This window comes from Sphingomonas sp. NFR04, assembly GCF_900114095.1.
Classification (GTDB): domain Bacteria; phylum Pseudomonadota; class Alphaproteobacteria; order Sphingomonadales; family Sphingomonadaceae; genus Sphingomonas.
The window spans coordinates 337,523-451,378 of sequence record NZ_FORV01000004.1 but is presented as its reverse complement, the minus strand read 5'-3'; the positions used below and the strand labels follow the sequence as shown (position 1 = coordinate 451,378).

Genomic DNA, 113,856 nt, shown 5'->3' with positions numbered 1-113,856 from the left:
TCAGCCTCTACACCAACAACGGCATCGACGTGCCGACCGAAGCGGCGGGGCAGAATTCGGGCAGCCTGCCCGACTGGAGTTATCGCTTCTCGGCCGGGTACGACGTGGATCGCTGGACCTTCCAGCTGGTCGGCCGCGGGGTTAGCAGCGGCGTGTACGACAACAGCTATGTCGTCTGTTCCACCGACTGCCCGGTCTCGACCGTCGCCAACCGCACGGTGAACACCAACCATATCGCCGGGGCGATCTATTTCGACCTGCAGGCCAATCGCGAGTTCGCGGTCGGGCGGGTGAACTTCCAGGGCTTCCTGTCGATCCGCAACCTGTTCGATGCCGATCCGGTGCTCGTCGGCAACGGCCCCACCGGCAACAACACACCGGCCTATCCGCAGACCAACCGCGCCCTCTACGACGTGCTCGGCCGGGTCTACCGGCTGGGAATGCGCTTCCACTTCTGACCCTGCCGGGCGGCGCCCTCGCGCGCCGCCCCCTTCCCCGTTCCAAGGAGAGACCAGCCATGACCCTGTTGTCCCGCACCCTCGCGACCGCCCTGATCGCGAGCACCACGCTCACCCAGATCGCGGTCGCCGCGCCCCGTCCCGCCGATCCGCCGGCACTCCAGGCAGCCGCCGCCGATCCCAAGCTCGCCCAGATGAAGGCCGATGCCGTCACCAACATCGATGGCCATGCCAAGCTGGTGCAGGAAATGGTGGATTCGGTGTTCAGCTTCGCCGAGCCGGGTTTCCAGGAATATCAGACGATGGAGTATCTGACCGGCATCCTGGCCAAGAACGGCTTCACCATCACCAAGGGCGTGGCGGGGATGCCCACCGCCTGGACCGCGACCTGGGGCAGCGGCGGGCCGCTGATCGCGCTGGGCAGCGACGTCGACTGCCTGCTCGGCCTGTCGCAGGTGCCCGGCTCGCCGACGCTCAAGCCGCTGGTGCCGGGCGCGCCGGGGCATGGCGAGGGGCATAATGCGGGCATGCCGCTGATCATCGCCGCGGCGATCGCCACCAAGGCGGTGATGGAGAAGAACCACATTCCCGGCCGGCTGATGCTGTGGCCCGGCGTTGCCGAGGAACTGCTCGGCGCCAAGGCCTTTTACGTCAAGGCGGGGCTGTTCAAGGATGTCGACGCGACGATCTTCACCCATGTCAGCAGCGATTTCGGCACGACGTACGGCAACCTGGGCAACAACGCGCTGGTCTCGGTGGAATATACCTTCCACGGCAAGACCGCGCACGCCGCCGGCATGCCCTGGGAAGGCCGCAGCGCGCTCGACGGCGTCGAGATCATGGACACGGCGTGGAACTTCCGCCGCGAGCATCTGCCGGTCACCCAGCGCTCGCATTATGTGATCACCAACGGCGGCGGCCAGCCCAACATCGTGCCGGACCTCGCCTCGGTCTGGTATTATTTCCGCGAGCAGAATTTCGACAGCGTCCGCAACCTGTACACGATCGGCACCGAGATTTCCGAGGCCGCGGCCAAGGCGACGGGCACGACGGTGGAGCATCATCTGCTCGGCTATGCCGCGCCCAATTTCGCCAACAAGCCGATGGCGGAGGCGGCCTATGCCAACATCAAGGCGATCGGCATGCCGGCCTGGACCGCGGACGACCAGGCCTTCGCCAAGGCGGTCCAGCAGGCCAATGGCCGCACGGTAAAGCCGCTGCCGACCGAGATCGGCCCGCTCTCGACGCCGGAGACCCGCGAGCGCTCGCTGGGCGGCGGTTCGGACGATATCGGCGACATCATGTGGACGGTGCCGACGATCACCATCCGCTTTCCGTCGAACATTCCCAGCCTGATCGGCCACAACGTCCTGTCCGCGATCGCGATGGCGACGCCGATCGCGCACAAGGGCGCGGTGGCCGGCGCCAAGGCGGTGTCGCTGACGGTACTCGACCTGATGACCGATCCCAAGCTGCTCGCCGATGCCAAGGCCTATTTCCGCGACGTGCAGCTCAAGGACCAGAAATATGATCCGGTGGTCGCGCCCAGCGATCAGCCGGCGATCCACCTCAACCAGGAACTGATGGAGCGCCTGCGGCCGAAGATGAAGCCGTTCTACTATGACCCCAAAAAGTATCCGAGCTACCTCGACCAGCTCGGCGTCAAATATCCTAACCTCAAGACCGAATGAATCTCACCGGGTTCGCGTGCCGCGCTCCGTGCCGGCACGCGCTCGGGCGGAGCGTTCGACGCTGCGCTCAACGCAACGCCGATAACCACGCGGAGGCAGTGCACCGCAGCCTGCTTATCCGCGCAGCGCCTTGCGCACGCTGGGCAAGATGCGGCCGACGATGATATCGACACCGCGGGCATTCGGATGCATCCCATCCGCCTGGAGCAGCGCCCGATTGCCGGCCACGCCGTCGAGGAAGAACGGGTAGCGCGCTACGCCATATTGCTTCGCGAGCGCGGGGTAGATGCCGTCGAAGGCGCGCACATATTCCGGCCCCAGGTTCGGCGCGGCGCGCATGCCGGCAAGCAGCACGGGGATGCGGCGATGGCGCAATTCGGTGAGGATCGCATCGAGATTGGCCCTGGTCTGCGCCACCGGGAGCCCCCGGAGCATGTCGTTCGCCCCGAGTTCGACGATGACCAGATCGGGCGCTGTCCCCAGTCCCCGCAGCCCCCATCGCAGGCGCGCACGGGCCTGTGCGGCCGTGTCCCCGGCGACCCCGCCGTTGCGGACCGTTGCCGCCACGCCTGCACGGCGCAGCGCCGCCTCCAGCCTGGCGGTGAACCCCAGGGCGGGCGGAAGGCCATAGCCGGCGCTGAGGCTGTCCCCGAACGCCCAGATCACCGGCGCGCGCGGCGCGGCATGGGCGCTCGACGCAAATACCAGGACCCACAGCATCGCGAGATGGACAATCCCCCGCAACGCTCCATATCGCTTCAGGCGTGACCATGGCATCATTCCCTTCCGATAGCGCGCTGATCGATGCGCGCAATGTTTCGCTGTCGCTGGGAAGAGCGCCCGCTCGGGTGGATATCCTCCGCGGGATCGACTTGCGCGTCTCCGCAGGCGAAAGCGTCGCGCTGCTTGGCCCCTCGGGATCGGGCAAATCGTCGTTGATGGCGGTACTCGCCGGGCTGGAACGCCCGAGCGGCGGCACCGTCTCGGTCGCCGGGCTGGATTTCACCGCGCTGGACGAGGATGCGCTCGCCGTCGCACGGCGCGGGCGCATCGGCATCGTGCTGCAGGCCTTCCACCTGCTGCCGACTATGACCGCATTGGAGAATGTCGCCGTGCCGCTGGAACTGGCGGGCACGCGCGACGCGTTCGCGCGTGCCGAGGCGGAGCTGGCCGCCGTCGGCCTCGCGCACCGGATCGGCCATTATCCCGCGCAGCTTTCCGGCGGCGAGCAGCAGCGGGTGGCGATCGCCCGGGCGCTGGTCGGGCGCCCTGCCCTGCTCTTCGCCGACGAGCCGACCGGCAATCTCGATACCGCCACCGGCGCCGCGATCATGGACCTGCTGTTCGAGCGCCACGCCGCCAGCGCGACGACGCTGTTCGTCATCACCCACGATCCCGCGCTCGCCGCGCGGTGCGCGCGCGTCGTCACGCTCGCCGACGGACGCATCGCCACCGATCGGCCGCGCGCATGACCATCGCCTGGCGGCTGGCGCTGCGCGACCTGCGCCGCGGTGGCCGCGGGCTGGTGCTGCTGATCGCCTGCCTCTTCCTCGGCACCGCGGCGTTGGCCGGGATTGGCAGCCTCGCCGCCAGCATGATCGCCGCGCTCGACGCGAACGGCCGGCAGATCCTGGGCGGCGATGTCGAATTCACCGTCTCCCAGCGCCGAGCCACGGTGGCGGAGCTTGCCGCCTTCGCAGAAGCGGGCCGCGTGTCCGAAACGGTGTCGATGCGAGCGATGCTGCGCAAGCGCGCCGACACCCCCGCGATGCTCATCGATCTGCGCGGAACGGACGCGGCGTGGCCGCTGGTCGGGCGATTCCGGCTCGCGGCGGGCGCGCTTTCCGACCGCCCGCGGGGTCGGGAGATCGCCATAGCCGCAGCAGCCGCCGATCGGCTGGGGGTGAAGCCCGGCGACAGCGTTCGGCTGGGCTCGGCATGGCTGCGGGTGATCGGGATCATCGCCGACGAACCCGATCGGCTCGGCGCGGGGTTCACGCTCGGGCCGCCGGCGCTGGTCGACCTTGCCGGGCTCGACGCGACCGCGCTCGTGCAACCCGGCAGCCTCTACGAGAGCCATTATCGCATCGCGCTCGCAAGGCCTGCGGACGCAGCCGAGGTGCAGCAGCGCCTACTCGCCCGCCTGTCCGGGGCCGGCTGGACGGCGCGGACCAGCGACCGTGCCGCCGGCGGGCTGCGGCGCGGCATCGACCAATTCGGCCAGTTCCTGATGCTGGTCGGGCTGGCCGCGCTCGCCATTGCCGGTGTCGGCGTGGGGAGCGGCGTCGCCGCCTATCTGGCGGGCAAGACCCGGATCATCGCCACGCTCAAGGTGCTGGGGGCGACCTCGCGGACGATTGCGGCGAGCTTCCTTACGCAACTGGGGGCCGTCTCGGCGCTCGGGATCGGCAGCGGCCTGCTGGTCGGCGCCGCCTTACCGTGGCTGCTGACCAGCCTCGTCGGCGCATCGCTGCCGGTGCCGCCGCGTCTCGCGCTCTATCCGGTGCCGCTGGCCACCGCCGCTTCGCTGGCGATGCTGGTGGCTTTGCTGTTCGCGCTGCCGGCGCTCGCCCGCGCCCGCGACGTGCCGGCCGCAACCTTGCTGCGCGACGCGCTCGGCATGGGTCGTCGGCCGTCGGCGATCGTGCTGGGGCTGATGGCGCTGCTGGTGGCGGCCCTGGTAGCGCTTGCCGTGCTGACCGCGTCGGACCGGCTGCTTGCGCTGGGCTTTGTCGGTGCAGTGGCGGCGCTCATTGGGCTTTTGTGGAGCTTCGGCCTGGCCATCCGCTTCACTGCCTCGAAACTGCCCCGGGCCCGCACGCCGTTGCTGCGGCTTGCGATCGCGAACCTGCATCGACCCGGCGCGCAGACCGATCGTCTGGTGGTCGCCCTGGGCCTCGGCTTCTCGCTGTTCGTCGCGCTGGCGGTGATCGATGCCAGCCTCACTGCCGAGCTGCGCAATGCCGCACCGGCCAAGGCGCCGCGCTTCTTCGCGATCGACCTCCAGCCGGAGGACGCAGCGACCTTCGCCCGTGCCGTCCGGAGCGTCGCCCCTGGCGCTACGATCGAGACGCAGCCGTCGCTGCGCGGATCGGTCGTCGCCCTGCGCGGTCAACGGGTCGCCGATATGAAGACGTTGCCCGAAGGCGCATGGGTGCTGCGCGGTGACCGGACCCTCACCTGGTCGGCCACGCTGCCGCCGCGCAATACGGTCGTCGCGGGACGATGGTGGTCGGCGGACTATCGCGGTCCCCCGCTGGTTTCACTGGAAGACAAGGCAGCCGCCGCGCTGGGCCTCAAGGTCGGCGACAGCATCACCGTCTCCGTGCTCGGCGTCGACGTGCCGGCGCGGATCGCGGCCTTGCGCAAGATCGACTGGGGCGGGCTCGGGCTCAACTTCGCCATCGTCTTCTCGCCCGGCTATATCGAGGAAGCGCCGCACGGGCTGCTCGCCAGCGTCTATGCCGATCCCGGGCGCGACGGCGCCGTCATGCGCAGCGTCGGGACCGCACTCCCCTCGGTCACGCTGATCCGCGTCGGCGACGTCATCGGGCAGCTCGGCGCGGTGCTCGGCCAGATCGCGGTGGCGATCCGCGCGGCGGCGGCGGTGACCGTGACGGCGGGGATCGCGGTGCTGATCGGCGCGGTTTCCGCCTCGGCCCGCGCGCGGCGCTACGATGCGGTGATCCTCAAGCTGCTCGGTGGCAGCCGCCGTCAAGTGCTGGGCGCGCAGGCGCTGGAATATGCCCTGCTCGCCGCCGCCCTGGTGCTGGTGGCGGTCGGTGTGGGCACGGCCGCGGGATGGTATGTCGTGACCCAGGTATTCGCGATTGCCTGGGCTCCGCGCTGGGACATTGTCGCGGCGACGGTGGCGGCGGCCGTGGCGGCGACCCTCGGCATGGGGATCGTCGGCAGCCTCCCTGCCCTTCGCGCCCGGCCCGCCGCGGCGCTTCGCGACCTGTAGCGGCGGGTCGCCGAAGCGGGCAGAAGCGGCGCGGCGGGGAAGCACACTGGGCGTCCGCTTCTGGCGAGACCTGCCGTCGACGCGTCACCTGGCAAGGGCGGGTACGCCCCAGTTTTCACCATCGCCAGCGGGCGAGCTCCGGAACGTGTGCGCCTCTGATGCAGGCACCTCGCCGGGCCCAAGCACGGTCGGGATCATTGAATTCAAGACCGCCCGTATCGAAGAATTCAAACACCCTCCGCTTCTTTCTCGAATTTGCATTTTGGGTGCCGGATGGCAAATTCGCGTGGCGTGTTTAGATTAAACAGAGCTGGAATCGTCAGCTATTTTGGAATCGAGCCCACCCCACATTTGCAAGTGACGGTATATCGCACGGTATCCGGGATTGAGGAGACGCTCGCCGCCTTGCAGCTCGGCTTCCGCACCGTCAGCCGCTAATCGCCTGCGTGCAAAGGTTTTCGCCGTCGCGCGAAGGCCTGCTTTGCCACGCCCAAGCAAAAGCTTATTTTCCTAGCTTGCGGCTGGGAATTACGACCCTCCGCAACACATAAGGAGGATCGGATGGGGCGCTTGCACGGTTGGATGGTCGCGGGGCTGCTGGCGGGGGTGGCGCAGCCGGCGCTCGCCCAGGCACAGGACGCCGAGGCGCCCGCGAAGGATGGCGCTGGCGACATCGTCGTCACCGCGCGCTTCCGCAACGAGAATCTGCAGGATGTGCCCATCGCCGTTTCGGTGGTGAACGGCGACGTTGCCGCCTCGCGCAACCTCAACACGCTGCAGGATCTGTCGACCGTCATCCCCACGGTGGATTTCCGCACCGGCCAGTCGAACAAGGACCGTACCGTGTTCATCCGCGGCGTCGGCACCATTACGACGTCGCCGGGGGTCGAAAGCTCGGTCTCGACGGTGATCGACGGCGTGGTGCTGGTGCGCCCGGGCCAGGCGACGCTCGACCTGCTCGATCTCGACCATCTCGAGGTGCTGCGCGGTCCCCAGGGCACGCTGTTCGGCAAGAATGCCTCGGCCGGCGTGATCAACCTCGTTACCAAGTCCCCGACCAAGACGCAGACGGGCTCGCTCGAAGGCGGCTATTACGAAGGCGGCGAGGGCCGCATCAAGGGCACGGTTTCGGGCCCGATCACCAGCAATATTGGCTATACGCTGAGCGGGCTCTACGCCGCCTATCGCGGCAATGTGTACAATGTCGGCACCCGCGACTGGGTGAACGGCTATGACCGCTGGGGCGTGCGCGGCAAGATCGTCGCCAAGCCCAATGACGACGTCACGATCACCTTTGCCGGCGACTATCTCTACAATCGCGACGATACCCCGCAGGGCGTCTATGTGAGTTCCTCGCGCGTCGCCTATCCGACCGGCGTGGTGACGCCGAACGCAACCCTTGCCGGCCTGCTGACCCAGGAAGGCATCACGCCCTCGGCCAACAACACCCGGGTCAACACCAATTTCGACGCCGAGGTGCGCGACCGCAATTATGGCGGCTCGATCACGCTCGATTGGGGGCTGGGCGGCGGTTACACCCTCACCTCGATCACCGCCTATCGCGAATGGAAGAACCGCCAGACGCCGGATTGGGATGCGCGCGCGGTCCTCGCCACGGGCTTCCCGCAAGGGCGCGACGACGGCAGTGTGGACTTCGACCAGTTCTCGCAGGAGATCCGCCTCGCCTCGCCCCAGGGCGGGCTGGTCGACTATGTCGTCGGCGCCTATCTGCTCTCGGCCGATACCGACGAGCGCTACCAGCGCAGCGTCACCCAGCTGATCGGCGGTGCGCCGGTGACCAACAACGGCGTGGCGAACTACGGCATCCGCGCGCAGAACCACGCGCTGTTCGGCGAGGCGAACCTGCACGCCACCGACAAGCTGACCTTCATCGCGGGCGGGCGGCTGATCCATGATTCACTCAGCTATTTCCACCAGCGCGCATCCGACACCGCGACCGGCGTTCCGGGCATCCGCCCCAGCTTCGCCAGCAATGGCAAGACCGACCGGGTGGATTACAGCGCGCGCGCCGGCGTCCAGTACAAGCTGGCGCCCAACGCCAACACCTATTTCACCTTCTCGCGCGGCTATAAGGGCCCGGCCTACAATGTCTTCTTCAACATGCAGGCGTTCGACACCCAGCCGCTCGCGCCCGAGACCTCGACCAGCTACGAAGTGGGCCTGAAGGGCAGCCTGTTCGGCGGGCGGGTGAGCGGCGGGATCGCGGCGTACGTCACCAACTATGACGGCTTCCAGGCCAATTTCACCGACACCTATCTCGGCGCGATCGTCACCCGCCTGATCAACGCAGGCAAGGTGCAGACCAAGGGCGTCGAGGCGGACCTCAATGCCCGGCCGACCGACCGACTGACGCTCAATTTCGCCGTGGCGCGCACGGACGCGCATATCCAGCACTTCAACTGCCCGGCAGCGACCACCTGCACCTCGATCGACGGCGGCGCCCTGCCCTTCGCCCCCGACTGGAAGCTGAGCGGCGGCGCGGCGTGGAAGCTGCCGATCACCGACGGCCTCGCGGTCGAGCTGCAGACCGACGCGAGCTACAAGAGCAAGACGCAGTACGCGATCACCCAGAACCCGGACACGATCCAGCCCGCCTATGGCATCTGGAACGCCAGCATCGCGCTGATCGGCGGCGAGCGCTGGGAGTTGCGCGCGCTGGTGAAAAACATCCTCGACCAGCACTACTCCAACTACCTCGTCTATGGCACCACCGCGGGCGTGGTCCGTTACGTGCCGCGGGACAATGATCGCTATGTCGGCCTGAATGCGCGCATCCGCTACTGACAGCACCGCCGGGGCGCAGGGTCGCTGGGCGATCCTCGCGCTCGTGTTCGGCGCGGTGATGCTCAACTATGTCGACCGGCAGATCCTCGCGCTGCTCAAGCCGATGCTACAGGGCGAGTTCCACTGGACCGACCGCGACTATGCGCACATGGCCTCGGCGTTCCAGTTCGCGGCGGCGCTGGCCTTTCTCGGCACCGGCTGGTTTCTTGACCGGGTGGGGCTGCAGCGCGGCTTCGCACTGGGCGTGGCGGTGTGGAGCATCGCGGGCATGGCGCATGCCTTCGCCACCACGGTCACCCAGTTCGTCGCGGCGCGTGCGGTGCTGGGCGCGGCGGAGTCGATCGGCACCCCGGCGGCGGTGAAGTCCGCCGCCACCTTCTTCCCCCCAGCCGAGCGCTCCCGCGCGCTCGGCATCGGCAACACTGCGCCCAATTTCGGGGCGATCCTCACCCCCTTGCTGATCCCGGCGCTGGCGCTGTGGGTCGGCTGGAAGGGCAGCTTCCTGATCGCCGGCGGGCTGGGCCTCTTCTGGGTCGCGGTGTGGCTGCGCTATGTCCCCGCTGCCGCCAGCGTGCGCGGACCGCGCTCCGACGTGCCTTGGCTCCACCTGCTGCGCGACCGGCGGACGCTCGCCATCGCCGTCGCAAAGGTTTTGAGCGACCAGGTCTGGTGGTTCCTGTTGTTCTGGACGCCGGACCTGTTCCACCGCCAATTCGGGCTGGAGCAAGGTGCGCTGGGCCTTCCCGTGGCCCTGGCCTACAGCCTCGCAGCGCTGGGCGCGATCAGCGGCGGCTGGGTGCCGGGCTGGCTGCTCGCGCGCGGCTGGGCCCCGGAGCGGGTCAGGCACACCACGCTGCTCGGCTACGCGCTGCTCGTGCTGCCGATCCCGCTGGTGCTGGTGGCGAGCAACCCTTGGCTTGCCGCCCTGCTGCTCGGTCTGGCGCTGTTCGCGCACCAGGGCTTCTCGACCAACGTGTTCGGGCTGGCGACCGACATCATTCCCGCCAGCCGCGTCGGATCGGTGATCGGCATCGGCGCCTTTGCCGGCAACCTCGCCGGCATGGCCATTCTCGAGCTGGCCGGCTGGTCGCTCGACAATGGCCATGGCTATGCGCCGATGTTCTGGATCGCGGCCTTTTCCTATCTCGCCGGCGCGCTGCTGGTGCGCTGGATCCTCCCGCGCACCGCCTATGCGGACGCGGGCTGACCCAGCAGCTCGGCCATGTCGACCACCCGACGCTCGCGAAGGCTGATCTCCGCCGCCATGCCGATGGCGACGGCCTTCAGCCCGTCCTCGGCGGTGACCTCTACCGGCCCCTGCCCCCGCACCGCGCGGGCAAAGGCCTGATGCTGGTAGTAGGTCGAGCCATGGTGCGAGCCCGCCGCCAGCGCCGCAGCATCCACCTCGATGTGGCGCTTCTCGGGCGCCTTGGGGTTGCCGAAGCCGGTGCGGGGCGAACGGGTGAGCACGCTGCCCGGAATGCTCACGTCGAGCCGGGCAATATCACCGGTCGCGACGATCTCCTCCTGCTCCTCGGCCCCGTCCGCGAACATGCACAGGTCGAGCAGCGCGCGGGTGCCGTCGGCGAAATCCACGGTGGTGAAGCTATTGTCGACGATGTCCGGGGTCGCCCCGTCATAGCGCTCGTCCAGATGGTTCACGTCCTGCGCGCCCGAGCAATAGACGCGCACCGGCTCGGAGCGGAGGATGAAGCGCATCAGGTCGAAGAAATGGCAGCATTTCTCCACCATCGTGCCGCCGGTGTTGCGCGCGAAGCGGTTCCAGTCGCCTACCTTCACCAGGAAGGGGAAGCGGTGCTCGCGCATCGCCAGCATGCGCAACCGGCCGATCTCGCCGCCATGCACGCCGGCGATCAGCGCGGCGACCGGCGGCATGTAGCGATATTCCATCGCGGTCCAGAACACGGCGTCATGCCGCGCCGCGCGGTCGGCGATCCAGCGCGCATCCTCGATCGTCGTCGCCAGCGGCTTCTCGCAGAGGATATGCAGCCCGGCATCGAACAGCGGCGCCACCGTCTCCCGATGGATGAAGTTCGGGCTGGCGACGATCACCGCGTCGAGCCCGTCATGCTTGGCCAGCGCCTCGGCATCGCGATAGGCGGTCACGTCCTGCGCCTTGCCGCCCAGCGCCTCGCGCGCCCAGCCCAGCGAGGTCTCGACCGGATCGGCGATCGCCACCAGCTCCGCCCCCGGCGTGATTGCAAGGTTGTGGATATGCTCCACCCCCATCATCCCGCACCCGACCAGACCGTACCGAATTCGCGACGCCATACTCTTCTCCAGAGGCTTTGAACGATGACCACCCATCCCCAGACCGACGCATCCGGCAAGCAAGAACAACTTCCCCCCTGCGAAGTGAGCTGGTTTTCCGCCCTGTGCGACGACGATTACGAGTTCCTCGGCCAGCCCGATCCGCGCCTGCTCTCCAGCTGGGAGCATTGCCGCGACATCGTGCTGGCGGCGGAAAGCGCCGGGTTCGACAACATCCTGCTGCCCTCGGGCTATGCGCTGGGCATCGACACCACCGCCTTCGCCGCCGCGGTCGCGACTTTGGTCCGCCGCATCCGACTGCTGATGGCGGTGCGCGTTGGCGAGAGCTGGCCGCCCCAGCTCGCGCGCCAGATCGCGACGATCGACCGGATCCTCGGCGGCCGGCTGGCGGTCAACATCATCTCCTCGGACCTGCCGGGCGAGACGCTGGCCTCCGCCCCCCGCTATCGCCGCACGATCGAGGCGATGCACATCCTGAAGACGCTGCTGAACGGCCAGCCGCTCGATCACCAGGGCGAGTTCTGGCAGCTCAAGGTAGAGCCGCCGCGGATCACGACCGTCTCGGGCCGCGCGCCCCAGCTCTATTTCGGCGGCCTGTCGGAAGATGCGCGTGAGGCGGCAGCCGAAGGCGCCGACGTCTATCTGATGTGGCCGGACCGGATGGAGGCCGTCGCCGCCACGCTCGAAGACCTGCGCGCCCGCGCCGCCAAGCGCGGCAGGACGCTGCGCTTCGGCTACCGCGTCCATGTCGTGGTGCGCGAGACCGAGGCGGAGGCGCGCACCGCCGCCGACCGGCTGCTGTCGCATCTCGACGCGGCGCAAGGCGAGGCGATCCGCGCCCGTTCGCTCGACGCCCAGTCGGCCGGCGTGCGCCGCCAGGCCGAACTGCGCGAGGCCTCGGCGGGCGACGGCTATGTTGAGGACAATCTCTGGACCGGCATCGGCCGCGCCCGCTCCGGTTGCGGCGCAGCAATAGTCGGCGATCCGGATCAGGTACTGGCCAAGCTCAACGCCTATCGCGCGCTAGGGATCGAGGCGTTCATCCTCTCCGGCTATCCGCATGCCGCCGAAGCCGACCTGTTCGCGAGGCATGTACTGCCGAAGCTGGAACATCAGCGACTTGGATGAACAGACTCAAATCGAACTCGAATCCTGGCCTTGGTCAGCATTGGCAAAGTCCGGAGATGCGCAGCCAGCATCGAGTGGCGAAGGGCGCAGAATGCGCCGTCTGGCTTTTGTTACCTGTCTTTAGCGGCCGGCCCAGCAGACTGGCGACGCCGAAATCACAGGGTGGTCATTCCACAGGGTGCCGATCCGGGTGATGCAGCCACAAGCTTCCTCGGGACGTTGACCGGCGAGGCGGATGGAGAGCGCGATGCGAACGGTCATATTACCCGGCGGCGATCAGGTGCCCGCGTTGGGCCAGGGCACGTGGAGGATGGGCGAGCGACCGGCGCAGCGCGACGACGAGATCCGTGCGCTGCGCGAGGGCGTCGGCCTCGGCATGACGCTGGTCGATACCGCCGAAATGTATGGCGATGGCGCGGCCGAGACGTTGATCGGGGAGGCACTCGGCACGGTGCGCGACCAGCTGTTCCTGGTGAGCAAGGCCTACCCGCAGAATGCCGGACGCGAACGTCTCGCCGTCGCGTGCGAGAACAGCCTCCGGCGGCTCGGCACTGATCGGCTGGACCTGTACCTGTTGCACTGGCGCGGCAGCGTGCCGCTCGGCGAAACCGTCCTGGCGATGGAGGCGCTGCAGGCGGCGGGCAAGATCCGCAACTGGGGCGTCAGCAACCTCGATGTCGACGACATGGAGGAACTGATCGCCGCCGGCGGCAATGGCTGCGCCGCAAACCAGCTGCTGTACAACCTGACGCGTCGCGGTCCCGAGCACAGCCTGCTCCCCTGGCTCGACGGACGCCATATTCCGGTAATGGCCTATAGCCCGATCGAGCAGGGCCGCCTGCTGTCGAACGCCACGCTCCGCCGGGTGGCGGAGACGATCGGCGCGACGCCGGCGCAGGTGGCGCTGGCCTGGGCGATGCACCGCGACGACGTGATCGCCATCCCGAAGGCGGGAACGGTGGCGCATGTCCGCGAGAACCGCGCGGCTGCCGATCTCGTGCTGTCGCAGGACGACCTCGCCGCCCTCGACGCCGCCTTCCCGCGCCCGGGAGCGCGTCGCCCGCTCGAGATGCTCTGAACGCGATGGCGCTGTTCTTCACCGCCGATACGCATTTCGGCGACCACCGGACGATCAACATCCATCGTCGGCCCTTCGCGACGGTCGCGGCGATGGACGAGGCACTGGTGGCCGGGTGGAACGCGGTGGTAGGTCCGGGCGATACGGTGTGGCACCTGGGGGACGTCGCGCGCCGTCCTGCCGATGTGCCCGGGCTGCTTGCCCGCCTGCACGGCGTCAAGCATCTGCTCCGCGGCAACAACGATCCGCCCGCAACGGGCGAAGCCGCGGGATGGTCGAGCGTGGGCGACTATGCCGAGCTGGAGGTGGACGGACGGTCGCTTGTGCTCTGCCATTATCCGTTCCGAAGCTGGAACGGGCAACATCGTCGCGCCATCAACCTGCACGGGCACAGCCATGGCAAGCTCAAGCCGATACTGCGCCAGTTCGACGTCGGCGTGGATGCGCACGGCTTCCGGCCAGTCTCGCTGGCGCAGCTGCTTTCGGACGACTAGCCCGTGCTCAATAGTTGAGGCTCCACCCGATCAGGTGCGCTACCGCCGCGACCCAGAGGATGCCGAGCAGCGCCAGCGCCACCAGCGCAGCACGCACGCGCATGCCCCAGCCAAAGGGTTGGCGGAACATCTCGACGAGGTTCCACACGCCGACGCCGGCAGCGGCGACCGGCACGATCGCGGCGATCTGGAGCAGGCGGATCGGCGTGTCGAGGGTGGCATTATAGGCGTCGACATGCTGGCCGAGGATCGGCGCGAGGATCGCATACCAGCCTGCCAGATAGGCCAGATCGGCGATCGCGCCGACCCGCACCAGCAGGCGTGCCGATGCCGCACGGCCCGTCGCGGCCGGTGGTGCACCGAAGCGCCGGCGGATCCACCATCCGACGGGCCACATCAGCACCGCCAATACCAGCACCAGCAGCGACAGGCCGAGGATCGACTGGAAGACGGTGGAATTGCGGGAGAAGGGCACCGCCTGCAGCACGCCCACCGGGTTCTGACTGTCGACGATCGCGCGGCGCCCGCCGAGTTCGGTCACGCGCAGCAGGCGGTTGCCATCGACCTCGCGCCAAAGGCCCTTCGCGACTTCCCGGAAGCGTTTGCCCTCGATCGACGACACGCCGATCGTGCCGTCCGGGTTGGCGGTCACCTGATCCTGCTGCAGCAGATAGAACAGGCTGATGAACCCCGTCTCGACCCGGCGCGTGCTCTCATAATGCCCGGCCAGCGCCTGCGCATCCTGCGCGGCGCTTGCGATCGCCGGCTGCATCGGCACGGGCGACGCGGGGAAATAGCGGTCCATGAACAGGTCGAACAGCCGTTCGCGCACGCCGTACACGGCGTCGTTCTCGCCGCGACTGCTGAAGCTGACGAAGATGCCGACCTTCTTTTCCGGCAACAGGTTCAGATCGGTGTGAAACACGATCGTGTCGCCGCCATGCCCGATCACCGGCGTGCCGTTGCGCGTCATCCAGAAGAAGCCGTGCGCCATGGTGTCGAACCCCGGCACCGGCGGCGTCGAGGGTTGGTGCAGCAAGGCGGTGGTCGCGGGTTTCAGGATGGTCGCGCCGCCATAGCTGCCGCCACCCAGCTGCATCAGCATGAAGCGCGCCATGTCGTCGGCGGTGGTCGCCACGCTGCCCGCAGGTGCCGTTCCCACCAGCTCATAGGGCTGCGCCGGCCCGTCACTCGTCGCATAGCCCTTGGCGGCCAAGGGCGCGAGCTGCGGCGGCAGCGGCTGCGCGAAGCTCGTGTGCGCCATGCCCAGCGGCCCGGTGATATGACGGGCGACATAGGCCTCGAACGGCTCGCCCGAGACGCGCTGGACGATATAGCCGGCCAGGGCCACGCCATAGTTGGAATAGGCCGGCGCCTCGCCGGGGGCGAACAGGAAGGGGCGCGTATTCTCCTTCAGATAGCGCTCGGTGGTCTTGAGCAGCTTGGGATCGCTCGCGAGCAAGTCCTTCAGCCCCTCTTCGAAGCCGCCGCGATGCTGCATCAGGTCGTTGATCGTCACCGGCCGCCCCGGCGGAGTGATGCGGAAATCGAGATAGCGGTTCACATCGGCGTTGAGGTCGATCCTGCCCGCCTCGACCAGCTGCATCACCGCGGTCCAGGTGAGCAGCTTCGAAGTCGACCCGATGCGCATCAGCGAACGCCGCGGATCCATCGGCGTCTTCGCCGCGACATCCGCATAGCCATAGCCCTTCTCGAACAGCACCGCGCCGTCCTTGACGATCGCGACCTGCGCACCGGCGATCTTTCCGGCCTTGAGCGCCGCGGGCATGTAGCCGTCGAGCCAGGCCCCGACGTCCGCCTCGGTGAGCTGCGGCGTCGGCGCCGGCACCGTCGGTGCGGGTGCCGCATGCGCTGCGGGCGCCGCGGGCGGCGCGACCGGCGGCGGCGTCACCTGCGTGGCTGCGACGAGAAGCGTCGCGAGCAGCGCTATCAGGGGCTTCTTCATCCTCATCCTCTCGGTTCGCCTGGCGCGGGTTGCGGGATCATGTGTTCGGCTGCGCCGCGCCGCAGCAGCGTCGCGACCAGCAAGGGCACGACGTAGACCAGGATCAGCAGCGCCGCGAGCAGGCGGTACCCGCCCGCGATCAGGCCGACGAGACCAACCCGCTCGGCCAGCAACATGCACGGCGCCAGCAACGCCAGCGCCAGCAGCGCCCGCGCCCCGGGCGACAGACCGGCACGGCCGCGTACCCGCGCGATCCGCTCGTTCACCGCATGCACCGCACCGGTCCCGCTTTCGAGCAGCGCGGCGAAGATCATCAGCTGGAAGCCGAGGTGGAAAAGCGGGTGGCCGAGCCGGACGAGCATATGGTCCGACGGGAGCACCGCACCGGCGATCTCCGGCAGGAACGCGGTCATGCAGACGAAGAACAGCAGGGCCGGCAGCATCGCGAGCGGCCCGGCGATCGCGCCCGCGATCACCGCGTCGCGGCCGGAGCGGAAATGCCGCGTGACCGGCAGGACAATCACCGCGCCGACGATGTTGTAGCCCGCATAGGTGACGCCGCCGAGCGCCCAGCCGGCGGCGGGGCCATCCGCCGCCGCGAAGGCCGCCTCGATGCGGTCTCCGATGGTCGTCAGCGCAAGCACCAGGAACAGCGCATAGGTGGCATAGAGCAGTACCGAGACCCAGAGGAACACGCGTTCCACGCTGGCATTGCCCCAGGCAACGCAGGCGACGATTCCGATCAGCAGCGCCAGCGTGCCAACTAGGGGCTGCACGCCGAGGACCGCCGCACCGATCGCCCCCGCCGCCGCCCCGAAGACCGCGAGAACGACGACGATGAACAGCGCATAGGCCGCCTCGAACGCCACCCATCCGCGCCCGAGCAAGGCCTGGAAGAAGGTGCGATAGTCGCGCGCGCCGATCGCATGGGCGAGGCGGAAGGTCGCCGCGGCGACGACGCTCCAGATCAGGGTCGCCAGCAGCATCGCCAGCACCCCGCCCCAGGGTCCGGCGGGCAGGAAGAATTCGGCGAGCTCGCGCCCTGTCGCATAGCCGCCGCCGATCACCACGGCCTTGAACGCCAGTCCCGGCAGCACGAACCGCCGAAGGCGGTCGGCAGCAATGGCGTTCAGGCCGCGCATGCATCGAGCAGGCGCTGGAACGCCGCGCCGCCGCGGATCGGATCGGCGGCGGGGAGCCCCAGCCGCTGGGACGTCCGCGCGATCTCCTCCGCCGCCTCGTCCGCGCCCATCCCCGCCGTGTTGAGGCTGATGCCCGCGCACCGGATCGCCGGATTGGTCAGCTGCCCCAAGGCGATCGTCTGCGCGATCACCGCCTCGATCGGCGGCACGGCATAGCCGGGCGTTCCGAGGATCTGCGAACGCCCCGGCTGATGGCAGACGACGAACAGATCGGGCTGGCTGCCGTGCAGCAACGCCAGCGACACCGCTGCATAGGCGGGATGGAACAGCGAGCCCTGGCCTTCGATCACATCCAGATGCTGCGCGGGCGCATTCGGACTCAACAGCTCCGCCGCGCCGGTGGCGAAATCCGCAACCACTGCGTCAATGGCGATGCCTTCCCCCGCGATCATGATGCCGGTCTGCCCGCTCGCCCGGAAGCGCGCGTCCATGCCCCGTGCCTGCAAGCCGCGCGCGATCGCCAGCGCCGTGTATTTCTTGCCGAGCGCACAATCGGTGCCCACGGTCAGCAGCCGGCGCCCGGTCCGCTTGGCGCCGCTGGCGATCGGCAGGCCCGCCGGCGGCACGCGCACGTCGATCAGCCGAACCCCCGCCCGCGCCGCTGCCTCGCGGAGCGGCGCGATCTCCGCCAGCCGGGTATGGAGCCCCGCGACGATATCCAGGCCCGCCGCCACCGCGTCGAGCAGCGCCGGCAGCCAGGACTCCGGGACGACGCCGCCCTGGTTGGCCACGCCGATCACCAGCGACCGCGCGCCTGCGGCCGCCGCCTGGGCGGGGGACATCCGCGGCAGGCCGGTGCTGACCGTCGCGGCGGGCAAAGCATGTTCCGCCAGGCACTTGTCGCCCGCCCAGTCGCGCAGCCCCAGCGCCGTCTTGGCGAAACCGGGCTCCACGGCATCGCCGAGGAACAGCAGATAAGGCGCTTCCAGCACATGCACTGCGGGCGCGGCCGGCCATATTGCCGCGCTGGTCGCAACCGCCATGTTCAAAAGCCCAGGCCGAGCGTCGCGCCGAAGGTGCGCGGCTGGATCGGGCTGACCTCGATGCCGCCATTGGGCCGCGTCCGATACGTGCCCGCGGCGACCAGGCCGCGCGAATCGCCGAGGTTGCGGGCGTAGATCGAAAGGTCGAAGCGGCCCAGTGCGACGCCCGCGCGCAGGCTGGCAGTGCTGTAGCCGTCGAACGTCAGCCGCCGGCCATAGGCGTCGCGATAGGCCACATCGAAATTGCCGGGCCGGTCGCTGACCATCGAGAGATCCGCGCCGACATAGGGTTTCGCATCGCCCCAGTCCCAGCGATATTCCGCCGAGACATTGGCGTTCCAGCGCGGCGCGAACGGCAGCTGGTCGCCGTCGAGCCCGCCATTGGCGGTATCCCCGCGCAGCCGCGAGTGATTATAGGCGGCCGTCGCGGTCACGGTGAAGCCGCGGATCGGCCGCAGCGTCGCGGTCGCCTCGAAGCCGTGCACCCGTGCACCGCGACCATTGGCGTCGGCGGTGATCGGGCCGGCGTCCGACTGGAAGGTGGCAATGATCAGCGTCTTGTCCCAATCGAGATAATAGGCCGAGAGATCGATGCCGAAGCTGCGGTCCGCTGTCTCCGCGCGGATGCCCGCCTCATAGCTCATCAGCGTGTCGGCATCGGTCTTGGTCGGGTAATCGGCCGGCGCGCCGGGCGGCACGACATTGGGCCCGCCCGGACGATAGCCCTTGGCGACGCGCGCATAGAGTTCGCTGTGCGGCGCGAACTCGAACCGCGGCGCGGCGGACCAGGTGAACACGCCTTCGGAGGAGGTAACGCGGCTCTCCGATCGGCCGCCGAACAGGATGCCGTCGAGCAATTGCGTCGTGCGCTGGTCGTTATGGCTGTAGCGACCACCGAGGGTGAGATCGAACCGGTCGCCGAAATGCACCGTCGCGCTGCCGAACCCGGCATATTCCTTGTAGACCGAATCCAGCTGCGCGAGCGCGAGATCGGAAAAGCCAGGGATTGCCGGTACCGGCGTAACGGCCCTGCCCGTTGCATTGTCGTAGGGGAAATAGCGCTGGTAGAGCTGCCCGGGCTCGCGCGTGAAATAGCCGCCGACGAGCCAATCCACCCGCCCCGTGCCATTGGATGCGAGCCGCACTTCCTGGGTGAATTTCTTCTGCGTCGACTGATTGGGATAATAGATCCCATAGGCATCCGGCGACAGGCCGAACACCCCCGCCGACGCAAGCTGGGCGAGCGTCAGGCCGTCGCCCACGTCGTTGTACGAGACGTCGCTCCGGTCGGTTGCCACCTGGCGGCTGTAGCTCGTCACCGACGTGAGCGTCGCGACGCCGAAGTCGTAGGCGAGCGTGCCGGTGTAGAGGCGATAGCGGACGCGGTTCCGGTCCGGGAACAGCTGGTAGCGCACCTCGCCGCCGCCGGTGGGCGCGCCGGTGAACGGGTCGGCGGTGATGGGCTTGAGCGTCGCCGGGTCCGCGTCGAAGGCGTTGCGCCCCTCGACGTCGATATTCTGCAGCACCGCGGTCAGCCGCAGCGACAGGCGATCCGTCGGCTGGACGAGCAGCGATGCGCGGCCGCCATAGCTGTCGGCCCGGTTGATGTTGTCGTCCCGCAGGCCGATCGCGTCGATATAGCCGCCGGTCCGGCGATAGAAGCCGCTCGCGCGCAACGCGATCTTGTCGCCGAGCGGCACGTTGAGCACGGCGTTGCCCGAATAGCCGATATCGCCGCCCTTCACCGTCTCGACGCCCGCCTGCCCGCGCGCCTGCCATTCGCCCAGCTTCGGCGCGACGGTGACATATTTCACGACACCGCCCAGCGAGTTCGCGCCGTACAGCGTGCCCTGCGGCCCGCGCAGCACCTCCAGCCGCTCGATGTCGAAGGTGTCGAAGTCGCCGGCGAGCGTTGCGCCATTGGTCTGGCTGGTGCTCGAACCGAAGGGCGTGTCGTCCAGATAGACGGCAACCGTCGGGCTGGCGCCGCCTGCGTTGATGCCGCGCAGCACGACGCGGGTCTCTCCGGGATTGCCGGATTCGAACGACAGCCCGGGCACGAGCGCGGCATAATCGGCGATGCTGCGCGCCTGGCGCTGCTCCAGCGCCTCGCCGCCCAGCACCGACATGGATTGCGGCACCTGCGACAGCGTCTGCTCGCGCTTCTGCGCCGTGACGATGATCTCGTCGGCAGCGCCCGCGCCGTCCTGCCGCGCTTCGGGAAGCGACTGCGCTGCAGCCGCGCCGGCCGTGAGAAGCGCCACGACACTGCTGGCCGTTGCGGTCCGACGGATGCTCCTCATGGCAGCTCTCCCTATGTAATTTGCTGATTAGGATGCTAGTGTCCTGATCAGAGAATAGTCAACCTACTTCTGCCAAGTTTTTGTAGCGACAACCTTGTGCGATGCGGGATCGATCATCGCGAGCAGCAGGGCCGCCAACGCGGCGAGGGCTGCCAGCACCACGAAAAACGCACCATGGCCGAGCTGCGTCCACAGCGTCCCTACCAGCCCCGCGGCAAGGCTGCCGCCAAAGGTCGCGAGGTACCAGGCCGCGACGGTGGTCGCGCCCAGTCCTGCCGGTGCCAGGCGGGCGAACAGGCCCAGCCCGGTCGGCAGGATGTGCAGCTCGCCAAAGGTCAGCAGCGCGAAGAAGAGGGCGAGCCATAGCCAATGCGCCCGTCCTCCCGTTGCCGCCAGCGCGGCCAGCATCAGAAAGGCAGCCGCGACCAGCAATGCGCCCACCGCCATCCGCCGCACCGGACGATCGACACCGCCCCGCTCCGCCCGGCGGCGCCAGAGCACCAGCAGAAACGGCGTCATCGCCATCACGAACAGCGGGTTGAGCGACTGGAACCAGGTCATCGGGATCACCGCGCCGCCAGCATGGCGATCGACGCCGGTATCGGCCCAGAGCGCTACCGTGTTGCCCGCCTGTTCATAGGCGGCGCGAAACACCGTTACGCACAGCGCCACCGCGACCAGCAGCAGCACCACGTCACGCGGGAAGCGGCCGCGGGGCTGCGGTGTCTCGGTCCGCAGCTTGGGCACCGGCGTCGGCAGATAGCGCTGGCCCCAAAGATAGATGCCGAGCCCGACCACCATGCCCACGCCCGCCGCGCCGAAGCCGTAATGCCAGCCCAGCCACTCGCCGAGCGTCCCGCAGATCAGGGGCGCGAGGAACCCGCCGATGTTCACGCCGAGATAATAGACGTTATAGGCCCAGCCCACCCGGGGGTCGCCGGGCGCGTAGAGATCGTCGATCTGGCTCGGCAGGCTCGGCAGGAACAGGCCGTTGCCCAGCGCAATGGTGACCAGTGCGGCATAGAAGAGCGGCTCGAACGCCATCATGAAATGGCCGAGCGCCATGATCGACCCGCCTAGCAGGATCGCACGCCGCTTGCCGAGCAGGCGATCCGCGATCACCCCGCCCAGGATCGGCGTGAAATAGGCGCAGGCGGTATAGGCGCCATAGATCAGCGAGGCTTGGCCCTGCGAGAAGAGCAGCTGCTTGGTCATGTAATAAACCAGCAGCGCGCGCATGCCGTAATAGGAGAATTGCTCCCACATGTTGGTCAGGAACAGGACCGTCAGGCCGCGCGGCTGGCCGAACCAGCTGGAGCCGGCGGCGGCGTCCGAGCTCATCCGCCCCAGACCTCGGTGCCGGCGTACAGCATGCCGTCTTCGTAGCGAACGCTCGGGGTACGATCCTCGGCAAGGAAGATCGGGCCATCCAGATCGACCAGATCGGCGATCTGGCCCAGCAGGAACCCCGGTGCGGTGGCGAGGCTGGAGGCGATCATCGTGCCGACCATCACGCCAAGGCCCAGCCGCCGCGCCTCCGCGGCAATCAGCAGCCCCTCGGTAAGGCCGCCGCACTTGTCGAGCTTGATATTGACCACGTCGAACCGGCCCCTGGCCCCGGCAATGTCGGCCAGGGTCAACACGCTCTCGTCGCCGGCGAGCGGGATGGCGGAGCGATAGCCGTCGAGGTCCGCCTCCGCGCCACGCGCGAGCGGCTGTTCGAGCAGCGCGACGCCGTGCGGCACCAGCCCGGCCACCAGCGCATCGAGTGCGTCGCGGGCGAAGCCTTGGTTGCCGTCGACGCCGAGCCAGACGTCGGGCCGCGCCGCCCGGATGGCAGCGACCCGCGCCAGGTCGAGCGGCAGGTCGCCGGTCAGCTTGACCTTGATCGACCGTGCCTGGGCATAGGCACGGGCGGTATCCGCCATGGCGTCGGGGCTATCGGCGCTGACGGTGAAGGTCGTGACGATCGGCCTGGGCGGCGCGTCCAGCCCGGCAAGTCGCCAGATCGGCTGCCCGGTCCGCTGTGCCTCGAGTTCCCACAGCGCCGCGTCCACCGCGTTGCGGGCGCCCCCGGCGGGCATCAGTGCGCGCAGGGCCTGCCGGGTCGGGTCCGCCTCGATCACCGCGCTTGCCGCCTCGATATCGGCCAGCATGCGGGGCACGTCGTCGCCGAGATAATAGGCCCCCGCCCCCTCGCCGCGTCCGCGATGCGTGCCGTCGTCCAATGTGACGACCAGCACCTCGGCCACGTCGAAGACATAGCCGGCAATGCGAAACGGTCTGGCGAGCCGCAGCGAGACCGTCTCGGTGGTGAGTCGGAGCATCAGTAGTGCACCGTGATCGCGAGGAGGTGGAAGGCCAAGGCCATCCACAGCAGCACCAGCGTCGAGAGCAGCACCAGCACCGCCCAGAGCTTGCGTGTCCAGGGTCGCCGGTCGCGGATCGCCAGCCAGGCGTTCCAGCCGCTGATGCCGACGGCGCCGACGAAGACGACGGCACTGGCGACTTCCGCCAGCACCAGCACCGCGTCGCCCGGCGCGACATCGCCGAACAGGACTGAGATCAGCCAGAACCAGCCGCCGAGCATCAGCAGATCGGCCAGCGCCATGATCCGGGTGGCGCGCGCTGCCCGGAGCGACCACCCGCCAAGCATCGACGCAGCCTGATAGCGGCGGCGGATCCACCAGCCGACGGGCCAAACCAGCACCGTCAGCAGCAGGATGGCGATACTGGCATAGATGGCCGGCACCAGCCACGCGGCGGAGCGATAGGCGGGAACCCGGTCCCACACCATGAAGGGCGAGACCAGGTCGAAGCTCCAGCGGACCGGCTTGCCATCGACGAGCTGCGCCGCCAGCCGATCATGCCCCGCGACGTCGCGCCACACATAGGGGGCGATCTCCACCCAGGTGATCGGGACACCGTTCGCGCCCTTCACCGAGGGAATGACCAGCCGGCCTGCGCCGTCGACAGTTACCTCGGCCTGGCCGAACAGGTTGAGGATATCGACGAAGTTGGTGAAGGAGCCGCGGCTGACCTGCCATTGCCCCGCCATCGCGTGCGCATGCTGCGCGGCCGTCGCCGCATCGACCCGGCCGTCGCGCGTCGTGTTGGGGAAATAGCGGTCGGCGAAATCCTGGAACAGCTGCCCGCGGATCACGTGCGCAGCGCCGTCGCGCCCGGCGGAGTTGAACGACACGTACAGCCCCGTCCGCTCCGCCAGGAAAAGGTGCAGCGAGGTGTGCATCTGGTTGGTGTCGCCGAGATGCGCGATGACCTTGCGACCATTGATGTCGGTATCGAAAAAGCCGAGCTCCATCCGGTTGAGCGGCGGGATCAGCGCGCGCGGATCGACCTTGCCTACCGGGCTGGCATGCATCAGCGCGGCGGTCTCCGGCCGCAGGATGCCGCGGCCATTCTCCAGGTGCGCGATCATGAACTTGGCCATGTCCAGCCCCGAGGCGGAAAGCGCGCCCGCCGGGGCAGGCACGACGATCTCGAACGGCTTGGCCGCCGCCGAAGCGAGCGGATAGCCCTCGGACGCCAGCGACCGCAGCGGCGCCGGCAGCGGCTGGCGGAAGCTCGCCGTGCGCATGTCTAGCGGGCGGAAGATGCGCTGCTCGACATAGTCGTCGAAGGCCATGCCGGAGACGCGCTCCACGATGTAGGCGGCAAGGGTCGTCGCCCAGTTCGAATAGGCCGGCGTGGTGCCGGGGGCATAGACCCGGGCCGGCACGTGCCGCTTCAGATAGGCGCCGATCGGCTCCACATCGGCCGGGTCGTAGGTGATCAGCTTCTTGTTCGCTTCCTCGAAGCCGGCGGTGTGCGTCATGATCTGGCGCATGGTGATCGGCTTGCCGCGATAGGCGGGGATGCGGAAATCGAGATAGCGGTTCACGTCCGCGTCGAGGTCGATCCTGCCGGCTTCCACCTGCTGCATCACGGCGGTCCAGGTGATGAGCTTCGAGACCGAGCCGGGGCGGAACAGCGTTCGGGCCGGATCCACCGGGCGGCGCTTTGCAATATCCGCATAGCCATAGCCGCGCGCGGCGATCACCTGCCCGTCCCGCACCACCGTTACCACCGCACCGGCGATGTCGCCGCTGTGCAGGGCATAGGGCATATAGCCGTCGAGCCAGGCGGTGACGTCCTCCCCGCGCAGCGGATGCGCGCCCTCGACGGGAGGTGGTGCGACCTGCCCCGCGGCGCTCGGCACCGTCGGCGGCGCCGCGGGCTTGGGTTGCTGCGCCGCCACCGCCAGGCCGATCGTCGCTGCCGCGAGCGCGCCCAGCAATCTCAAACTGCGAACAACCGTCCCCATTGCCGAGACCCCTCCGGTTCGATACTGTGTTTCAGCATCCTGATCAGGACAGTTTTATCCTGATTAGGACAATCGTCAACGGGCTATGGAGATTGCCGCCTTGCCGACATCAACCGCGACGCTGGGGACGCTTCTGAAGGGGCTTCGCGCGCGCGAGGGCTGGACGCTCAAGGAGATGAGCGCGAGGTCGGGGATTCCCGTCTCGACCTTGTCGAAGATCGAGCATGACCGCCTCACCCTCACCTACGACAAGCTCCAGGCGCTGGCGCAGCGGCTGGGCATGCGGATGACCGACCTGTTCGCCGAGAGCCAGGACGAGACCTCGTCGGTGCAGCCGGTCACGGCACGCCGCAGCCTCGGCGATGTCGCGCATGCCGTGCGCGTCGAGACGCCGAACTATGACTACTACTATCTCTGCACCGAGTTGCGCCGGAAACGGATGATCCCCGTGGTCACCAAGATTCGCGCGCGATCGGCGGAACAGTTCGGCGAGCAGGTCCGCCATTCGGGCGAGGAGTTCCTCTACGTGCTCAGCGGGCGCGTCGAGGTGCAGACGGAATTCTACGATTCGGTGATCCTGGAGCCGGGCCAGGCCATTTATCTCGATTCGAGCATGGGCCATGCGTATCTTGCGGCGAGCGGCTGCGAAGAGGCGGAGGTGCTGGCGGTGATGTCGAGCGCGGAGGAAGAACTGATGGAATCGCTGTTGCACCTCCACCACGAGCAGCGGGAAGGCGGTTCGGAGAAACGGAGCCGGTCTACCGCCCCCGCCAGCGGCAGGGGTGTCGCGCGATGAAGGCGGCACTGCTCCTCGCGCTCGCGCTGACGGCCGCCACGCCGGCCTTCGCACAGAATGAGCCGGCGCGTGTTGCGCGCATCCTCCGCACCACGCCGCTGATCGACGGCCATAATGACTGGGCCGAAGCGCTGCGCGAGCGCCAGGGCGACGCGCGGTGGACCAGCGATCTGCGCGATCTCGCGGGCAGCAAGCCCGCTTATGATACCGACATCGTCCGGCTGCGGCGCGGCATGGTCGGCGGGCAATTCTGGTCGGTCTGGGTATCGCCCGCGCTCCCCGGCAAGGAACAGGTCGAGCAGACGCTCGAGCAGATCGATCTCGTGCGATCGCTGCCCGATCGCTATCCTGACGTCTTCGCACTGGCCCGCACTGCCGCCGACGTGCGCCGCATCCATGCCGCAGGGCGCATCGCCTGCCTGATCGGCGTGGAGGGCGGCGGCCAGATCGACGGCAGCCTGTCCGTGCTGCGCACCTACGCGGCGCTCGGCGCAGGCTATCTGACGCTGACGCACTCGCGGGCGATCGAATGGGCGGACTCCGCGACCGACGACCCCAAGCACAACGGGCTCACCGATTTCGGCCGCAAGGTGGTGCTGGAGCTCAATCGCCTCGGCATGCTCGTCGATCTGTCGCATGTCAGCGAGAAGACCATGCGCGACGCGCTGGCGGTGACGCGGGCGCCGGTGATCTTCTCGCACTCGAGCGCGCGGGCGATCGACGACCATCCGCGCAACGTATCGGACGCGGTGCTGAAGCTGGTCGCGCAAAATGGCGGCGTCGTGATGGTCAACTACGCGCCGGCCTATGTCTCCGAAGCCTATCGCCGGTGGTCGGCCGACGCGCTTGCCGAAAAGGCACGGCTCAACTCCCCGCCTTATGACGGGATCGACATCGGCCAGCCGGACAAGGCCGCGGCGGATTATGCCGCCTGGCTCGCCGGCCATCCCGCACCGACCGTGACGCTGGCGCAGGTGGCGGACCATGTCGAGCACATCGCGAAGGTGGCCGGGGTCGACCATGTCGGCCTGGGCTCCGACTTCGACGGCGTGGGTGAGACTTTGCCGCAGGGGCTCGGCGATGTGTCCACCTATCCAGCGTTGCTCGCCGAACTGATGCGCCGCGGCTGGACCGATGCGGATATCGCCAAACTGGCGGGCGGAAACGTCCTGCGCGTGATGGAGTCCGCGGAACGTGTGAAGGCCCAGATGATGCGCAGCAGTTCTTCTGACTCGGATTCGCGACCCTGATCTGCCCCGACATATCGGCGAAGTAACGCGTCGCCCACGAACAGGGTCGAATTCGGACCCTGCATCGTCAGCGAAGCGGCCGTCATCATCGATGTCATCCGGGCAACACCAATGTGCGCGCCTAGCTGCCCATCGCAAAACCGCCGGGTGTGCCGTTAGACCGCTGGGAAGCAAGCACCGGCGGGATCAGCGTCCCGCCGGTGCGTTGCCTTCCACACCCTCCAAGGTGACCTTTCCATCCGCACCGACCAGGATGGCGGCCTGCCGCACGCCCTTGGCGTCGATCAGCACCACGCCGGAAGTGCCGCCATTGTTGAGGAACAGGTAGGAGGAGGCGCCACCGGCCCGATCGAATTTCACATGCGCGCCCTTGTCGTCGATTTCGATCGCGGCGACGGGCCCGCCCGGGCTCGGGTTGGCGAGCTTCACCGAGGGGCGATCTGCGCTGTCGAGCGCGATCGCTGCGGCAGGTTTCGTGTCCCGGCCGATCAGCACGATCGCGGGCCCGTCTCCTGCCGCCGAGAGCAGGATACGCGGCGTGCCGGCGGCGTCGACCACGCGAATTTCGGAGGTGGTCACGGGCGGCGGGGGGATGTGCTGCATGGGATTCTCCTCAAGATCCGTTGCTCGCGAGCGCTGCCCCGAAGGCAGCGACCGCACCGGAAAAGCGCTCTGCACCCGCATCGAATACCCAGCGCTCAAGCGCAGCGTCGCCGGCGAGGCCTAATGACCGCAGCCGCGCATAGAGCGCTAGTGCCGCGGCAAGACCTGTGACCATCGCCGCGGGCGCGCCGCCAGTCTGGCGGGCGTCCAGACCGCTATCGAGCATGCTCGGCGCGAGCGCACCCGAGCGGACGCGCAGCGCCAGCGCGGTGGACACCGCGCACTGCACCGCCGGTGCGAGCGCCCGCGCCGTCCACCCTGTCGGGGAGCCCTGCCCGAGGATCAGCAGCGCGCGTGCCGCCACCGCAGGCGGGGGTTGGTCGAGCAACAGCGTTGCGCCGGCCTCGGCCGAGAAGAGTCCCGCCGCGCGCAGCTGTACCAGCGCGCCACCCAAGGCCTGGTCGAGATGTGCGAGGCCGCCGACCGGAACGTCTCGGCCCAGTTCTTTCGTGAACATGCAGGCGCAGGACAGGTCGACCTGCGCGGCGCTGCCATCCCAGGCGGCGACCTCGATGGCGACGCCGTGCAGCGTGCCGACGATTTGGCGCTCGGTCACGGGTGGATCATGTCGCGGGCATAATCGAGGCCTATGCCGTATCCTCCGCCATGCTCGACGACGATGCCCCGCGCCGCCTCATAGGTTTCGTGCCGCGTCCAGTCGCGCTGGAGCTCGAGCAGCAGCTGGAGCCACGAGGTCGGCACGGCGCCGGCCTGGACCATGCGCTGGATCGCAGCTGCATGGCTGTCCGGCGTCAGGCCGCCACAGGCATCGGTGACCACGCGCACCGCAAACCCATCGGCAAGTGCGGAGAGCACCGGGAAGCTCACGCACGCCTCGGTCAGCAGGCCGGCCACGATCAGGGTGCGGCGGCCGGTGGCGACCACGGCGGTGCGCGCCGCCTCGTCTTCCCACAGGTTCATGTTCCGCCGTTCGACCGGCACCACGTCCGCCAGCACGGCGCGGAGCGGCGGCATCAGCGGCCCGCTATAGACCTTGGTGGCTGAGGTGCTGACGATTACCGGCACGTCGAACGCCTTCGCCGTCTGCGCCAGTGCGACGAGGTTTCCGCGCACGGTCTGCCGATCGGCGGAGCCGGTGGCGAAGGCGAGGCCCGCCTGCGCGTCGACGATCAACACGGCGCAATCCTGTGGCGTGAGTAGGCTGGTGGCGGTCATCGGCAATCTCCATGGCAAGGCGCATGTTGCTAGCCGGGAACCGTCCGCCCGTTCTTGTCGATTCAGCCGCCTTTTTGGCCGCATGGCGCTCCCTAGCCGATCAGCACCTTGCGCAGCGCCTGGCGAGCGGATCGGGCACGCACGCTTCGCCGATACTTTCGCAACTGTAAGGCGATACCACCTGCTGCCTGATGGAGGACCAGAACCGTCTGCAGCCGTCGGAACACAGGCGTGATGCGCCGTCCCCGGCATAGCTGCGATTGGCCTGTTCGCATTGCCGGGAGCCACGGGACGCTGTCGTACGACCATTGCCAGGCTATCTTTTCCGTTGCCCGTTCCGATATTTACAGCGTCGCGGAAGCTTCAGGATTCGCGCCAGCTTGCCGCGCCCGAAGGCAGATGGGCATGATTTCACGATCGACTACAAAAATCGATTGTTTTAATGTTTTTCGGATACCAATTTATGGATAGCTTAGATCAATTCGCCCCCGTCGGGAGGTGGGCGGGATTGATCGGCTCGCAGCGCCGGGAATTACAGCGGGGATGCACCCGGGTCGGAGGTGTCATGTGGTTGATGCTCGATGATGCTTGATAGCGCGCTTCCCGCCCACCGCCCGCATGACGGGGCAGGGATCAGGGCCGGGACGGGCTGCGGCATATGACCGCTGCCGTCTCGCACGCCCTGCTGACGATCGCGGCCGATTTCGGCGCAGCCAGCGACGTCGATCAACTTTGCGCGCGATTCAGCGCCGCCGTTGCCAGCGTTGGAAACTTCCATTTCGCCTTGGGGCGCTTCGGGCCCAACATGCTACGCGGCGAAGAAGTGATCTTCGTCCACTATCCCGAAGCCTGGCAGCGCCATTATCACGCCAACGACTATATCAAGATCGATCCCACCATCAACGCGATCTCGCATCGCGACATACCCTATAGCTGGGCGGAACTTGGCAGCCTCGACGCCGCCCAGCGCCGATTGCTGGACGAGGCGCGTGCCTTCGGCGTCGTGGCGGGATTCACCGTGCCGATCCACATGACCGACGGGACGACCTTCGTGGCGAGCTTTGGCGCGGACAATGTCGATGCGCTGAACCGTGCCCGTCCCTTCCTGAGCATGATTTCGGCGCAATTCCTCGAACGCTACAAGGCGCTTGCCGCCACGCCCAAATCGCCCATCCGCCTGACCCCGCGCGAACGCGATTGCATGACCTGGACCGCGCGCGGCAAGAGTGCCTGGGAGATCGGCATCCTGCTCGGCATCAGCGAGAATACGGTGAATTTCCACGTCAAGAATGCCTGCGCGAAGCTCGGCAGCAATGGCCGCATGCTGGCCGTGGTCAGCGCCATCATGCTGGGCGTCATTTCCCCCTGACCCGGCCGGCGCTCCTTGCGCGTCCGCGATGGCAGCGATCTGCCTATGCCAGTTGACGGACTCGCCCCGCTTGCGCCGCTGGCAACAAGCCCCAGCGCTCCAGGGCCTGGGTGGCATTTTCCATCCCATGCTCGGCCTGGAGCAGGCCGCCGAACCGCGTGGCCGCGGCGCGAACGCGTTCACGCGACGCGAGGGAAATCGCATCGGCAAGATCCTGCGCCGTCATCGTCCGCCGATCGAGCAGCACCGGGTTCACCCCTGCGCGCTCGAGCCGCCACGCCCAGAAGAACTGATCGGCCAGGAACGGCACGACGACCTGTGGCAGCCCCGCGCGGGTGGCCGCTGCCGTCGTCCCGGCACCGCCGTGATGCACCGCAAGCGCCACCCTGGGGAACAGCCAGTCATGGGGCGCATCCTTGACGAACAGCACGTTGGGCGGCGCCTGCACCGACTCCAGCGCGCCCCAGCCGGTCGCGATGATCGCGCGACGACCGGTCCGCCGCACCGCGTCGAGGATCAACTGGGTGAAGCGTTGCTGGTCGCCGCTGAGCATGCTGCCGAACCCCACATAGAGCGGCGGCGGCCCGGCATCGAGGAAGTCGCGCAGCGCCGGCGGCGGCGTCCAGTCGCGCCCCTGATCGAGCGACCAGAAGCCTACCACCGCGGCCCGCCCGGGCAACCAGTCGGCGGGCTGCGGCTGCAGATGCTTGCTGAACGCGTAGAGTATGGGTTGCGGACGCACCCGCTGCCCGCGTTCGTACCAGGGGCCGAGGAGCGGAAAGGCGCGCAGCCCCAGCGTTTCGCGCAATGCATTGGAGGGCCGCGCCAATAGCCGCCACATCGCGATGCGCAACGCATGCGAGAGGGCGAGATTGGCCGCACCGGGCAGGCGCATGCCGGGCAGCGGCCAGATCGGCGCCATGTGCCGGGACGGGGTCAGCGGCATGAACTGTGCCTGCACGAACGGCACGCCAAGCCTTTCCGCCACCGCCGCGCCGAGGATCGTGCCCGAGCCCGAGCCGAGGACGAGATCGGCACCCCGAGCCGCTTCCATGCCCTGCCGCGCCCATTGCGGCACCCAGGCCATCATCGTCGACGCGATGGAGCCCGCGATCTTCAACTGGTTTCCGCCGTCGATCAAGGCCCGCTCGCGCGCCATCAACGCCGCATAGTCCGATTCGAGCGGCGCAAGCCGGAGGCCCACCTGGTCGGTCAGCGCGCGGTGACGGTCGCTCGTGGCGATCGTCACGTCGTGGCCCTGCGCCTGGAGGTGGCGGCCAAAGGCGGCGAAGGGCCGTACGTCGCCCTGCGTCCCGATGGTGAAGATAGCAATACGCATGTCGTGCCCTCCGTCGCCGTGCCGCCGCCGCCTGCTAGGGCCGTTCGGCCTCGACCAGCGCAGAGTCCCGCGCCAGCGCATCGAGGTGGCGGGTGATGATGCTGCCGATCCGGGCCGCATGGGCCGGCAGCATCATGTCCTGGTGCCGGCAGGCGACCTCGTGGATGGTGAGCGGCCCCGCCAGATGGCTGCGCCACACGGTGGGGCTGTCATGGATCACGGCGCCGGCCCCGTCGCCGCCGCGCAGCGCCGCGCGGAGGAACAGCGCATCGGTATCCGCATGGCCGGGCCGGTATCGCCGCGCCAGGCCGAGATTGTGCAAGGTCACGGCGCGGAGGCGCTCGATGAACGCCGGCACATCGCCGATTTCCTGCCCGAGCGTCGCGGGCAGATCGCCCATGTCGATCGCCGCGGCGATCAGCTCGACCAGCGCGTCCGCCGTCTCGGGCGGTGGCGCGCCCTGATCGGGCTGCAGCTTCAGGAAGTCCATCGCGGCGCGGATAAGCACCGTTTCTTCCATGTCCTCGGGATCTGCCGCGGTGCCGAGGAAGGGATAGGAATCGAGGAGCGCGAGCAGGGCGACGTCTTCGCCCGCACTGCGCAGGCGGGAGGCGATGCCATGCGCGATCAATCCCCCCATCGACCACCCGATCAGATGATAGGGGCCGGCCGGCTGCACCGATCGGATTTCCGCGAGGTAGATCTCCACCAGGGCTTCGATCGAGGTTGGCCGGGCATCGCCCTGGAGCAGCCCGATATCCTGGAGCGCGTAGACCGGGTGGCGCTGCGGCAGATGCGGTGCCAGCGTGGCGAAGCTCCACCCCACGCCCAGCACCGGGTGGAGGCAGAACAACGGCGCGGCATCGCCGCCGCTGCGGAGCGGCAGCACCGTATCGAGGAACCCGGAACGCTGCGCGCTGCCGTCGAACAGCGGCGCCAATCCCGCAATCGTGGGTTCGGTGAACAGATGACCGAGCGAGAGATCGGCACCCAGATCGGCCAGCGCCGTCACCAGATGCACGGCGCTCAGGCTGTCGCCGCCAAGATCGAAGAAACTGTCGTGGATGCCGATCTCTTCGACCCCCAGCACCGAACGCCAGATCTGCGCGAGCATCATTTCCGTGGGCGTGCGGGGTTGCACCGAGGCTGCGTTCTCGGCCACTTCGTGCCGCCCCGGGCGGGGCAGCGCACGGCGATCCAGCTTGCCGTTCGGCGTCCGCGGCAGCGCGTCGAGATAGTGGAAGCGCGACGGGATCATCTGCGGCAGCAGCATCGTCGAAAGCGCGCGGCGCAGCTTCGCGGGGTCGGCGGGCGGCTGCCCCTCGCCGGCAACGACATAGGCGACCAGCATCGCCCCGTCGTCTCCCCGTTCCAGCACGACGGCGGCCTGTTCGATCCCGCTCAGGCGGAGCAGTGCGGATTCGATCTCCGCCGGCTCGGCGCGCACGCCCTTGATCTTCACCTGATCGTCGTTGCGTCCCAGCGTCCGCACCACGCCTTCGGCATCGCGGACCGCGCGATCGCCCGTGCGGTACAGCCTCGCGCCGGGCTTGTCGCCGAAGCGATCGGGCGGGAAGCGCTCGGCGGTCAGCACCGGCTGACCGAGATAGCCGGTCGCGACGCCGTCCCCGCCGATCGCCAGCTCGCCGATCACGCCGTCGGGCAACTGGGTGCCATAGGCGTCGACGATGTGCAGCTGGGTATTGGCGAGCGGACGCCCGATCGCCGGGAGCACCAGGTCCGCCGCGCCGATCTGCTGCGCCGTCGACCAGATCGTCGTCTCGGTCGGACCGTACAGGTTGAACACCGCGCGCCCGAGGCCCAGCAGCCGCTCGGCCAGTTGGCCGGACAGGACTTCGCCGCCGGTCAGCAGCAACAGGCCGCGCAGTGCGTCGCCATGGCCGGCGCCCAGGATCGCCTGCCACATGGTCGGCGTCGCCTGCAGCGCGGTCACGCCGTGGCGCGCGATTGCCGCCGCAAGCCTTTTGGGGTCCCCCGCCTCTTCGCGCGTGGCGACAACGACCGTGCCGCCGGTCACCAGGGGCAGCAGCAGCTCGAGCACCGCGATGTCGAAGGTCACCGTGGTGATCGCCAGCAGGCGCTCGTCGGTCGCGATGGAGAGCGTTTCCTGCATCGACAGCAGCAGGTTGCGGAGGTTGCCGTGCGACACGACCACGCCCTTCGGCCGCCCGGTCGTGCCCGAGGTGTAGGTCACATAGGCGGTGGCTGCCGGAACCCGGGGCGCCGGATCGACAGCGCCGCCATGGAGCACACCCGGCGCGCCGGCGGTGGCCAGCACCAGCCGCGGGACGGCGATCGGCAGGTGCATCTCCGCGTCGCACAGCACCAGCGACGGGCGCGCGTCTTCGAGGATCGCGTGCAGGCGTTCGACCGGGCCGTGACCGTTCAGCGGCAGCCACGCGGCGCCGCTTTCGGCGATGGCGAGCAATGCGGTGACCAGCCGCCGATCGCGCGGCAGCATCACCGCGACCAGGTGGCCCGGTGCCACCCCCGCCGCCGCGAGCTGGCTGCGAAGGGCCTCGACATCGGCGGCGAGCCCGCGATAGCTGAGATCGCCCGTCGCATCGATCACCGCAGGCGCGTCGGGGCAATCCCCAGCCTTGCGGCGCACCAGCGCGTGCACGTCGTCGCCGGGCCAGGCGCGCTCCGCTTCGCGGACCTGCGCTGCCCAGCGCGCGCGTTCGGCGCCTGCGATCAGGTCATGCTCGACCAGCGCCACCTCCGGGTCGGCGAGGACCGCCGACATCAGCCGTTCGACCCGCGCGAGGTGCGCGTCGAGCTCGTCATGCGTGTAGAGGCCCGGATTGGCATCGAAATCCATGCGGATCCCTTCGCCGTCCTGCCGGTCGAACATGAAGACGGTCAGGTCTTCCATCGCCCCGTTGCTCAGATTGTGGTTGCGGGCGGTGGCGCCGCCGAAGCGCAGCGAATAATCGAACGGTTCGATGTTCACGCTGAAGCGCGCGAGATGCTGGTTGATCTCGTTGAACCCCAGCTCGCGGCGCAGATCCTCGTAGCGGAATTGCTGGTGGCGCAACGCGCTTTGCAGCACCCGCCGGGACTGGGTCAGCAGCTCGACGAAGCTGGTCTCGCGCACGGGCCGGAAGCGCAGCGCGACGACGTTCGCGACCAGCCCGGGCACCTGGCGCATAGCGCGGCTGCCGCGGCCGGTCATCGGCATGCCGACGACGAAATCTTCCTTGCCGGTCATGCGGAACAGATAGGCGGCGAGCATGGCGGTGAGGCCCTGCGGCAGCGTGGCGCCGTGGCTGCGCACCAGCGCGCGCAGGCGCTCCACCATCTCGGCCGGGATCGTCCAGGACCGACGGATGAAGCCGCCGTCCGCACCCGAAGCGGCCGTGTTCCGGCGATCGAGCCGCATCGACAGCGTTGGCGCATCGGGCACGTCGCGGAGCTGCTCGACCCAATAGGTGCGATCGGTTTCGCGCCGATCGGAGGCACGATAGCTCTGTTCATGCTCGGCGAGCAGGGTGATCGGCAGATAGCCATGCGGTTCGGGATCCCGCCGCTCCACGAAAGCCGTGTAGACCTCGGCGAGGCGTGCGGCGAGCATACCGCCGGTGAAGCCGTCCAGCGCGATGTGGTGGCAGCATTGCAGCCACATGAACCGCTGTGGGCCGAGCTTCAGCAGTGCGCTGATCCATAGCGCATCCTGCTCCAGATCGAGTTGAGTCAGGATCCGGGCGCGCATCCACGCCTGCGCTGCGGCGTCCGGATCGGGCTCGCCGCTCACATCGACGAAGGGGAATTCGGTACGCACCGACGGCACCACGCGCTGCATCGGGCCTTCGGGGGTCTGGACGATCTGGATGCGCGTGGTTTCCGCTTCTTCGGAAACCCGGGTGATCGCCGCCACGAACAGGTTCGGGTCGATATCCCCCGAAATTTCCACCGCCTCGGCGATGTTGAAGGTGGAACCCGGCGGCGCGATCTGGCTGCCGATCCACAGGCCGCGCTGCGCGGTGGTCAGTGGCAGTAGTTGCTCGGAACCATGTTGCATCCCGTCTCTCCCCCTTCTCATGCCCCAATTCTCTGAAATCGCTTCACGAAGGCCGCTTCGCCCGATCGGAGACCGGTGCCGGCGCCGCGCCCGGATGATCGATGGATGCGCCGGCATCCGGGCGGCACGCGCCGCCGGCGGATCGTTCTGCGTGCGCGAGTGCCGCGGCCACCTCGTCCAGAGCGGCGGCCCTGGCTTCGCGCTGCAGGTATCGCAGCGCCTCGGCCAGACGGCTGGCGATCTTGCGGCGTTGCGGGACGTGCATGGTCAGGCCGCCTGCACGGCGCGATGGCAGGCCGCGCCGTGCGCATCGGCGAGCACGCGGTGGTGCACGCCGACGCGCTGCCGCGCGATCATCAGCATCTGGGGGGAAACGGGCACATAGGCGCTCGCCACCGGCCACCGGCCGAGCGCGTCGGTCTGCTGCAACAGACGGTGCGGCAACCCGGCGGCAGCCAGCCCGCCGCGCAACACCCAGAGCGGCGAAATCAGCAGATAGCGCTCGATCCCGTGCGCGACGCCGAATTCCAGCGACGCCAGGATGAGTTCGCTCGTCACCGTCCTGCGCAGCGGCGCCGGCAGCGCGCGGTCGACCGCGAAGCGGGTATTCTCCCAGACCGTGGCGGCGCGCGGCAGCCCCTCCTCGGGCGCGAGTTCCGGCCACAGCGTCTCGGTCATGTAGGGGCGCGTGGTGGGGAGCAGCCGCACCATCCCGCGCACCCGCGCGGCATGGTCCCGCCACAGCAGATATTTGGCGGCGGGCGTATCGAACTGGTCATATTCCATGCCGTCGAAGTGCGGGACGTTCCACCCGGACCGGACGACGAACTGGTCATGCCGGAAGCGATATTGATCGGCGAGCGCGTCGCCGAACAGATGCGCCGATTGCCACGTTACCAAGTCGATCATGACCGCCCCTCGTCGTGTTCGCTGCGGCGCACAATCGGGGTTACACGGCTCTGCGCCTACTCCCAGATCTGGTAGGTTTGGACGAGAGGCATCTGTTTTCAGGGGTTTATCGCAAGCGACGGCCTCGAAGCTGCGCGCGCGGCGGCGCTTGTGCGGCGGCCCGTTGCAGGTCTGTCGGGTGTCGGTCGCGGGCGTGAAGCCTGCCCGTGGCCACGCGGTTCTTCGACGGCGCCGCGGTGCCGGCGATCACCGCGCCGGTGCGCGCGGTGTTGCCGCCGGTCGTGATCGCAAGGGCCTGTTCGGCCGCCAGAAGCTAGACGAACGCTGGCCGGGCGACGTCGGGCATGTCGTCATAGGCGCGCAGGATGCACTGGCGCGGATCGGCTTCACGCCCAAGCTGATGATGGACGATCTTGCGCCAGGTGGCCGCACGGATATACTGGCCGCTGCCGAGCCACCGCTCCTGGAGATGGGCGCGCAGCATCTTGCGCCCCGCCGCGACCAGCGCGTCTTCGTCGAAGGACTGGATGGCGGTATAGTGCCGGCACAGGGCATAGCCGAAGTCCCGCGGCTTGCGTGTGCCGCCAAGCTTCACCGGCCCGGACTTGCCGGTCCATCGCTCGTACATCTTGATGCCGGCCCTGTAGATGTCGTTCTCGGGCCCGAACTCGACCTTGGCATGCGGTCCCGCTCCGAGCGTGAACGCGAGATCGTCGTCCAGTCCTCCGCGGACGATCTCGTTGGCCGGCCAGGGGCGCTCGGGGAAGCGCCACCGCGCTTCTTCGAAGCAGCGGGCCAGAAGCCATTCGTAGCTGCTGTCGCTCCCGGAAAGCATCCAGCTGCCGATGGCCTTTGCCCAATGCAGCGTCGTGCTATGCGCGTTGTGATCGGGGCCGAAGCGATGAACTTCGCCATTTTCTAGCGCTTTATCGATCCATTCAAGCTGGCGCAGGACAACTAAATTTATCCCAGCATCCCAATTCGTGCATAAGAATAGTTACAACGCGCCAATATCTCCCTGCGTAATCGATATCGCATTTTATTATGAAAATTCTTTTCATAATTACTAATATAATCAAAAATGCGGCTAACACTCGCTTATTCATAAAAGATTTTTTACTCGGCAATCGTCAAATTGTTAATAATCAAATATAAGATACAAATTTAAAAATGACCTATTCAGGTGTTGTTATTTAGAAAAGCATAATTCACGAGGTAAATCAAAACCACCATCTTTATCAACAAAGAACAGGTAGCATAGAGCTCGTGTGAATCGCTCACCATACTCCCCACCTCTTCGGGGGAGTTAGGATTACAATAAAGAAGCTATCATCACCTTTCCACCCGAGACGATCACCTCGCGCAGACCTATCGCGTTCCACGTCGCGGTGTGGCGGTGTGGCCAGATATTTGAGTTTTACAAATTTCATTCGAAACAAGTCTATGACCATCCTGCGTCTGCAACCTCATCTTCGCTTGCAACTCGAATATCAGAAAGCTCATGCACTAACGCGAGCTTATACGATGAAGCTTCATCTGGAGAGTTCCATTGAGAACCACAATCATCGCAAGCGATTACCACCTTTCGCTCGGATGGACTAAATGCGGCGAATAATATTCCTTGCCTGCATACGGCACATTCTCCAAAGTTATCGATTTCGATCATGGTTTATTTTTCCCAAACAAAAACTCGTAATCCTTCGGAAGGGGAGGCGTCGCTCCGGACGGATAGGCCGTAACCACACGAGCGCTGCCAGCTTCCGTAATTAGAGTTACATTATCGTAATTTTGCAGCTGCCCGCCCATACCGCCAGCATATCCGGAATTTGGCCTAGGAACTACATAAACATCTCTGTTGCCGATCGTTACCGGCTTAATACCGGCTTTGACTACAGTGTTCCAAGCGTCGTCTACAGTGGCGACCGGATCTCCGTAAAAAACTCCCTGGTTCGGCTTTGTCAAACTTATGCTGCCATGATTCGACACGATATGGTGAGCAGCATCGCCGCCAGTGCGGCCGCTTATGCGCGACCAATCTAGCTGATTATTACCATTCGAGCTCGTAGTTTGACTGCCTGCAGCAGCATTCGGGTCATGCGCGACGTTTGCCAGCGCGGGGGAGGGATCGACCGGTGTCGTAGACCCAAACCCAGGCAAATAAGACAAGGGGGGCGCAATCGGCGTCACCAGCGGTGGCGTTCGGATGTCGTCCGGGTTTGGTATGGGCGTGCTTAGCTGCAGATCGGGCGGCGGCATCGGCGGCAGGCCCTGCAGCGGGGGCAGCGGCGTAGCTACCGGCAGGGTTTCCGTGTTTGGCTTCGCCGACGGATCGACAGGCGTCATCGTGCTCGGCGAAGACGGGGTGTTGAGCCCGACGTAGAGGTACGCAGCTCCCAAACCGAGCCCTGCCCCTACAATCGCCGCGTTGCCATAGGGGCCCTTCAGCTTGGTCAAGGCATTGATCGCCGCGCCCAATTGCGGCGTATATCGGGCTGCAAACTCAGCTCCGGGCGAAGTAGCAAGAACTTCGACTTTCGCCGGAGTAAACCCAAGGGATGCCAACTTCGCCAGAGCGGCGGCCGCTTCTTCTGCCCTCCGCTTAGCCACAAGATTCTGGTTACCCAATGAATAGGCATCCAGCGCTGCCTGCTGATCGACAGACAGCGTGCACGGTTCCTTGGCATTGGCACAGGCACTGACCTTGTCGAACGCCGACAGCCCGCCCAACTTCTTCACGGCTTCCTGAAACGCTGGATCGTTTTCGTATACATCCGCAACTAGAAGACCATGCTTCCCGTCAGGACTATAGAGCCCTAGCGGAGTCGTCGTGGAATTGTTCTGCGTCTCAAGATGTGCCGACGTCATCGCGCTCTGCGCATCCAAGCCCGCACCGGAGGCGACCGCTGCGACGATCGTCGCCACCAGAGTATCGCGCGCCTGCTGCTCCGCGAGCGTCAGTTGCTTGCCGTCCTTGTCGGTTGCCGTTGTCTTCCCGGTCTTGAGAAGATCGTTCAGCACAACCGCTGCCGCAGCGCCCATCGCCCCGCTGGCGCAGTCGCCCGAGCCCCCGGCGGCGCTGCCGGCACAGCCGACCAGTCCCTGCAGCGCAGCGCGGGCACCTTCGCTATGAAGCTTGTCGGCGATTTCCTTGACCTCGCTCGTCGCAAGGCCCTGCAGCACGTTGACCGCAGCTCCCTGCACGAGGCCGGTGAGCGAGCCGCCGACATCCGATCCGGCCGCACCGTTGATCGCCGTGAGCACGAGCCGCCCGGCGCCACCGGCACCCCAGATCGCATAGGGATTGGACTTGGGATCCCTGTTCGGATGCTCTTCAGCCCATTTCTCGGCTTCGGCTGCCTGATGGCTCAGGAACGCCGTGGTCTCCGCCGCCAGCGTCTGCGCCGCCTGGAAGCCCTGGGCGATTTCCTGGCGCTTGGCCTCGTCGAACTGCTGGACGATCGCGCCGGCATTGGCGCCGCTGGTGTCGCGGCTGATCGTCTGGGCGAGCGCGGCGCTGGCGGCGTCGCCCGAGGTGATCGTGATCGTGCCGTTCGCGATCGCCGAATACGTCGTGCCGGACTGGTCGCCGCTCGCCCCCATCGCCATCGGCGGGGTCGCGGTCACCGTGCCGATACCCTTGATCGGCAGCCCCGACAGCGGCGTGGCGCCCTGCTGCGAGGCTTGCCCGTCCTTGCCGGCCTTGATCCCGCCGATGCCGCCGCCGATCGAGGTCTGGCTGGCGTCCCAGGTCTCCCGGTTCTCGAGGTCGCTGGCGTGGAGCGTGCCGGTGGTCAGGCTGTTCTTCGACGGGTCCGCGGTGCTGGCGATCACCGCGCCGATCAGCGATGTGTCGCCGCCGACATGGATCGTGAAGCCCTGGTCGCCGGCATAGATGCCCGCCTGCTCGACCACGCTGGCGAAGTCGCCATTCTGCTTGCCGTTCGAGAGATTGCCTGAGACCGAGACCTGCCCCGTGCCGAACGCGAAGCTCGCCCCCACTGAAGCACTGTGCGAGCTGGACTGGTAGGTGCTGGTGTCCTGCCGGCTGGCGATCGCCAGGCTGCCGGCATCCACCACAACCTTCCCGCCCGAAACGATCGCCCCGTCCAGCCCCAGCGCACCCGGCGTCACCAGCGTCGCGGTGCCGCCGGCGGTCAGCACGCTCTCGATATTGGTGACCTGGGTGCCGGTGTAGGTGCTGTTCGACGAGGAGAGGCCGACCGAAATCGTCGGGCTCAGCTTGTCGAGGCCGGACACGTTGTCGCCATTCTTGTTGAGCTTGATCTCCGAGGTGACGCCCAGCGTGAAGCCGCTGCTCTTGGCGTTGCCGCTCTGGCGGTCCTCCTCCGTTGCTGCCGCCAGCGTGATCGCGCCGTTCGCCGCAAGAGTGAGGTTGCCCTTGGCGTCGACGGTGGAGCCGCGCACGTCGATCGTGCCGGTAGCACCGGTGCCGTTGGCGACGATCGTCACGTTCTGGCCGTTCACCGCGCTGCCGACCACGGTCTCGTCATGCGTGGTGTTGGTCGAGCTCGACTTGGAGATACCGAAGGTGGCGCCGACCGAGACGCCGAGATCCCCCGTGCCCTTGTTGATCGTGCTCGCGAGGTCCTCGCCCGCCTGATAGGCGTTGACCGCTGCCATGCCGCCGGCGAGCCCCGCGACCGCGGCGACGCGATCGTTGCCGGTGCTGCTCGCGAGCTGCGCCATGTCGGCGAGGTTGCCGACGCTCTGGAGCAACTGGCTCTGCACGCCGATGGTGACGCCGACGCTCGATGTCTTGGTGGTCTGGGTGGTGTCGCGCACGTCGAGCGCATTGGCGATGCTGACCGAGGCGCCCTTGAGCAGCACGTCGCCGCCCGCCGCCACCGTGCTGCCGGTAATCCCCAGCGCCCCGCCCGAGACGATCGCGAGGTCGCCCGCCTGGGTGCCCACCACCGATCCGGCCTGGGTCACGTCGGTCGTGCTGCCGGTGGTGCTGGTCTTGGCGACGCCGACGAACAGCCCGCCGCCGCCCAGCGAGAAGCCGCTCTTCTTCACCGAGGAACTGCTCTGCTCGGTATCGGTGGTGGCGAGCGTGCCGATCGTCACCGGGCCGCCGGCGACAAGCGTCAGCCCGTTCGTTGCGACCAGGTTGGCGCCGGTGATCGTCACCGCGCCGCTCGCCGTCACCGTGCCGGTGTCGCCGGACAAGGTGGAGGCGACCGCGGTCTCGTCGTGCGTCGTCGTGCTGGTGTGCTTGGTCGTGGAGGAGAACAGGCCCGACTTCTTCGAGCTGGTGTCGACGCGGGCGTCGACCGTGTCCACCACGCCGGACAGCGTCAGGCTGCCGACATCGACGCCGAGCGCGCCGCCGGCGGTCACCGTCGCGCCGGCGATGTTCACCGCACCGGGGCTGAGAAGCGTGAGGTCGCCGGCCGCATCGATGGCCGAGAGCTGGTTGGTGGTGCTGGTCGCGCTGGTGGTGGTGTTGCTCTTCTTGCCGGTCTGCGCGCGCGATTCGAGCGTCGCGGTCTCTTCCGCGGAGACGATCGCGACGCCTTGGCCGCCATATAGCGTGATGTCGCCCGTCGCCTTGTCGGTGGTCTTCACGCTGCTGCCGGTGATCGTCAGCGCCGCGCCGGCGGCGAGCGTCACCGGCCCCGCCGCGGTGACGCTGGTGCCGACGAATTCGGTCGAGGTCGTGGTGCTGCTGGCGTTGCTATATTTGCCGGTGCGGTCGGACTGGGTGGTGGTCGTCGTCGCGCCGGTGCCGCCCAGCGACAGGTTGCCGCCGGCGCCGAGTGCGGCGGCGCCCCCGGCGCTCAGCGTCGCGGCGATGAGGGTCATGTCGCCGCCCGCCTGGAGCAGCAGGTTGCCGCCCGCGGCGATCGAGGCGCCGGTGATCTGCTCGGTCGTGGTGGCGCTGTTCGACCAGTGGCGGCTGTCCTGGTAGCTCGAGGTGGCGCTGTGGCTGGTGCTGGAGACGGTGGTGGTGACGAGGTCCCGGCCGGCCTGGAGCGTCACGCCGCCATCGGCGCGGATCGTGCTGCCGCCGGCGAGCAGGATGTCGCGCTCGGCATCGGCGATCACCGAACCGCCGGTGATCGTCGCGCCGCTGGCGTTGACGATGTCGCCGCCCTTGGCAGCGAGAGATACGATGTCTTTGGCCTGCAGCGTGCCGCTGTTGGTGATCCCGCCGCTGGCGGTGATCGACACGTTGTTGCCCGCGATCAGCGCGCCGGCCGATATCGCCTTGGCGTCGTTGGCGGCGAGATAGACGACGGGGACAAGCACGTCCTGCCCCTCGACCTTGCTCTGGACGTACCAGACCATCGGCTCGGTGAGCGCGGCGACCTGCTCGGCCGTCAGCGCGACGCCGAGCTGGAGGCCGAGCCCGGCCTGCGCCTTCTCGGCATTCTTGAGCAGGCCCTGATACTGGTCGAGCGCGGAGCCGAACTGGGAGAGCTGCGCCTGGCCGCTCTGCGCCTGCACCTCGCGCGAGACGAGCAGCGCTTCGAAGAAGCCGTCGCCGAGCCGGGTGTAGGTGGTCGCGCGGTCGGGCGAGACGCGGTCGAAGAACCATTTGGAATCGTAGAGCGCCGCTTCGGACGAGAGCGCCGGGTTGCTGCTGAACAGCGGGCCGGACGCCGGATTGGTGTTGTAGGTGAACAGCGACGGCGCATTGCCGGTGAGGTTGAAGCTGGCGAGGAACCCGCCGAGGAAGCTGCCGAACGCCTGGTTGGCGAGCGTCGGCGCGCCGCTGCCGTTGAGCCCGGCGACCAGGCCGGGGACGATCGCCGAGGCGCCGGGCCGCATCGGGCCTGCGACACCGCCGGCGCCGAGCGCACCACCGCCGATCGTCTGGTTGCCCAGCCCGATCGCCGCCGCGCCGCCCGCGCCGTCGCGCACCTGGCCGACGACCTGTGCGCCCTGGATGTTGCCGGTGCCGAGGCCGGACAGCTCTCCTGCGGCGCCGGCTGAGACGCCCGACAGATCGCGGACAGACAAGCCGTCCTTCGTCCGCCTCGCGGCGTCGACACTGCCGCCGCCAGCTAGCGCGGCCACGGAGACGGCGAGACCGCCCTGTCCCTTCCCGGCAAGCCCGCTCGCGCCGCCGCGGCCCGTCGCGGACACCCCGCCTGCCGATACGACGCCACCCGAGACACCGCCCGCCCCGCTCGCCGAAGCAGACGCGCCATTGCCCGCGCTGCCCGTACCGGGCGCCCCGGCTCCGGGCGCTCCAGGGGCGGCATGCTCGACGAGTTGGGACGCGGTGTAGCTATCGGTGCCGATGAGATTGTTGGCGATGTTCGCGACCTTGCCCGCTTTGATCGTGACCGTGCCGCCCGCCCGAATCACCGTCGGCGCGCCAGGCAATATAGAGTTTTGGGCACTTCCATTTCCGGCGACCTTGATGAGAAGGTCGCTGATGTTGCTTGCGTTGCCAGATGCGGAAATGCTGATATTCCCGCCTGCAAGTATGCTTGAATTTTGGTTGATTACATCTCGACCGCCATTGATGCTGATGTTTGATGCAGCCGATATAGAAGAAGTTCCAGTGAGATAATTGAGAACATTTTCAGATGCTTTGTATTTCTTAACAAACGTATGTCCAGACGCGCCGCCGCCAGCATCGGGGAATGTTGTCGTTATAACGAGTGTATCCCCGCCATCCTGCACTGAACTGACGTCTTCAGCCCCGACCATCTCCCTCCAGGTCGAGCTTCCGTACTTCCTGTACATGGCAGTCCATTCCGCCATGTAGATCCCGTTCTCGTAGAGCTCGACATCTCCACCTGCTCCACCGCCAGTCAGAGAGAGGTTTTTGATTACGTTGCTCAACGAACCGCCAGTCAGCGCGATCTGCACCCCGCCCCCCAGCGACTGAATCGTCGCCGAAAGGTTCGCCACGTCATGCGCGGTAATCGTGATATCGCTCTGCGCGAGAATAAGGCCGTGGCTGCCATTGCCTTGGTTGTCGCCGACATAGTCGTTGGTCAGCGCACCGCCCGCGGTGAGGGTCAGGCGGTTGCCCGCATAGATGGTGCCGACATTGTACAGTTCGCCCGCCGCCTGCAGCGTCAGGTTGCCCGAGGTCGCCAGCAGGCCCGAATTGCGGATATTGGCCGCGCTGATCCAGTAATTGCCCGAGGGCGCGAAGCTGCCGCTGTTGTTGAAGTCGCCGCCGAGGAACAGGCCGGCATTGTCCGCCTTGAACGCGCCCGCGGCATTGGCGAAGGCGCCGGCATCGGTCTGCGTCACGATGGTCGCGGCGGTGATGCCGCCATTGGCCCCGCGCGCGTCGTTGACGATGCTGCCCCCGGCGGACTTGAGGAACACCACCCCGTCGGACCACAGGCTGCCCTGGTTGGTGAAGTTGCCGCCGGTCTGGATATCGAGGTTCGCCGAGCCGCCAATGTCGCGGCCCACGCCCGTGGCATTGCCCGCGCCGCCGTGCACCGTGATCGAGCCGCTGCCCGTCACCATGGCCGTACTCGCCGCGATCGTCACCCGACCGTTGGACGCGGTCGCGCCGGACAGCGTGATGTCACCGCCCGCGCGCAGCGTCACGAGGTTCTGGCCGGAATTGTACCCGGCAAGGTTGAGCGAAGAGCCCGTCAGCGACAGGCTGGCCCCCGCGACAAACTGCGCGGCACCGGTCGACCGGATCTCCCCGCCCGCGCCCACGGTGAGGCTGCGCCCTGCCTGCACCGAACCGTCGAGCATGACTCCGCCGCCATTGGCGGTGAGGTTCAGGTCGCCCCCGGCGATCACCCCCAGCTGCACGGCATTGCCAGCGCCGTCGCGGACGTAGCGCGCGCCGAGCAGGAAGTTGCCGGCGGTCAGCGTCAGATTGTTCGTGGCGACGAGCTGGGCCGAGCCATCGGCAATCACCGCGCCGGACAGCGTCATCCGCAGATCGTTGCCCGCGCTGACCTTGCCCGCAATCCGCGCGGAGATCGGCATGCCGTCCACCGCATAGCCGACGCCGTTGATGCTGGCAGCGCCACTGCCGATGAAGGCGTTGTTGCTGGTGAAGTCGACGTCGTGCCCGGCCTGCACCAGGCCGGCTGCGCCCACCATCAGCGTGCCGTCAACCAGCTTCAGGTTGTTGCTCGCGACGAGCCGCCCCTCGATCGACAGCTCACCGCCGCCGCTGGTGGTGATCGTCACGTCGCGCCCGGCGGCGAGCCGCCCGCCTGCGCCGATGCTCGTCGCACCGGCGTTGAGGGAGACGCCGCCATTGGTCGCGGTCAGCGCCCCCTGCAGGTTCAGCGAGGACAAGCTGCCGAGCATCGCGTCGCCGAGATAGGTCGCAAGCGTCGCCCCGCCGTTCACCGTCAGCGAAGGTGCCCCGCCATGGAAACCCGCCACGCTAAGGTTGCCATTGGCGACATTGGAGCCGCCCACCGTCACGCTGTCCGCGGTCAGGGAGAGCGTGCCGGTCGCGGAAAGCGTGCCGAGGCTCGCCACGGTCACGCCGCGCAGGCTGACATTGCCGCTGGCGATGGCGGGGGTGGACAGCGCCTCGCCCGCCCAGGTCTGCGAGCCGGCGGCCAGGGTGAGGTTCGCGCCGCTGGCGAGATCGATCGCTCCCGATGCCGAGAAGGTGCCGGACGAGGCCAGGTCGCCGCTGGTGCCGATCGTCAGCGCCCCGCCGGTCGCGACGGTGCCGGCGTTGGAGAAGCGCATCCCGGACAGCGTCACATTGCCGACGCTCTTGAGGCTGCCGCCGCTCGCCACGGTCAGCGCCGGAATTGACCAGTTGATTGCAGCGCCGGCCTCGGCGGTGCCGGTAACGGTCACGTTGCTCGCCGTCACGCCCAGCGTGCGATCGGCATGGACTAGGCCGCCGGCGGTCAGCGTCGCAGCGGTCAGCGTCGCGTCGCCGCCGACACCGCCCGCCGAGGCGGTCGCGACGATCGAGCCGGCGTTGGAGATGGTGTCGGCGCTCAGCGTCAGCGAGCCCCCGCCCGCGCTGGCACCCGAGCCGCCGGCAAAGATCCCGCTGCCGGCGAGCGTGTCGATGCCGCCGCCGACCACGCCGAGGGTCAGGTCGCCCAGCGCGACGAGGCTGCCGCCCGAGCGATAGCTGCCGCCGGTCAGCGCGACGCCGAGGTTGCGGTTCGACTGGAGCAGGCTTCCGGCGCCCAGCGTCAGGCTGGTGCCCGTGTAGCGGAAATCGGCATTGCTGATGGCCTGCGCGCCGTCCAGCAGCGTCACCGCGGCCGTGTTCAGCGTCAGCACACCCGCCGCATAGACCCCGCCGCCCTGATCGAGCGCGCCGCCCAGCGCAACGCTCGTGCCCGCCAGCGTCACCGCGCCGTTGTTGGCCACGATCGCGCCGGTGGAGGTGAGCCCAGCCGCGCTCGTCAGCGTGATATTGCCCGCCGGCGCACCGGCTATCGTCGACCCTGCGGTGATCGCGCCGCCGTTGCTGAGCGCGCCGCCCGCCGTCAGGCGAAGATCGCCCAGCGTCTCAAGCCTGGCGCCGCGCAGCAGCGCGACATCGCCGCCCGCGGTCAGCGCGATGTCACGCGCGCTGCTGAGGCCGCCCAGCGTGGCCGAGCCGGCGATATCAGCGACGATCCCCTCACCCGCCGCCAGGTTGGCACTGGTCAGGCGTTGCGCGGTCAGCGACAGGCTGCGCCCCGCCGCGACGCTGCCGTCATTGACCAGCGCGCCACCGGCCTTGAGCGTCACCGCGCCGAGCGTCGACAGCGCCCGCGCCGCATCGCCGCCGGTACGATCGGCGCCGAGATGAAGGTCCCCGGCCGCCGTGACGGACACGTCGTTGTTGGAGGCGAGCACGCCCAGCGCGCGGATCGCGCCAGTGCTCGCCAGCGTCAGCAGGCCCTCGCTGCCGGTGCCATAGGCAGTGACGCGCGACGCGCTGCCGAACGCCAGGTCGCCGCTCGCTGCGATGTCGACATTGCGGCCTTCGACGGTGCCGGCAAGATCCAGCCCGCCCGCCGTCGTCCGCACCGACACGGCGCCGAGGCCGACCAGGCTGCCGCCGATCGAGGCCTCGCCCGCGACCAGCATCAGGTCCGCTCCCGCGGAAAGGCTGCCGCTGCTCGAGAGTTGCTGCGCGGTGAGCGAGAGGCCGCCGGTCGCGCCGATCGCGCCGGCATGGGTAAACGCGCCGCCGGCGGTGAGCGTCATCGCGCCTGTCGCGGTGACCTGCCCGTCCACCGCCGTAGTTCCCGCCTGCAGCACGCCTTGCGCCTGCACCGTGAAAGCGCCGGCGCTGTCGGCGGCGAGCGACTGGGCGGCGGCGAGCATCCCGGCCACCGTGACCGCGCCCGCCGAATGCAGCTCGACCTGCAGCGCCGAGGCCTGGCCGCCCTGGACCAGCGCGACATCGCCTGTCGTGCTGGTCAGCGTCAACCGATCGTTGCCGCGGATCGTGCCGCCCAGCGACAGGCCAGCGCCTTGCAGCGACACCAGGTCCAGCGCGCTGCTGGTGCCGCCGTGGCGGAGCATGCCCGCCGCCGACAGCCGCAGCCCGGCATTCGAGGCGAGCGCCGCATTCTGCACGAGCGCGCCGCCGCTCGAGACGTCGATACCGCCCAGGCCGGTGACCGTGCCACCCAGCGTCACATCGCCGCGCGCGGCCAGCGTCACCGCGCCGTTGGCCTTGGCATCACCGGTGGTCGTCAGCGTGACCGCGTCAACGGTCAGGGTGCGCAGCGCCACCAGCGTGCCGCCCAGCGTCACGTCCTGCCCGGCGAGACCAACGGCGCCCGTGGCGCTGGATGCGGCCGCAAGCTGCAACGCCCCGCCCGCAGTGATCGACAGGTCGCCGACGCTGGTCACCTGCCCTTGCGCGTCGACCGCGCCGACCGCGATCGTACCGGCGACACGCATGTCGCCGGCGCCGGTAAGCGCGAGGTTGCCACCGGCCAGCAGCGTTCCGTTCGCCGCGAGCGACGCCGTGGACAGGGTGAGCGCGCCCGATGCCTGGACCGTCGATTCCGCACCGAGCGTGGTCGCGCCTGCGGTCAGGCTGAGCTTCCCGGCACTGGCCAGGCTTCCGGCAATATCGGCCGAGCCTGCCGACGCGGTGATGTCGCCTAGCGCGGTGGTCGTCCCCGACAGCGTCATCGCCGCGTCGGCGGCGAGGGCGAGGGTGTCGTTGCCCGCGATCGTTCCGGCCAGCGCGAGCGTCGTGCCGCTGAAGCGGAGCGTGCCGCCCCCGGCGATCTTGCTCCCGTCCGCGCCCGTCAACGCGTCGAGCGACCGGAAGCTTGCTGCCCCGCCCGCCTGGACGTCGGCCGCCGCGCCGATCGCGAGCGGACCCGTGGCGTCGACCGACAAGGTGCCGGTGGCGAGCAGCTTGCCGGCAAGCGTGGTCGCGGCGCTGCTGGTCAATGCCAGCGCGCCGCCGCTCTGTGTGTCGCTGCCGCTCGCGAGCGACAGCGTCCGCCCGGTGATCGCCACGCCACTGGTACCGACCGTCGCCCCGGTGAACGTCACGTCGCGCGCGTCGATCGCCAGCGATCCGCCGGACAGGGTGCCCGAGGAAAGCATATCCCCGGCGGCCTGTACGTGCAGACCGGTCTTGGCGGAAAGCGTGCCCGCATTGCTGAGCGCGCCGCCCACGCCCAGCGACATCGCGCCGCCGTTCGAGGCGATCGTGCCCAGATTGGCGACGTCGTTCTGCACCGTGATCGCGACCGGGCCCGCCCCGGCCAGGCTGGCGAGCGAACCGACCTGCAGCGTTTCCGCCTGTGCGGTGAGCGCGCCGTCGCTCCACGCGGTGCCGCGCACGGTCAGCACATGCGCGGCGAGCGCGGTAAGGTCACCCTTGGCGGCAATGGTGCCGGCGATGTCGATCTCGTCCGCTGTCAGCGTGACGGCGCCGCTCGAGGCCAGCGACCCCGCCGCTGCCATCGTGGTACCGAGCGACGGCAGGTCGAGCGCCAGATCCGCCGTCGGCGTGCCGGACGCGGGCGGCGGTGTGGATCCGCTGCCGCTACTGCCATCCGCAGCGCCGCTCCCGGCATCCGAACCACCACTGCCGGGCAGGCTGCTCGGCGGTGTGCCGCCCGAGCCGCCCGAGCCACCACCGGCCGGCGCTTCCGCCCCGATGCGCAGCCGCATTGCCGCGGTGAGCGCAACATCCTTCGCGGCCTGGATCGTGCCGGCCAGGCTGAGATTGTCGGTACCGGCGGTGATCGAAACCGTGTCGTTGGCGAGGATCTGCCCGGGGATGGTGACGGTCGCCGCGGTCAGCGTGAGCGCGCCGCCGCTCGCCAGCGTGCCGCTCAGCACCGCACCGGTCGCCCCGTCGATCGTAGTGGCGCCGCTCGCCGTCGCGCGGCCGCCCAGCGCCAGCGCCTGGCTCGCGCGCACGTCGAGCGTCGCGTCGCTCTGCAGCGCGCCCTGCAGCGAGATACCCCCGCCGGACAGCGCCATGCCGCCCTTGGCATAGGTCGTCGAACCGGTCGCGAGCGCCACATCGCCGGTAGCCGCGACGGCGAGATCGCCCTGCACCGACAGCGCCGCTGCCGATTGCAGCGACGCGGCCGACAGCGTGGCGCGGCCGCCTGCATAGAAAGTGCCGGCAAGACTCGCGGAACCACCGACACGAACGTCGAGCGCGTCGCCGCTCTGCAGAAGCCCCGTGGACACCAGTCCGGCGCCGCTCGACAGGCGCAGCGCCCCACCGGCAGCGATCTGCCCCGGATTGGTCACAGCGCCGCTTGCGACGAGAGTCAGGTCCTTGTCGCTGGCGATCAGCCCGGCATTGTCGAGCCGTCCCAGATCGATCCGCGACTCCGCCCCGCTCTGCAGCACCGCGCCGGCGGCAAGGGTCAGGGTCGTGAGCTTCGCCTCAATGGCTTGGAGGCTGGTCGCCGATCCGGAAAGCGCAAGCTCGGTGCCGATGATCCGCAGCCCCATGCCCGCGGCCGTGGTCCCCGAGAGACGGAGCGAAGGTGCCGTGAGTTGCAGCGCGCCTTGGGCCTGCAGGGTGCCCGTCGCGGTGAGTGCGCTGGCGGCGCTCAGCGTCAGATCGGCGTTGCTGCCGACGCTGCCGCCGATGCGCAGCGTGTCGGCCGCCAAAGCCAACGCGCCGTTCGCGCCGACCTGGCCGCCGATCGAAAGGTCTCCCACCGCGCTCAGCCGCGCCGCGCCGCCCGCAACCAGCGATCCGGCGAGGTCGATGGCGTTGCCCGTCAGCGCGACGTCGCCCGCTGCGCTCACCGTGCCTGCCAGCGCCTGGCTGCCCCGCGTCCCCAGGGTGACGGTCGCCCCGGCGAACCGCCCGCCCGTCGTCTGCCGCACGCTGTCGCCGTCGAGCCGCAGCGCACCACCCGAGGCCAATGTCGCCGTGCCGAGGTCGAGCGTGCCCGCCGCATCGATCCAAAGCGCGCCGGTCCCGCTGATCGCACCGTTGGCGTCGAGCCCCGCATAGACGCCGCTGCCCGGATCGAGGGTGACGTCGCCGCCCGCGCTGAACGTCACCGCGCCGAGCGCACCTGCGAAATCGCCATGCTGGCGGATCGCCTGCCCGCTGACGGACAGCGCGCCGCCTGCATAGGTCTGGCCCGCCAGCGTCACGCTGCCCCCCCGCGCGGCGATCGTCGCGTCGCTCGAGGCGGTCGCCCCGGCGAGGGCGATCGCACCGTCGCTGGTGATGGTCAGCGTGCCGTCGAGCGCCGCGACCGTCCCCTGCAGGTTGATGCCGAGCCCCGCGCCGGTGCCGATCAGCCGGATGCGGTTGGCGTACATGCCGCCGAGCACCGAAGAGTCGATCGCCACCCCGGTCCGCGCCCCCGCCCCTTCGGCATTGGCGCTGCGGCTCGCATAGTCGACCGTGCCGCTGCCGCCGGCGACCAGCAGGTCCTTGGCATAGAGGCTGGCGTTGATGTGCGTCGCCGCGGCGATGATGTCGAAATAGTCGACATTGCCGCCGAGCAGGCCCTTGCCCTCCACGGTCACGTCGCCGCCGTCGGCGATGCGGAAGCCGCTGAACGCGCCGTCCGCGCCGAAACGCAAGGCCGCCGCCGCCAGGCTCACCCGGCTGGTGTTGATGAAGCCGCAACCGTCACAGGTGATGCCGGCCGGGTTGGCGATCACCAGCGCCGCGCGCTGGCCGAAGATCTCCATCGGCCCCGCCAGCGTGGTGCGCACGCCGCCGGTGACTTCGTTGAGGATCAGCGATGCCGACCGGCCGTCCTTGAGGTTCGGGTTGGCGATCAGGAAGCCGCCGATCGCGCTGTTGCCGGTTGTCGGGCTGTTGGCGAAGATCAGGCCTTCCTTGCCGACCGACATCCGCGTGAAGACGTTGTACGAGGTGCCGCTCGCATCCGGCGTGGCGATGTTGACGATCGGCGTGCCGCCCGGCGTCACGTCCAGCCCGGTGCGGCTATCGGCCGGCTGCAGCGGCGGCGTCGCGACGGGCGCGCTAGTCTGCGCGCGCGCCGGCGACAGCGCGGAGGTCGCGAGCGCCGCGAGGATCAGCGTGCGCAGTGCACCGCGGCGTGCACGGGCGGGAGCGGTACGGACGGTGATCGTCTTCACAGCAGGATCCTGATGCTGGAGCTGAACAATGCCGTGGGATGCTGCACCCAGGCGGGCGCGGTGACGGGCACGGCGACGGTGATTTCGGCCTGGACGTGGCGGCTGCGCGCCATCAGCCCCGCGCTCAGCGACTGGAGCAGGCCGCGCTCGAACGGGTCGCCTTCGCTCGGGCGGATGCCGCCCACGTCATAGGCGAAATAGCCCGACAGGCTGGTGGCGAGTTGCGGCTGCGCCTTGAGGACATTGACGATGCCGAAGCCCAGCTGCTCGCGCAGCGAGGCGCCGGTCCGCCCGGAAATGCCGTCGTCGCGGAAGCCGCGCACGGTGGAGCTGCCGCCCAGGCTGAACCGGTTGGCGGGGAACAGGTTGTCGAACCCCCATTGCCCGCGCAGCACGAGGGTGTTGGTCAGCCGCGACGGGCCGATCGCGAACGGCGTCTGCGCCGCCGCGTCCAGCGCGACGCGGTGGTAGCGGCCGGTGGCGCCGCCCGGGCCGGTATCGACGGTGTGCGCATCGAGCAGCCCCAGCCCCTGGTCGTACCCGCCGGACAGGCTGAGCTGGGTCTTCGCAAGCCGGCGCTGCCAGCGAACGCCCAGCGTGCCGGTGACGATGCGGTAGCTGCTGGACTGCAGCGCGATGCCCTGGACGAAGTTGCGCGTGTCGAGCAGCGCCAGCCCGCCGGTGAGCGAGAGCTTGGTCTTGGCGTCGCGGAACACCATGCGCTCGAGCGTCGCCGAGCCGGTATAGGTGCGGCCCCGCGTCGCGAAGCGCAGCCCGTTGCCGGACAGCACCGAGCGATAGCTGGAAAAGCCGCTCGACAGCGACAGCGTCCACCAGCCGCGCGGCAGCGAGACGAAGCCGCCATAAGCGAGGTTGCGCCGCTCGCCATCATCGCTAGCGGCGCCCTGGTGGTAGAGCGACCAGCTGTCGGCGATGCCGAGCAGCGAATCGATGTCGAGGCTCTTGGTCGCCTGCCAGCGTCCGGTGCTCGCTGCGCCTTCGTTGTTGATCGAAACCGAGGGGCGGATCCAGCGTGACAGCGGCTGGCGGGTGACCAGGACGACGCTGGTCCCGGGCGTGTCGCCGGGCGCGATGTCGATCTTGGGATCGCCCTTGGCCATGCGGCCGAGCTGGTCGACACCCTGCTCCAGCGCGCGGAGGTTGAGCCGATCGCCTGCCCCGGCCGGAAAGGCCGCAGCGATCTCGCCGCGGCCATAGCGTTTGCCGCTGCCCGTGCCCTTCAGCCCGCCGAGCCACCCCTGGATGACCGTGATGGTGAGGATGCCCGATTTCAGGTCCTGCGGCCCGACCACCGCGCGGCTCGTCACGAAGCCGTCGTGCACATAGCGATCGGTGATCGCGCGCAGCACGCCATCGATCGCGTTGATCGTTACGCAGTCCCCGCGCAGCGGCGCGAGCACCCCGGCGAAGGTGCCGGCGCGGTAGCGGCTCGCGCCGACGAGGCGCACCTCGCGCACCGCCACGCAGGCGCCGCTGTCCGGCGCGGGCGCGGGCGTCGGCGAGACGGTGTCGCCGGTCGGCGGGCGCGAACGGGATTGCTCGAATTGTTCGGCGCGATCGCGCGCCTGTTGTTGCTGCTGCTCAAGAATACGCTGCGCTTCGCGATCTACCTGACCGGCAGATTGCGCCATCACTGCCTGCGGCAGCAATATTCCCAGCGATGCGACGGCAAGACATGCCGTCGGCCACCGCCCCCTCGGTGCCGAAAACTTCCCCACAACGGGAGATCTATACGAAATTAGTGCCTTATTCTAATAAGTTCATGCTTAACCCACGCGTAACTACATTATCTGATGCGTAGATAAGCGCAACAACTTGGTGGCCGTTGGCCCGTGCCGAAGTCGCGCGGCCAGGCGATACGCAAACGTCGGCGCAGGGGGTGCGAAAACGATTTCATCGGCCTATCGCCCAAGGCCTTTCCTGGACGCGCAGTTCAGCTTTCGAGAATGGACGGAAAAGAGCAAAGGACCGGCATGCGGTGGAGACGACGTAACCTGGCCTCGATGAGCGCCGATGTCGGCGACGGCCTGGCGCCCGCCGTCGAAGCGGTCACGACCCCCGCCAAGCCGGCGCCGGGGAACGGCAGCGGCTATCGCGCGATCGCGCTCGTTGTTGCCGCAGCGTTGTTCATGCAGCAACTCGACGGCACCGTCCTAACCGTCGCGCTGCCGACGATGGCGCGGGACCTCGGCAGCTCCGCGACCAGCCTCAGCCTCGCGCTGACCAGCTACCTGCTGGCGCTCGCGCTGTTCATCCCGGCGAGCGGCACGCTGGCGGACCGGTTCGGCTCGCGCACCATCTTCTGCGCGGCCATCGGCATCTTCCTCGCCGGATCGGTCGCCTGCGCACAGGCGGGTACGCTGCCGATGCTCGTCGCCGCGCGCTTCCTGCAGGGGATCGGCGGTGCGATGATGGTGCCCGTCGGCCGGCTGGTGCTGCTGCGCAGCGTCGCCAAGGAAGACATGGTGCAGGCGCTGTCATGGCTGGTAATGCCCGCGCTGATCGGGCCGATCCTCGGGCCGCCGCTGGGCGGCTTCATCGTCACCTGGCTCGACTGGCGCTGGATCTTCTACCTCAACCTGCCGATCGGCATCGCGGGCATCTTCGGCGCGCTGCTGCTGGTGCCGGAGATTCGCGGCGACGCGCGCCCGCGGTTCGACACCGGCGGCTTCTTCCTCTCCGGCGTGGCGCTCGGCTGCCTGCTCTTCGGCTTCGAGCTGTCGAGCCGCCCCGGCACCGGCCGCGTGGCCGTGGCGCTGCTCGCGATCGGCCTCGTCTTCGGCCTCGGCTATGTGCGGCATGCCCGGCGCGCGATCGACCCGATCCTCGACCCGCGGCTGATGCGGATCGATACCTTCCGGCTATCGGTGATCGCCGGTTCGCTCACGCGTATCACCCAGGGCGCGCAGCCCTTCCTGCTGCCGCTGATGTTCCAGCTGGGCTTCGGCTTTTCCGCGGCGACCACCGGCACGATCACCATGGTCGGCGCGATCGGCGCGCTGGCGATGAAGGCGCTCGCGCCGCGCGTCCTCCGCCGCTGGGGCTTTCGCGACAGCCTGATCGTATCGGGGCTGGTGAGCAGCCGCGGCTATGCCAGCTGCGCACTGTTCCGACCGGACTGGCCGGTCGCCGCGATGGTGGCGGTGCTGGCGCTTTCGGGCTTTTTCACCTCGTTCCAGTTCACCGGCTACAACGCGATCGCCTATGCCGATGTCGAGAAGCAGGAGATGAGTGCCGCCACCAGCCTGTACGCGACCTTCCAGCAGCTGACGCTGTCGCTCGGCATTTGCACCGCCGCGACCGCACTGGAGCTGGGACCGCGACTGGCGCACCGCGAGGCGCTTCACCTGACCGACTTCTCGCTGGCCTTCGTGATCGTGGCGGGGATCTCGGCCTCGGCGCTGTTCTGGAACCGCCGCTTCGCGCCCGATGCCGGGGCAGCGATGAGCGGTCACCGCGGGCGCACGGAGACGAACCCGCGCGCCGCCGGGCGGGGCTGACGACCCCCGCCCCTATGGCGCGACGCCCGCCGCGCGGCTAGGCTCGTGCCAAAATGGGGGATGATGGCGATGCGGTGCGTGCGTTCGGGGATTTCGGGGATCGTGCTGGCCGCATTGCTGGCCGGGTGCGGTGGCGGCAGCGGCAGCGGTAGTGGCGGATCCGGTACCGTCGTCCAGCCCGGTGCCGGCACGTCCAGCCCGACACCCACGGCCAGCGCCTGCACGCTGCGCGCCCGGCAGGACTGGATCCTCGCGACGATGCGCGAATGGTATCTCTTCCCCGAGACGCTGCCGGCGGATCTCAACCCGTCCGGCTACGGCACTGCCGACGGCTATCTGGACGCGCTCACCGCCACGGCGCGCGCGCAGGGGCGCGACCGCTATTTCACCTATCTTACCTCGATCGCCGAGGAGACCGCCTATTACACCAGCGGCTCCAGCGCAGGTTTCGGCTTCCGCCTGACCAGCGACGGCAGCAGCACGCTGACGGTTGCCGAGAGCTTCGAAGGCGGCAACGCGCTGCAGGCCGGCATCGACCGCGGCACCCAGATCCTCGCCATCGGCACCAGCAGCAGCGACCTGCGCGACGTGGCCACGATCTTCAGCACGCAGGGCTCGGCGGGGGTCCAGTCCGCGCTGGGCCCCGACACCAACGGCACCACCCGCGTGCTCCGCGTGCGCGATCCGAGCGGCAATGTCCGCACCGTCACGCTCGCCAAGTCGGACTTCACCCTCAGCCCGGTGTCGAGTCGCTACGGCGCGCAGATCCTCACCGATCCGAACGGCGGCGGGCGCGTCGGCTATGTCAATCTGCGGACCTTCATCGACACCGCCGACCCGGCGCTGCGCAGCGCCTTTGCCAATTTCAAGGCGCAGGGCATCGACAAGGTGATCGTCGACCTGCGCTACAATGGCGGCGGGCTCGTCTCGATCGCGCAATTGTTCGGCGACCTGCTCGGCGGCGGGCGGGCGACGACCGACGTGTTCAGCTACACCAGCTTCCGCCCGGAAAAGTCGGCGAACGACAGCACCCGCTATTTCGGTCCGCAGCCCCAGTCGATCGCCCCCACCCGCATCGCCTTCATCGGCACGCGCAGCACCGCCTCGGCCAGCGAATTGGTGATCAACGGCATGATCCCCTATTTCCACGCCAATCTCGGGCTGATCGGCACCAATACCTATGGCAAGCCGGTGGGCCAGGTCGCGATCGACAAGACCGAGTGCGACGATCGGCTGCGCGTGATCGCCTTCGCCACGCAGAACGCCAATCGCCAGGGCAGCTATTTCAATGGCCTCGCCAGCAATGTCGAGGCGAGCTGTGCCGCCAGCGACGATCTGTCGCAGCCGCTGGGCGACGTGCGCGAGGCTTCGGTGAAGGCTGCGCTCGATTTCGTCGCCGGGCGCAGTTGCAGCGCGATCGGTGGCTTCGCCTTGGCCCGCGTCGCCGCCGCGCCGAACGCGTTGCTGTCGCCCGATCGGCCGAACACGGCGCAGCGCGAAGTGCCGGGACTGTTCTGACATTAGTGTCACGGCAAAGTAACACCAAGTAAACACACGTTAAATTGCAACCATCCTGTGTCTGGCCGGTTGATCCGGAACGTCCAGGAGGGAAATGATGAAGACGATATTCTTGTGCGGCGCGTTCGCGTCGCTGGCGATGACCGGTGCCACCGCGGCGGAAACGCCCCGCGCCATGGTGCCGCAGACCGAGCCGATGGTCCCGGCGCAGATGACGATGCCGCGCGACGCGATGGGCTATGCGCGCATGGCGGGCGCCGGCGACCTGTACGAAATCGAGTCCTCGCGGCTCGCGCAGCAAAAGGCCGCCACCGGCGCGGTGCGCCAGTTCGGCCAGATGATGATCGAGCACCACACCCAGACGACGCAGGCGTTGACCAGTGCCGCCCGTGCCGCCGGGATGACCCCGCCGCCGCCCGCGCTCGCGCCGCGCCAGCAGAAGATGATCGACGAGCTTCGCGGCCTTTCCGGGGCGCAGTTCGACGCCGCCTATCTCCGCCAGCAGCGCATGGCGCACCAGGAAGCGCTCGCGCTCCATTCGGGCTATGCCGAGAATGGCGACAACGCCGCGCTGCGCAAGGTCGCCGCGACGGCGGTGCCGATCGTGCAGCGGCATATCGATCTTCTCGCCCAGCTGCCGAAGAGCTGAGGGACCGTTTAGAAATTCGCGAAAGAGCGAATTTCAAGGCGGCACCGGCCCGCTCCCCCACCCGGCCACCCAACGGCATTATTCTATGGGTGGCCGGGTGGGGGAGCGGGCCGGTGCCGCGAAATGCGCCATGGCGCATTTCCAAACAGGCTCTGATTCGCCTGCGCGCGCGGCGGGTCGACCTGCGCAGACTGTAAGGTTAGGAACAGGCGTCCGCCCTAAGGATGCCGATCATGCAGTCCCCGTCCGACCCGTCGCCCGCCGCCCTTCGCATCCTCGTCGTCGAGGACGACGCCCAGCTCAGCGCCTTGCTCGTCCGCCAATTGGGGACACTCGGCTACACGGTCGAGGCGGTGGCCGACGGCCGCGCCGCGATCGCCACGCTCGGCCAGGCGCAGTTCGATGCGATCCTGCTCGACCGGCTGCTGCCGGCGATCGAAGGCGTCGAGGTGCTCCGCCGTATCCGCGCCGAGGGCGTCGAGACGCCGGTGATCCTGCTCACCGCGCTGGGGCTCACCCAGGAGCGGGTGGAGGGCCTGGAAGCGGGCGCCGACGATTATATCGTCAAGCCGTTCGAGATCGACGAGCTCAACGCCCGCATCCGCGCCGTGCTGCGCCGGCGCAGCGCCCCCGGCACCGACGCTGCGACACTGACCGCCGGCGACGTGACCGTGAGCGTGCTCCGCCACCGCGTCACCCGTGCCGGCAGGCCGATCGAGCTGCAGAAGACCGAACTCAAGCTGCTCGCCGAGCTGGTTCGCGAAGCCGGCAGCGTGCTCTCGCGCAAGATGCTGATCGAGCGCGTCTGGGGCTATGACTTCGTGCCGACCACCAACATCGTCGACGTCCATATCCTCAAGCTGCGCCAGCGGCTGGAGATGCCCGGCCTGCCCGATCCGATCGCGACGGTGCGCGGGGTCGGCTATATGTTCCGCGCCTGAGCGGTGCCGCGCCGGCGCCTCCGTTCGCTCGGCCGGATCGCGATCGCCTTCGCGCTGGCGCTTTCCGCGACGACGGCGCTCGCCGGCGTAGGCGTCTATCTCGCGCTGCTCGACGCCATCGACCATCAGGTCGACCTGCGGCTGCAGGGCGAGGCGCGCGAACTGCTGGAGGGGGGCGCCGGCGTGCCCGAAATCGTCCGCCGCATCGCCCGCGAGAGCAGCGAGCGCGAGAGCGCCGATATCGGCTTCCTGCTGCGCGATTCGCTCGGCGAACGCATTGCCGGCAACATCGCGCCCGCGCATCCGCTGCCGATCGGCGTTTCGACGGTCAACGACGATGCAGCGATTCCCGGCCTCAGCCGCGGACGCGCCTGGGTCAAGCAGCTGCCCGGCGGCGAGACCCTGGCGCTCGTTGCCGAGAGCGAGCCGATCGACCAGCATGATCACAAGCGGGGCCGCATCCTCGCGATTGGCTTCGGCGCGGTGATGACGCTGCTGCTGATCGGCACCTTCGCGCTGATCCGCGCGATCCGCATCAACATAGCCGCGATCGCCGGCACCGCCGAAGCGATCATCGACGGCGACCTGCGCGCGCGCGTGCCGGTGGAGCGGCCAGGCAGCGTGTTCGGCGGGCTGGCGGTGACCTTCAACCGCATGCTCGATCGCATCGGCGAGTTGATGACCGGCATGCGCAGCATCTCCAACGACATCGCGCACGACCTGCGCACGCCACTGGCCCGGCTGCACGGCCGGCTGGCGGCGCTGGCCGACACGCCCGAAGCGGGCCCGGTACGCGAGGAACTGGCCGAGGCGGTGGCCGAAAGCGAGGAGATCCTCGCGATCTTCGCCGCGATCCTGCGCATCACCGAAATCGAGGGCGGCGAGCGCAGGGCGGGATTCGAGCGGCTGGATCTGGCAGCGCTCGCGGCAGAGGTTGGCGAAGGACTCGAACTGCTGGTTACCGAGAGCGGCCGCTACTTCGTCGCCCCTGCACCCGCGGCGGCAGTGCCTGTAGAGGGCGACCCGCGACTTCTCACCCAATTGATCGTCAACCTGATCGAAAATGCCGTGACGCATGCGCCCCAGGGCACGACGGTCCGGCTGGACGTGCGGCGCGACGGTGACACGGCAGCGCTCTCCGTCGAGGACGACGGCCCGGGCATCCCGGCGGCGGAACGCGAGCGCGCCCTACGCCGCTTCGGTCGACTGGATGCGAGCCGGCATACGCGCGGGCACGGGCTGGGTCTGCCGCTCGCGGCGGCGATCGTGCGGCTGCATCATGGGGCGCTGGCGCTGGAAGACGCTGGACCCGGCCTGCGCGTTGCGCTGCGGCTGGCGCTCGCGGGCTGATCTTCAGGGGCTCGGGAGAAGGAAAAGGCGGCTGGTGGAGCTGAGGGGAATCGAACCCCTGACCTCTGCAGTGCGATTGCAGCGCTCTCCCATCTGAGCTACAGCCCCGCCGCCTTGATCCCGGGCTGGCCCGGGAAGGCGCTCCCCTTAGCGAGCCGAAACCGGCGATGCAACCGGCTTGTCGCATCTTGCCGCCGGATTCGTATCGCGGACGACGAAGTGCCTGTGACGCAGGTTAAATTCGGGGAACCCATCGCCCCCTCCGCTCGCTTGGACGAGGCGTGACGGCAAGCATGCCGCAGCCGCCGAAATCTCAGCAGGAGAGATACGATGGACGACCGCAACAATCGCTACGGCCCCTACGGCCCGACCGGCTATAACGACAGCAGCAGCCAGGGCGACTATGGCCGGGATTACGGCTCCGGCCGCGATTACACCTATAGCAGCGCACGCGACTATGCCGCCGCCGGCGAATATGGCCGCGGACGCGACCGCAGCCAGCGCGACGACTGGAACCGTGGGCGCTCGGACGCGCGCAGCCAGGATCGCTCTTCCTACGGCGCGCAGGGCTATGGCCAGCGCAGCCAGGAGCGCAGCGGCTGGGACGGCAGCAGCAACGACTGGAGCGACACCGGCTCGCGCAGCTACAGCAACTATGGTGGCTATTCGGCTCAGGATCGCGACCGCGACCGAGACTATGGCCAGCGCAACTACGGCGACAGCGACTGGGGCAGCCGCGATTCCTTCGCCCGCAGCTATGGCCAGCAGGACCAGGATCGCTCGCGCTATGGTCGTCAGGACCAGGGCCGCAGCTATGGCTATGACCGCAACCGCGGCGAAGAGCTGCGCGGCTACGACCGCGACCGCGGCTTCTTCGACCGCGCCGGCGACGAGGTCCGCTCGTGGTTCGGCGACGAGGAAGCGGAGCGCCGCCGCCGCCAGGACCAGCGCTATGACGAGCAGCAGGCCCGCAACGAAGGTGCATCCGACAGCCACTACGGCGAATGGCGCCGCAGCCGGCTCCAGGAGTTCGACCGCGACTATGACGAATATCGTCGTGAGAATGCCCAGCGCTTCCACAACGAGTTCGACAGCTTCCGCACCGAGCGCACCGGCCAGCGCGACTCGCTTCGCCGCGTGACCGAGCATATGGAAGTGCTGGGTTCCGACGGCAGCCATGTCGGCACGGTGGACAAGGTGCGCGGCGATCGCATCATCCTGACCAAGAACGACACCGATGCGGAGGGTCGCCACCACTCGATCCCGTCGCGCTGGATCCAGACCGTCGACGACAAGGTGACGCTGCGCAAGACCGCGGACGAAGCCAAGAACCATTGGCGCGACGAGGAACAGTCGGGCGCGATGTTCGGCGAGGACAAGGCCAAGTCGACCGCCACGACCACTGGCCAGACCGGCACGGGCCAGAACAGCACGGGCGAGCGCTCGCAGGACTGGAACACCACCGGCAATCTGAACGCGAGCTTCAAGGGCACCTACTAAGGTTCCCTCAAGCGAAGGAAGGGGCCGTCCGGCAGTGCCGGGCGGCCCCTTTCGTTAAAGCCTATCCTCCCCCGCCAGGGGGAGGTGGCGCCGAAGGCGACGGAGGGGGAGGATGCCAGAACCTCTCGACCGGCGTGCTTCCTCCCCCTCCGTCAGGCTGCGCCTGCCACCTCCCCCTGGCGGGGGAGGAAACAGTGTGGGAGCAGCCCCTTCTTCACCCGATCAAAGGTCGACGCGGTCGGCGTGCATCACCTTGGTCCAGGCCTTGCCGAATGCTTCCACGAACGCCGCCTCGGCATCGTCCGTCGCATAGGCTTCGGCCAGCGCGCGCAGTTGCGCGTTCGAGCCGAAGATGAGGTCGACGCGGGTACCGGTCCACTTCGCCGCGCCGGTCTTGCGATCGGTCGCGACGAAGCTGCCGTCGCCCTGCGCTGCCCATTTCGCGGTGAAGCTGGTGGTCAGCAGGTTGCGGAAGAAGTCGTTGGTCAGCGTTTCTGGACGATCGGTGAACACGCCATGCTTCGAATCGCCATGATTGGCGCCGAGCACGCGGAGGCCGCCGACCAGCACCGTCATCTCCGGCGCGGTGAGCGTCAGCAGCGCGGCGCGGTCGACCAGCAGCTCCTCTTCCGAATAGCCGGTCGACTGGCCGGCATAGTTGCGGAAGCCGTCCGTCTTGGGCTCGAGCGGCTCGAAGCTGTGCGCATCGGTCTGTTCTTGGGTCGCGTCGGTGCGGCCCGGCACGAAGGGCAGCGTCAGGTCGTGGCCCGCCTTCTTGGCCGCCGCTTCCACCGCCGCGGTGCCGCCGAGCACGATCAGATCGGCGAGCGACACCCTTTTGCCGCTGGTCTGGGCGCCGTTGAACGTCGCCTGGATGCCTTCCAGCACGCCGAGCGCCTTGGCGAGCTCGGCCGGTTCGTTCACCGCCCAGTCCTTTTGCGGCGCGAGCCGGATGCGCGCGCCGTTGGCGCCGCCGCGCTTGTCCGAACCGCGATAGGTGCTGGCCGACGCCCAGGCGGTCTTCACCAGCCGCGCAATCGACAGGCCCGAGCCGAGGATCGCGGCCTTGAGCGCGGCGATATCGGCGGCGTCGATCAGCGGGTAATCCACCGCCGGCACCGGATCCTGCCAGAGGCGCGGCTCGGCCGGCACTTCGGGCCCGAGCAGGCGGGCGTGCGGGCCGCTGTCGCGGTGCGTGAGCTTGTACCAGGCCTCGGCAAAGGCATGGGCGAACTGGTCCGGATTCTCATAGAAGCGCCGCGAAATCTCGCCATAGGCGGGGTCGAAGCGCAGCGCGAGATCGGTGGTCAGCATCGTCGGGCGATGCTTCTTGGACGGGTCGTGCGCGTCCGGGATCACCTCGCCCGCATCCTTCGCCACCCACTGGTGCGCGCCGGCCGGGCTCTTGGTGAGCTCATACTCATAGTCGAGCAGGTTCTTGAAGAACCCCATGCCCCACTCGGTCGGCGTCCCGGTCCAGGTGACTTCGAGGCCGCTGGTGATCGTATCCCCGGCATTGCCCTTGCCGAAGCTGTTCGCCCAGCCAAGCGCCTGCATCTCCAGCCCCGCACCTTCCGGCTCCGGGCCGATATACTGGCTGGGATCGGCGGCACCGTGCGTCTTGCCGAAGGTGTGGCCGCCGGCGATCAGCGCGACGGTTTCCTCGTCGTTCATCGCCATGCGCGCGAAGGTCTCGCGGATGTCATGCGCGGCGAGCAGCGGATCGGGGTTGCCGTCCGGCCCTTCCGGATTGACGTAGATGAGGCCCATCTGCACCGCGGCCAGCGGGTTGGCGAGGTCGCGCTCGCCCGAATAGCGGCCGCCCGGCTTGTCGCTGGTCTGCAGCCATTCGCGCTCGGGGCCCCAGTTGATGTCGCGCTCGGGCTCCCAGATGTCGGCGCGGCCGCCGCCGAAGCCGGCGGTCTTGAAGCCCATCGATTCGAGCGCGCAATTGCCGGTGAGGATCAGCAGATCCGCCCAGGAAAGCGCCCGGCCGTATTTCTGCTTGATCGGCCAGAGCAGCATGCGCGCCTTATCGAGATTGGCATTGTCCGGCCAGCTGTTGAGCGGCGCGAAACGCTGCGTGCCCGAGCCTGCGCCGCCGCGGCCATCCCCCACACGATAGGTGCCTGCGCTATGCCAGGCCATGCGGATGAACAACGGACCGTAATGGCCGAAGTCGGCCGGCCACCAATCCTGCGAGTCGGTCATCAGCGCGAAGATATCGGCCTTCACTGCCGCGAGATCGAGCTTCTGGAATTCGGAGGCGTAATCGAAATCGGCACCCATCGGGTCGCCGGCGGGCGGGTTCTGGTGGAGCACGGTGAGGTCGAGCTGGTTGGGCCACCAGGTCCGGTTCGTCATGTCGAACAGGACGGCGTTACCCTCCATCTTGCCACCGTGCATCGGGCACTTGGATTCGGCGTTCATTCGGGCTCTCCTTCGGGTTCGGGCCATGATCTGCGCAAAGCCTCGCACGGCTAGAGCGATCGATGAAATGGATAAGTCCGGGCACACTGATCGATCCCGCCGCTGATGTCAGTATATCCCAACGGATAGGGCCTTCCATGTCGCGCAGACGAAACGATGTTGCGCGATGGCGGTTACGGACTTGGCTGGTTTGCCCGCTTCAAGCCGTTACAATCGCAACCAACCGTAGAAGACATATCGGAGAGCCTGCACATGACCGACGCCACCGAAGCCGATCTGACCGGCGGCACCCCCCGCCCCCGACCCGATGGCGAGGTCGAGAAGATCGGCGATCGCAAGCTCAAGCCGGCGACGATGATGATGGGCCACGGCTATGATCCGATGCTCTCCGAAGGCGCGCTCAAGCCGCCGATCTTCCTCACCTCCACCTTCGTCTTCCCCAACGCAGCAGCCGGCAAGCGCCACTTCGAGGGTGTGACCGGCAAGCGCCCGGGCGGGGCCGAGGGCCTGGTCTATTCGCGCTTCAACGGCCCGAACCAGGAGATCCTGGAAGACCGGCTCGCCGTGTGGGAAGAGGCGGAGGACGCGCTGGCCTTTTCCTCGGGCATGTCGGCGATCGCGACGCTGTTCCTGTCGATGGTCAAGCCCGGCGACACCATCGTCCATTCCGGCCCCCTCTATGCCGCGACCGAGACGCTGATCTCGCGCATCCTCGGCCGCTTCGGGGTGAACTGGCTGGACTTCCCCGCCGGCGCCACCCGCGAGGAGATCGACGCGGTGCTGACCAAGGCGGCGACCGGCAATGTCGCGCTGATCTATCTGGAGAGCCCCGCCAACCCGACCAACGCGCTGGTCGACGTGGAAGCGGTCGCCGCCAGCCGCGACGCGATCTTCACGGGCGAGAACAAGCCGCCCATCGCGATCGACAACACCTTCCTCGGTCCGCTCTGGGCGCAGCCGCTGAAGCAGGGTGCCGACATCGTCGTCTACTCGCTCACCAAGTACGCGGGCGGCCATTCGGATCTGGTCGCGGGCGGCGTGCTCGGCACCAAGGCGCACATCAACACCATCCGGCTGATGCGCAACACGATCGGCACGATCTGCGACCCCAACACCGCCTGGATGCTGCTCCGCTCGCTGGAGACGCTGGAGCTGCGGATGAGCCGCGCGGGCGAGAATGCCGCCAAGGTCTGCGAATTCCTAGCGAGCCATCCCAAGGTGGAGAAGGTCGGCTATCTCGGCTTCCTCGAGCGCGGGGAGGACAAGCGCCAGGCCGACATCTATCGCCGTCATTGCACGGGCGCCGGCTCGACCTTCTCGCTCTACCTCAAGGGCGGCGAGAAGGAGGCGTTCGCCTTTCTCGACGCGCTCAAGATCGCCAAGCTGGCGGTGAGCCTGGGCGGTACCGAGACGCTCGCCTCGCACCCGGCGGGCATGACGCATTTGTCGGTCGCCGAGGAGCGCAAGCAGGCGCTGGGGATCACCGACAATCTCGTCCGCATCTCGATCGGCGTCGAGGATGCCGACGACCTGATCGCCGACTTCGAGAATGCGCTGAAGGCAGTGTGAGGTCGTCGGCGGGAGCGCGGGGTTCGCCGCGCTCCCGCTTCGTCAGTTCAGGAAAGTCATCAGCGCGCGCTCGAACGCCGCCGGCTGGTCGAGCATGAGGAAGTGGCCGCTGTCGCCCACGCCGCGGATCGTCGCGTGCGGTGCCCCGGCATATTGCGCGCGGTAGAGGCCGAGGATCTTCTCCTCGCCGCCGCGCGCCTCGGTCCAGGGGACCAGCACGGTGATCGGCGCGGCGATCTTCGGCAGCTCGGGGCGCAGGTCGGTGGTCATGTCCTCGTAGATCGCCTGGCCGCTTACCCGCATGTCCGCCTTGGCGGACCAGCCGGCGACCTTCTCCTGCGACGCAGGCTTCAGCGCATTCTGCCGCGCGATCATCTGCCCGACCTGTTCGGGAACGGGCTTGCCATAGAGGCTGGCCATCTGCGCCCGCATCATCTCCGCCTGCGGCTTCAGCGATTCCGCCGTGGCAGCGGGGGCGAAGAGGGTGCCGATGAACGGCAGCGCATCGACGATCAGCGCCTTCTTGACGTCCTCGGGATGCGCGCGGGCCAGCATCAGCGTCACCAGCCCGCCCATCGAATGGCCGACCACCGGCACGGCGCCCAGCTTGCGGCTCTCGATCAGCGTGTGGAGATCGGCGACGACCCCGTCGAGGATGCCAGGCTGGAGATTGCCGCGCGGATCGTCGCCGCCGAAGCCGTTGACCTGCACCAGATAGACGCGGTGGTTCTTGATCAGCTCGGGCACCACCCCGTCCCAGGTCGCGCGCGGGCTCGACAGGCCGGGGATCAGCACCACCGGGCTGCCGCGGCCGAGCACCTGCACCGAGATATGGTCCATCTGCACCAGCATGTCTGCGGCGGTCGCAACCGACGTCGGGGCCGGCGCGGCATTCGCCTGCTTGGCGAAGCCATTGGCCGCCAGCAGCGCGATCAGGATGGCGAACCAGGGAAGCCGCTTGTCCCGGCGGCACAGGCAGCGAACGAAGCGGTTCATTGGCCAGTCTCCTTGGCGGGATTGAGGAAGATGTCCTCGATCGCGAGGCCGAACAGGTCGGCGATCTTGAAGGCGAGCGGCAGCGAGGGATCGTAGCGGCCGGTCTCGATGGCATTCACGCTCTGGCGCGAGACCTCGAGCCGTTCGGCGAGGTCCTGCTGGCTCCACGCCCGCTCGGCGCGGAGCACGCGGAGGCGGTTGTTCATGCGTCGGCGCCTACCCGGTCGCGCCAGGTCATCAGGCATTGCGCGGCGCCCCAGCTCGCACACCAGATCGGGAACGCCCAGAACACGTCGATCTGGCCGATCGCATGGTAGATCTGGAGGAAGCCCAGCACCGCGGAGACGGCGAGCACCACGCCAATGCCGAACAGCATCGCGGTGACGATGCGCTGGCGCAGATATTCGTCGGTTTCCTCGCGGACGTACAGCCCGATCACCGCGAGCATGGCGATGATGGCGACCGCCGGCAGGATCGAGAGTGCGATCAACGCAGCGCCGGTCGGCTGGAACCAGGCAACCGCAAGGCTCGTCGTCATGACCGTTACGACATAGCCGATCATCGTCGGAATGAAGCGCTGGAGATAGCGGCGGGCGGCGGGGGTTTTCAGCTGCATGGCAAGCTCCTGTCCGATGACAAGCAAGCTTTACGTCAACCATGCTTTACATGTCAAGCGTGGTTGACAGCGCCAAATTCCTCCCCGGCACGGGGAGGGGGACCATTTGCGCAGCAAATGGTGGAGGGGCCGCCGCGAACGCGGCGGTATCCAACGCATCGACAAGCACCGCGCCTCCGGCGCGGCCCCTCCACCACGCGGCCATGCCGCGCGGTCCCCCTCCCCGTTCCGGGGAGGAATTTACGTGCCGAGCCGCGCCACCATGTCCTCGGCGAGCTGGCTGAGCGTATCGTCACGCGCGCCCATCACCACGATGCGGTCGCCCGGCCGCGCCTGCGCCACCAGATGCGCCGCCGCCGCCTCGCGTCCTGGGATGTGCAGCGCCTGCGCGCCCGTCGCCGCGACATCGGTGACGATGTCCGCGCTGGTCACCTCGCGGGCCACGGTGCCGCCCTGATAGACCGGGTCCGGCAGCACCAGCAGGTCCTCCCGCCCCAGCTTGGTCGCGAACATCGCGACCAGCTCGCGCCGCATCACCTTGAGCGGGCCATAGCCGTGCGGCTGGAACAGCAGCAGCAACCGCCCGGAGAATGCATGCAGCGTATCCAGCGTCGCGGCGATCTTGTCCGGGTTGTGCCCGAAATCGTCGATCACCGACACGCCGCCCGCCTCGCCGACCAGCTCGAACCGCCGCCGCAAGCCGGTAAAGCCCTCCACCGCCGCGCATGCGTCCTCCAGCGACACCCCCGCGGCCGTCGCCGCGCCGATCGCGGCGAGCGCATTGGCGACATTGTGTCGCCCCGGCACCTGCAGCCGCACCCGCCGCGTGGTCTCGCCCATCACCAGGTCGAAGCCGATCGCGAAGGCTTCGGGCGCCAGGTTCCGCGCCATCAGGTCCGCCTCGCCTTCCACCGCGAAGGTGAGCGTCCGCCCGCGATCGAGCCCCACGGCCAGCGCCGCGCTCTCGGCATCGCCGACATTGACCACCGTCGTCGCCGCCTTGCCCGCAAAGGCGCCGAACAGCAGCCGCAATTCCTCGAGCGACTTGTGGTCGAGGCTGACATTGTTGAGCACCGCGATTCGCGGCCAATAGTTGGCGATCGAGCCGTCGCTTTCGTCCACCTCGCTGACGAACGCGTCCCCCGCCCCGACCAGCGCACTCGCGAAGGGCGCGTCGGGCGTGGCGAAATTCTTCATCACTGCGCCGTTCATCACCGTCGGATCGCGCCCGCAGGCGTGGAGGATCCAGCCGATCATCCCCGTCACGGTCGACTTGCCGCTGGTCCCCGCCACGCCGATCGGCAGCGGGGAGGCGTTGAACAGGCTCGCCAGCAGCTCGGCCCGCGACATCCGCGCGCAGCCAAGTTCGGCGGCGCGCACCATGTCCGGCACGGTCGGCTCGATCGCGGCGGAGGCGACCACCACCTGCTCGGCCGACTGCACGCCGCTGCCGTCCTGCGGGAAGAGCTTCACCCCGCGCGAGCGGAGCCAGTCGAACTTGGACGCCAGCCGCCCGCCGTCGAGGCTGCGGTCCGAACCCGAGACCCGGGCGCCCCGGCCGGCGAGGATCATCGCCAGCGGCATCATCCCCGATCCGCCGATCCCTACGAAGAAGGTTGCTTTGCCATGCTGCATGGGCACGCTATCGGCGAAGCGAGGAGACCATACAAGCATATGCGGATCGGAGTCGTCGCGCCGGCGCGGCCAGTCACCCGGGAATCGTCAGCGCGCATGGCAGCGTTCATGGCGCTCACCTATCCCGAGCATGAGGTGGTGTTTCACCCACAATGCTATCTGTCGGCCGGCCATTTCGCCGGCACCGATGCCGAGCGCGCGGCGGCGTTCCTCGAAGTCGCCAACGATCCGACGATCGACGCGATCTGGTTCGCGCGCGGCGGCTATGGATCGAACCGCATCCTCGACGCAGTGATGCCGCACCTCGGCGACGCCGCGCGGCGCAAGACGTACATGGGCTTCTCCGACATAGGTTTCGTGCTCGGCGCGCTCTACGCCCGCGGCATCGGCCATCCGGTCCATGCCTCGATGGCGAGCAGCATCGGCAAGAACGATGCGGGGGTGGATACCGGTTGGGCGCTCGGCTGGCTGATCGAGCGCGACCGCCGCGGGCTCGACCCGACCCTTGCCGACGGCCGCCCCGCCGCCGCCTTCAACCTCGCGATCCTCACGTCGCTGATCGGCAGCAAGTACCTGCCCGACCTCACCGATCATGTGCTGATGATCGAGGAAGTGGACGAGCCGCTCTACCGGATCGACCGGATGCTGTTCAATGTCGCCCATGCCGAGCAGCTCAAGGGCATCGCCGGCATCCGCCTCGGCGCCGTGACCGCGATCGCCGAAAACGACCCGCCCTTCGGCGAGACGGTGGACGAGATGATCGTCCGCTGGTGCAAGGAGATGGGCGTCCCCTATCTCGGCCGCTGCGCGATCGGGCATATCTCGACCAACCACGTCGTGCCGTTCGGCGTCGCATGAGCCCCGATCCCCAGGCCCTGCGGACCCGTCACGGCGCGGTATCGCTGCTCGCCCACCCCTCGCCGATCGAGCGGCTGGAACGGCTGGAGGCGGCGCTCGGCACGGAGGTGCGGATCTACGTGAAGCGCGACGATGTGGCCGGCATCGGCGGCGGCGGCAACAAGCTGCGCAAGCTTGAATTCCTGCTCGGCGACGCGATCGCGCAGGGGTGCGACACCTTCGTCACCACCGGCGGGCTGCAATCGAACCATGCGCGGTTGAGCGCGGCGGCATCCGCGCGGATGGGCCTCGCCTGCGAGCTGGTGCTGGCCGATGTCGTGCCGCGCCACAACCCCGATTATCGCGGCAACGGCAACCTCCTGCTCGACGCGATCTTCGGCGCGACCGTCCACCGCGTGTCCGGCGACACCGACCCGCTCGCCTTCGCCCACAGCCGCGCCGAGACGCTGCGGACGGAGGGCCGCACGCCGTACGTGGTCGGCGCGGGCGGCTCGTCGCCGGTCGGCGCGCTCGGCTATGTCGCCTGCGCCTGGGAGATACTTGGCCAGGAGACCGCGCTGGGCGAGCGCTTCGCCCGCATCGTCGTGCCCAATGGCAGCGCCGGCACCCATGCGGGCCTCGCCGCCGGCATGGCGGCCGCGGGTGCGGAGGTGGCGCGCGTCCAGTCCTACGCCGTCCTCGCCACCCCCGAGCGCGCCCACGCCGAGACGCTGGCGCTCGCCCAAACGACGCTCGCCGTTAACGCCCTGCCGGGCAGCGTGTCGGCGGCGGAGGTGGTAATCGATGGCAGCCAGCGTGGGCCCGGCTATGGCATCCCCACGGATGCAATGCGCGAAGCGGTGGAACTGCTGGCCCGCACCGAGGGCCTGCTGCTCGACCCCGTCTATAGCGGCAAGGCGTTCGCCGGGCTGCTCGCCGCGATCCGCGGCGGCGCGTTCCGGCCGGGCGAGGCGGTGCTGTACGTCATGACCGGCGGGGTGCCGGGGCTGTTTGCGTATCGCGAAGTGTTTGGCGCGTTGACGACTGCGGAAATCTGACCCCCGCAGGAGGATTCGCAGGCATGGCCGACGAGCGAGTATTCAAGGCAGAGCAGCGCGGCGTGGCGATCGGCATGGCCAGCGCATTGCTCCTCACGATCGTCGTGCTGGGATTGGTGGCACTCACAACGCACAGCGGCAGCGCGCCGACGTTTCCGCAGCGCCTGCAGGACGCCCTTAGGATCGACCTTCTCATCATCTTGTGGGTCGCCGCGGGGGTCGCAAATGTCGCCCGGCTGCGCTTCTTCTCCGAACAGGACATCGGCGGCAGCGGTGGGCAACAGGCGACCGAGCAGGTCCGGATTGGGAACGCGGTCCTCGAGAACAGCTTCGAGCAGGCCGTGCTGGCGATCGTCACCCACCTGATCGTCGCCGCGACCTTTGTAGGGTCGACGCCACTGATCGCCGCGTTGGCCAGCTTGTTTGCGGTTGGCCGGCTGCTGTTTTGGCGGGGCTACAAGCGCGGCGCCAGCGGGCGCGCCTTCGGCTTCGCGCTGACCTTCTATCCGAGCGTACTCGCGCTCTTGGCTTCGGCGCTAGCCAATGTGACCGCGCTGTTTGGATAGCTGAGCGGCTCATGGTCGCCGCTTGCGTCGCTTCCGCTGCGATTGGACCGACGCCGGGTGGCTCAACCATGTACGGCCTCGCGCGCGATTCGCCCTAGCAGCCGACTCAACCATCACTTTCAGGCTGCGCGCTCGGCGCGAGATATGCGTCTATCTCCGCCTCTTGTTCGGGACTGACCGGCTCGTCTGCAAAGAGCTCGTATAACGCTTTGCTGCCGACTTTCGGCAGCAGCTTCAAAAGACGATCGTAGGTGGACACCTCGATCAAACCCCATTCGAGCAGCCCCGCTAGGTAGCCGCGCCAAATAAGTGCAACCGTCTCCGTGTTTCGCCACGACAAATGGCGCACGATCCGGTTTGCAAGCTCTTCCTCTGTCGGCGCCATTCCCAACCTCTCGAACCCGTTTCACAATGCGAGCGCTTACGGGTGACGGATCGCTTTCTTGAAAGCGCGGGCCTTACTCCGCCAGCACCCGCCCCACCCGCACCAGCGCCCCATCGGGATCGGACACCGCAAACTCGTAGGTCCCCCACGGCATCGCATGCGGCGTGCCTGGCTGGATGATTGCCTCGCGCACCCGATCCGCCACCGCGTCGACATCCGCGACATAGAGGTACAGCCCGAAGGGATTGTCCGGCGCCTGGGGCGTGTTCGCCTCGTGCCGCAGGTGCAGGTGCCAGCCGCGACCATCGGCGAGAATGCGGTAATGGCCGTAATCGCTGGCCACCTCCAGCCCCAGGCGGCGGTAGAAGGCGGTGCTCGCGTCGAGATCGCGGCAGGGCAGGATAGCGACGATGTGGTGGCTGGCGTCCATGCCCGCAGGCTATGCTGGCGACGCCCGCCGCACCACCCCCAAATCCCCCTGCCCCTGCCCTTTCGCCAAAGCCTTGCCTATATCGCACCCGCGCGGGCATAAGCCGCGCTTCGTTCCACACCCATGAAAGGGGTTCTTCCCGTGTCCGAGATGTTCCGCATTACGCTGCCCGACGGTTCCGTCCGCGAGGTAGCCCCGGGGACTACCCCGGCGGACATCGCCGCGGCGATCGGCCCCGGCCTCGCCAAGGCGGCGCTCGCCGCGCGCGTCGATGGCGAGCTGCGCGACATCGGCCGTCCGTTCGAGGGCGATGCGCAACTCGCGCTCGTCACCGCCAAGGACGAGGCCGACGCGCTCGAACTCGCGCGCCATGACTATGCGCACATCCTCGCCGAAGCGGTGCAGCACCTGTTCCCCGGCACGCAGATCACCTTCGGCCCGTCGACCGACGACGGCTTCTATTACGACTTCGCCCCCAAGGACCGCCCCTTCACCGAGGAGGACCTGCCGGCGATCGAGGAGGAGATGCGCCGCATCATCGCGCGCGACGAGCCGCTGATCCGCGAAGTCTGGTCGCGCGCCGACCTGATCGCGCGCTGGACCGCGCAAGGCGAGACCTTCAAGGCGGAGTGGGCCAAGGAGCTCCCCGAGGGCGAGGAGCTGACCGTCTACCGCGCCGGCAAGGGCGAGGACGCCTGGCTCGACATGTGCCGCGGGCCCCATCTCGCCTCCACCGGCAAGGTCGCGGCGGATGCGTTCAAGCTGACGCGCGTGTCGGGCGCCTATTGGCGCGGCGACCAGAAGAACGCGATGCTCAGCCGCATCTACGGCACCGGCTGGCTGAACAAGAAGCAGCTCCAGGAGCATCTGACGCGCCTGGAGGAGGCCGCCAAGCGCGACCACCGCAAGCTCGGCGCGGAGATGGACCTGTTCCACCTCCAGCAGGAGGCGCATGGCTCGGTGTTCTGGCACCCCAACGGCTATGTCATCTACCGCGTGCTCGAGGATTATATGCGCCGCGCGGTCAACGGCGCGGGCAGCAAGGAAGTGAAGACCCCGCAGGTGATGGACGCGCGCCAGTGGGAGCAGTCCGGCCACTGGGGCAAGTATCGCCAGAACATGTTCGTCATCCCCGACGAGACCCCGAACATCGAGGACGAAGGTCCGATGGTGTCCGCCGACGCGCAGTGGATGGCGCTCAAGCCGATGAACTGCCCCGCGCACATCCTGATCTTCAAGCAGGGCATCAAGTCGTATCGCGACCTGCCGATGCGGCTGGTCGAGAATGGCTGCTGCCACCGCAACGAGCCGCACGGCGCGCTGCACGGGCTGATGCGCGTCCGCCAGTTCACCCAGGACGACGGCCATATCTTCTGCCGCGAGGACCAGATCGTCGACGAGGTGAAGGCGTTCTGCGCGCTGGCCGACCGGGTCTACAAGCATTTCGGCTTCACCTACGCGATCAAGCTGGCGCTGCGCCCGGAGAAGCGCTTCGGCACCGACGAAATGTGGGACCAGGCCGAGAACGAGCTGCGCGACGCGGTGGTCGCGGCCGGTCTCGCCACGCCGGAATATGGCTGGGAGGAACTGCCCGGCGAAGGCGCCTTCTACGCGCCGAAGCTGGAATGGCACCTCACCGACGCGATCGGCCGTACCTGGCAGGTCGGCACCATCCAGTCGGACCGGGTGCTGCCCGAGCGGCTCGACGCGTCGTACGTCGGCGAGGATGGCGAGCGGCACCGGCCGGTGATGCTCCACCGCGCGATCTTCGGCTCGTACGAGCGGTTCATCGGCATCCTGATCGAGCATTTCGCCGGCAAGCTGCCGACCTGGCTCGCGCCGGTGCAGGCGGTGGTCGCGACGATCGTCTCCGATGCCGACGACTATGCGCGCGAGGTGGTGGCGAAGCTCCAGGCCGCGGGCATCCGCGTCGAGAGCGACCTGCGCAACGAGAAGATCAACTACAAGGTGCGCGAGCACTCGCTGGCCAAGGTGCCGAACCTGCTGGTCGTCGGCAAGCGCGAGGCGGAGGAGAGCACCGTGGCGCTCCGCGTGCTCGGCAGCCAGGGCCAGACCATGCTGACGCTGGACGAGGCGATCGAACGGCTCAAGGCCGAAGCGCTGGCACCGGATCTTCGCTGAGCGACCGTCCAATCCCCCTCCCGCTTGCGGGAGGGGGACGATGGCGACGAGCCTCGCACCATAATCGAGAAGCTGTTATCCTCAGCGCATGACGCTGTTCCAGAACGTGCGCCGGGGCCTCCTTCCCGCCCGACTGACGGTCGACGAGATCTACGATCTGACGGCCACCGGCGTGCTGCGCGAGAACGAGCATATCGAGCTGATCGAGGGGGAGATGGTGCCGATGGCAGCGGCCAAGGCCAACTGGCACTCGATGATGGAAGGCAGGCTGAACTGGGCGCTGGTCCGCGGCTTGCCGGACGCCGTGCGCGTCTATCCGGCGCCTTCGCTGACATTGTCCGAGAATACGCTGGTAGAGCCGGACCTGCTCGTCGTGCCCGTTGCGACGAAGATGCGCGGAATTCGCGGCCCCGACGTCCTGCTGCTGATCGAAGTCGCCGACAGCTCGCTGCCCTACGACCTGCGCGTCAAGGCGCCGCTCTACGCCAGATACGGCGTGCGCGATTATTGGGTGGTCGACGCGGTCCGCCAGACGATCCGCATCCACCGCGCGGCCGAGCATGGCGTCTATGCCGATGTCGAGGAATATGAGGCGCACGATACGGTCACGCCGCTGCTCTTCCCGGACGTGACGATCCGCCTCGACGCGCTGGATTGAGCGGGCGGCACGAAGGCGCACCGCCCGCCGATCGTTCAGAAGCGATATTTCACCCCGACCTGCAGGATCGGATAGACGGGGTAGTCGTCGGCGCGGTCCTGCAGCTTGCGCTTCTGCTTGCCCAGCTCGGTCCGATAGGTGTCGCCGGCCACCGTCGGATCGGTCGCGAGCGTGCCGTTCGAAGTGAAGTCGCGGATGCGCACTGCGCCCTGGAACAGCGCGCCGGCCTCGATATTGAAGCTCAGCCCCTTGCGCAGCCCGCCGCCATAGCCGAGCGTCAGCTGCGGCACGAACTCGCGCACATCGGCGCGGCCGGTGATGGTGCCGATTTCGGTGGGCGTGAACACCCGGTCACCGATCTGGGTCGCCCCGGTCGGCGTTGCGCGCACTCGGGCTTCGTTGCCATTGTACCGCGCCCCGCCGGACAGCCGGAAGCCGCCGCCGAACGGATAGACGTCGACGATCACCCCGCCCGAGCTCAGCTTGGCATGGCCGCGATACTCGATACCATCGGAGCTGAAGTCATGATCGATGCCGAGGAAACCGCTGTTGGCGCGGACGCCGACATGCTGGTTGAAGCGATAGCCTACCTCCGGACCCACGCCCAGCGTACCCGCGGTCACGCCCAGGCTCACCCGGCCCTCGCCGTCGGCAGACTGCGCCAGCGCCGAACCCGCAACCATCGTCGCGGCGAAACATGCCGCCGCCCGAACCATCCACTGCATTGTTAAACCCCCGTCCTTGGCGACGCATGCACACGCGCCGACCTTAACGCCTTTATAGGAAAAGCACGGACTACCGTAGTGTGCGGGGCGGCTTTTTCGGGCACGGCGCTGCGCCTGCCGCGCAATATCGCTGCAGAATGGCGTGCGCGAGACCTTCTCTCGCGGCCAATTCATGTCTATATAGGACGCTGATCAACTACAGGAGCCAGTCTTATACGTTCTCCCATGCCCCGGCGCCCGATGGCGCCCGCGATGCCGCTGAACGGGCCGCGGTTTAACGAATTCATCCAGTCGCCCAAGGTTCGCGTGATCGACCAGGACGGCGAGAATCTTGGCGTGATGTACACGCGCGAGGCGATGGCGCAGGCTGCCGAGGTCGGGCTCGACCTCGTCGAAGTGTCGCCCAACGCCGATCCGCCCGTCGCCAAGTTCCTCGATGTGGGCAAGTTCAAGTACGAGGCGCAGAAGAAGGCGAACCTCGCACGCAAGACCCAGAAGACGCAGGAGATCAAAGAGATCAAGATGCGTCCCAACATCGATGACCACGATTACGACGTGAAGATGCGTAACGTGCTGAAGTTCATCGGCGAAGGCGACAAGGTGAAGATCACCCTGCGCTTCCGCGGCCGTGAGCTTTCGCATGGCCAGCTCGGCATGCAACTGCTCCAGCGCGTTCAGCAGGACGCGGCGGAAGTGGCGAAGGTGGAGAGCTATCCGCGCATGGAAGGCCGTCAGATGCTGATGGTGCTCTCGCCCAAGTGATGCACCGGCGGCGGTCCGCTCAGGCGGCCGCCGCCGCAGCCTGGTTCCTGCCGGCAGCGGCGGTCGCGCAGACCGCCGCCTTGCCGCCCGCCCCCGCCGCGACTAACGAATCGATCGCCGTCTCCGAGGGGGCGCGACTCGTGTGGGCGGACGAGTTCGATTCGGGCCGACTGCCCGATGCGAGGCGCTGGACCTATGATACCGCCCGCAACCGCGACGGCTGGTACAACCAGGAACTGCAATATTACGCCGCGAACCGCCCCGAGAATGCGCGCGTCGAGAACGGCCATCTCGTCATCGAGGCGCGCCGCGAGCGGCTGACCGGCCAGCCCGATTATGGCGGCCAGGACTATAGCTCCGCCCGGCTGCTCACCCGCGGCCTCGCCAGCTGGACCTATGGCTTCATCGAGGTCCGCGCCAAGCTCGCTTGCGGCAAGGGGCTATGGCCGGCGATCTGGCTGCTCGGCGCCGATGGCAGCGGCGGCTGGCCGCGGCTGGGCGAGATCGATGTGATGGAGCTGGTCGGCTGGGATCCGGAGACGGTCCACGGCACCATCCACACCGGCGCCTATAACCACGCCCAGCACACCCAGAAGGGCGCCACGACGCGGGTGCCGGACGCCTGCACCGCGTTCCATACCTACCAGCTCGACTGGACCAGGGACCGCATCCTGATCGGGGTCGACGGCCATGCCTATATGCGCTTCGACAACGACCATAAGGGCGATCCCGCCACCTGGCCCTTCGACAAGCCGCAATATCTGCTGCTCAACGTCGCGGTGGGCGGCTGGGGCGGCATGCAGGGCGTGGATCCCGCCGCTTTCCCGGCGCGAATGGAGGTCGATTATGTCCGCGTCTGGCAGAAGGCAGCGCGGTGACCCGCACTCGCACGTCCGTCATTCCCGCGAAGGCGGGAATCCATTGGCCCTGAAGCAACGGTTCCTGCCCCCAGCGCACAGGCGAATGGATCCCCGCCTTCGCGGGGATGACAAAGGGGGCCGCAGGTTCCCCCTCCCCGCCCGTTCTCAATCCTCGGCGGCGATCCGCACGCGCAGCCCGTCCAGCGCATCGGTGAAGGGCAGCTGGCACGAAAGCCGCGAGGTCGCGTCGCGATCGCTCGTGCTGTCGAGCAGATCGTCCTCGTCCATGCTCATCTTGGGCAGTTTGTCCGCAAATTCCGGGTCGACATGGACATGGCAGGTGGCACAGCTGCAGCAGCCGCCGCACAGCGCCAGCAGCTCGTCGAAACCATTGTCGCGAATCACTTCCATCACGCTGAGACCGGCCTCGCCGGTTACCGTGCGTTCGGTTCCGTCACGCGTCACGACCGTAAGCTGGGGCATCTGCATCTCCTTGGTTCGCCGCGTCCATGCCGGTGAACCGAGCCCGTTTCAAGGAAGCAATCCATGGGCTTGACCGCCGACCAGCTGAAGGGGTCGATCGACGCATTGGCAACGATCGAGCCCGCCTTCGCCGCCGCCCTCGAACGCGCCGGATACCCTGCGCCGCGCATCCGCGAGCCGGGCTATGCAACGCTGCTCCGCACGATCGTGGGGCAACAGGTGAGCGTCGCCTCGGCAACCGCGGTGTGGAACAAGCTCGACGCGGTGCTGGGCAATGCCGAGGATCCCGCGCTGCTGGCGGCAGCGAGCGACGAGCTGCTGCGCAGCGCCGGCCTATCGCGCCAGAAGATGGGCTATGCCCGCAGCCTGTCCGAACAGGTGACCAGCGGCGCACTCGATCTCGCCGCGCTGCCCGAGGACGACGAGGAAGCCATCGCGGCACTGACCCACATCAAGGGCATCGGCCGCTGGTCGGCGGAAATCTACCTGCTGTTTGCCGAGGGTCGGCCGGACATTTGGCCCGCCGGCGACCTGGCGGTGCAGATCGAGATCGGCCGCATCCTCGGCCATCCCGAGCGCCCGAGCGAGAAGCTGACGCGCGAATGGTCCGAGACCTGGCGCCCGCACCGGGGCGCCGCGGCGATCTTCGCCTGGCACCATTACGGGATGATCAAGAGCGCGATCTGACGTCCGCTGCCCGCCGCCGCGCAGGGACGGGCAGCCCGCCAGCCTGTCGCGTCAAGGTGCAGGCGCAGGGCCGGCGCCGCCTGGCCCCACCGGCAGGCGATGTGCCGCAAACAGCGCGACGCTCTCCGCCGTGCCGGGATCGCGGTTGGCCAGCACGGCGATGGTGATGCCGCTGTCGAGGAAGTGCATCAGCGACCCGCTCATGCCGGGGGCGCCGCCGCCATGGCCGATATAGCGGCCGCTGCCGGGCATGGTGCCGCCGAAGTCGAAGGGCACGAAGCTGCCGTTCTTGAGGCGCACCCCGCCCTCGATCAGCTGCCGCAGCGTTTCTGCGCGCAGCAGCCGATGGCCGGTGAGCCCCAGGATGAAGCGCTGAAAGTCGCCCACCGTCGCATAGCCGCCACCTGCCGAGGTCCCGCTCAGCGGCAGCGTCCTGTCCGCGCGCTGCAGCCGCGGCTCCATCCCCATATAGCTTACCGCCCGGCGTGGCAGCAGCGTGCTTTCGGGCTGGTTGCCCGTCGAGGCCATGCCCGCGGAATCGAAGATGTGGCGCTGGATGTACGCGTCGTGTGTCCCCCCGGAGACGGTTTCGACGATCCGGCCCAGCAGGATGAAACCGTAATTGCTGTACGCCTGCTGCTCGCCGGGCGCGAATGCCGCGGGTCGCTTGCCGTAGAGCGCCACATAGTCCTGCAGCGTGCGGAGGGACGCCTTGTTGGCGTCAAACTCGGGCCCGAAGATGTCACCGGTACCGCCGGTATGGGTCAGCAGGTTCGCGACCGTCACCGTGGTGGCGATCCCGCGATCCGGATAGTCGGGCAGATAGCGGCCGATCGGCGCATCGAGCGCGATCTTGCCCGCTTCCACCAGCTGCAGGATGGCGACCGCGGTGAACATCTTGCCCATCGAGCCGAAGCGGAACTGGGTGTCGAGCGTGTTGGGCTGGTGCTTCTCGCGATCCGCCAGGCCATAGGCCTTCTGGAACAGCACCTGACTGCCCTGCGCCACCAGCACCGCGCCGTCGAACCGATCGATCGCGTGGCGCTCGTCCGCACGCGCCGACACGGCTTCGATCAGCGCGGGCAGCGCAAGCCGGGCGGGACGGGAGGCGCCCGGCGGCACGTCATCGCGGGCCGCGACAAAGAGGAGGCGGGGCTTCTCACCAGGTGTGGCGCCAAGCCCGAACTGCGCCACGGCGTAGCCATCGAAGCTCGGATCGTGAACCCACAGATTGACCTGCTTCGCGTCTGCCGACTCCAAACCGCAGACGTGCATCCCGCGGAGATTCTGGCGCAGTTCGAGCCAATCGGACGGGGTATATAGCAGCGCGGGCCCTCGCTCCTTGACGAACTGCAGGAAGGCAGGTTCATCGCCCGTGTTCATGACCTCGAACCAGTCCGTCGCGAGCTTCATCACGGCGGCGGCGGCCGGCGTGAACGGCGTAGACGCGGCTGCGGCGGGGCAGTCCGGCGCGACGGGCGTTTGCGCCGCAGCCGGAATGCCGGCGGAAAGGGCGACGAGAAGGGTCGGAAACGCCAAGAGCTGGTGCATGTGCAGGCCTCCTCCGCTCCGAGCATCCCAGCGCGGACAAGCGGCGCCATCATTTCGACATATGTAGATTTGATAGTCAAGCGGCTCGCTGGCAGGCTTTCGAGACGACCCTACTGGAACTGCGCCGATGCCGGGAGCCAGCGCATGAAGGCGAAGAGGCCGGCGAGCTCCGCCAGGATGGCGCACGCCTGACATGCCCATTGCAGGTCCTGAAACAGCAGGACGCTCGTATAGGTCGCCAGCGTCGCAGTAGCGGCGAGCATCACTGCGGCCATCACGGCGATGCGACGGACGTTGCGCTCGACCAGCGCCCAGGCGAGCCCCAGATGCGCGCCGCCCAGCACCAGCCAGAGCAGCAGCAGCCCGGGCACCGCCGCGCGCTGCGCACTACGAAGATAGGGATTGGGAACCGCTTCCGGTCCCGCCATGACGTGGATTGCCGCAAGGGAGAGATCGCCCGCATGGCAGAACAGCAGCGCCGCCATCGGCAGGATCAGACCCAGCGCAAGTAGATGGGTGGCGACTCCGCGGCGGCCGTCGGCCTGCAGAGGCAGCAGGCGGCACGCGGCGCCCAGGCATCCCGCCGCGAAGCCCAGCCCCCGGCTCTCGGCCGCGGCGACGTCGAACTCCGCCAGCATCGCCTGCGCCCAAGGTCGGCGGGTGTCGCCCAACAGGTGCACGGCGAGCCGCATCATCGCGCGGGCCGCCGCCGCGATCACGCTACCGACACTCCAAGCGGCGCTGACCCATTCTGCGGCGCGGCCTGAGCATTGCGGACAAAGCCAATGCCCGCCGCCGTCAGTCGGTACGCGTGACGCGGGGGTCGTCCCGGCTGCGCAGGCTCCCGCCATTCGGCTTCGACCAGGCCCTGATCGGTCATCCGCATCAGCAGCGGGTAGAGGGTACCGGACTTGAGCCCGGTTTCCTTCATCAGCTCATAGCCGTGGCGCCACTGCTGCGGCGCCGCCGCCAGGGCGTCGAGAAGGGAAAGCATCTGCCTGGAAGGACGCCGGTTGCGGGACATCCTCGCAAGCTATCTATGTAGAGTTTCCCGTCAAGACGGAACGCAGCCGCGGATCAGCCCTCAGCGCCGTCCTCGTCCTTTGCCGCGCCCTCGTCGGCAGCCGCTTCGCCGCCGCTCTGGAACCAGGCCTCGACCGGGCCGACCAGCTTGATCGTCAGCGGGTTGCCCTTGCGATCGGTCTTCTTGCCGAGTGCGACGCGCACCCAGCCTTCGGAGATGCAATATTCCTCGACATCGCGGCGCTCGACGCCCTTGAACTTGATGCCGACGCCGCGCTCCAGCAGCTCGCGGGTGAAATAGGGGCTGCTCGGGTTGACCGACAGACGATCGGGGGGGGTATCGCTCATGCGCGGCTCATGCCGTCATTCGGCCGCGGGTTCAAGATAGCGGTGGAGCGCGGAGACCACCACCGATCCCTCGCCCACCCCCGAGGCGACGCGCTTCACCGATCCCGCCCGCACGTCGCCGACGGCGAACACACCGGGCGCCGACGAGCAAAAGAAGGTCTCGCCGCTGCCGGTCTGCACGAACCCGCGCGCGTCGAGATCGACACAGCCTTCCAGCCAGGTCGTGTTCGGTACCGCACCGATCATCACGAACAGCGCGCCGACCTTGCGATGCTCGGCGGTGCCGGTCTTGCGATCGGTCCATTCGAGCCCGGTCAGCGCCCGTTCGCCTTCCAGTGCGGTCACCTCGGTGAAGGGATGCAGCGTGATCCGGTCCGAGGCTTCGATCCGCTCGATCAGGTAACGCGACATCGTCGCGGCCAGCCCCGGCCCGCGCACCAGCACATGGACGTGCGCGGCATGGCGGGCGAGGAATACCGCCGCCTGCCCCGCAGAATTGCCGCCGCCAACCACCACCACCTCAGAACCGGCGCACAGCCCCGCCTCCATCGCGGTGGCGGCATAATAGATGCCGTTGCCCTCCAGCTCGGCATAGCGCGGCAGGTCGAGCTTGCGGTATCGGGCGCCGGTGGCGACCACTACCGCCCGCGCCTGCAGCGTCGCGCCGTCATCGAGGTGGAGCCGCAGCGGCCGTTCCTCGCATTCTATCCGCAGCACCGAGCGCGAGACGAGCAGCCGCGCGCCGAACTTCTGCGCCTGCACCTGCGCACGACCCGCCAGCGCCTGGCCCGAAATGCCGGTGGGGAAGCCCAGATAATTCTCGATCTTCGAGCTCGTCCCCGCCTGGCCGCCGGGCGCGACCGCCTCGATCACGATCGTCTCCAGCCCCTCGGACGCGGCATAGACCGCCGCCGCGAGCCCGGCGGGTCCGGCGCCCACGACCGCGACATCGTGGACATGGCCCGGATCGAGCGAGGTCGCGAGGCCCAGCGCATCGGCCAGCGCCGCGTTGGTCGGATTGCGCAGCACCCGCCCCTCCAGCACCACCACCGGCAGGTCCGCGTCGGTGAGCGCCAGGCATTCGAGAAACCCGGCGGCATCGGGATCGGTGTCGGTGTCGATCCGCCGGTGCGGCATCGCGTTGCGGGTGAGGAAGGTTTCGATCCGCCCCATGTCCGCCCCGTGCCCGGGCCCCGCCAGCGCGACGCCCGCATCGCTGTGGCGCAGCAGCCCGACGCGACGCAGGATGAAGGCGCGCATCACGATCTCGCCGATATCGGGCTCGGCCGCCATCATCCGGCGGAAGGCGGCGCGCTCGATTCGTACCACGCGCGTGCCCGGCAGCGCACGCGCGCTCACCAGGATCTTGCGGTCGTTGAACAGGTCGAGCTCGCCGGTGAACTGGCCGGCTTCATGGACGTGGAAGACATGGTCCCGGCCCTCGCTGTCGGTATCGACGATCGAAATGCCGCCGGCGAGGCACAGGAAGAAATCGACGCTGTGATCGCCGCGGCGATACAGCATCGCGCCTTCCTCCACCGATTCCTCGGTGCCGAATGCGGCGACGCGCGCCATCATTTCGGCGGCCAGGACCGGGAAGGTCTGGGCGGATCGCGCATAGGGATCGGCCGGGTCGAGCGATTCGGTGGTGGTTGCCATGCCCCCATCCTAACCGCTCGCGCGCCATGCGCGACCCATCCCTAGGCATGGGCCGCGCACTGGCTCAGTCGCAGTAGCGGACCAGCACCGGCCGGCCGATATAGGGGTCCCATACCCGGCGCACGTCGCACTGCTCATAGTAGCGGTAGCGGGGATAATTATCCCGGTACCAGTAGCCGTCGGTCGGGTAGTAGCCGCGCTCGCGATAAAAGCGCCGGTCATAATCATAGCGGTGGTCGTTCGAGATCGCCGCGCCGATCGCGAGTCCCGCAATGCCGGCGACGAGGGCCGCACCGGCTACGTCGCCGCCGCGACCATGGTAGTAATGCCGACGATAGCGCCAGTCCTGCGCCTGCGCCGGCGCCACCGCTGCCAGCAGGCTCGCGCCCGTGGCGATGCCCAGCACCAGCTTCTTCGCCAGATGGTTCATGTCACTCGCTCCTCACCTCAAGGCGCCCGGCGAGTCGCTCGGCGCCGATGGCCTTCCGATACCCAATCGCGGCTTAATCGGTACGGAACCGGCTGTTCAGCCGCGGTTTAGCTGGGTAACGGGCGGCATGGCCTACTGGATCCTTCGCTCCGAACCCGATGTCTATGGCTGGGATGACCTGGTGCGCGACGGCAGCACCGAATGGAACGGCGTGCGCAACTATACCGCGCGCAATTTCCTGAAGGACATGGTCCCCGGCGACCAGGCGATCTTCTACCATTCCAACCTCCAGAAGGCCGCGGTCGGCATCATGGAGATCACCCGCGCCTGGCAGCCCGACGGCGACGACGGCAAATGGGCGAGCGTCGAAGTGAAGGCGTTGCGCCCGCTGGCCAAGCCGGTGCCGCTGCCCGAGATCAAGGCCGAGCCCCGGCTCAAGGACCTCGAGATGGTGCGCCAGTCGCGCCTGTCGGTGACGCCGGTGCGGCCGGAGGAATGGGCGGTGCTGCTGGAGATGAGCGGAACGGCACCGGATCGCTGAGGTCGATCGGCACGCGCTTCGACTTGTCGGGCTTCTTCTTGAACGCCCGGCCGACGCCCATGCCGGCATCGCCGACCAGCTTGAAGAAATTGGTCGATTCGCCCGGCTCCTCGCAGCAGCTGTCCGGGCTGATCACCTTGCCGACCCCGCGGACCAGCGTGGTCGCCGCGCCGAAGATGTCGACGCCCACCTGGCATCCGCCCACCCGCGCCGCGCAGGGCGTGGACACGGCGTTGAGCGCGCCGATGCCGGTGCGATCGGGATTGCTCGGCATCGGCCGATCGGGGGGCCCGCGCTCCGCCGGCAGCGGCAGCCGCGGGGCGTCGACGCCTTTGCCACACACCACGATCTGGTCGCCGCCGGTCTGCGCGGAGGCGCAGGGGTCGGCGAGCACGGACCAGCGCTGCGACCCGTCCGCCGCCTGCTGCGGGGCGTCCATCGAAGCGGTGGTGGCGGGCGCGGCCGCCTGGGTCTGGGGCGAGAGGCCCAACAGCAACGCGGCCAGCAACATGTGATACTCTCCCGACAGATCGCCCATAGACCATGAGCGGATGGCAAGCGGAAGCGCATTCCGCGCGGCACCAGCCCGCACTAGCATGGTCACCGCCAACCGGGAACGCACACCATGCCGATCACCCTCACCGTCTTCGAAGCCTCGCCCGACCGCGGCCGCGGCCTGGCCCGCGACATGCAGGTCCGCTGGGCGCTGGAAGAGCTCGGGCTGGCCTATGACGTGCGGCGCGTTTCCTTCGCGGCGATGAAGCAGGCGGAGCATCTCGCCCGCCATCCCTTCGGCCAGATCCCGACCTATGAAGACGACGGGCTGACGCTGTTCGAATCGGGCGCGATCGTCCTGCACCTCGCCGAGCATCATGTCGGCCTGCTGCCGGTCGACCGGAACGCCCGCGCCCGGGCGATCGCCTGGATGTTCGCGGCGGTGAGCACGGTCGAGCCGCCGATCGTCGAATGGGCGATGGCGCGGATGCTGGAGCGGGACACGTCCTGGTTCGCGGCGCGCCTGCCGATGCTGGAAGATCGCGTCCGCACTCGCTTGGCGCAGCTCGCCGATCGGCTGGGAGAGGCGGCGTGGCTGGAAGGCGACTTTACCGCCGCAGATCTGCTGATGGTGGGCGTGCTGCGACGGCTGGAGCGATCGACGATGCTGCCCGAACAGCCGCGGCTGCTGGCCTATATCGCCCGCGGCGAGGCTCGGCCGGCGTTCCAGCGCGCGTTCGCGGCACAGCGGGCGCTGTTTGAGGGGCAACGCCAGCAGCCTTGCTGACGGCGACGGAGATCATCGAACTGGACGCCAGATCCACGCGAACATCGCCGCCGCGTGCGGCCCAAGGCTTCTGCACCATTTCTTAACGATGATGGCTGTCTAACCAGCGACGCTACAATAAGGCCTGTCAAGTCCGGTATGATCCAGGACGAGGGGGCGTCTCGGGGGGAGCCGCAGATGAGTGTCGCCACCGCACGCGCGTACTGGCGTGAGGCCATAGAGTTCCTTGGCTATTTCGTCTTCATGACCGTGCTGGGCGCCGCGATGTTCGTACTGGTCAGCCATTCGCCGCAGGCCAACGCCTCCTGGTACATCGACACCTGCATCGCGGTGGCGGTCCTGACCGGCGGATACGCCTTCAGGATGTACCGGCGGTACCGCGCAGCGCGCCCCGTCTGGAAGCCGGTGGTCAAGCCGGCGCAAGAGGCCGCATCGGGGATTTCACCCGAGGAGCGGCGGCGGCGGAACTGGTCCGATCGCATGTCGAGCGCGAAGCTGCGCGAGACGAATCCCGAGCGCGTGAAACTGCTCTCGCACCTCGAAGCCGTGGAAGAAGCCTATCGCGCGCGGTGCCGGGCCCGCGGCGAGGAGCCGGATCGCTCCTCGTTCGAGATGAACCCGTCGATGACGACCGAAGACATCCGCAAGCGGATTGCGCTGCGACTCGATCAGTAAGCGCGCGCGGTAACCCGAGTGTGTCCTCCCCTGCTTCGCGGGAGAGGAAATGCTCTGGGGGGGGAATGCCGCCATCAACGAAAAGCCCCCGCCGTTGCCGGCAGGGGCCCTTTCTTCACCGCATCGGCGTGGCTCAGTCGGCCGCCTTCGCCCGGCTGGCGCGCTTGCGCTCGTTCGGGTCGAGGTAGCGCTTGCGCAGACGGATCGTCTTCGGCGTCACTTCCACCATCTCGTCGTCGTCGATGTACGCGATGGCCTGCTCCAGCGTCATCTTCTTCGGCGGGGTGAGGCGGATTGCGTCGTCCTTGCCGCCCGAGGCGCGGAAGTTGGTCAGCTGCTTCGCCTTCATCGGGTTGACCTCGAGGTCTTCCGTCTTGGCGTTCTCGCCGATGATCATGCCCTCGTACAGGGCCTCACCGTGACCGACGAACAGGATGCCGCGCTCTTCGAGCGGACCCAGCGCATAGCCCTGGGCTTCGCCCGCGCCGTTGGAGATCAGCACGCCGTTCTTGCGGCCTTCGATCTTGCCCTTGTGGGGGCCGTACTTCTCGAACAGCCGGTTCATGATGCCGGTACCGCGCGTGTCCGACAGGAACTCGCCGTGATAGCCGATCATGCCGCGCGAGGGGGCGGAGAAGGTGATGCGGGTCTTGCCGCCGCCCGACGGACGCATGTCGGTCATCTCGGCCTTGCGCAGGTTCATCTTCTCGACGACCGTGCCCGAATATTCCTCGTCCACGTCGATGATGACGGTTTCGTACGGCTCGGTCTTGTTGCCGTTCTCGTCCTGGCCGAACAGCACGCGCGGGCGGCTGATGCCGAGCTCGAAGCCTTCGCGGCGCATCGTCTCGATCAGCACGCCCAGCTGAAGCTCGCCGCGGCCGGCGACTTCGTAGCTGTCGCGGTCGGCCGCCTCGGTCACCTTCACGGCGACGTTCGACTCGGCTTCACGGAACAGGCGGTCGCGGATCATGCGGCTCGTCACCTTGGTGCCCTCGCGGCCCGCCATCGGCGAGTCGTTGACGGCAAAGCGCATCGACAGCGTGGGCGGATCGATCGGCTGCGCGTGCAGCGGCTCGGTGACCGACGGATCGCAGATCGTGTTCGACACGGTGGCGACGGCCAGGCCGGCGAGGCTGATGATGTCGCCTGCCTTGGCTTCTTCGACCGGCACGCGCTCCAGCCCGCGGAACGACAGGATCTTCGAGGCGCGGCCGGTCTCGATGACGTTGCCGTCGTTATCCAGCGCGTGGATCGGCTGGTTGAGCTTCACCGTGCCCGAATTGACGCGGCCGGTGAGGATACGGCCGAGGAAGTTGTCGCGGTCGAGCAGCGTCACCAGGAAGGTGAAGGGCACGTCCTCGACTTCAACCTTCGGCGCCGGCACGTGGCTGACGATCGTCTCGAACATCGGGATCAGCGTGCCTTCGCGCGCGTCCATGTCGGTCGAGGCATAGCCGTTGCGGCCCGAGGCGTAGAGCACCGGGAAGTCGAGCTGCTCGTCATTGGCGTCGAGCGACACGAACAGGTCGAACACTTCGTCCAGCACTTCCTGGATGCGCGCGTCGCTGCGGTCGACCTTGTTGACGACGACGATCGGCTTCAGCCCCAGCGCCAGCGCCTTGCCGGTGACGAACTTGGTCTGCGGCATCGCGCCTTCGGACGAATCGACCAGCAGGACGACGCCGTCGACCATGCTCAGGATGCGCTCCACTTCGCCGCCGAAATCGGCGTGGCCGGGCGTATCGACGATGTTGATGCGAATCGCCTCGTCGGCACCCGGCGGCGTCCAGTCGACCGAGGTGGGCTTGGCGAGAATCGTGATCCCGCGCTCCTTCTCGAGGTCGTTGGAATCCATCGCACGCTCTTCGACGCGCTGGTTGTCACGGAAGGTGCCGGACTGGCGGAAGAGCTGGTCGACGAGGGTGGTCTTGCCATGGTCGACGTGTGCGATGATCGCCACGTTACGGAGGTTCATGCGATTTCCTGATTGGCGCGGAAGCGCGCGTACGGGCGGCCCCATAGCGGAAATGGTGCGTCGCGGGAAGGCCCTCGTATTTCCCGCTATAGGATGCGGTGCACCGTGATGCGCACCGCCCGCCCCCTGCCCTCGGGCGGCGCGCCGATCGTGCCGGTGAAGACCGACTCGTTGAGCCAGGCGTGCGGCCCGTCCGGCGCTTCGAACCAGGGAGTCGTGCGCACATAGGGGCGCTTGGGGTCGCGGCTGATCAGCCCCTTGTTGATCACATGGATCAACGCGCCGTCCTCGGCCTGCATCATGTAGTCGGCATGAACGTCGAGCATGCCGTCGGGCCGCTCCAGCTGCCAGTCCATGCCGCCCGCCAGCACGGTGCCGCGGATGCGCGGTCCCTGGAAGCTGCCGCCGGTGATCGGAATCCGGTTGCGGACGCCATAGGGCGTGCGGCCCACCGGCGTAGCCGCGCCGAGCGTGACGATGGCCTCATAGGCGAACGCCAGCGCCAGGCTCGCTTCCGGCGCAGCCTTCGCATCGGCAGCGATGCCCGTCGCCAGCCCCGCGAGTCCCATTGTCCCCAGCACGTCGCGCCGCTGCATCCACCCCTCCCCATTGCTATGCGGCGATACAATGCGCCCCAAACCCCCGGGTCAAGTTGCATTCGGCACTGTGCTATCTACATGACACACTTGCGGGATACGTGCTTCGCCTGCATGGTTATCCCCACGGAGTTGGAGAGAGAGTGACGATGGCGACTGTGACGGATACCGCAGACCAGGGTCTGGTGCTCACGCCCCCGGATCCCGTTCCCGCCGTGGCGCCGGAAAAGGCCGCCGGGCTGGTGCCGGTCGAAGACACCAAGAAGTCCGAGCTCGACAAGCGCGTCACCGGCTTCATCGACGATCTGATCGCGCAGGACGTGAACTCGCCCGAATTCGGCAAGCGCGTCGATGCGATCGCGGCGATGGGGCAGAAGGAAATTCGCGATGCCGCGGGCCAGTCGAACCGCTTCCTCGATCGCCCGGTGCGCGCGATGGGCAGCGACGGCGGCGTCGGCGCCGACCTGCTGGCGCTGCGCAAGACGGTGGAAGAGCTCGATCCCTCGCGCAACGGCAAGCTGATCGGCGGCAAGGACGGCTTCCTGTCGAAGATCTTCGGCGGCGGCGCGCTGACCAATTATTTCCGCAAATACCAGTCCTCGCAGAGCCACATCAACGGCATCCTCAAGAGCCTGGCCAACGGCAAGGACGAGCTGCTGCAGGACAATGCCGCGATTGCCACCGAGCGCGCCAACCTGTGGAACGCGATGGGTCGTCTCGAGCAGATGATCTATCTCTCCAAGGCGATGGACGAGAAGCTCGAGGACAAGGCCAACGAGCTGGATCACACCGATCCCGCCAAGGCCAAGGCGATCCGCGAGACCGCGCTCTTCTATGTCCGCCAGCGCACCCAGGACCTGCTCACCCAGATGGCGGTAACGGTGCAGGGCTATCTCGCGCTCGATCTGGTCAAGAAGAACAATGTCGAGCTGATCAAGGGCGTCGATCGCGCCTCCACCACAACCGTCTCGGCGCTGCGTACCGCGGTGACCGTCGCGCAGGCGCTGAACAACCAGAAGCTGGTGCTGGACCAGATCACCGCGCTGAACACGACAACGGCCAACCTGATCGACTCGACCGGCCAGCTGCTCAAGAGCCAGACCGCCGCGATCCACGAACAGGCGGCAAGCTCGACCATCCCCGTCGAGACGCTGCAGCGCGCCTTCCAGAACATCTACGACACGATGGATGCGATCGACACCTTCAAGCTCAAGGCGCTCGACAGTATGAAGGTGACGGTCAACACCCTGTCGAACGAAGTCGAGAAGTCGAAGGGCTATATCGCCCGCGCCGAGGGTGCCGAGCAGAACCGACTCGGCGGCCCCACGGACGGCTTCAAGCTGGAGGCGATGTAAGCCGCGATGCCGAGTGACGTGGACCGCCTGCTCGCGCGTGGCGAGGAACTGATCGAGCGCTCGCGCGCCCGCACCGAAGGCGCGCTCGCCACCCGCACCCGCAAGCGGCGCGAGGCGGAGATCCTCGCCCGGCTCGGGCGGATCGCGGCGGCGGATGCGGTGATCATCATCGCGGCGATCACGATCGGCATGTTCATGCCGCTCGGCATGTTCGGCGCACTGGCGGTGATGATGCTGCTGATCCTGGCGACGCTCGTCTTCGCCTCGCTCCCGGTGACCAGCGCCCCCCGCGTCGAGCAGCTGGTGCAAGTCCCCTTGAAGGCGCTTCCGTCCACCACCGAGCGCTGGCTGGAGACGCAGCGGCTGGCGCTGCCGGCGCCCGCACGCACGCTGGTCGACTCGATCGGAGTGAAGCTCGAGACGCTGGCGCCGCAGCTTGCCCGGCTGGACGAAAGCTCGCCCGCGGCAAACGAGGTCCGCAAGCTGATCGGCGAGCAGCTCCCCGAACTGGTGAAAGGCTATGGCTTGGTGCCCGAGCCGCTCCGCACCGTGCCGCGCAACGGCATGACGCCGGACCAGCAGCTGGCCCAAGGTCTGCAGGTGATCGACGAGGAAATCGCCGAGATGACCGCGCAGCTCGCCCAGGGCGATCTGGACGCGCTGGCGACCCGCGGCAACTTCCTCCAGATCAAGTACAAGGACGACGAACTGGGCTGAGCCCTTAAAGCAGCGCCAGCAGATACCGGATCAGGTCCGCGATCCCGCTCGCGCTGACCGGCAGCAGCAGCAGGATCAGCGCGTAGACGAGGAACATCCGCGTCAGGAATCGCTCCCGCCGGCCCGGCGGCAGGGGCACGGGCCGCGGCGGTTCCGGCCGAGGCCAGACGCGATTCTCGTCGAAGAACATCGCGAGCGAAGGTGCCGTATCCCCAGGCACCTCGCAACCGCCCCTTGGGTCAGCGGAGCGCTGCACGGGACCGGCTGACCCTGGGAAATTCACGTAGAGACCCGGCCGCCGCGCCGTGGCAGGCGAGGCGATCAGGCTCGCTTCCATGACCACCGCATCCCCCGCCGAACGCCCCAGCGTGTTGCTCGTCGAAGACGATGACGGTGTGCGCCGCTCGACCCAGCTGCTGCTGCACGGCCGGGGGTATCAGGTGCGGGCGCACAGCGTCGCCAAGGCCTCGCTCGCCGATCCGGCCGCGCTCGCCGCCGAGTATCTGGTGGCCGACTATTGCCTGCCCGATGGTGACGGCATCGCCCTGCTGCGGGCGCTGCACGCGCGCGGCTGGACCGGCCGGGCAGTGCTGATGACCGGCTATCCCAGCCCCGCACTCGCGGCCGAGGCGGAAGCGACGGGCTATGCCGCGCTGCTCGAAAAGCCGCTGCGGTCGCATGAACTGCTGGGCGCACTGGGGGATTGAACCGCCTCAATCCTGCTCCTCCCGGAGCCAGGTCGATGGCGTGTAGCCGCCTCAACGCGTCATCCCCGCGAAGGCGGGGATCCATTGGCGCTGGTGCCGCGGTTCTTTCCCCGAGCATCCTGGCAAATGAATTCCCGCCTACGCGGGAATGACGGGGGTCTGAGGCACCGATCACACATCCCATTGCGGCGTGCGCTGAAGCGATCGCACGATCCTCCCCCGCCAGGGGGAGGACTGAGGCTACGCCACCACCTCGGCATCCTCGCGCTTCTCGGGGCGGATATAGATCGAGCTGAGCTGGGGCAGCGCCGCCTTGAGCTTGGCCTCGATCCGTTCGATCAATGTCTCCGCCTCGCCCATCGCAAGGCTGTCGTCGAAATCGGCGCTGATTGCCACGAACACGCGGTCGGGCGCGGTGTGGATGGTGCGGACATGATTGACCCCCGTGATGCGCGGCTCGGCCTCGAGCGTCGCGCGCACCTGGGCGATCAGATCCGGGTTCGCGCGCTCGCCGATCAGCAGGCCCTTGGCCTCGCGTGCCAGCAGCGTCGCGACGGCGGCGAGGATCAGCCCGATCGCGATGGAGGCGGCGCCGTCGATCCGGGGATCCTGCCAAGCATGGCTGGCCCACACACCGATCGCGGCGACGATCAGGCCCGCCAACGCGGCCGAATCCTCGAACAGCACGATGAAGCCGGCGGGATCCTTCGATTCCCGGATGGCCTTCCACCAGCCGCAATCGCCCTTGCTCTCGCGGAACTCGCGGATCGCGATGACCCAGCTCGTGCCCTCCATCGCGGTGGCGATGCCGAGCACGATGTAGTTGACCAACGGATCGCGCAGCGGCTCCGGATCGATGATGTGGAGATAGCCTTCATAGACCGATACACCGGCGCCAAGCCCAAAGATCAGGATCGCGACGACAAAGGCCCAGAAATAGAGTTCGCGGCCATAGCCGAACGGGTGTTCGGCATCGGGCGGCCGCTTGGCGCGGCGCTGGCCGTAGAGCAGCAGGATCTGGTTGAGGCTGTCGACCAGGCTGTGCACGCCCTCGGTAAGCATCGAGGACGATGCGGTGATCGCCGCCGCGACGAACTTCGCGACGGCGATCCCGACATTGGCGGCGAGCGCCGCATAGAGAACCAGATTGGCGCGCCAACCCGACGCGGGAGACGCGGCCATCCGTGTCGGCCTCAGTCGAGGCCGAGCTTGTGCAGGGCCTTGTCGATCACGCCCTTGTCTTCCTTGCCGTCGGCGCGATTTGCCTCGGCATTGGGATCATAGCCCGAGCTTTCCGGGATTTCGTTGTTGTGCACCGGCTGGGTCGAGGCGGGCGGATCGGACGCGTCCATCGACTCGTCGAGCGCACGGTCGAGCCGGGCTTCCTTGCTGGCCGGATCGCGGGCGAGGCGTTCCTCGATCGAGGAATCGGTGCCGGCATCGGCGGAATGGACGGGGCTCTTGCCTTCGTCGTCGGCCTTGGGGTCCGGGGCGACCGACATCCGGTCCATCGCGGGGTCGAGGGGATTGTTGGTCATGCTGCACTCTCCTGAGCGTTACCCCGATTAAACGGACATGCCGGGACTCGCGTTCCTTGCCTGCACAGGCGCGCACAACAAAAGGCCCGGCGGATCGCTCCGCCGGGCCCATTTTCCTTCCGTTCCGCGCGAGGATCAGTCGCGCGAGCTGCCGAACAGGCGCAGCAGGAACAGGAACATGTTGATGAAGTCGAGATAGAGGTTCAGCGCCCCCATGATCGCGACCTTGCCCTGCTCCGGCGTACCGGCGACATAGGCGTAGATGCTCTTGATCTTCTGCGTGTCATAGGCGGTGAGGCCGGCGAAGATCAGCACGCCAATGGCGCTGATCACCAGGCTCATCGTGCCCGACTGCAGGAAGAGGTTGACGATCGACGCGACGATCAGACCCACCAGGCCGATGATCAGGAAGGTGCCGAAGCCCGACAGATCCTTCTTGGTGGTGTAGCCATAGAGGCTCAGCGCGCCGAAGCCGGCGGCGGTGCCGAAGAACACCTGCGCGATCGACATGTCGGTATAGGTGACGAAGATCGTCGAGAGCGACGCGCCCAGCAGGCCGGCATAGGCGAAGAACAGCACCTTGAGCGTGCCTTCGGACATGCGGTTCTGACCGAAGCTCATCGCGAACACGATCGCCAGCGGCGAGATCATCGCCACCCAGCCGAGCAGCGTCGGCTGCAGCGACGGGCCGCGGGCGGTTTCCACCAGCTGAAACAGCACCTGCTGCAGTTGATCGACCTTGCCGAACGCCAGCGCGACGATGCCGGTCAGCAGCACGCCGGACAGCATATAGTTGTAGACCGACAGCATGTACGACCGGAGCCCCGCGTCATGCGCCGCGGCGCGTGCACTCGCGGTCGCGAAGGGCGACTCGCTCGTGCGGGGATCGGACCAGTTAGCCATTCGAAAAACTCCTTTGCCCGGCGCAGTGCCGGATGCTGCGAATATCGGCTTCGCCACAGGGGTTTTCAAGCAAAACCGGGCCCAGCAATCTTTCGATACAGTCTCGCGAAACACTTCCCGCGCGGTTTGAAGGTGATAGCGCGCCCAATACCCGGTTCACTGGTTCACGGGGTCGCCGCATTCTGGAACCTTGGCGGGTCGTCGCCGACGCTTGCTGCATAGGCATTGATGATCCCCACGAGCAGGCCGGGAAAGCGCGCTTCGACCTCCGCCCAGCGGGGATGGTTGCGGACCTCCACGCCGTGGCGCTCGCTGCGGATGAGGCCGGCTTCGCGCAGCACCTTGAAATGGTTCGACAGGGAAGACTTGGGAATGACGCGGTCCCCCACTGCCGAGACGGCGGAACACGCCTCCACGCAGCCCGCCCGCATGATGTTGGCGAAGATCGCCGCGCGGTTCGGATCCGACAACGCGTGCAGAATGGCTTCAGGGCGAAGCTCCTCAACGGCGGGGTGAATCAGAGGTCTCATGCGAATTCCATATAGGGCGGTTGACGGCAACCGCATTAGTTCCGATATTCCGAACTATGGGACAAGGCGAGCGTCTCGCTGCCTGCCCACATCGGAGGTTGGTTCAAATGACAAAGCTGAACGGTAAGGTGGCGATCGTCACGGGCGCATCCAAGGGCATCGGCGCGGCCATCGCCAAGGCGCTGGCGGCGCAAGGCGCCTCGGTCGTCGTGAATTTTGCGTCGAGCCGATCCGGTGCCGAGGCCGTGGTCCAGGACATCACCGCCGAGGGCGGGCGCGCCATCGCAGCGCAGGCCGACGTGTCGAAGGCGGCCGAGGCGCAGGCGCTGGTCGATACTGCCATCCGCGAATTCGGCCGGCTGGACGTCTTGGTCAACAATTCGGGCATCTACGAATTCGCCCCGATCGAGGCGCTGACCGAAGATCATTATCGCCGTCAGTTCGACGTCAACGTGCTCGGCGTGCTCCTGGCGACCCAGGCCGCGTCTCCGCACCTCGGCGAAGGTGCCAGCATCATCAATATCTCCTCGGCGATCACCCATGTGAACACGCCCGGTGCCGCTGCCTATGCCGGCACGAAGGGTGCGGTGAACGCCATTTCGGGGGTGCTCGCCAACGAACTCGCGCCGCGGAAGATTCGCGTCAACGCCGTCAGCCCCGGCTATGTCGTGACCGAAGGCACGCACACGGCGGGCATCGTCGGCTCCGACATTGAAACCGGGCTGGTCGCGCAGACGCCGCTCGGCCGGCCGGGCACCCCGGAGGATATCGCGGACGTGGTGGCCTTCCTCGCGTCGGACGACGCCCGCTGGCTGACCGGCGAGGTCATCACCGCGAGCGGCGGCATCCGCTGAGCGAAAAAGCCGGACCTGCGCGCGCGCCGATCGGCGCGGACGCAGGTCCGGCAACGCGCTTCTGCGCACCGACAAAGTCTCTCGGGGTGGACCTTGCCGCCGGCGCGCCTAGGATCGACGGCATGCATCGTCTGTTCGTCGGCTTTCGCCCACCCCCCGCGATTCGGGCGCAACTGCTTGCTGTTGCGGGCGGCGTGCCCGGGGCGCGCTGGCAGAGCGACGAGCAGCTCCACTGCACGCTACGCTATATCGGCGAGGTCGAGCGGCCGGTTGCCGAAGACGTCGCGCTCGCGCTCGGCAATGTCCGCTTCGCGCCGTTCGACCTCGTCGTCTCCGGGGTCGGCGAGTTCGACTCGCGTGGGCGCCCCAATGCGCTCTGGGCCGGATTGCGCCCGCACGAGACGGTGACCCAGCTCCACCACAAGGTCGATCAGGCGCTGGTGCGGGCCGGCCTCGTCCCCGAGCGCCGCGCCTATCTGCCGCACATCACGCTGGCCCGGATGAACGCAGCGGCAGGCGCCAACGAGCGCTTCCTGGAGGCACATGCCGGGCTCGCCAGCGCGCCCTTCACCGTCGACAGCTTCCTGCTCTACGAAAGCCATCTCGGCCGCGAAGGCGCCAGCTACGAAGCGATCGAGCGCTATCCGCTGCGCGGCTGAGCGCCCGTGACGCCGTCCGCCACCAGCGCCATCGCTGCGCGGACCACGTCGTCCTCCGCCGGGACCTTGCCGTCGAGCGCGAGCGTCGACAGGCCGTGGACCACGCCCCAGGCGGCGAGCGTCGCCGGCCCGGGATCGCCGCTCGCCAGACTTGCAACGCGCCGCGACAGGATGGCGAACGCCTCGCCATAGTCTTTCGGCGCGACGGCGCAGCCGGGATTGCCGCCGAACATCAGCCGGAACATCGCCGAATGCGCCTGCGCAAAGCGGAAATAGGCGATCCCCTGCGCGACCAGCGCCGCCTTGGCCGGCTCGGCCCGGTCCGCTTCCGCCAGCACCGACGCGAGTTCGGCGAACCCCGCCTCCGCCACCGCGCCGAGCAGCGCCGCCTTGTCGGCGAAGTGCCGATAGGGCGCCATCGCCGACACGCCGGTCGCCTTTGCCAGCGCGCGCAGCGTCACCCCGGCCTCACCTTGTTCGTCCAGCAGCGCCGTCGCGGCATCGATCAACCGCGTGCGCAATCCCTCTGCAGTTTCCATCTTGTTTACACCGTAAACTACTCGTATCGTGTACAGTGTAAACAAGGAGACTCGCCATGCAAGCCAACACGCTCCGCGAGACGGTCGATCTCGCTGCCTATCCCGAACTGATCGTCGTGATTCTGGGGTTCAAGCTGCGCCGCTGGCGTGCGCTTCCCGCGATGATGCGGATCGGCCGCGGGCTCGCCGAGATCAAGAAGAACCCGCCCGACGGGCTGCTCGCCGAGGACGGCATGCTGTTCGGCTGGAACCATGTAGGCTTCCGCCAATATTGGCGCGACCTGCCGAGCCTGGAGGCCTTCACCCGCAGCGCGCCGCATAGCGTGTGGTGGCGCGACTTCCTGAAGGACCCGCAGGGCGCCGGCTTCTGGCACGAGGCTTATAGCGCCCGCGGCATCGAGGCGGTGTATGTCAACCTGCCCGGCCAGCGGCTCGGCCTCGGCATGTTCGCGCCGATCGCCAAGCCGGTGGGCACGCTGATGTCTAGCCGGCAGCGCCTCCACGCCCATGTGGGCATGGAGGGCTGAGCCGGGCGGGCGTCGTCAGAACGACGCCCAGTCGCCGTCCGCCATGGCGGGAGCGGGTGCCGGCGCCGCCCGCATGCCGGCGCCGCCGCGCTTCGACAGGTTGGGGCGCTGCAGCGGCAGGCTCATGCGCGGGTTGTGCGCTTCCCCGACATTGAAGGCATGGGCAGAACGCTTCAGCGCCTCGACCTCACGGCTCAGGCTGCGCGCGGCGGCGGAGGTTTCCTCCACCATTGCCGCATTCTGCTGGGTCGCCTGGTCCATCACCGTGATCGCGGTGCTGATCTCGCCGATCGACGAGGCCTGGGCCTGGTTGGCGGTCGCCATGCTGCCGAGCAGGTCGTGCACTTCGCGAACATCGGTGGCGATCGCGGCGAAGGCGCCATCGACGCGCTGGACCATGCCCACCGCGGCGGTGACGTCGGCCTGGGTGGTGGTCAGCTGGTCGCGGGCGCGGCCGGCTTCCTCTTCGGCGCGCATCGCCAGCGCGGAGACGAGGTCGGCGACGACGGCGAAGCCGCGCCCGGCCTCACCGGCGCGGCCGGCTTCGACGGCGGCGTTCATGGCAAGGACGCGCGTCTGGAACGCGATCTTGTCGAGACCCTCGATCACGTCGTCGATGCCCTTGGCGCTTTCCGACACCCGGCTCATCGCCGCCACCGCTTCGTCGGCAACATCGCGGCCGGCCTGGACCGAGGCGATCGCCCCGTCGGCGCGCGCCACGGTCTGGTTGGCGCTGCCGGCAGTGCTGCGCAGCCGCTGGTCGATCTCGCCGATCGACTGGACCGTCTCCTGCAGGCTCGACGCAGCGCTCTCGGTGCGGCGCGAAAGGTCCTCGGAGGCGACCGCGATCTCGGCCGAGCCGGTGCTGATCGTCTCCGCCGAGGTCGCGACCGAGCGCACCAGCTCGCGCAGCGACGCCAGCGCCTCGTTGAAATTGGTCTTGAGCACTGCATTGGTGCCCGGGAAATCGGCGGTAACGTCGGCGGTAAGGTCGCCCTTGGCGAGCCGCTCGAGCGACTGGCCGAGCACCTGCACCACTTGCGCCTGCTGTTCTGCGGCCTCGCGCTGCGCGACCGCAGCATCGCGGAAGATCAGCATCGCGCGCGAGATGCGGCCGACACAATCCTCATAGTTGGTATTGGCGATCGGCGCGGACAGGTTGCCGGCCGCGAGACCCTCCATCCGGACGACCGTCGCGACATAGGGATCCGCAATGACGCGGGCGAACATGCGGGTGAGCACGAAGGCGGTCGCGATCACGACCACGTTGAGCCCCAGCATCACCCAGTGCGGCAGCACCAGATTGAGCACCGCAAGGATCACCATGATCCCGATCATCGAACCGAAGGTGACCTTCAGCTTCTCCCGAATGGGAGCCTTTACTTCCAACCAATGCAGCATTTCCGTCCCTCACGATCAGGTGCCGGAATTCCTCCGCCGGCCCGCGTTCAGCCCACCCAGCTGCATTGTAGAGGGTAAGAGATTGAGAAAGTTCATTCTGACATGCATCGGAAACAATTTGTCTGAAAAATCCGCTCGGATGGAGACGAACTGCCCGATCACCCCCGTCCGGGATCGATCAGGAACTTCTCGCCGGTGGCCTTGCGCTCATAGGCGCGCAACACGTCCGGCTGCAGCGCCTCGGCCAGCCCGATGGTGCGGGTGTAGCGGCTGGCGAAGGTGGTGGTGAGTTCGCTCAAGATGCGCTGGCGCATCGCCCCCAGCGTTTCCATCCCCGCACGGCGCAGGAAGGGCGTCAGCAGCCAGCCCGAGACGCTCCACTGGAAGCCGAAGGCGAGGCGATTGAGCGTGGTCGGCGCCAGGTCCAGCGCGCCATAGATATAGAGCTGCTTGAACTGTTCGGATCCATAGCGGCTATATTCGGTCATCTTGCGCACCGCCGCGGCTTCCATCGCCTGGAGGATGTCGCTGCCGAGAGCGCCGCCGCCGATCGCATCGAACGCCACGGTAGCGCCGGTCTCGGCCACCGCATCGATCAGCTTGGCGCGGAAATCCTCGTCGCGGCTGTTCACCACATGGGTGGCGCCGATGTCGCGCAGGATCGCGGCCTGCTCCTCGGAGCGGACGATGTTGACCAGCGGCACCCCGTCGGCGAGGCAGATCTTCTGCAGCATCTGCCCCAGGTTCGAGGCGGCGGCGGTGTGGACGATTCCGCTGTGCCCGTCGCGCCGCATCGTCTCGACAAAGCCGAGCGCGGTCAGCGGATTGACGAAGATCGCGGCGCCGTCCGCCGCCGCGGTGCCTTCGGGCAACGCGACCACGTCGCGCGCCTTCAGCACGCGGTAATCGGCGAACATCGCGCCGCCCACCGCCGCAACCCGCTTGCCCATCAGCGCGGCGGCGTCGGCCCCGGCGGCGACCACGGTGCCGGCACCTTCATTGCCCACCGGCATCGACTGGCCCAGCCGCGCCTTCATGCTGCCGAGCCGGCCCTTCTGCACCTCGAACACCAGCGCGTCGCCGTCCTGCCGCAGCGTATCGACCTGTGCCGGGCCGAGCAGCAGCCCGAGATCGCTGGGGTTGATCGGCGCCGCCTCGATGCGGACGATCACTTCGTCCGCGGCCGGGTCATCATAGGTCACCTGCTCCAGCGACAGCCGCAGCGTGCCATCCTCGCTCAACGTCGAGCGCAGTTCGCGTCCGGTGAATGCCATGGTTCCTCTCCTTGTGGTTCAACGGGTCTGTACGAGTTCTTCCACCAGCCGATCCGCCGCCGCGCGTACCTCTGCCCAAGTGCGGTCGAAGCCTTCCGGCCCGTCATAATAGGGATCGTCGACGGCGCGGCCTTCCCAGCCGGGCACCGCGTCGAGCAGCAGTCGCAGCCGTGCGCGACCGCTCTTCGGCGCGATCCGGCGCAGGTCGGCGAGGTTCTGCGGATCAAGCGCAAGGATATGATCGAACCGGTCGAAATCCGCGCGCGTCACCTGGCGCGCGCGCTGGCCGGTAATGTCGATGCCGTGCTTGGCGGCGACTGCGATCGAGCGGCGATCGGGCTGCTCGCCGGCGTGCCAGCCGCCGGTCCCCGCCGAGTCGGCGACCACCGCCACGCCGGCATCCTCCGCCGCCGCGCGGAACGCCGCCTCGGCCAGCGGCGAGCGGCAGATATTGCCCAAGCAGACGAACAGGAATGCCGGTTCGGCCATCGCGAAAATCATCCTTTCGTAAAATGGGTACGCTCTGCTAGCCTCAGTGGCAACGGCACGCATAACGCCGAAGGAGAGGATATGGCCAGCATGCCCCCGACGCCCGATGGGGCGAAGGCGACCCCCTATGCGTGGTACGTGCTAACGCTGCTGCTGCTCGTGTATATCCTCAACTTCGTCGATCGCCAGATCGTCGCCATCCTCGCCGACGACATCAAGCGCGACCTGGGCCTGCGCGACCAGGATATCGGCTTTCTCTATGGCACCGCCTTCGGCGTGTTTTACGCGCTGTTCGGCATTCCGCTGGGTCGGCTGGCGGACCATTGGCACCGCGTGCGGCTGATGACCCTCGGGCTCGCGCTCTGGTCGAGCATGACCGCGCTTTCCGGTTTCGCCCGCACCGGGCTGGTGCTGGGGCTGGCGCGGATGGGCGTCGGCATCGGCGAGGCGACCGCCGGACCCGCCGCCTATTCGCTGATCTCGGACTGGTTCCCCAAGCGCCTCCGCGCCACCGCGCTCGCCCTCTATTCCTCGGGCGTCTATCTCGGCGGTGGCCTTTCGCTGTTCCTCGGCGCGCTGATCGTGCAGCGCTGGAACCAGGCCTATCCGGGCGGCGGACCGCTCGGGCTGGTCGGCTGGCAGGCGGCGTTCCTCGCGGTCGGCGTGCCGGGCCTGATCGTCGCGGCGTGGATCGTCACGCTGCGCGAGCCACCGCGCGGGCTTTCCGAAGGCATGGCGACGCCGCCCCACCCCGCCCCGTTCCGCGCCTTTTTCGAAGAACTGCTGACGATCATCCCGCCCTTCACGCTGATCGGCGCGGCGCGGCTGGGGCCGGCGGCACTGGTGCGAAACCTTGCAGTGCTGGCGCTGGTCGCCGGGCTGGTCGCGGTGCTCGTCCATCTCGGCGAGCCGCCCGCGCAATGGATCGCCGTGGGGATCGGCGCCTATGCCGTGGTCAGCTGGGCGACCGCGCTCAAGCGGCGCGACCCGCCAACCCATGCGCTGATCGTCGGCACGCCGGCGTTTCTCTGCGTAGTACTGGCGTACGGTCTCAACACCTTCCTCGCCTACGCGATGGCAGGGTTCGCGCCGAGCTTCATCCGCCGCGCCTTCGACATCCCGCCCGAGCAGCTGGGGTCGCTGGGCTTCTGGATCGGCGCGCCGGTCGCGCTCGCGGGGTTCCTGGGCGTGACGATCGCCGGCCGGCTCGCCGATGCCCTGCGCGCGCGCAGCCCGGTCGGGCGCATCCACGTCCTGCTCTTCGCCTGCCTCGCGCCGATTGCGCCGATCGTGCTGCTGTTCACCGCACGCGACCTCACCACCGCCTATGTCATGCTGCCGGTGGCACAATTCCTGATCTGCGGCGGGCTGGGCGCGGCCGCGGCGACCACGCAGGACTTGGTGCTGCCGCGGATGCGCGGCACTGCGACCGCCGCCTTCTTCATCGGCACCACGCTGATCGGCCTCGCGCTCGGGCCCTATTGCGCCGGGCGGATTGCGACGCTGACCGGCGACCTGGCTACAGGGGTGCTGGCGCTGCTCGCCAGCGTGCCGCTCGCGCTGGCGGCGATCTGGGGCGCCTATCGGCTACTGCCGGCGGCGGAGGCGAGCAAGCTGGCCCGCGCCCGCGCCGCCGGCGAAGCGGTGTGACCGCTCAGACCGTCTGGAACACGCCGCAGACGATACGTCCGCCGCTGTTGCCGGCCGGATCGCTCTTGTAATCGTCTTCGCCGGCATGGACGACCAGCGCCGCGCCGTCCTGGTCCATCAGCTGGTCGAAGGTGCCGCCGGCCAGCGTGAAGCTCAGATGGCCATGGCCCTTCTCGTCCACCTTCATGTTGGGCAGGTCGCCGGCATGCGGGCCCATCGGGTTTTCCTTGCCATGCTTGGTGGCGCCCGGGTTCCAGTGTCCGCCGGCGCTGGCGAAATCGGGGGGCGTGCAGACGCCGGTGGTGTGGACGTGCACGCCGTGCGGCCCCGGCGAGATGCCGTTCACGTCGACCAATACGCGAATCGATCCCTCGACCTGCTCGGCCACCGCGGTGCCCACCACCTTGCCGCCGGCATCGTGCAGTTCCGCCTGTGCGCGGAAATGGCCGGCCATATAGCGTTCGTTCTGCTGCGTCGTCGCGCAGCCGCCCAGCAGCATGCCGATCGCGGCCGCGCCCGCGCCGATTCCCCAAGCCTTCATCTTCAATCTCCCGGCCATGTCCTTGCTGCGTAATGGCCCTTCTTGGCCGCGGTTCCAAGAGCCGCGGCGGCAAGTTCGGGCCATCCGTCGGTATCATACGGCGGATTGCTTCGGTTCGCCGCACCAGACCGCACGCCCACCGCAGCTTTTACTTTTCGTTAACCTTCGTTTACGACATTGCTTCGTGGGAGCGTCGCGGCAAAGCGCCTCCCATTGGTTCACAGGGCCAAAAGATTCACAGGGGAAGTATCATGCACCGGCTCGCCTTTGCGATGCTCGCTCTGCCCATGCTCGCCGGCTGCCAGGCGACGACGACGGCCAAAATGGATCTTCGCCCGATTGCAGTCGTGGAGATGCCGCCGCCCCCGCCGCTGTGGCGGACCCGCATCGCCCAGGCCGACATGCCGCGACTGGAGAACCTGCCGGCCAGCTGGCGCCAGCTGTACGAGAATGTGCGCGCGCCGGTGCGCAAGGTGCAAGGCGCGGTGCTCGATCCCGATGCCGGCCAGCCGCACCCGGCGCTGCCCCCCGGCTCCTATCGCTGCCGCACGCTGCACCTGAAGCCCGGCCCTGCCGGCCGCGCGCTGGTCCAGCCGAGCCCTGCCGGCTTCTGCTACATCTCCGCCACGAACGAGCCGAAGGACGACGCCCCCCTAGGGCTCGCCAAGCAGACCGGCAGCGACATCGTCGCCGGCTATGTGTTCCCGGACGGCAAGCGCTACGTGTTCCTCGGCGCGCGCCAGGCCAAGCCCGGTGCCAACGACGTCGGCTATGGCAATCCCGGCGCGCGCGACGTGGTCGGCATGGTGGAGCGCTTCGGCACCTTCCGGTGGCGGCTGGCGGTGCCCGGCGCGCTGCCCGGCAGCGTCGACGTCTATGAGCTGACCCCCGTGCCGGCGGACGTCCAGCCGAAGGGCTGATTTCCCGCCGCCGATCCCTTCGATGTCGAAACGTTTGTTCATCGGGGCGACAGAAACCGTTGCCGCAGTGCAACACCTCTTCCGCAAATGCTTCGCGGCGATGCAACCTTGGCCGTAGCCCGGGCATTGTGCGCCCATCTCCGGCCGCCCCGCCTTTCGTAGCGGGCCCGGGCCGGAAGATGTGTGTTTCACCAGCGTAGAGGTACCTCCCCCATGCGTAAGATCATCGCCGTCGCGGCAGCTGCTGCCGCGCTCCCCTTCGCCGTCCCCGCCTTCGCCCAGGACACCACCACCGGTGCCGGCACGATGGAGACCACCGCCGCGCAGGACAGCGGCACCCCCACCTCGCCGGACGGCTCCAAGGCCTTCGGCATCGAGCCCTATGTCGGCGTACTCGGCGGCTGGGAGCAGTTCGACCGTCAGCCGAATGCCGGCATCCCCATCCAGCCGAACCGCAACCGCCTCGATGGCGCGATGGTCCAGGGCGTCGCCGGCGTGAACGTGCCGCTCGGCCCGGTGTTCGTCGGCGCCGAAGGTAACGTTGCCAAGGGCGTCAGCGGCGACATCGATTGGGAATATGGCGCCGCCGGCCGCTTCGGTCTGCGCGCTGGCGACAGCGGCCTGATCTACGGCAAGGTCGGCTACCAGTGGGTCAATTTCGACAAGAACGCCAACACCAACCGTGACTATCACGCGATGACCTATGGCATCGGCGTCGAGGTCGGCCCGAAGGACATCGGCCTGGGCGGCATCACCGGCCGCAGCGGCCTGCGCCTGCGCCTCGAGATGAACACGTTCAGCGATGCGAAGAGCTTCCGCCCGATGGCGGGTGTGATCGCGCACTTCTGATCGGGTCCGCCGCCCTCCCTTTACGGGGAGGGCGGCATCCCCTTGATTCCCGTCAAGCCGCGCCCGCCATTTTCGGCTAGGGCGCGTTGCCATGTCCGAATCGCCCCTGCCCTTCGAGCGCGTCGGCGGCGAAGAGTCCGTCCGCGCCATCGTCGACCGCTTCTACGATCTGGTCGAGCAGGACACCGCCTATGCGGCGCTCCACGCGATGCACCAGCCGGACCTGACGGCGCTCCGCCACTCGCTCACCCGCTTTCTGGTCGCCTGGCTCGGCGGCCCGCGCGACTGGTTCGAGGCGCGGCCGGGCATGTGCATCATGGGCTTGCACCGCCAGCTCGCCGTTACGGCGCAGACCGCCGCGCAATGGGCGCATGCGATGGACCGCGCGATCGCCGCCGATCCGGGCATAGAACCCGAGACCGCCCGCCAGATGAGCGAGGCGCTCCACCGCATGTGCCGTGCCATGGCAGTGCAGGCCCGCACCGCCGCCGAAGCCGCCGCGCCCACCGCTACCGCCGACGCGCCTGCGGGTTGATCCGCTTCGGAGCAGGTCTCCGCCGCCAAAGGAATCGGATGCGCTACAAGGGGCCGCGAGATGAATGCGCGGATCACCCCCGTCGATACGCCGCTGGAAGTCGCCTGTGAACATTGCGGCCGCCTGGGGGTGACCCGCGAGGCGTGGGCGGAATGGAGCGTGGCCGAGCAGGCATGGGTGCTCAGCCATCTGTTCGATTTCGCCTTCTGCCACCACTGCCATCGGCCGACCCGGCCGGTCGAACGACCGGCCGGCGATACGGGCCCGGCGGCGAAGGGAGCGGTTTGAAACGGGCGGCGCGGGTTAACCCCCTCTCGTGCTACCCGCAGCGCGCAAGCGCGGGGGACGGGTCTGCCGGGTGTTGTGCCCCGGCAGGCCCGCAACTCCGGGGGTGAGGGTAGCGCGCGGGGCGAGGGCCGCGCGGAGGAAGGCGTGCGCCGCGGACGATAGAGTGGATCGGCCGCTTCCGCCCCGCTATCAGTCATGCGCTCGGTTGTCGCGCGATCCTGGAACCTGCTGTTCGTTCAGGGGAAGGGTCAAACGGCACTATCGCGGTGAGAAACTGCGTTGAAGGGCAATCTGCTTGCTTCTATTATGTGGGTATGGGGCATCAAATCACTGCGCTTATAGGTTCGCGGCGGGCACTTTCGCGACTGATTGAGCAATTCGGTCCCCCCGCAACGGTGGAGCTGATCGAAGAACTCGTGATTATGCCGTTGGGCAACCTACGACTCGATCTGTTGAAAGAAGCTCCAGCTCCCATCCACGATGGCTTTGCATACCTCAGCTCAGAGGTCGAAGCAGGTATTGTGGCCGGCGTCGGGGCCGAACCTGCGCTCTACATTGAAACTGAGTATTTTGGCGGAATGGGTGCGCAGGGCGCCGCCCTTTTCGCTGACGGGAAATTGATGTGGAGGCGCGCAATTTCGACAGAGGATACTGGAACTATCCTTGCGAAAACACCCATCAGTCAAGGTTTAGCGGCCTTGGGCGTTCGCTCAGCAGTCGGCCAAGATGAATTCGATACGGCAGGCCTCTCGCGTTTTCGTTCTCTTGAAGAGCTTGGTCTCTTTGAATGGGAGGATGAGGACTGACCGTCAGAAAACAGCCCGCCCGCAATCGCGGCGTTCGCGGTCGTTGCGTTTGAGCCGGTCGGGATGGCAGCTATCGCTGCGTTCGTCTCAAAAGCTGCCGTTCCGCTTCCCACCCAAAGCAGACGGTCTGTCCCAGCCCGATGACGACCGACGGCACGCCTAGAAGCGGATCATTCGCTCCAGTTCGTTCGCGCGGGTCGCGGTCTTGGTGACGAGGCAGGTGCTGTTGATCGTCTCCTGGTCGACCTTGCATTCATAATCGCGGGCCTTCAGCCAGGAGCGCTGCTCTGCGCGGAGGGCAAGGCGCTTGTCGGGTGTCTTGGCCAGCTGGCGCATGACTTCCTGATAGGCCTTGTTGAGGCGCGCATCCTGCGCCCCCATTTCGGACTGCGCGCAGATGCCCTGCTGGACGGTGTTGCTCCCCGCACGCGCCTGGCAGGCCCGATAGCGATCGGACACGCCTGCAGGTGCAACCTGGGCCTGTGCCGAAGCACCCGTCAGAACCAGAACCGACGCCGTCACGATGATCTTCAGCTTCATTACGGGTGCCCCACTGCTTAATCGCGACGAGACTTAGCCGTGATTCTCGCAGCTTGTCCACGAAGCTTTGCAAGCGGGAGGCCAGCGCTCCGCCGCAACAGCGGGGCGCCGTGGCAGCCCCCCACCGATCACGCAACGCCTCTCCCCCTCGCCGCATGCATCGTGTAGGCCCGCCGGCGATGTTTCGCCGTCCGCTGCTCGCTTCGCTGATCCTCGGCATCGCTTCCGCCACCGGCTTCGCGCCGCTGGCGTGGTGGCCGATCACCCTGCTCTGCTTCGCCGGGCTGTTCGCGCTGGTATACGCCGCCGCCCGGTTGCGCGGCGCGCTGCTCCGCGGTTGGCTGTTCGGGGTCGGCCATTTCACCCTGGGCGACAACTGGATCCAGCACGCCTTCGACTTCCAGGACAAGATGCCGCCAGCGCTCGGCTATGCCGCCGTCGTGCTGCTCGCGCTGTACCTCGCCGTCTATCCGGCGCTGGCGATGGGCGCGGCATGGGCCTTCGCGCGCAAGGTGAAGCCCCGCTCGGGCTGGGTCGAGCCGGACCTCGGCTATGTCCTGGCCGGTGCTGCCGCGTGGATCGTCACCGAATGGCTGCGCGGCGTGGCGTTCACCGGCTATCCGTGGAATCCGCTCGGCGTGGTCTGGGTGCCGGTGCCCGGCGTGCGCAACCTCGCGACGCTGATCGGCACCTATGCGCTCTCGGGCGTGACGATCGCGATCGCCGGCAGCCTCTACCTCGCCTTCCAGCGCCAGTATCGGCCGCTGCTCGTCGCCGCCGTGGCGCTGCTCGCGCTCAATCTCGCCTGGTCGGATCGCTGCGATCGGATCCGCTGCATCAGCACCGCGAGCGGCAAGGAAGTGGTGATCGTCCAGCCGAATATCGGCCAGGACGCGGTCAGCCGCCCCGATTATGCCGAATATCTGCTCAACCGGATGCTCGCGCTCAGCGGCAGGCCCGGCGCGCTGCCGCGGCTGGTGGTCTGGCCCGAAGGCATGGTCGATTACTTCCTCGAGGACGGCTATCCGGTGCAATGGTACCGGCAGGACCCGCGCCTCGTCCGCGCCCGCATCGGCGCGGTGCTGGGCCCGTGGGACCAGGCGCTGATCGGCGGCAACGCGCTGGAGTTCGATCGCACCAGCCAGTTGCAGGGCGCAGGCAACTCGGTCTGGGCGCTCGGCCCCGACGGCGTGCTCGGTGGGCGCTACGACAAGGCGCACCTCGTGCCCTACGGCGAATACCTCCCGATGCGTACGCTGCTCGCCCCGCTCGGGCTCGCGCGGCTGGTGATGGGTGATGTCGACTTCCTGCCCGGCCCCGGCCCGCGCGCGCTTCCCGTGCCCGGCTTCGGCAATGCCGGCATCCAGATCTGCTACGAGATCATCTTCTCGGGCCAGGTGGTCGATCGCGCCCACCGCCCCGACTTCCTGTTCAATCCCTCCAACGATGCCTGGTTCGGCGCCTGGGGCCCGCCGCAGCATCTGGCGCAGGCCCGGCTGCGCGCGATCGAGGAGGGCCTGCCGATCCTCCGCTCCACCCCCACCGGCATCTCGGCGCTAATCGACGGCCATGGCCGCCTGCTCGGCACTATCCCGCCGGGACAGGCCGGTGCGATCCGCCTGCCGCTCCCCCGCCCGCTGCCGCCGACGCTCTTCTCGCGGGTCGGCAACTGGATGGTGCTGCTGGTCGCGGTGCTTACGGGGTTGTTCGCGATTGCATATCGCCGCTTCGCCCGCTAGGGGGAGACATATAAGGAAAGCTTTATATGGGCATGGCAACGGCCCGGCGATCCTTCCCAACCTGAGGAATTTACATGCGTTCCAACTATCTCTTCACGTCCGAGTCCGTGTCCGAGGGCCATCCCGACAAGGTCGCCGACCAGATTTCCGACTCGATCGTCGACCTGTTCCTGTCGAAGGATCCCGAAGCGCGTATCGCCTGCGAGACGCTGACCACCACCCAGCTCGTGGTTCTTGCCGGCGAAATCCGCTGCAAGGGCGTGTACGAGGACGGCGCCTGGGCCCCGGGCGCGCAGGAAGAGATCGAGAAGACCGTCCGCGAGACGGTGAAGCGCATCGGCTATGAGCAGTCGGGCTTCCACTGGCAGACCTTCCGCTTCGAGAACAACCTGCACGCGCAGTCGGCGCACATTGCGCAGGGCGTGGACGCGAGCGGCAACAAGGACGAGGGCGCCGGCGACCAGGGCATCATGTTCGGTTTCGCCTGCGACGAGACCCCGGACCTGATGCCGGCGACGCTCTACTACAGCCACAAGATCCTCGAGCGCATGGCCGCCGACCGCCACTCGGGCGCCGCGCCGTTCCTCGAGCCCGACGCGAAGAGCCAGGTGACCCTGCGCTTCGAGAACGGCAAGCCGGTTGCCGCGACCGCCATCGTCGTCTCGACCCAGCACGCGCCGGGCTATGACACGGGCGACAAGGAAGCCGAGCTCCACAACTATGTGAAGAAGGTCGTTGCCGACCTGCTTCCGGCCGAGCTCCTCTCGGACGCGACCGAGTACCACATCAACCCGACCGGCTCGTTCGAAATCGGCGGCCCGGACGGCGACGCCGGCCTGACCGGCCGCAAGATCATCGTCGACACGTACGGCGGCGCCAGCCCGCACGGCGGCGGCGCGTTCAGCGGCAAGGATCCGACCAAGGTCGACCGTTCGGCGGCGTACATCACCCGCTATCTCGCCAAGAACATCGTTGCGGCCGGCCTCGCCAAGCGCTGCACGATCCAGCTCGCCTACGCCATCGGCGTGTCGAAGCCGCTGTCGCTCTATGTCGACACCCACGGCACCGGCACTGTCGGCGACGACAAGATCGAGCAGGCGATCCAGGGCATCGAGAAGCTGGGCGGCCTTACCCCGCGCGGCATCCGCACCCATCTCGGCCTCAACAAGCCGATCTACCAGCCGACCGCTGCGTACGGTCACTTCGGCCGCAAGCCCGAGGGTGATTTCTTCCCCTGGGAGCGCACCGACCTGGTCGAGGACCTGAAGGCTGCGCTCGCCGCCTGATCGGTCTTTCTGATCCGAAGATGAAAAGAGCCCCGCCGGCACCCGCCGCGCGGGGCTTTTTCGTGCGCCTGCACCCACTTGTTTCGCCTGCGGTCTATAAGGCGATGTGGGGCCCGTCATGGTTAACACGGGCAGCGGAGGGAGTAGGAATGGTTCTCGACACGGAGGACTGGCAGGCGGCACCGGCACCCGGCCTGCATCTCGCATTTCGACCGGTACACGACGTCATCACCGCCCGCGTCTTCGCCTATGAGGCGGTGCTGCGCGGCCCCGATGGCGAGGATCGCGACGAGATCCTCGCCCGGATCCCCGCCGATCACCATGCCGAGCTCGACCGGCGCGTCGCCGCCGGCGCGGTCGCCAGGGCGATGGAAATGGGTCTCGGCACCACCACGGCGCGGCTGCTGATCCCGATCCATGCGGCGACGGCCGCCCCCGCGGGCGCCGCGCTCGCCGCCGCCACGCAAGCCGGGCAGCGTACCGGCCTGATCCCCGAGCGGATGATCTTCGGCATCCACGGCTTTGCCGACGTGCCCGGCCAGCAGCTCGCCGACCTGGTCGACGGCCATGCCCGCGCCGGCGCGCTTACCGCCTTTCTCGGCCTCGGCCATGATCCGATCGGCTTCAGCCCCTGCGTGCGCTATCGCCCGGCGATGGTGCGGCTCGATCCTGATCTGGTGAACGGCATCGATGCCAGCTGGTCGCGCCGGCTGATGCTCGAGGAACTGGCGCCGCGCCTGCGCGAACACGGCATCCGCGTCATCGCCGACGGCGTGGCGCACGAGGGCGTGCTGCGCCGCCTGCGCAGCTTCGGCATCTTCCACCTTCAGGGCGATCTGGTCGCGCCGCCGATGCCCGGCATGCTGCCGCCGACGCGCATCGAGCGGCCGGCTGCAGCGGCTTGAGGCGGGGGGTAGAGGCTGACTTGCAGGCTGTCGCGCTTCACACAGCCACCGTCATCCCCGCGAAGGCGGGGATCCATTGGCGCTGAAGTCCCGGTTCCTTCCCCAGCGCGCAGGCTGATGGATTCCCGCCTTCGCGGGAATGACGAGGATTTGGGCGGGCCCGCGATCGCGCTACATGGGCGACGGTCAAACGCCGAACCTTCCCTCAAGACCACGGTGGTTCCCCGAGCGTCGCCATCAACGCTCGGGTAAGCACTCCGGCCCTATCTTCCACGGCAAGGGGATCCAGCTTGGAGATGCCCCATGCTCGACCAAATCGCTCCCGCTTCCCGCCAGGAACCCATTCCCCGGGACTGGTTCGCGATGGCCTTCCAGCCGGTCGTCAACACCTCCACCCTGATCGTCACTGCCTATGAGGCGACCTTCCGCGGGCCCGGGGGAGAAAGCCCCGCCGCGTTCGTCGAGACACTGGCCGAAGACAAGCGCCCCACCTTCGATCTGCGCTGCCGCGTCGCCGCGATCGAGCAGGCGATGGAACTTGGCATCACCGAACGCCACACCCGCCTCGCGATCAAGGTGATGCCGCGCTACATCACCGATCCGGTCGCGGATGCCGATCGCATGCTGCGCATCGTCCGCCGCCTCGGCTTCCCGGCCCGCGAGCTGGTGTTCGAATTCAGCGATCGCGATCATCTGGAAAGCGACCACATGCTCGCGCTGATGAAGGCCTATCGCAAACAGGGATTCCTGATCGCCTTCGACGATTTCGGCGCCGGCGACATGGGGCTCGATCTCGTCTCCGCCTTCACCCCCGACACGCTCAAGCTCGCCCCCGAGCTGGTGCACAGCCTGTGCAGCAGTTGGGCCAAGCGGATCGTCGTCGAGCGTGTGACCGAAATCGCCAAGAAGGGCCGCATCCGGCTGATCGCCGAGGGCGTCTCGACTCGCGCCGAACACGACCGGCTGCGTTCGCTGGAGGTCACGCTGATGCAAGGCGACCTGATCGCGCCCGCGCAGGTGGGTGCGCTGCCCGCCCCTGCGCTGCGTCTCAACGCCGCCGCATGAGGCGCGAATCGCGGAATCGTTTGCAGTCGCCGAATGCAACCTTCGTAGTTTCCCCAACCGTTTGAATCCGCTGCGGCGACGCACGGAATGGGAGGGTCGGGCCGAATTGGGTACCCAAGCTTCAGGTTCACAAAGAATCGCGTTGAGGAGCACACCCCATGGCCACCACGATGGATCTTCGGATCGACCTGCAGCCGATCACGGCGCACGGCAGCGCCGAGCCCTTCGCCTGGCATGCCGGCATCCAGGCGCGTCCCCAGGCCTTCCACACCGTCGACGCGATCCTGCTGCGCGAGGACCGCGCCGAACTGGAAGCCGCCCGCCTCGATCGCGCGCTCGCCGCCGCCGCCGAGGCCGGGCTGGCCGAAGCTGGCACGCTGCTGGCGGTGCCGGTCCAGGTCCGCGCCGGTGCGCCCGATCGCCTGCTCGGCCATCTGTTCCGCGCCGCGCTGCGCCACCGCTTCCCGCTCGACCAGATCGTCGTCGAGATCAGCGCCGACGAATCGACCGATCGCGATGCCGCCGCCGCGATGATCCATGCCTGCACCGATCGCGGCATGATGATCGGCCTGAGCGACTTCGCCGCCGGCCCGCTGGCGCTGGGCCTGCTCGCCCATTGCTCGCCGCGGCTGATCCGCCTCGCGCCTTCGCTGGTCCACCATCTCGAGGCCGCCCCGGCCCGCGCGCGCCTGGTCGAAGGCGTGCTGCGCCTCGCCCGCGGCATGGGCGTCACCGTGATCGCGCCGGTCCCCAGCGAGGAAGCCGAGCAGCGCGCCGCCGCCGCCGCCGGGCTCCGCCATTTCCAGGGCACGCCGAACGCCGCACCGCGCGTCCGCCGCTACACCCGCCCGGTCCGCCGCTGGGGTGCGCCGGTTACCGTGACCCGCCTCGCCGCCTGAACGCCCCGGATTTGCCAGCACGCGGCGGCGCGACTATGCGCTGCGCCCCATGCCAGATCCCGTCACGCTCCGCCGTCTCTATGGCCGCCGCCAGGGCCACAAGCTCCGCCAGGGCCAATCCGCGCTCGTCGAGGCATTGCTCCCCCAGGTGAGCGTGCCCGATGCCGGCCCGCTCGATGCGCAGACGCTGTTCGGCGACGACCGCCCGCTCGAATTCGAGATCGGCTTCGGCGGCGGCGAGCATCTTGCCGGCCAGGCGACGATGCGGCCCGACCATGGCTTTATCGGCTGCGAGCCCTTCCTCAACGGCGTGGTCGGCGCGCTCAACCATATTCGCGACGGCGAGCTCGCCAATGTCCGCGTCCACATGGGCGACGCACTGGAAGTGATGGAGCGGCTGCCCGATGCGAGCCTGTCCCGCGTCTACCTGCTCCACCCCGATCCCTGGCCCAAGGCGCGCCATGCCAAGCGCCGCATGGTCAACCATGGCCCGCTCGACCTGATCGCCGCCAAGCTCAAGCCCGGCAGCGAGTTCCGCCTCGGCACCGACGATCCCACCTATTGCCGCTGGGCGATGATGGTGCTGGGCCAGCGCAAGGATTTCGTCTGGCAGGCGCAGACCGCGCAGGACTTCCTCACCCGCCCCGCCGACTGGCCCGAGACCCGCTACGAGCGCAAGGCACGCCGCCAGGGGCATGAGGTCTGGTATTTCCGCTATGTCCGGGTCTGAGCCGGACCACCAGATCGAAAGCGTTGAGACGCTCTATCAGGGGTGGGGCCGGCTGCTGCTGGCGACGCTGCGCACCCCCGATGGCAGCGTCATTACCCGCCAGATCGAGGATCACGGCGATGCCGTGGCTGTCCTCCCCTATGATGCGGACCGCGGCACGGTGCTGCTGGTCCGCCAGTCGCGCCCGCCGCTGATCTTTCGGGGCGAGCCCGAGTCGGTCTACGAGGCGCTCGCCGGGCGGATCGATCCGGGCGAGGATGCCGAGAGCACTGCCCGCCGAGAGGCGGTGGAGGAATGCGGCGTCACGCTGGGCACGATCGACCTGGTCGGCCATTTCTTCGCCATGCCGGCGGTCTCGACCGAGCGGCTGAGCCTCTATCTCGCCCCGTACAGCCTTGCCGATCGCACCAGCGCGGGCGGCGGGCTGGCGCACGACCATGAGGATATTGAGGTCATCGAGATACGGCTCGACGACCTTTGGGCGAAGGGCATGGCGGCGCTGGCCGACATGAAGACCGCGATCCTGGTGCTGGCGCTGCGCGAACGCCTCGCCGCTCAGGCCTGGCCGCCCGCCGCCTGACCGCTGCGGCGCCACGCACCGCGCAATAGCCGCGCGGCGAGTGCCTCCACTCCGGGCCGCACGAAGATCCAGTCGCGGATCGCCGGGCCCTTGGTCGCCCCCATCGTCTGCTTGTACCCGCTGTCGCCCGCACCCCAGTCGACCAGCGTCACGCCCTGCTCGCGGGCGCGCAGCAGGTTGCGGTACTGGAGCAGCTTGCCCGGCGACTGCTTCGCCACCGCGGGATCATAGCTGTTGGCGATGGCGTAGCAGCGCGCGCCGGTGATCAGGTCGAACGAGAAGGCCATGGGTCGGCCGTCGATCCGCAGCACCGCAGCGGAGAACATGCCGGCCAGCACGGGATCGTGCAGCGCCGCTTCCCAGAAGGCGCCGTGCCCGTCGGCAGTGAACTTGGCGTCGTGCCCGTCGGTGCGATCGGCGATCCAGCTGCGCCGTTCGATGTCGGCGAGCGCATCGATATCCGGCGGTCCCCATTCCCAGGCGAGCGCGCCCGCGCCTGCGAGATGCTTCTCCAGATGCCGGTTCTTGCGCAGCGTCGAGCCGCGCGGCCAGTCCTCGGCGGCGATGTCGAGCAGGAAGCTGTCGGCCACCTGCCGATCGAGCAGCGTCCAGCCGGTCGCCAGCGCCCGCGCCTGCAGCCAGTCGAGCGCGGGATCGCCGTCATATATCGGCCCGACCCGCAGCGCGCGCACCTGCCGCGCGAGCGCGCCGAGCAGCGCATCCGCTGCCGCCGGACTCGCGCCGTCCACGACCGGGAAACTGCGGAAGGGCCAGTAGCAACCGGGAATCTCCGCCAGCCCCAGCCAGCGCGGCCCCCTGGCGACGAGGGGCAGCGCCGCGAGCGGAACGCCCGCCACGTCCACCACCAGCGTCCGCGCCGCGCCGCC

The 113,856-nt window shown here is 68.1% G+C and carries 98 protein-coding genes and 1 tRNA gene (2 of these 99 only partly in view); 49 read left to right on the top strand and 50 right to left on the bottom strand.

Annotated elements, in window-relative coordinates:
* Positions 1-458, top strand: partial view of a TonB-dependent receptor plug domain-containing protein gene (locus BM009_RS14505; protein ID WP_254772294.1) — the final stretch only. 2,659 nt of this gene lie to the left of the window's left edge; only the last 458 of its 3,117 coding nucleotides appear in the window; the start codon falls outside the window, past its left edge; it ends in the stop codon at positions 456-458.
* A 59-nt stretch (positions 459-517) separates the two neighbouring features.
* Positions 518-2,149, top strand: a complete 1,632-nt coding sequence (locus BM009_RS14500) for an amidohydrolase (protein ID WP_175488029.1) — start codon at positions 518-520, stop codon at positions 2,147-2,149.
* A gap of 114 nt (positions 2,150-2,263) precedes the next feature.
* Here BM009_RS14500 and BM009_RS14495 read toward each other — a convergent pair whose 3' ends face one another.
* A complete protein-coding gene (locus BM009_RS14495; RefSeq protein ID WP_093297235.1) occupies positions 2,264-2,869 on the bottom strand; it encodes an arylesterase in 606 nt (201 codons plus the stop codon).
* Between the two features lie 50 nt (positions 2,870-2,919).
* Between BM009_RS14495 and BM009_RS14490 the strand changes: the two genes are divergently transcribed.
* The 4 genes from BM009_RS14490 to BM009_RS14475 all read left to right on the top strand — a co-directional run bounded on the left by BM009_RS14490 (position 2,920) and on the right by BM009_RS14475 (position 10,125).
* Positions 2,920-3,621 (top strand): ABC transporter ATP-binding protein, encoded by a 702-nt coding sequence (locus tag BM009_RS14490; RefSeq protein ID WP_093297233.1) that lies wholly within the window; start codon positions 2,920-2,922, stop codon positions 3,619-3,621.
* Positions 3,618-6,113 (top strand): ABC transporter permease, encoded by a 2,496-nt coding sequence (locus BM009_RS14485; RefSeq protein WP_093297231.1) that lies wholly within the window; start codon positions 3,618-3,620, stop codon positions 6,111-6,113. Before BM009_RS14490 ends, BM009_RS14485 begins: the two co-directional genes overlap by 4 nt.
* Before the next feature lie 561 nt (positions 6,114-6,674).
* Positions 6,675-8,918 (top strand): TonB-dependent receptor, encoded by a 2,244-nt coding sequence (locus tag BM009_RS14480; protein WP_093297229.1) that lies wholly within the window; start codon positions 6,675-6,677, stop codon positions 8,916-8,918.
* A complete protein-coding gene (locus BM009_RS14475; RefSeq protein WP_093297228.1) occupies positions 8,899-10,125 on the top strand; it encodes an MFS transporter in 1,227 nt (408 codons plus the stop codon). Before BM009_RS14480 ends, BM009_RS14475 begins: the two co-directional genes overlap by 20 nt.
* Here BM009_RS14475 and BM009_RS14470 read toward each other — a convergent pair.
* Positions 10,107-11,210 carry a Gfo/Idh/MocA family protein gene (locus BM009_RS14470; protein WP_175488028.1) on the bottom strand — a complete coding sequence of 368 codons (1,104 nt, stop codon included), beginning with the start codon at positions 11,208-11,210 and terminating at the stop codon, positions 10,107-10,109. The two genes, BM009_RS14475 and BM009_RS14470, sit on opposite strands and share 19 nt — an antisense overlap.
* A gap of 24 nt (positions 11,211-11,234) precedes the next feature.
* Here BM009_RS14470 and BM009_RS14465 point away from each other — a divergent pair, with 24 nt between their 5' ends.
* The 3 genes from BM009_RS14465 to BM009_RS14455 all read left to right on the top strand — a co-directional run bounded on the left by BM009_RS14465 (position 11,235) and on the right by BM009_RS14455 (position 13,910).
* Positions 11,235-12,338: an LLM class flavin-dependent oxidoreductase gene (locus tag BM009_RS14465; RefSeq protein WP_093297226.1), complete on the top strand. Its 1,104-nt coding sequence runs from the start codon at positions 11,235-11,237 to the stop codon at positions 12,336-12,338.
* Between the two features lie 247 nt (positions 12,339-12,585).
* Positions 12,586-13,416, top strand: coding sequence for an aldo/keto reductase (locus tag BM009_RS14460; protein WP_093297378.1), 831 nt, complete (start codon positions 12,586-12,588; stop codon positions 13,414-13,416).
* A 5-nt stretch (positions 13,417-13,421) separates the two neighbouring features.
* Positions 13,422-13,910 carry a metallophosphoesterase family protein gene (locus BM009_RS14455; protein WP_093297224.1) on the top strand — a complete coding sequence of 163 codons (489 nt, stop codon included), beginning with the start codon at positions 13,422-13,424 and terminating at the stop codon, positions 13,908-13,910.
* Between the two features lie 7 nt (positions 13,911-13,917).
* Here the strand turns inward: BM009_RS14455 and BM009_RS14450 are convergent, their stop codons facing one another.
* The 7 genes from BM009_RS14450 to BM009_RS14420 form a co-directional block, all read right to left on the bottom strand.
* A complete protein-coding gene (locus tag BM009_RS14450) occupies positions 13,918-15,876 on the bottom strand; it encodes a serine hydrolase domain-containing protein (protein ID WP_139216626.1) in 1,959 nt (652 codons plus the stop codon).
* Between the two features lie 2 nt (positions 15,877-15,878).
* On the bottom strand, positions 15,879-17,018 hold the full coding sequence (locus BM009_RS14445) for a hypothetical protein (RefSeq protein ID WP_093297221.1): 1,140 nt from the start codon (positions 17,016-17,018) through the stop codon (positions 15,879-15,881).
* Positions 17,006-18,061: an N-acetyltransferase DgcN family protein gene (locus BM009_RS14440; protein WP_093297219.1), complete on the bottom strand. Its 1,056-nt coding sequence runs from the start codon at positions 18,059-18,061 to the stop codon at positions 17,006-17,008. The genes BM009_RS14445 and BM009_RS14440 overlap by 13 nt, the downstream gene beginning before the upstream one ends.
* A gap of 2 nt (positions 18,062-18,063) precedes the next feature.
* The gene (locus BM009_RS14435; protein ID WP_093297218.1) at positions 18,064-20,364 is read right to left on the bottom strand and encodes a TonB-dependent receptor; all 2,301 of its coding nucleotides are present in this window, start codon (positions 20,362-20,364) and stop codon (positions 18,064-18,066) included.
* Between the two features lie 63 nt (positions 20,365-20,427).
* On the bottom strand, positions 20,428-21,705 hold the full coding sequence (locus BM009_RS14430) for a peptide MFS transporter (protein WP_093297216.1): 1,278 nt from the start codon (positions 21,703-21,705) through the stop codon (positions 20,428-20,430).
* Positions 21,702-22,691, bottom strand: coding sequence for a dipeptide epimerase (locus tag BM009_RS14425; protein WP_093297214.1), 990 nt, complete (start codon positions 22,689-22,691; stop codon positions 21,702-21,704). The genes BM009_RS14430 and BM009_RS14425 overlap by 4 nt, the downstream gene beginning before the upstream one ends.
* Positions 22,691-24,688, bottom strand: coding sequence for a serine hydrolase domain-containing protein (locus BM009_RS14420; RefSeq protein WP_093297213.1), 1,998 nt, complete (start codon positions 24,686-24,688; stop codon positions 22,691-22,693). Before BM009_RS14420 ends, BM009_RS14425 begins: the two co-directional genes overlap by 1 nt.
* A 100-nt stretch (positions 24,689-24,788) precedes the next feature.
* Here BM009_RS14420 and BM009_RS14415 point away from each other — a divergent pair, with 100 nt between their 5' ends.
* Both BM009_RS14415 and BM009_RS14410 read left to right on the top strand, forming a co-directional pair.
* On the top strand, positions 24,789-25,484 hold the full coding sequence (locus BM009_RS14415; RefSeq protein ID WP_254772293.1) for a helix-turn-helix domain-containing protein: 696 nt from the start codon (positions 24,789-24,791) through the stop codon (positions 25,482-25,484).
* The gene (locus tag BM009_RS14410; RefSeq protein ID WP_093297210.1) at positions 25,481-26,734 is read left to right on the top strand and encodes a dipeptidase; all 1,254 of its coding nucleotides are present in this window, start codon (positions 25,481-25,483) and stop codon (positions 26,732-26,734) included. Before BM009_RS14415 ends, BM009_RS14410 begins: the two co-directional genes overlap by 4 nt.
* A 186-nt stretch (positions 26,735-26,920) precedes the next feature.
* Here the strand turns inward: BM009_RS14410 and BM009_RS14405 are convergent, their stop codons facing one another.
* Genes BM009_RS14405 through BM009_RS14395 form a run of 3 tightly spaced genes read right to left on the bottom strand, consistent with a single transcriptional unit; the run spans position 26,921 to position 28,573 of the window.
* Entirely contained in the window at positions 26,921-27,337 is a 417-nt protein-coding gene (locus BM009_RS14405) for a hypothetical protein (RefSeq protein ID WP_093297208.1), read from the bottom strand.
* A 10-nt stretch (positions 27,338-27,347) separates the two neighbouring features.
* Positions 27,348-27,953 (bottom strand): M17 family peptidase N-terminal domain-containing protein, encoded by a 606-nt coding sequence (locus BM009_RS14400; RefSeq protein WP_093297207.1) that lies wholly within the window; start codon positions 27,951-27,953, stop codon positions 27,348-27,350.
* Positions 27,950-28,573: a hydrolase gene (locus BM009_RS14395; RefSeq protein WP_093297205.1), complete on the bottom strand. Its 624-nt coding sequence runs from the start codon at positions 28,571-28,573 to the stop codon at positions 27,950-27,952. Before BM009_RS14395 ends, BM009_RS14400 begins: the two co-directional genes overlap by 4 nt.
* 658 nt (positions 28,574-29,231) lie before the next feature.
* Between BM009_RS14395 and BM009_RS14390 the strand changes: the two genes are divergently transcribed.
* The gene (locus BM009_RS14390) at positions 29,232-29,942 is read left to right on the top strand and encodes a helix-turn-helix transcriptional regulator (protein ID WP_093297204.1); all 711 of its coding nucleotides are present in this window, start codon (positions 29,232-29,234) and stop codon (positions 29,940-29,942) included.
* A 43-nt stretch (positions 29,943-29,985) separates the two neighbouring features.
* Here the strand turns inward: BM009_RS14390 and BM009_RS14385 are convergent, their stop codons facing one another.
* The 7 genes from BM009_RS14385 to BM009_RS14360 form a co-directional block, all read right to left on the bottom strand.
* On the bottom strand, positions 29,986-31,281 hold the full coding sequence (locus BM009_RS14385; RefSeq protein ID WP_175488026.1) for a glycosyltransferase: 1,296 nt from the start codon (positions 31,279-31,281) through the stop codon (positions 29,986-29,988).
* A 34-nt stretch (positions 31,282-31,315) separates the two neighbouring features.
* A complete protein-coding gene (locus tag BM009_RS14380) occupies positions 31,316-35,323 on the bottom strand; it encodes a non-ribosomal peptide synthetase (RefSeq protein WP_175488025.1) in 4,008 nt (1,335 codons plus the stop codon).
* 43 nt (positions 35,324-35,366) lie between these two features.
* Positions 35,367-35,588, bottom strand: coding sequence for a hypothetical protein (locus BM009_RS22265; protein ID WP_139216625.1), 222 nt, complete (start codon positions 35,586-35,588; stop codon positions 35,367-35,369).
* A gap of 2 nt (positions 35,589-35,590) precedes the next feature.
* On the bottom strand, positions 35,591-36,232 hold the full coding sequence (locus tag BM009_RS14375; RefSeq protein ID WP_093297199.1) for an acyl-homoserine-lactone synthase: 642 nt from the start codon (positions 36,230-36,232) through the stop codon (positions 35,591-35,593).
* Positions 36,233-36,545: 313 nt separating this feature from the next.
* Positions 36,546-37,067, bottom strand: coding sequence for a hypothetical protein (locus BM009_RS14370; protein WP_093297198.1), 522 nt, complete (start codon positions 37,065-37,067; stop codon positions 36,546-36,548).
* An 827-nt stretch (positions 37,068-37,894) separates the two neighbouring features.
* On the bottom strand, positions 37,895-51,742 hold the full coding sequence (locus BM009_RS14365; protein ID WP_093297196.1) for a two-partner secretion domain-containing protein: 13,848 nt from the start codon (positions 51,740-51,742) through the stop codon (positions 37,895-37,897).
* Complete coding sequence (locus BM009_RS14360; RefSeq protein ID WP_093297195.1) at positions 51,739-53,394, bottom strand: ShlB/FhaC/HecB family hemolysin secretion/activation protein; 1,656 nt, start codon at positions 53,392-53,394, stop codon at positions 51,739-51,741. Before BM009_RS14360 ends, BM009_RS14365 begins: the two co-directional genes overlap by 4 nt.
* Before the next feature lie 372 nt (positions 53,395-53,766).
* On the opposite strand from BM009_RS14360, the gene BM009_RS14355 reads away from it, so the two are divergent.
* From BM009_RS14355 to BM009_RS14335, 5 genes are all read left to right on the top strand, one after another.
* Entirely contained in the window at positions 53,767-55,263 is a 1,497-nt protein-coding gene (locus BM009_RS14355; RefSeq protein WP_093297193.1) for a DHA2 family efflux MFS transporter permease subunit, read from the top strand.
* Positions 55,264-55,332: 69 nt separating this feature from the next.
* On the top strand, positions 55,333-56,781 hold the full coding sequence (locus tag BM009_RS14350; RefSeq protein ID WP_093297376.1) for a S41 family peptidase: 1,449 nt from the start codon (positions 55,333-55,335) through the stop codon (positions 56,779-56,781).
* 97 nt (positions 56,782-56,878) lie between these two features.
* Positions 56,879-57,430, top strand: a complete 552-nt coding sequence (locus BM009_RS14345) for a DUF4142 domain-containing protein (RefSeq protein ID WP_093297374.1) — start codon at positions 56,879-56,881, stop codon at positions 57,428-57,430.
* 233 nt (positions 57,431-57,663) lie between these two features.
* Positions 57,664-58,371 (top strand): response regulator transcription factor, encoded by a 708-nt coding sequence (locus BM009_RS14340; RefSeq protein ID WP_093297373.1) that lies wholly within the window; start codon positions 57,664-57,666, stop codon positions 58,369-58,371.
* 3 nt (positions 58,372-58,374) lie between these two features.
* A complete protein-coding gene (locus BM009_RS14335; protein WP_093297191.1) occupies positions 58,375-59,721 on the top strand; it encodes a sensor histidine kinase in 1,347 nt (448 codons plus the stop codon).
* A 32-nt stretch (positions 59,722-59,753) separates the two neighbouring features.
* On the opposite strand, the gene BM009_RS14330 is transcribed toward BM009_RS14335, so the two are convergent.
* Positions 59,754-59,829: transfer RNA gene (locus tag BM009_RS14330), tRNA-Ala, on the bottom strand.
* Positions 59,830-60,051: 222 nt separating this feature from the next.
* Here BM009_RS14330 and BM009_RS22645 point away from each other — a divergent pair.
* Positions 60,052-61,221, top strand: coding sequence for a DUF2171 domain-containing protein (locus tag BM009_RS22645; RefSeq protein WP_175488022.1), 1,170 nt, complete (start codon positions 60,052-60,054; stop codon positions 61,219-61,221).
* A 222-nt stretch (positions 61,222-61,443) separates the two neighbouring features.
* On the opposite strand, the gene katG is transcribed toward BM009_RS22645, so the two are convergent.
* Positions 61,444-63,651 carry a catalase/peroxidase HPI gene (gene katG, locus BM009_RS14320; protein ID WP_093297190.1) on the bottom strand — a complete coding sequence of 736 codons (2,208 nt, stop codon included), beginning with the start codon at positions 63,649-63,651 and terminating at the stop codon, positions 61,444-61,446.
* A 252-nt stretch (positions 63,652-63,903) separates the two neighbouring features.
* Here katG and BM009_RS14315 point away from each other — a divergent pair, with 252 nt between their 5' ends.
* The gene (locus tag BM009_RS14315) at positions 63,904-65,220 is read left to right on the top strand and encodes a cystathionine gamma-synthase family protein (RefSeq protein WP_093297188.1); all 1,317 of its coding nucleotides are present in this window, start codon (positions 63,904-63,906) and stop codon (positions 65,218-65,220) included.
* Between the two features lie 42 nt (positions 65,221-65,262).
* On the opposite strand, the gene BM009_RS14310 is transcribed toward BM009_RS14315, so the two are convergent.
* The 4 genes from BM009_RS14310 to BM009_RS14295 form a co-directional block, all read right to left on the bottom strand.
* Positions 65,263-66,216, bottom strand: coding sequence for an alpha/beta fold hydrolase (locus tag BM009_RS14310; protein ID WP_254772292.1), 954 nt, complete (start codon positions 66,214-66,216; stop codon positions 65,263-65,265).
* Positions 66,213-66,422 carry a helix-turn-helix transcriptional regulator gene (locus BM009_RS14305; protein ID WP_093297186.1) on the bottom strand — a complete coding sequence of 70 codons (210 nt, stop codon included), beginning with the start codon at positions 66,420-66,422 and terminating at the stop codon, positions 66,213-66,215. Before BM009_RS14305 ends, BM009_RS14310 begins: the two co-directional genes overlap by 4 nt.
* Positions 66,419-66,832: a hypothetical protein gene (locus BM009_RS14300; RefSeq protein WP_093297184.1), complete on the bottom strand. Its 414-nt coding sequence runs from the start codon at positions 66,830-66,832 to the stop codon at positions 66,419-66,421. Before BM009_RS14300 ends, BM009_RS14305 begins: the two co-directional genes overlap by 4 nt.
* Before the next feature lie 240 nt (positions 66,833-67,072).
* Positions 67,073-68,467, bottom strand: a complete 1,395-nt coding sequence (locus tag BM009_RS14295) for a UDP-N-acetylmuramate--L-alanine ligase (RefSeq protein ID WP_093297182.1) — start codon at positions 68,465-68,467, stop codon at positions 67,073-67,075.
* 39 nt (positions 68,468-68,506) lie between these two features.
* Between BM009_RS14295 and BM009_RS14290 the strand changes: the two genes are divergently transcribed.
* Genes BM009_RS14290 through BM009_RS14280 form a run of 3 tightly spaced genes read left to right on the top strand, consistent with a single transcriptional unit; the run spans position 68,507 to position 70,928 of the window.
* Positions 68,507-69,325: an LD-carboxypeptidase gene (locus BM009_RS14290; RefSeq protein ID WP_093297180.1), complete on the top strand. Its 819-nt coding sequence runs from the start codon at positions 68,507-68,509 to the stop codon at positions 69,323-69,325.
* Positions 69,322-70,362 (top strand): D-cysteine desulfhydrase family protein, encoded by a 1,041-nt coding sequence (locus tag BM009_RS14285; RefSeq protein WP_093297179.1) that lies wholly within the window; start codon positions 69,322-69,324, stop codon positions 70,360-70,362. Before BM009_RS14290 ends, BM009_RS14285 begins: the two co-directional genes overlap by 4 nt.
* A 23-nt stretch (positions 70,363-70,385) precedes the next feature.
* A complete protein-coding gene (locus tag BM009_RS14280; protein WP_093297177.1) occupies positions 70,386-70,928 on the top strand; it encodes an MAPEG family protein in 543 nt (180 codons plus the stop codon).
* A 106-nt stretch (positions 70,929-71,034) separates the two neighbouring features.
* On the opposite strand, the gene BM009_RS14275 is transcribed toward BM009_RS14280, so the two are convergent.
* Positions 71,035-71,313, bottom strand: coding sequence for a hypothetical protein (locus BM009_RS14275; RefSeq protein ID WP_093297175.1), 279 nt, complete (start codon positions 71,311-71,313; stop codon positions 71,035-71,037).
* Positions 71,314-71,386: 73 nt separating this feature from the next.
* Positions 71,387-71,743, bottom strand: a complete 357-nt coding sequence (locus tag BM009_RS14270) for a VOC family protein (protein ID WP_093297173.1) — start codon at positions 71,741-71,743, stop codon at positions 71,387-71,389.
* A 150-nt stretch (positions 71,744-71,893) separates the two neighbouring features.
* Between BM009_RS14270 and thrS the strand changes: the two genes are divergently transcribed.
* Together thrS and BM009_RS14260 are read left to right on the top strand one after the other, a co-directional pair.
* Positions 71,894-73,885, top strand: coding sequence for a threonine--tRNA ligase (gene thrS / locus BM009_RS14265; protein ID WP_175488044.1), 1,992 nt, complete (start codon positions 71,894-71,896; stop codon positions 73,883-73,885).
* A gap of 88 nt (positions 73,886-73,973) precedes the next feature.
* A complete protein-coding gene (locus BM009_RS14260; RefSeq protein ID WP_093297170.1) occupies positions 73,974-74,543 on the top strand; it encodes a Uma2 family endonuclease in 570 nt (189 codons plus the stop codon).
* Positions 74,544-74,578: 35 nt separating this feature from the next.
* Here BM009_RS14260 and BM009_RS14255 read toward each other — a convergent pair whose 3' ends face one another.
* Complete coding sequence (locus BM009_RS14255; protein ID WP_093297168.1) at positions 74,579-75,268, bottom strand: hypothetical protein; 690 nt, start codon at positions 75,266-75,268, stop codon at positions 74,579-74,581.
* 225 nt (positions 75,269-75,493) lie between these two features.
* Between BM009_RS14255 and infC the strand changes: the two genes are divergently transcribed.
* Positions 75,494-76,030: a translation initiation factor IF-3 gene (gene infC, locus BM009_RS14250; RefSeq protein ID WP_029623153.1), complete on the top strand. Its 537-nt coding sequence runs from the start codon at positions 75,494-75,496 to the stop codon at positions 76,028-76,030.
* Positions 76,030-76,908 (top strand): glycoside hydrolase family 16 protein, encoded by an 879-nt coding sequence (locus tag BM009_RS14245; RefSeq protein WP_175488021.1) that lies wholly within the window; start codon positions 76,030-76,032, stop codon positions 76,906-76,908. Before infC ends, BM009_RS14245 begins: the two co-directional genes overlap by 1 nt.
* A 147-nt stretch (positions 76,909-77,055) precedes the next feature.
* Here BM009_RS14245 and BM009_RS14240 read toward each other — a convergent pair whose 3' ends face one another.
* Positions 77,056-77,373 carry a 2Fe-2S iron-sulfur cluster-binding protein gene (locus BM009_RS14240; RefSeq protein ID WP_064311720.1) on the bottom strand — a complete coding sequence of 106 codons (318 nt, stop codon included), beginning with the start codon at positions 77,371-77,373 and terminating at the stop codon, positions 77,056-77,058.
* A 63-nt stretch (positions 77,374-77,436) separates the two neighbouring features.
* Between BM009_RS14240 and BM009_RS14235 the strand changes: the two genes are divergently transcribed.
* Positions 77,437-78,060 (top strand): DNA-3-methyladenine glycosylase family protein, encoded by a 624-nt coding sequence (locus BM009_RS14235; RefSeq protein ID WP_093297166.1) that lies wholly within the window; start codon positions 77,437-77,439, stop codon positions 78,058-78,060.
* A gap of 51 nt (positions 78,061-78,111) precedes the next feature.
* Here the strand turns inward: BM009_RS14235 and BM009_RS14230 are convergent, their stop codons facing one another.
* The 6 genes from BM009_RS14230 to BM009_RS14205 form a co-directional block, all read right to left on the bottom strand.
* Positions 78,112-79,611 carry a serine hydrolase domain-containing protein gene (locus tag BM009_RS14230; protein ID WP_175488020.1) on the bottom strand — a complete coding sequence of 500 codons (1,500 nt, stop codon included), beginning with the start codon at positions 79,609-79,611 and terminating at the stop codon, positions 78,112-78,114.
* A gap of 110 nt (positions 79,612-79,721) precedes the next feature.
* On the bottom strand, positions 79,722-80,330 hold the full coding sequence (locus BM009_RS14225) for a hypothetical protein (RefSeq protein ID WP_093297162.1): 609 nt from the start codon (positions 80,328-80,330) through the stop codon (positions 79,722-79,724).
* Positions 80,327-80,605: a PadR family transcriptional regulator gene (locus BM009_RS14220; RefSeq protein WP_093297160.1), complete on the bottom strand. Its 279-nt coding sequence runs from the start codon at positions 80,603-80,605 to the stop codon at positions 80,327-80,329. Before BM009_RS14220 ends, BM009_RS14225 begins: the two co-directional genes overlap by 4 nt.
* Before the next feature lie 83 nt (positions 80,606-80,688).
* A complete protein-coding gene (locus BM009_RS14215) occupies positions 80,689-80,982 on the bottom strand; it encodes a DUF3297 family protein (RefSeq protein ID WP_093297158.1) in 294 nt (97 codons plus the stop codon).
* A gap of 15 nt (positions 80,983-80,997) precedes the next feature.
* On the bottom strand, positions 80,998-82,641 hold the full coding sequence (locus BM009_RS14210; RefSeq protein ID WP_093297156.1) for an FAD-dependent oxidoreductase: 1,644 nt from the start codon (positions 82,639-82,641) through the stop codon (positions 80,998-81,000).
* A 64-nt stretch (positions 82,642-82,705) separates the two neighbouring features.
* Positions 82,706-83,071, bottom strand: a complete 366-nt coding sequence (locus tag BM009_RS14205) for a hypothetical protein (RefSeq protein ID WP_093297155.1) — start codon at positions 83,069-83,071, stop codon at positions 82,706-82,708.
* 127 nt (positions 83,072-83,198) lie between these two features.
* Between BM009_RS14205 and BM009_RS14200 the strand changes: the two genes are divergently transcribed.
* Positions 83,199-83,612 carry an EVE domain-containing protein gene (locus BM009_RS14200; protein WP_093297153.1) on the top strand — a complete coding sequence of 138 codons (414 nt, stop codon included), beginning with the start codon at positions 83,199-83,201 and terminating at the stop codon, positions 83,610-83,612.
* Here the strand turns inward: BM009_RS14200 and BM009_RS14195 are convergent.
* A complete protein-coding gene (locus BM009_RS14195; RefSeq protein ID WP_093297152.1) occupies positions 83,506-84,123 on the bottom strand; it encodes a hypothetical protein in 618 nt (205 codons plus the stop codon). The genes BM009_RS14200 and BM009_RS14195 overlap by 107 nt on opposite strands.
* A 114-nt stretch (positions 84,124-84,237) precedes the next feature.
* On the opposite strand from BM009_RS14195, the gene BM009_RS14190 reads away from it, so the two are divergent.
* Complete coding sequence (locus BM009_RS14190; RefSeq protein WP_093297150.1) at positions 84,238-84,894, top strand: glutathione S-transferase family protein; 657 nt, start codon at positions 84,238-84,240, stop codon at positions 84,892-84,894.
* Positions 84,895-85,071: 177 nt separating this feature from the next.
* Positions 85,072-85,569, top strand: a complete 498-nt coding sequence (locus BM009_RS14185) for a hypothetical protein (protein WP_093297149.1) — start codon at positions 85,072-85,074, stop codon at positions 85,567-85,569.
* Positions 85,570-85,702: 133 nt separating this feature from the next.
* On the opposite strand, the gene typA is transcribed toward BM009_RS14185, so the two are convergent.
* Both typA and BM009_RS14175 read right to left on the bottom strand, forming a co-directional pair.
* The gene (typA, locus tag BM009_RS14180; protein ID WP_093297147.1) at positions 85,703-87,547 is read right to left on the bottom strand and encodes a translational GTPase TypA; all 1,845 of its coding nucleotides are present in this window, start codon (positions 87,545-87,547) and stop codon (positions 85,703-85,705) included.
* Between the two features lie 86 nt (positions 87,548-87,633).
* Complete coding sequence (locus BM009_RS14175) at positions 87,634-88,143, bottom strand: DUF3237 domain-containing protein (protein WP_093297145.1); 510 nt, start codon at positions 88,141-88,143, stop codon at positions 87,634-87,636.
* Positions 88,144-88,292: 149 nt separating this feature from the next.
* On the opposite strand from BM009_RS14175, the gene BM009_RS14170 reads away from it, so the two are divergent.
* A complete protein-coding gene (locus BM009_RS14170; protein WP_093297144.1) occupies positions 88,293-89,498 on the top strand; it encodes a toxic anion resistance protein in 1,206 nt (401 codons plus the stop codon).
* A gap of 6 nt (positions 89,499-89,504) precedes the next feature.
* Positions 89,505-90,215 carry a hypothetical protein gene (locus tag BM009_RS14165; RefSeq protein WP_093297142.1) on the top strand — a complete coding sequence of 237 codons (711 nt, stop codon included), beginning with the start codon at positions 89,505-89,507 and terminating at the stop codon, positions 90,213-90,215.
* A 4-nt stretch (positions 90,216-90,219) separates the two neighbouring features.
* On the opposite strand, the gene BM009_RS14160 is transcribed toward BM009_RS14165, so the two are convergent.
* Entirely contained in the window at positions 90,220-90,405 is a 186-nt protein-coding gene (locus BM009_RS14160) for a hypothetical protein (RefSeq protein WP_093297141.1), read from the bottom strand.
* A 145-nt stretch (positions 90,406-90,550) separates the two neighbouring features.
* On the opposite strand from BM009_RS14160, the gene BM009_RS14155 reads away from it, so the two are divergent.
* Positions 90,551-90,922: a response regulator gene (locus BM009_RS14155; protein ID WP_175488019.1), complete on the top strand. Its 372-nt coding sequence runs from the start codon at positions 90,551-90,553 to the stop codon at positions 90,920-90,922.
* Between the two features lie 240 nt (positions 90,923-91,162).
* On the opposite strand, the gene BM009_RS14150 is transcribed toward BM009_RS14155, so the two are convergent.
* The 4 genes from BM009_RS14150 to BM009_RS14135 all read right to left on the bottom strand — a co-directional run bounded on the left by BM009_RS14150 (position 91,163) and on the right by BM009_RS14135 (position 93,893).
* Positions 91,163-92,104 carry a cation diffusion facilitator family transporter gene (locus BM009_RS14150; RefSeq protein ID WP_093297139.1) on the bottom strand — a complete coding sequence of 314 codons (942 nt, stop codon included), beginning with the start codon at positions 92,102-92,104 and terminating at the stop codon, positions 91,163-91,165.
* An 11-nt stretch (positions 92,105-92,115) separates the two neighbouring features.
* A complete protein-coding gene (locus BM009_RS14145) occupies positions 92,116-92,460 on the bottom strand; it encodes a hypothetical protein (protein ID WP_093297138.1) in 345 nt (114 codons plus the stop codon).
* A 135-nt stretch (positions 92,461-92,595) separates the two neighbouring features.
* Positions 92,596-93,363: a Bax inhibitor-1/YccA family protein gene (locus tag BM009_RS14140; RefSeq protein ID WP_093297136.1), complete on the bottom strand. Its 768-nt coding sequence runs from the start codon at positions 93,361-93,363 to the stop codon at positions 92,596-92,598.
* Positions 93,364-93,527: 164 nt separating this feature from the next.
* Positions 93,528-93,893: an ArsR/SmtB family transcription factor gene (locus BM009_RS14135; RefSeq protein ID WP_093297135.1), complete on the bottom strand. Its 366-nt coding sequence runs from the start codon at positions 93,891-93,893 to the stop codon at positions 93,528-93,530.
* Positions 93,894-94,000: 107 nt separating this feature from the next.
* On the opposite strand from BM009_RS14135, the gene BM009_RS14130 reads away from it, so the two are divergent.
* On the top strand, positions 94,001-94,747 hold the full coding sequence (locus BM009_RS14130) for a glucose 1-dehydrogenase (protein WP_093297133.1): 747 nt from the start codon (positions 94,001-94,003) through the stop codon (positions 94,745-94,747).
* Between the two features lie 122 nt (positions 94,748-94,869).
* Positions 94,870-95,406 (top strand): RNA 2',3'-cyclic phosphodiesterase, encoded by a 537-nt coding sequence (gene thpR / locus BM009_RS14125; RefSeq protein ID WP_093297131.1) that lies wholly within the window; start codon positions 94,870-94,872, stop codon positions 95,404-95,406.
* Here the strand turns inward: thpR and BM009_RS23160 are convergent.
* Positions 95,388-95,945, bottom strand: coding sequence for a TetR/AcrR family transcriptional regulator (locus tag BM009_RS23160; RefSeq protein ID WP_093297130.1), 558 nt, complete (start codon positions 95,943-95,945; stop codon positions 95,388-95,390). The two genes, thpR and BM009_RS23160, sit on opposite strands and share 19 nt — an antisense overlap.
* A gap of 56 nt (positions 95,946-96,001) precedes the next feature.
* On the opposite strand from BM009_RS23160, the gene BM009_RS14115 reads away from it, so the two are divergent.
* Positions 96,002-96,472 (top strand): monooxygenase family protein, encoded by a 471-nt coding sequence (locus BM009_RS14115; protein ID WP_093297128.1) that lies wholly within the window; start codon positions 96,002-96,004, stop codon positions 96,470-96,472.
* Positions 96,473-96,487: 15 nt separating this feature from the next.
* Here the strand turns inward: BM009_RS14115 and BM009_RS14110 are convergent, their stop codons facing one another.
* From BM009_RS14110 to BM009_RS14100, 3 genes are all read right to left on the bottom strand, one after another.
* Positions 96,488-97,873: a methyl-accepting chemotaxis protein gene (locus BM009_RS14110; protein ID WP_093297127.1), complete on the bottom strand. Its 1,386-nt coding sequence runs from the start codon at positions 97,871-97,873 to the stop codon at positions 96,488-96,490.
* Between the two features lie 158 nt (positions 97,874-98,031).
* Entirely contained in the window at positions 98,032-99,147 is a 1,116-nt protein-coding gene (locus tag BM009_RS14105; RefSeq protein ID WP_093297125.1) for a zinc-binding dehydrogenase, read from the bottom strand.
* A gap of 18 nt (positions 99,148-99,165) precedes the next feature.
* Positions 99,166-99,636, bottom strand: coding sequence for a low molecular weight protein-tyrosine-phosphatase (locus BM009_RS14100; protein ID WP_093297363.1), 471 nt, complete (start codon positions 99,634-99,636; stop codon positions 99,166-99,168).
* An 81-nt stretch (positions 99,637-99,717) separates the two neighbouring features.
* Between BM009_RS14100 and BM009_RS14095 the strand changes: the two genes are divergently transcribed.
* On the top strand, positions 99,718-101,286 hold the full coding sequence (locus tag BM009_RS14095; protein WP_093297124.1) for an MFS transporter: 1,569 nt from the start codon (positions 99,718-99,720) through the stop codon (positions 101,284-101,286).
* Between the two features lie 4 nt (positions 101,287-101,290).
* Here BM009_RS14095 and BM009_RS14090 read toward each other — a convergent pair whose 3' ends face one another.
* Positions 101,291-101,827 (bottom strand): superoxide dismutase family protein, encoded by a 537-nt coding sequence (locus BM009_RS14090; RefSeq protein ID WP_093297122.1) that lies wholly within the window; start codon positions 101,825-101,827, stop codon positions 101,291-101,293.
* 251 nt (positions 101,828-102,078) lie between these two features.
* Here BM009_RS14090 and BM009_RS14085 point away from each other — a divergent pair, with 251 nt between their 5' ends.
* The 5 genes from BM009_RS14085 (at position 102,079) to BM009_RS14065 (ending at position 105,225) form a co-directional block, all read left to right on the top strand.
* Positions 102,079-102,747, top strand: coding sequence for a DUF4893 domain-containing protein (locus BM009_RS14085; RefSeq protein ID WP_093297121.1), 669 nt, complete (start codon positions 102,079-102,081; stop codon positions 102,745-102,747).
* Positions 102,748-102,960: 213 nt separating this feature from the next.
* Positions 102,961-103,596, top strand: a complete 636-nt coding sequence (locus BM009_RS14080; RefSeq protein ID WP_093297119.1) for an outer membrane protein — start codon at positions 102,961-102,963, stop codon at positions 103,594-103,596.
* Positions 103,597-103,687: 91 nt separating this feature from the next.
* Positions 103,688-104,131 carry a globin domain-containing protein gene (locus BM009_RS14075; RefSeq protein WP_093297118.1) on the top strand — a complete coding sequence of 148 codons (444 nt, stop codon included), beginning with the start codon at positions 103,688-103,690 and terminating at the stop codon, positions 104,129-104,131.
* A gap of 60 nt (positions 104,132-104,191) precedes the next feature.
* Positions 104,192-104,419 (top strand): hypothetical protein, encoded by a 228-nt coding sequence (locus BM009_RS14070; protein ID WP_093297116.1) that lies wholly within the window; start codon positions 104,192-104,194, stop codon positions 104,417-104,419.
* A gap of 395 nt (positions 104,420-104,814) precedes the next feature.
* Positions 104,815-105,225, top strand: coding sequence for a hypothetical protein (locus BM009_RS14065; protein ID WP_093297115.1), 411 nt, complete (start codon positions 104,815-104,817; stop codon positions 105,223-105,225).
* Positions 105,226-105,384: 159 nt separating this feature from the next.
* Here BM009_RS14065 and BM009_RS14060 read toward each other — a convergent pair whose 3' ends face one another.
* Positions 105,385-105,765 (bottom strand): lysozyme inhibitor LprI family protein, encoded by a 381-nt coding sequence (locus BM009_RS14060; RefSeq protein ID WP_093297113.1) that lies wholly within the window; start codon positions 105,763-105,765, stop codon positions 105,385-105,387.
* Positions 105,766-105,944: 179 nt separating this feature from the next.
* Between BM009_RS14060 and lnt the strand changes: the two genes are divergently transcribed.
* The 7 genes from lnt to BM009_RS14025 all read left to right on the top strand — a co-directional run bounded on the left by lnt (position 105,945) and on the right by BM009_RS14025 (position 112,969).
* Positions 105,945-107,504 (top strand): apolipoprotein N-acyltransferase, encoded by a 1,560-nt coding sequence (gene lnt / locus BM009_RS14055; protein WP_093297112.1) that lies wholly within the window; start codon positions 105,945-105,947, stop codon positions 107,502-107,504.
* A 74-nt stretch (positions 107,505-107,578) separates the two neighbouring features.
* Entirely contained in the window at positions 107,579-108,790 is a 1,212-nt protein-coding gene (gene metK, locus BM009_RS14050; RefSeq protein ID WP_093297110.1) for a methionine adenosyltransferase, read from the top strand.
* 149 nt (positions 108,791-108,939) lie between these two features.
* Positions 108,940-109,695: an EAL domain-containing protein gene (locus tag BM009_RS14045; RefSeq protein WP_093297109.1), complete on the top strand. Its 756-nt coding sequence runs from the start codon at positions 108,940-108,942 to the stop codon at positions 109,693-109,695.
* A 303-nt stretch (positions 109,696-109,998) separates the two neighbouring features.
* Positions 109,999-110,760, top strand: a complete 762-nt coding sequence (locus tag BM009_RS14040) for an EAL domain-containing protein (RefSeq protein WP_093297107.1) — start codon at positions 109,999-110,001, stop codon at positions 110,758-110,760.
* A gap of 158 nt (positions 110,761-110,918) precedes the next feature.
* Positions 110,919-111,659, top strand: a complete 741-nt coding sequence (locus BM009_RS14035) for an EAL domain-containing protein (protein ID WP_093297105.1) — start codon at positions 110,919-110,921, stop codon at positions 111,657-111,659.
* A gap of 49 nt (positions 111,660-111,708) precedes the next feature.
* Entirely contained in the window at positions 111,709-112,389 is a 681-nt protein-coding gene (gene trmB, locus BM009_RS14030; protein WP_093297104.1) for a tRNA (guanosine(46)-N7)-methyltransferase TrmB, read from the top strand.
* The gene (locus tag BM009_RS14025; protein ID WP_093297102.1) at positions 112,376-112,969 is read left to right on the top strand and encodes an NUDIX domain-containing protein; all 594 of its coding nucleotides are present in this window, start codon (positions 112,376-112,378) and stop codon (positions 112,967-112,969) included. The genes trmB and BM009_RS14025 overlap by 14 nt, the downstream gene beginning before the upstream one ends.
* Here the strand turns inward: BM009_RS14025 and BM009_RS14020 are convergent.
* Positions 112,945-113,856: the 3' portion of a GNAT family N-acetyltransferase gene (locus BM009_RS14020; protein ID WP_254772291.1), read on the bottom strand. Its footprint extends 102 nt past the window's final position; 912 of the gene's 1,014 nt are visible here — the last part of the coding sequence; its start codon lies beyond the right edge, outside the window; the stop codon is at positions 112,945-112,947. The two genes, BM009_RS14025 and BM009_RS14020, sit on opposite strands and share 25 nt — an antisense overlap.

What these genes read in the sequence shown, in the direction of transcription:
- BM009_RS14500 (WP_175488029.1), top strand. Translation starts at nt 518, where the DNA reads ATGACCCTGTTGTCCCGCACCCTCGCGACCGCCCTGATCGCGAGCACC.
- BM009_RS14495 (WP_093297235.1), bottom strand. Translation starts at nt 2,869, where the DNA reads ATGCTGTGGGTCCTGGTATTTGCGTCGAGCGCCCATGCCGCGCCGCGC.
- BM009_RS14490 (WP_093297233.1), top strand. Translation starts at nt 2,920, where the DNA reads ATGGCATCATTCCCTTCCGATAGCGCGCTGATCGATGCGCGCAATGTT.
- BM009_RS14485 (WP_093297231.1), top strand. Translation starts at nt 3,618, where the DNA reads ATGACCATCGCCTGGCGGCTGGCGCTGCGCGACCTGCGCCGCGGTGGC.
- BM009_RS14480 (WP_093297229.1), top strand. Translation starts at nt 6,675, where the DNA reads ATGGGGCGCTTGCACGGTTGGATGGTCGCGGGGCTGCTGGCGGGGGTG.
- BM009_RS14475 (WP_093297228.1), top strand. Translation starts at nt 8,899, where the DNA reads ATGCGCGCATCCGCTACTGACAGCACCGCCGGGGCGCAGGGTCGCTGG.
- BM009_RS14470 (WP_175488028.1), bottom strand. Translation starts at nt 11,210, where the DNA reads ATGGCGTCGCGAATTCGGTACGGTCTGGTCGGGTGCGGGATGATGGGG.
- BM009_RS14465 (WP_093297226.1), top strand. Translation starts at nt 11,235, where the DNA reads ATGACCACCCATCCCCAGACCGACGCATCCGGCAAGCAAGAACAACTT.
- BM009_RS14460 (WP_093297378.1), top strand. Translation starts at nt 12,586, where the DNA reads ATGCGAACGGTCATATTACCCGGCGGCGATCAGGTGCCCGCGTTGGGC.
- BM009_RS14455 (WP_093297224.1), top strand. Translation starts at nt 13,422, where the DNA reads ATGGCGCTGTTCTTCACCGCCGATACGCATTTCGGCGACCACCGGACG.
- BM009_RS14450 (WP_139216626.1), bottom strand. Translation starts at nt 15,876, where the DNA reads ATGAAGAAGCCCCTGATAGCGCTGCTCGCGACGCTTCTCGTCGCAGCC.
- BM009_RS14445 (WP_093297221.1), bottom strand. Translation starts at nt 17,018, where the DNA reads ATGCGCGGCCTGAACGCCATTGCTGCCGACCGCCTTCGGCGGTTCGTG.
- BM009_RS14440 (WP_093297219.1), bottom strand. Translation starts at nt 18,061, where the DNA reads ATGGCGGTTGCGACCAGCGCGGCAATATGGCCGGCCGCGCCCGCAGTG.
- BM009_RS14435 (WP_093297218.1), bottom strand. Translation starts at nt 20,364, where the DNA reads ATGAGGAGCATCCGTCGGACCGCAACGGCCAGCAGTGTCGTGGCGCTT.
- BM009_RS14430 (WP_093297216.1), bottom strand. Translation starts at nt 21,705, where the DNA reads ATGAGCTCGGACGCCGCCGCCGGCTCCAGCTGGTTCGGCCAGCCGCGC.
- BM009_RS14425 (WP_093297214.1), bottom strand. Translation starts at nt 22,691, where the DNA reads ATGCTCCGACTCACCACCGAGACGGTCTCGCTGCGGCTCGCCAGACCG.
- BM009_RS14420 (WP_093297213.1), bottom strand. Translation starts at nt 24,688, where the DNA reads ATGGGGACGGTTGTTCGCAGTTTGAGATTGCTGGGCGCGCTCGCGGCA.
- BM009_RS14410 (WP_093297210.1), top strand. Translation starts at nt 25,481, where the DNA reads ATGAAGGCGGCACTGCTCCTCGCGCTCGCGCTGACGGCCGCCACGCCG.
- BM009_RS14405 (WP_093297208.1), bottom strand. Translation starts at nt 27,337, where the DNA reads ATGCAGCACATCCCCCCGCCGCCCGTGACCACCTCCGAAATTCGCGTG.
- BM009_RS14395 (WP_093297205.1), bottom strand. Translation starts at nt 28,573, where the DNA reads ATGACCGCCACCAGCCTACTCACGCCACAGGATTGCGCCGTGTTGATC.
- BM009_RS14390 (WP_093297204.1), top strand. Translation starts at nt 29,232, where the DNA reads ATGACCGCTGCCGTCTCGCACGCCCTGCTGACGATCGCGGCCGATTTC.
- BM009_RS14385 (WP_175488026.1), bottom strand. Translation starts at nt 31,281, where the DNA reads ATGCGTATTGCTATCTTCACCATCGGGACGCAGGGCGACGTACGGCCC.
- BM009_RS14380 (WP_175488025.1), bottom strand. Translation starts at nt 35,323, where the DNA reads ATGCAACATGGTTCCGAGCAACTACTGCCACTGACCACCGCGCAGCGC.
- BM009_RS22265 (WP_139216625.1), bottom strand. Translation starts at nt 35,588, where the DNA reads ATGCACGTCCCGCAACGCCGCAAGATCGCCAGCCGTCTGGCCGAGGCG.
- BM009_RS14375 (WP_093297199.1), bottom strand. Translation starts at nt 36,232, where the DNA reads ATGATCGACTTGGTAACGTGGCAATCGGCGCATCTGTTCGGCGACGCG.
- BM009_RS14370 (WP_093297198.1), bottom strand. Translation starts at nt 37,067, where the DNA reads ATGCTTTCCGGGAGCGACAGCAGCTACGAATGGCTTCTGGCCCGCTGC.
- BM009_RS14360 (WP_093297195.1), bottom strand. Translation starts at nt 53,394, where the DNA reads ATGGCGCAATCTGCCGGTCAGGTAGATCGCGAAGCGCAGCGTATTCTT.
- BM009_RS14355 (WP_093297193.1), top strand. Translation starts at nt 53,767, where the DNA reads ATGAGCGCCGATGTCGGCGACGGCCTGGCGCCCGCCGTCGAAGCGGTC.
- BM009_RS14350 (WP_093297376.1), top strand. Translation starts at nt 55,333, where the DNA reads ATGCGGTGCGTGCGTTCGGGGATTTCGGGGATCGTGCTGGCCGCATTG.
- BM009_RS14345 (WP_093297374.1), top strand. Translation starts at nt 56,879, where the DNA reads ATGAAGACGATATTCTTGTGCGGCGCGTTCGCGTCGCTGGCGATGACC.
- BM009_RS14340 (WP_093297373.1), top strand. Translation starts at nt 57,664, where the DNA reads ATGCAGTCCCCGTCCGACCCGTCGCCCGCCGCCCTTCGCATCCTCGTC.
- BM009_RS22645 (WP_175488022.1), top strand. Translation starts at nt 60,052, where the DNA reads ATGGACGACCGCAACAATCGCTACGGCCCCTACGGCCCGACCGGCTAT.
- katG (WP_093297190.1), bottom strand. Translation starts at nt 63,651, where the DNA reads ATGAACGCCGAATCCAAGTGCCCGATGCACGGTGGCAAGATGGAGGGT.
- BM009_RS14315 (WP_093297188.1), top strand. Translation starts at nt 63,904, where the DNA reads ATGACCGACGCCACCGAAGCCGATCTGACCGGCGGCACCCCCCGCCCC.
- BM009_RS14310 (WP_254772292.1), bottom strand. Translation starts at nt 66,216, where the DNA reads ATGAACCGCTTCGTTCGCTGCCTGTGCCGCCGGGACAAGCGGCTTCCC.
- BM009_RS14305 (WP_093297186.1), bottom strand. Translation starts at nt 66,422, where the DNA reads ATGAACAACCGCCTCCGCGTGCTCCGCGCCGAGCGGGCGTGGAGCCAG.
- BM009_RS14300 (WP_093297184.1), bottom strand. Translation starts at nt 66,832, where the DNA reads ATGCAGCTGAAAACCCCCGCCGCCCGCCGCTATCTCCAGCGCTTCATT.
- BM009_RS14295 (WP_093297182.1), bottom strand. Translation starts at nt 68,467, where the DNA reads ATGCAGCATGGCAAAGCAACCTTCTTCGTAGGGATCGGCGGATCGGGG.
- BM009_RS14290 (WP_093297180.1), top strand. Translation starts at nt 68,507, where the DNA reads ATGCGGATCGGAGTCGTCGCGCCGGCGCGGCCAGTCACCCGGGAATCG.
- BM009_RS14285 (WP_093297179.1), top strand. Translation starts at nt 69,322, where the DNA reads ATGAGCCCCGATCCCCAGGCCCTGCGGACCCGTCACGGCGCGGTATCG.
- BM009_RS14280 (WP_093297177.1), top strand. Translation starts at nt 70,386, where the DNA reads ATGGCCGACGAGCGAGTATTCAAGGCAGAGCAGCGCGGCGTGGCGATC.
- BM009_RS14275 (WP_093297175.1), bottom strand. Translation starts at nt 71,313, where the DNA reads ATGGCGCCGACAGAGGAAGAGCTTGCAAACCGGATCGTGCGCCATTTG.
- BM009_RS14270 (WP_093297173.1), bottom strand. Translation starts at nt 71,743, where the DNA reads ATGGACGCCAGCCACCACATCGTCGCTATCCTGCCCTGCCGCGATCTC.
- thrS (WP_175488044.1), top strand. Translation starts at nt 71,894, where the DNA reads ATGTTCCGCATTACGCTGCCCGACGGTTCCGTCCGCGAGGTAGCCCCG.
- BM009_RS14260 (WP_093297170.1), top strand. Translation starts at nt 73,974, where the DNA reads ATGACGCTGTTCCAGAACGTGCGCCGGGGCCTCCTTCCCGCCCGACTG.
- BM009_RS14255 (WP_093297168.1), bottom strand. Translation starts at nt 75,268, where the DNA reads ATGCAGTGGATGGTTCGGGCGGCGGCATGTTTCGCCGCGACGATGGTT.
- infC (WP_029623153.1), top strand. Translation starts at nt 75,494, where the DNA reads ATGCCCCGGCGCCCGATGGCGCCCGCGATGCCGCTGAACGGGCCGCGG.
- BM009_RS14245 (WP_175488021.1), top strand. Translation starts at nt 76,030, where the DNA reads ATGCACCGGCGGCGGTCCGCTCAGGCGGCCGCCGCCGCAGCCTGGTTC.
- BM009_RS14240 (WP_064311720.1), bottom strand. Translation starts at nt 77,373, where the DNA reads ATGCCCCAGCTTACGGTCGTGACGCGTGACGGAACCGAACGCACGGTA.
- BM009_RS14235 (WP_093297166.1), top strand. Translation starts at nt 77,437, where the DNA reads ATGGGCTTGACCGCCGACCAGCTGAAGGGGTCGATCGACGCATTGGCA.
- BM009_RS14230 (WP_175488020.1), bottom strand. Translation starts at nt 79,611, where the DNA reads ATGCACCAGCTCTTGGCGTTTCCGACCCTTCTCGTCGCCCTTTCCGCC.
- BM009_RS14220 (WP_093297160.1), bottom strand. Translation starts at nt 80,605, where the DNA reads ATGCTTTCCCTTCTCGACGCCCTGGCGGCGGCGCCGCAGCAGTGGCGC.
- BM009_RS14215 (WP_093297158.1), bottom strand. Translation starts at nt 80,982, where the DNA reads ATGAGCGATACCCCCCCCGATCGTCTGTCGGTCAACCCGAGCAGCCCC.
- BM009_RS14210 (WP_093297156.1), bottom strand. Translation starts at nt 82,641, where the DNA reads ATGGCAACCACCACCGAATCGCTCGACCCGGCCGATCCCTATGCGCGA.
- BM009_RS14205 (WP_093297155.1), bottom strand. Translation starts at nt 83,071, where the DNA reads ATGAACCATCTGGCGAAGAAGCTGGTGCTGGGCATCGCCACGGGCGCG.
- BM009_RS14200 (WP_093297153.1), top strand. Translation starts at nt 83,199, where the DNA reads ATGGCCTACTGGATCCTTCGCTCCGAACCCGATGTCTATGGCTGGGAT.
- BM009_RS14195 (WP_093297152.1), bottom strand. Translation starts at nt 84,123, where the DNA reads ATGTTGCTGGCCGCGTTGCTGTTGGGCCTCTCGCCCCAGACCCAGGCG.
- BM009_RS14190 (WP_093297150.1), top strand. Translation starts at nt 84,238, where the DNA reads ATGCCGATCACCCTCACCGTCTTCGAAGCCTCGCCCGACCGCGGCCGC.
- BM009_RS14185 (WP_093297149.1), top strand. Translation starts at nt 85,072, where the DNA reads ATGAGTGTCGCCACCGCACGCGCGTACTGGCGTGAGGCCATAGAGTTC.
- typA (WP_093297147.1), bottom strand. Translation starts at nt 87,547, where the DNA reads ATGAACCTCCGTAACGTGGCGATCATCGCACACGTCGACCATGGCAAG.
- BM009_RS14175 (WP_093297145.1), bottom strand. Translation starts at nt 88,143, where the DNA reads ATGCAGCGGCGCGACGTGCTGGGGACAATGGGACTCGCGGGGCTGGCG.
- BM009_RS14170 (WP_093297144.1), top strand. Translation starts at nt 88,293, where the DNA reads ATGGCGACTGTGACGGATACCGCAGACCAGGGTCTGGTGCTCACGCCC.
- BM009_RS14165 (WP_093297142.1), top strand. Translation starts at nt 89,505, where the DNA reads ATGCCGAGTGACGTGGACCGCCTGCTCGCGCGTGGCGAGGAACTGATC.
- BM009_RS14160 (WP_093297141.1), bottom strand. Translation starts at nt 90,405, where the DNA reads ATGTTCTTCGACGAGAATCGCGTCTGGCCTCGGCCGGAACCGCCGCGG.
- BM009_RS14155 (WP_175488019.1), top strand. Translation starts at nt 90,551, where the DNA reads ATGACCACCGCATCCCCCGCCGAACGCCCCAGCGTGTTGCTCGTCGAA.
- BM009_RS14150 (WP_093297139.1), bottom strand. Translation starts at nt 92,104, where the DNA reads ATGGCCGCGTCTCCCGCGTCGGGTTGGCGCGCCAATCTGGTTCTCTAT.
- BM009_RS14145 (WP_093297138.1), bottom strand. Translation starts at nt 92,460, where the DNA reads ATGACCAACAATCCCCTCGACCCCGCGATGGACCGGATGTCGGTCGCC.
- BM009_RS14140 (WP_093297136.1), bottom strand. Translation starts at nt 93,363, where the DNA reads ATGGCTAACTGGTCCGATCCCCGCACGAGCGAGTCGCCCTTCGCGACC.
- BM009_RS14135 (WP_093297135.1), bottom strand. Translation starts at nt 93,893, where the DNA reads ATGAGACCTCTGATTCACCCCGCCGTTGAGGAGCTTCGCCCTGAAGCC.
- BM009_RS14130 (WP_093297133.1), top strand. Translation starts at nt 94,001, where the DNA reads ATGACAAAGCTGAACGGTAAGGTGGCGATCGTCACGGGCGCATCCAAG.
- thpR (WP_093297131.1), top strand. Translation starts at nt 94,870, where the DNA reads ATGCATCGTCTGTTCGTCGGCTTTCGCCCACCCCCCGCGATTCGGGCG.
- BM009_RS23160 (WP_093297130.1), bottom strand. Translation starts at nt 95,945, where the DNA reads ATGGAAACTGCAGAGGGATTGCGCACGCGGTTGATCGATGCCGCGACG.
- BM009_RS14115 (WP_093297128.1), top strand. Translation starts at nt 96,002, where the DNA reads ATGCAAGCCAACACGCTCCGCGAGACGGTCGATCTCGCTGCCTATCCC.
- BM009_RS14110 (WP_093297127.1), bottom strand. Translation starts at nt 97,873, where the DNA reads ATGCTGCATTGGTTGGAAGTAAAGGCTCCCATTCGGGAGAAGCTGAAG.
- BM009_RS14105 (WP_093297125.1), bottom strand. Translation starts at nt 99,147, where the DNA reads ATGGCATTCACCGGACGCGAACTGCGCTCGACGTTGAGCGAGGATGGC.
- BM009_RS14100 (WP_093297363.1), bottom strand. Translation starts at nt 99,636, where the DNA reads ATGGCCGAACCGGCATTCCTGTTCGTCTGCTTGGGCAATATCTGCCGC.
- BM009_RS14095 (WP_093297124.1), top strand. Translation starts at nt 99,718, where the DNA reads ATGGCCAGCATGCCCCCGACGCCCGATGGGGCGAAGGCGACCCCCTAT.
- BM009_RS14090 (WP_093297122.1), bottom strand. Translation starts at nt 101,827, where the DNA reads ATGAAGGCTTGGGGAATCGGCGCGGGCGCGGCCGCGATCGGCATGCTG.
- BM009_RS14085 (WP_093297121.1), top strand. Translation starts at nt 102,079, where the DNA reads ATGCACCGGCTCGCCTTTGCGATGCTCGCTCTGCCCATGCTCGCCGGC.
- BM009_RS14080 (WP_093297119.1), top strand. Translation starts at nt 102,961, where the DNA reads ATGCGTAAGATCATCGCCGTCGCGGCAGCTGCTGCCGCGCTCCCCTTC.
- BM009_RS14075 (WP_093297118.1), top strand. Translation starts at nt 103,688, where the DNA reads ATGTCCGAATCGCCCCTGCCCTTCGAGCGCGTCGGCGGCGAAGAGTCC.
- BM009_RS14070 (WP_093297116.1), top strand. Translation starts at nt 104,192, where the DNA reads ATGAATGCGCGGATCACCCCCGTCGATACGCCGCTGGAAGTCGCCTGT.
- BM009_RS14060 (WP_093297113.1), bottom strand. Translation starts at nt 105,765, where the DNA reads ATGAAGCTGAAGATCATCGTGACGGCGTCGGTTCTGGTTCTGACGGGT.
- lnt (WP_093297112.1), top strand. Translation starts at nt 105,945, where the DNA reads ATGTTTCGCCGTCCGCTGCTCGCTTCGCTGATCCTCGGCATCGCTTCC.
- metK (WP_093297110.1), top strand. Translation starts at nt 107,579, where the DNA reads ATGCGTTCCAACTATCTCTTCACGTCCGAGTCCGTGTCCGAGGGCCAT.
- BM009_RS14045 (WP_093297109.1), top strand. Translation starts at nt 108,940, where the DNA reads ATGGTTCTCGACACGGAGGACTGGCAGGCGGCACCGGCACCCGGCCTG.
- BM009_RS14040 (WP_093297107.1), top strand. Translation starts at nt 109,999, where the DNA reads ATGCTCGACCAAATCGCTCCCGCTTCCCGCCAGGAACCCATTCCCCGG.
- BM009_RS14035 (WP_093297105.1), top strand. Translation starts at nt 110,919, where the DNA reads ATGGCCACCACGATGGATCTTCGGATCGACCTGCAGCCGATCACGGCG.
- trmB (WP_093297104.1), top strand. Translation starts at nt 111,709, where the DNA reads ATGCCAGATCCCGTCACGCTCCGCCGTCTCTATGGCCGCCGCCAGGGC.
- BM009_RS14025 (WP_093297102.1), top strand. Translation starts at nt 112,376, where the DNA reads ATGTCCGGGTCTGAGCCGGACCACCAGATCGAAAGCGTTGAGACGCTC.